Raw genomic sequence first — 87,790 nt, forward strand, 5'->3', positions numbered from 1 at the left:
CGATAACATAACGCAACATACGTTATTAATAGAAGCTTCAATTTTAATCACTTCAAATTATATTGTAAAAATCATACCGAAGAAAAGATTTTAACATTACAATTTTAATACTTTGTATTTATGTCCCAAATTGACTTAATATGTAATAAATATCATCAATGAAACACTCTATTTATTTTATATTAACGATAAAAGTCTCTCTGAATACGATCTTTCTTAATACCATATTGTTTATAAAAATGCGCCATATAATTAGCAATTTGTTCATCCCAATATATATCCGTGGCATATTGATGATGTGCTGGATTTGCCGGATTCCACCTCATTTGATACAAGGAAACTTGTCCTTGATCAAAATAGTGTGAGCGAATAAAAGATGCACCATCTATAATCGCTTTATTGGGAGAAGTCCAATGATGCGTTTTGGCATAACTTTTACCTGTTTGAATGGCATTGCTGTCAAATGCACCAATGCCAAAAAAATTATAATAGCGTTGCTGCCCATCTGTAATACCTTTGGCTAACGTGGATTGTCCTTCCCCGGTTTCAACCAGCGCATGGCTTACTAAATAAATAACATTAATTTTATATTGCTTTTGTGCTGCTAAAAATTGTTGCCCATGGCCATCGAGTATGCCTTTATTATGAAGCATTTGATTTACTTCTTTTTCAGACATCTTAATGGGATGCGTCAGTTCCATATACTTAAATTCTGTATCTCGAAAAGAAATCCGCATAGCACTTTCGACTTGATGACGATTAGCAGCAGTAAACTCACCGTTATTGTTAATGGTATTTATCATTTCTGAACTAGTTTGTAACCTCACTGCCTCGTCAAATGTTACCTGCTGATTGCTTATAAAAAATAACTGTCCTTTATATAACAATAAGATGCTAGTTATGGCTAATATAGTTATAATATAATGTTTTTTTAATTTTTTACGCTTCTTCCTCAATGATCTATACTCACAATCTTCACTTTGTCATAATAAAATATGCTACAACAATTACTAACACCACAAAAAGAAATGAACCATTGATTGCCCATTTTAAACCTTTGCGCTCTCTAAGTAAGACATTAAATAGTACTAAGCTCATCGTTAAAGAAATGGCAAACATACTTATTGCTAACATAAACTGCATGATAAACAAACAAATCAGCCCAGCAACTAAGCAAAGATTTGATGCAATCATAATACGCTTAATCATTTTTGATTCGATAAGTCTTCATCCTCTCAATTTTACCTATATAACACCATACCATATCCTTAACCTATTGTGCGCTTTATTACATAAAAAGAGGACAGTAAAACAAAGTCAAATATAACTTTGTTTTCTGTCCTATCGTTTATATCTAAATATGAATAATACGCTCTATGAACTAATTATGGCTAATGTTCTCTAGACATACCTTTTAGCATATTTAACATATAAGTTAAACTGCGATTCATATCATCATCTTTTAATACACCTAATAAATGTCTAATTGATGTTTTGGCATTAGGACTAGCTTGGTTCGCAACATGTAACCCTTTGTTCACTTTAGCTAAAAAGGCACTTAAATCTTTAACTTCCAAATCACCTAATAAAAATACAAGCGATGCCATATTAGATAACAAACCGGTATATATGTCCTTATTTAATTCAACTGCAAATTTGTTGATAATAACTTGTCTTCCTTTAATAGCACCATTTAATGCATCTAAGAGTTTCGCATCATCCAATACTTTTATTAACTTGATTGCCTTTAAAATACTATCTTTATTATCAGCAATCGCGTCTGTTACTTCAGTAAGGTTTTCTAACTTAATCTGCTCGTCTGATTTTTTTAGACGTTTGATATTTGTGATTCTTTCAGCCATTATTGATCACCTTTATTTCCTGGGAAAACGTAGTCCTGACGTTCCCATTTTTTCTGAACCTGCACACTATATTGCGGATGACGTTGTTTATCTACGCGGAAGTTCGTTGGATTCAATGGTGACTTGCCACGTCGAGAAAGGATTTCCATACGACAACTTGTACGTTTGTAGGATGGTGTATCTGTATATTGATCAACATCACTATTTGTCAATAAGTTAATCGCACCCATATCACCGTGTACCATCGCATCATTATTTAATGGTATATAAATTTCTTTCCCTTTTACTCGGTCAGTGACATGTACAATTAGTTTTGCTTCACCCGTTGTAGATATCAGTTTAACTTCAGCACCTTCGTGAATATTACGGTCTTTTGCTAATTCTGGTGATATTTCAACAAAGGTATTTGGCATTTTGTACTTAATCATTTCTGTTTGATAAGTCATATTACCTTCATGGAAATGTTCAAGTAAACGACCATTATTAACATGTAAGTCATATACTTCATCTTCTTTAAAGAAGTTATCAAATGATAAAGGATAGAATTTTGCTTTTTTATTCTCAAAATTAAAACCTTCTAAGTAGAGTAATGGTTCGTCTGTACCATCTTCATGCACTGGCCATTGTAAGCTGTCAAAGCCTTGTAATCGATCATAACTTACACCTGCATATAGAGGTGTTAATCGCGCAATTTCATCCATAATGTCACCAGGATAATTATAATTCCAGTCAAATCCAAATTCTTTAGCAATCATTTGGAAAATGACCCAGTCAGGTTTAGAATCTCCTAAAGGTGTTAACGCTTGATTAATGCGTTGAATACGACGTTCTGTATTCGTAAATGTTCCATCTTTTTCGAGTGATGGACTGGCTGGTAACACGACATCTGCATATGAAGCTGTGAAAGTTAGAAATTCATCTTGTACCACTAAAAAGTCTACTTTTTCTAATGCAGATTGTACAAAATTAATGTTTGAATCTACAATACCTGTATCTTCACCGTATAAGTAAAGTGAATGTATTTCATCATTATGGATACCCTCCATCATTTGATGATTATCTCGTCCAGGTGTTGGATTTAATGTTACACCATATTCTTTTTCAAATTTAGCACGCACATCATCATCTACAACTCTTTGATAACCAGTAAATTGATCTGGCATGCTTCCCATATCACTTGCACCTTGAACATTATTATGTCCTCGTAATGGATAGGCACCTGAGCCAGGTTTACGATAATTGCCTGTTGCTAATAAGAAATTGGAAATTGCTGTACTAGAGTCACTACCAATATCTTGTTGCGTAATACCCATAGCCCAGCAAATAGCTACAGTTTCTGCTTTAGCTCCTTCTTCAGCAAACTTAATAAGTCTTTCTTTTGGTATACCAGTAGCTTCTTCAGCAAATTCCATTGTAAATGGTTCTAATGATGCATAATAATCATCAAAGTTATCTACCCATTCATCAATGAATGCCTTATCATGTAAGTCGTGATCGATGATATATTTTGTTGCTGCACCTAACCATACGAGATCCGTTCCTGGTTTAGGTTGGTAAAATTCATCTGCACGTTCTGCCATTTCATGTTTGCGTATATCAAAGACATGTGAGCGTTGCCCGAATAACTTTTGAGCACGTTTCATACGTGATGCAATGACCGGATGAGCCTCTGCCGTATTTGTACCTATAAGCACAGTCATTGCTGCTTTTTCTAAATCTTCTATAGAACCAGAGTCACCACCATGTCCTACTGTTCTAAATAAACCTTTTGTTGCTGGTGCCTGACAATATCTTGAACAGTTATCAACGTTATTAGATCCAAAAACTTGTCGTGATAACTTTTGCATTAAATACGATTCTTCATTGGTTCCTTTAGATGACGCAATAAAGGCTAAAGCTTCGCCACCATATTGATTTTTAATCTGACTAAAGTTATCTACAACAACTTTCAAAGCTTCATCCCATTCAACTTCATGGAATTCACCATTTTTACGAACTAGAGGTTTCGTTAAACGCTGATCAGAATTGATATGTCCCCATGAGAATTTACCTTTAACACATGTTGCAACCTTGTTGGCTGGAGAATCATGTGAAGGTTGAACTTTTAATACTTCTCTATCTTTCGTCCATACTTCAAATGAACAACCTACACCACAATATGTGCATACGGTTTTCGTTTTGTTAATACGTTCTTTACGCATTTCTGCTTCTGAATCAGAAATCGCAAATAATGGACCATAACCTGGTTCAGCCTTTTTTGTTAAGTCAATCATAGCTGCTAGAGAACCTGGCTCTGTATCAGTCATATAACCTGCATTACCTTCCATATTAACTTCCATCATAGCGTTACACGGGCACACTGTAGCACATTGACCACACGATACACATGAAGATTCATTGATAGGTACATCATTGTCCCAAATGACACGTGGATGTTCTCTATCCCAGTCAATGCGAATGGTTTCATTTACTTCAATGTCTTGACATGCCTCTACACAACGCCCACACAAAATACATTGATTAGGGTCATATCGATAAAATGGACCATAATCTTTCTCGTATGGTTTTTCTTTATATTCATAAGTTTGATGTTGTAATCCCCACTCGTCCATCGTATTATGAATTTCACAATCACCGTTATTGTAATCACAAACAGTACAATACAGCATATGCTTTTCCAAAATTCTATCTAGCGCTTCTTTTTGGCTTGATTTAACCTCATTATTTTCAGTATTAACCGTCATTGGACGATCAATTGTCGTACTACACGCTCGCTCAATTTGCCCATCAATTTCAACCATACATGTATCACATGTCTGGATTGGTCCCATTGATTCGTTATAGCAAATTGAAGGTACGAACGTATTTCTTGACTTAATAAACTCAAGTAAGTTTGTTCCAGGTTCAACAAGATAATCTGTGCCATCTAATGTAACAATTAAATGTTCCTGCATACCTTCACCCCATTTATATTTATTTAATTCTTAAAAGACTTCTCTATATCCTACATCAATACCCCACATATAAATATATCGATAATAGAATCATCTTAATTGTATAACTTAATGACTAGAATGTTAAGACTTTAATAACATTTAAAAAAATCAATTCTTTTTTCCTGCATACGTTTTCATTAAAAGTAATATGAGCATCTTATTGTTAATAATTAAAGAAACTGGCACATAAAAAAATTAACCAGTAAATACGTTTTTGTAACTTCATTTACTGGCTAATTTGTTTATAATACCTTTTATTATAGGCCTAAATTACTATTTATAATGTCTGTGCTGTCTTTTTTAGATGATTCGCTTGGAATAAAGTAGTATAATCCATCATCTTGAATACCACCTTGACCATCTAATTGATAGCGATTCACTGTTTTATTCGCACCTTTGTAATTACTGCGAATTTGATTCATTTCACTTAAACTCAAATCTGTTTTAACATTTTTTTGTATTTCAGACAATAAACTATTGAAATGCGTGATAGAAGATTTACTTACCATTTTATTGGCCATTGCTTGTAAAATGATTTGCTGTCGTTCTTGACGACCGAAATCGCCACCTGCGCCTTCTTCTTTACGACTTCTGATAAAGTTCATTGCTTTATCGCCATCTAAATGTGTTTTTTCACCATGAACGAAGTGTGTGCCATTAATGGTAAAGGTGTCATTACTTACAACATCAACGCCACCTAATGCATCAATCATATCATGTAAACCATCCATATCAATCGTAGCATAATGATCGATTGGAACATTCATCAATTTTTCTAATGATTTTACAGCCATGTTGGCACCACCATAAGCATATGCATGGTTGATTTTTTCAGTTGTTCCTCTACCAACAATATCTGCTTTTGTATCCCTTGGAATACTGACTATATCCGTTTTTTGTTTGCTAGGGTTTATTGATAGAATCATGATGGTATCACTTCTTTGTCCATCATTTGCTTGTTTTCTTTTGGCATCAGAATCAACACCAAATAACGCAATCGTAAAAGGTTCTCCTTTACTTAAATTGACATTTTTACTTCTTAATGCTGAATGACTGCGATCAAGAGGATTATGTATTTTATCCCCTGTAATAAAAATTTTCGCAGCGACATATATAACTGCTATAATTGCCAATAATACTAGTATTCCAAACATCCATAAAAAGATTTTTAACGGTAAATTCATTTTTTTCCGTTCTGACCGTCGCACACAAACCACTCCATTCACTATTAGTCACATCAATTATATCCATAAAACATTATTTTTGAATACATCTTTAGCCTTATTTATTAGAATTTTGCTAAAATGTTTCACTATTATTTAAAATTTAACTATAGCGCTGATAAATATTAATAATCTCGTCATAGCAACCTTCATTACTGATAATAAACGGACCTGCTTCAGAAATATTTAGAGCAGCACGAGTCAAACATGTCATCTTCAGTCCTAATTCCTTGGCAAATAAATGTTGTTCTGCAATATCCCAAGGCTTAGGATTCGTATTAATATATGCACCAAATTGTCCCTTTATTACTTTTATTGAATCTAAACCACATGAGCCAATGTTGCGATTAGCAAAACATGCTTCACGCAATGCTTTGGATACATCTACTGGTATATACTGCGCATCAAATGAAATCATCGCATCTTGTAAACTAAGTATGGGTGGTTTGGGTAAAGGATTATTGTTTTCAAAGGCCCCTCGATGTTCGATTGCTTTATAGAGCTTTTGATGAACATAATCGTATATGTATGATAACTTAGGCTTTCCATTAACAAAATAACCGATAATAATACAATAATCTTCTTGTTGTTTTACTAAATTTGCAGTACCGTCGATTGGATCTAACAACCACACATGTCCTTCATGTGCACTTATCGTGTCATTATTTTTCTCTTCAGCTACCAATTGATGTCCTGGAAGATGCTCATGTAACATTTCACTAAAATGCTGCTGTAAGGCTTTATCGACATTTGTTACCAAATCAAATCTATCTTGCTTTATATCTGTATCTAATTTAGCCAATAACTGAGGAATGATTACATCAAGCTGTTGTATCCATCTCTCAATAAGCTGATCAATTTCTTCTAATCGCTTATGCATTAAATGAGTCACCTCATTTCTTTTTTACTTTATTTTAACGTATTCCTATATTAACGTATAGCTGATTTATAATTAAATTCAAACAAAAAAACGGCTAGTCATATGCTAGCCGACAAATAGAAAGGAAAGTAAGTAATAAATATTGAAGATGTTTCGATGTAACGTGAACGATTATTTTAAGCTATCTGTTACATAGCTTTACCCCTTTGTTTGTAATCGCTCTCCCCTGTTACAATTATTATAATAGCACAATTATTAAGAAAATGTAAGCGTTTTCCAAATATTTTTTAATTTTTTTTAGTTACAAAACACTTTACATATATACAAATGTCATCATTGTCGCTTATATGTTATAATTAAAGTAATATGTAACATTAGGTGGTGTCTAATTTGAATAAAGCTGAAAGACAAAATCAACTCATCCATGTAATACAACAGAATCGTAAAATGACAGCCTCTGAATTAGCAACAGCATTAAATGTGTCTAAACGTACCATTTCGCGTGATATCGCCGAGTTAGAAGAACAAGGTGTAAGGATATTTGCACAGCATGGTAAATTGGGCGGTTTTCAAATTCAACAGTCTCAATCAAAAATGGCACTTTCCATCTCAGAAGAGCAACTACTTGCACTTTTTCTTACACTAAATGAAAGTCAATCGTATTCTTCATTACCTTATAAACAAGAAATACAAGAAATTATTCAGCAATGTTTAAAGTTGCCAAATACACGCGTAAGAAAGCTGCTTAAACGTATGGACAAATATATTAAATTCGACACAATTGAAGCGACACCATTACCTAAGTTGTTTTCAGACATTCTCATATACAGTGCCGAACGCAACGTAATGTCTGTCGATTTTGTTAGCGATAATAAAATGGCTGCTCAAAATGTTATTTTTATCGGTATTTTATGTAAAAACGCTGAGTGGCTTGCGATTGTTTTTGATATTGGACACGGTTGTACACGAGAATTACCTATATTAGCAATCCATGATATTTCATATTCTTTCGAAAAGACTTTAAACACGCATGATATAACAATTGATAATTATACACAATTTTTAAACCCGTCAGATTAACTGTATTCTGTCGGGTTTTTTAAGTTTAAAAACAGACAATTATCGTGCTGAAATCAATATCATTTTATTGTTTTCTAAATTAAATATAAAAATATTTTATAGGTAAATTGTAAACTGATTACGTAACGTTTATAATAAATATGATTATAGCATTAAAGGAGGTTTACCATGGTTGGATTTTCAGTATATCTAGGAACAACCTTAAACAAGACATACATACACAAGATGACTCAGCTTGGTTATGACATGATATTCACATCCTTGCAGTTATCTAAGTTATCGCTACGTCAACAACTTGCATATTTGGGAGAGTTATGTGAGCTTTTGCGTAACGTCAATATGACTTATGTAATAGATGTACATCCTGACTTGCTTAATCATGACTTTTTTACATTTTTCAATAATATTTCGACAGGGAATTTTATTATTAGAATAGATAATCAGCTTCAAATTTCAATGATCGAAGAACTGCAAAATCATGGTTTAAAATGCTGTTTAAACGCAAGTACCATTGATGCTTCAATATTGCAGCAACTTCCTACTAAACAACCTATATACTACTGTCATAATTATTATCCACGGCCTGATACTGGTTTATCAACAGATTTTGTCAGCGCACAAAATCACTTAATTCGACAGTTTGATTCAAATAGCATTATTTTTGCTTTTATACCAGGATCAGAATTTCGTGGACCACTTTATTGCGGACTACCTACAATAGAGCAGCATAGAACAAACAATCCTTTATTAGCTGCAACTCAACTTATGAATAGTGGCATCAATAATATTATTATTAGCGATCCATACATGACTGCCAAACATGCTGAACAACTTATATTTATGTTACGAGATAGACATTTCAAGCTTAAGGTGACCAAACTGGAACATTCTTATCAACAATTATTATTACAACAACATACATCACGGCCTGATGCACCAGAACATGTGATTCGCTCATCGGAATCTCGCTCTAGATGCCAGCAACATATCACGTCACAGCCTTACCCATTCGATATTAGAAGTTGTGGCCATGTGACGATAGATAATCATTTAAATGGGCGTTATGAAGGTGAAATTCAAATTGTTAGAACTCCTTTACCGACACATTCACATGTTAATTATCTTGCTACAATTGTTGCAGAGGACCAAGTCTTACTACCACTCATCCAACCAAATGATACATTTGAATTTATTGAAGATAAAGGAGTAAATCAATGAAACATTTAATGACAGAGCGTAGAAACAAACGTACGATGCACCTGGATGACATGCCTATTTTAGAAGCATTAAAAACAATTAACAGCGAAGATCAACAAGTAGCAATAGCAGTTCAGCAAATTTTACCGGAATTAAGTAAAGCCATTGAAACAATCATTCATCAATTTTCTAAAGGTGGCAGACTCATTTATATCGGTGCAGGCACAAGTGGACGTTTAGGTGTGCTCGATGCTGCAGAGTGTGTACCAACATTCAATACATCACCAGGTGAAGTTATTGGTCTAATTGCTGGAGGACAAGGTGCAATGACAACAGCCATTGAAGGAGCTGAAGACAGTGCATCATTAGGAGAACAAGATTTAAAAAATATCAATCTTAATAAACAAGATGTGGTTGTAGGAATTTCAGCCAGTGGTCGTACACCTTATGTCATAGGTGCACTCACTTATGCGAATCAATTAGAAGCTAAAACCGTTGCCTTATCTTGTAATGTCAACAGTGATATAAGTCAACTTGCAGATTATGCACTAGAAGTTAACGTTGGTCCCGAAGTATTAACTGGATCAACGCGTTTAAAAGCCGGTACTTCACAAAAGTTAGTGCTTAATATGATATCGACAATGACTATGATTGGCATCGGTAAAGTATATGATAACTTGATGGTCGACTTGAAACCAACAAACACCAAATTACAACAACGTTCAATTCATATAATTGAAGATATATGTAGTATTAATCATGAAACAGCACAACATCTTTATCAACAAGCTAATAATGATATTAAAGTAGCAGTTGTCATGCATATGTGTGACACTTCTAGAAACGATGCCCAACTAAGATTAACCAAGCATAATGGAGTCATTAAAAAAGCGATTCAATCTTAAGGAGGCGTTTCTTATGAAAAATGAACAACAACTTGCTGAGCAAATATTACATGCTGTCGGTGGCATTGAAAATATAAACGATATTCTTCATTGCATGACACGTATTCGCCTAAAGTTGAATAATAAGCAACACGTCAATTACACTGAATTAAAATCAATTAAAGGTGTACTTGGGGTCATTGATGATGACCGTTTACAAATCGTGTTAGGCCCAGGTGTAGTGGACAAAGTGACAGAATATATAGAAAAACAACACAAAACCACATCCTCACCTGCGCAGCCAACTGAAAATAAACAGCATAAAAATTCTAATAAACGTTGGAATAAAGTACTTAGAACCATAGCAGATATTTTTATTCCTTTAATACCAGCCTTTGTTGGTGCAGGATTAATCGGTGGTATAGCAGCAGTTTTAAATAATTTTATCCAAGCCGGTGATTTAACTGCGGATTGGGTAAAACAAATGGTTGTTGTCTTAAATGTCATTAAAGATGGTATGTTCTTTTATTTAGCTATCTATACTGGAATAAATGCTGCCAAAGTCTTTGGAGCAACTCCAGGTTTAGGTGGCGTCATCGGTGGTACGACATTACTAACAGGTATAAGTGATAAAAATCCAATTGTAAATATTTTTACTGGGGAGCCACTTTTACCTAGTCAAGGTGGTATTATTGGTGTTATCATTGCTGTCTGGTTACTCAGTTTAATTGAAAAAAGATTGCATAAAATAGTACCAAATGCCATTGACATAATTATAACTCCTACTTTAACGCTATTAATAATAGGTTTGCTAACGATATTTGTAATCATGCCATTAGCAGGATTTATATCATCAGGTTTAGTGATTGTAGTCAACTGGGTAATTGATATTGGTGGTATCTTTAGTGGCTTTATTATTGGTGCATCATTCTTGCCTTTAGTCATGTTAGGTTTGCACCATATCTTCACACCTATCCATATCGAACTCATCAATCAAACCGGTGCTACTAATTTATTACCTATCGCCGCAATGGCAGGCGCAGGTCAAGTTGGTGCTGCCCTTGCCTTATGGATGCGCTGTAAACGTAATAAACAATTAGCTAATGTCATTAAAGGTGCTTTACCTGCAGGCTTTCTTGGAATAGGAGAACCATTAATTTATGGAGTAACCTTGCCATTGGGAAGACCATTCTTTACCGCTTGCTTAGGGGGAGGTATTGGCGGTGCCGTAATTGGAGGTATCGGGCATATTGGTGCTCGTGCAATTGGACCTAGTGGATTATCATTACTTCCACTAATATCAAATCATATGTATCTTGGATACCTTATAGGACTTATTTCAGCTTACATTGGTGGCTTTATACTTACCTATTTCTTTGGTACAACGAAATCAATGCGAAATTCAACGCAATTAGGTGGTTAAATTATGCCAAATATATTAAACGCGATCGATGATCAATATGAATATATGACAACGACAGAACAGTATATTGCTCAATTTATATTGAACCATCCGTACGACATCATTAACATGAGTGTGGAATCACTTTCGAAAACGCTTAATATTGATGTTACTAAGATTGATGCATTTAGTTATCAATTTAATGATGATGGGTTTGAAGGACTCAAAATAAATATTCAACAAATCTTCCCAAAACAATCATTACCCTATAATATCGAAATTTTAGCCAACGATAGTGTTGATAAAATTAAAAATAAATTGCATCAACGTGCTGCAAATGCTATTAATAAAAGTACCCAAGCAATTAAACCTTATGCGATTGATCAAATGTGTAAACAACTTAAGCGCGCAAAGACCATATATGTCTTTGGCTACGGTGCATCTTACGTATGTGCACTCGATATCTATCAAAAATTTTCACGCATAGGATTAAACGTGCAAGTCGTACAAGAAACGCATATGTTAACGACACAATTGTCTACACATAGTCAAAGTGATTGCATCTTATTTATCACAAACAATGGTGATCAAAGTGAATTACAAGCCTTGGTCAAAGTGATTAAAGATTATCATATTCCTATCATGACAGTAACAAGTCATAAGCACAATCCAGTAGCACAAGCATCAGAGGTTGTCTTAGTTTATGGTAACAGTGATGAAAACGAATTAAGAATGGGTGCTACAACCTCATTATTTGCACAAATGTATACGATTGATACATTATTCTACAGATATATTGCATTAAATTATCAAGATTCACTAGATTTCATCACGCAATCTAAAATGGCTCTAGACAACTATCGCAAGCATCTATCAAATATTGAGTTTAGACATTAATTACGAATAAAAGCGGACGAGATTAAAGTCATTATTGACATTAATCCCGTCCGCACTTTTTAATCGTAATTTGTTTTTCATAATCATAGATTAACTATTCATTATGTTACCGAACTTTAAATGTTTGAGTTATTAATGATTTAATTTTGACGTTCGGCTTTATGATGTCCGCGAATAAAATAGTAAATTGAAACAGCCACTAAAAAGACAATCCCAATCAGCACAGACACTACCGTTTCTTTATTGATTAACATACCAATTAATACAATAATTAAAAATGCAATAGTGATATAATTCGCGAATGAACCGCCTGGCATTTTGAATGGATGCCCTTCTAATTGTTCCGGATGTAATTTTCTAAAACGTAAATGACTAATTAATATCATGAACCACGGAATCATACCAGGTAAAATAGACGCACTATAAACATACACAAAAATACTATCTGCGCCTTTTATAAACACTGGTAATACAACATTTAACAATGCTCCTACTAATATGCCGATAGAAATTGCTAATACAGCATACAATGGCACACCATTTCTCATTACTTTAGTAAATACTTTAGGCATTTGACCTTTTTGTGCTAACGTATAAATCATTCGACTTGCACTAAAAATACCTGAATTACATCCTGATAATGCTGCTGTTAATACTACAAAGTTAATTAATCCTGCTGCAAATGTTATACCGATTTTTGCAAAAGTGGCTACAAATGGACTACCAATATCGCCCAATTGATCCCAAGGATAGATTGACACAATGACAAACACTGCACCAATATAGAAGATAAGAATACGCCAAATAACACCATTAATCGCACTCTTAATATTTTTCTTTGGATTTTTAGTTTCTCCAGCTGTTATACCGATAAGTTCTACCCCTTGATATGAACCAATAACGATGGATAAGGCAAAGAAGAAGCCCATCCAGCCATGAGGTAGAAAACCACCATGTGACCATAAATTAGATATACCAATAGGATGACCACCATTACCAATACCAAAGAAGATTAAACCTAATCCGGCAACAATCATTAATAATATTGTTATAACTTTGATTAACGCAAACCAGAACTCAAATTCTCCAAATGCTTTAACTGTTGCTAAGTTTGCAGTTAATAATAAGGCTACTGCAATCACTCCAGGAACCCATTGTGGTAAATTCGGAAACCAAAAATTCATATACTCTCCAACAGCAATCACTTCACTCATACCTACGACTATCCACTGAAATATATTACTCCAGGCAGTCATATAACCTGCAACAGGATGAATGTAGTCACTTGCAAAGGTTGCAAATGATCCTGTAGTAGGATTTAAATAAATCATTTCTCCCATTGCTCTCATAATTAAGAACAAAAAAATCCCTGCAATTAAATAAGCGAAAATCACAGATGGCCCAGTCCACTTAATTGTACTTGTAGCTCCCATAAATAAACCTACACCAATCGTGCCACCGAGTGCGATCATTCTCACTTGACGTGCACTCAGAGATCTGTGTAATTCATTGTTACTCATAACCAAACCCCATCTCTGTTTATTCTAAGTTTTCTGAAAAAACTTATGTAGGTTATTATACTATAATTTGAACAAAATGGTACAAAAATTTTACAGTTTTTTGAAATCGGTTACAACATTGATTTTACAAGCTTTTGCAAGCTATAAAATTTACTAAAATTAAGCTTTTTCACCTTTCAAAATGGTTATTTTTTATATTCATTATGATATAAAGCATACACGTATTTCTTTCGTTTTATGTTATACTTTCAATTAATAATAAAGGAGATTATTTATGATTAAAGAACTTAGTTTACGTGGGTTAAAATTTTCAATTATATTTGGCGTTTTATTTTTTATTCTTAATTATTTTAGTGGCACGCGTTCATCACTTAGTGCTTTAAGTATAAGAACGATTTTAGCTATACTATCTTTCTTTGTTCTCTATGTAGGCTTATTCGCTATCTTCAATTCTGAAATGCGCAAGGTTATATATAGTACGACACTCTCGATATCACTTGTTATTTTTATTTTATTAGGAGGGCTCTTTTTCACGGTAAAAATTGGACTTATCATAGGTCTAATCGTCGGTATTCTTGCGGGAGCCATTTGGGAATTAATACATAATAAAAGAGGAGGTAGAGTGCGATGAGCACCATTATTATTGGTATTATTCTTATAATTTTACTTATTATTAGCCTTATACCAAATTATATTGCGATGAAACGACAACAAGCAGATAATCAAAGTGCAACACGCTTTATGTTTATAGTTGGTATTGATGCAATTTTGCTACTTTTAATAATTACAACATTAATTATTAAAAGTATGTCGTAAACATCACTATAATACGTGAAAGCAAGACATAATTCTAGCTTCATTTTTTAAGATTATACCTTTTCGTTTTATACTCACGTTTTAATAGATTTCTAATCAAAGGAAGCTGGAATCCCAAGCTTCCTTTGATTGTATGTTTTTATTTGGAGTTTCTTATTGTTGGGGCTCGAGTATTATTTTGTAGATGATAATAGCGATGATGAGATAGATGAAAGTATTGATAAAGAATCTTCGTGTATGTTTACGTCGAGGTAAGTGTTGGTTAAGCTTTGGCGCAATAATAAGATTGATAATGCCAATGATAATGGGCCCTGCTATAAAGAATAGAAGGATATTCCAATTCATGTGTTAGTGCTCCTTTCCTCGTTCGAAGCATGCTGTGACAATACTATCAAAATCCATATCTTTACCAATGTATGAAATAGCTGAAAAATCTTGTTGCTTAGTCATTTCATTTGTATTTACAATTACATCTAATCCTGCAGTTACTGCAGCAGTCGCACCATTAACTGAATCTTCAATAGCTAAACAATGTCCCGGTGCATAATTAAGTTTCTGTACTGCTACTAAATAAGGATCTGGATTCGGTTTAATATCATCGACATCTTCTCGACCGACTATGACATCGACATAAGCATCGAGCCCTAATTGGTGCACTGTTGGCATAATATCTTGTCGATAGCTACTCGTAGCGATGGCCATAGGTATATGATGCTGTTTCAAGTAGCGCATCAACTGCGCAATTGTTTCTTTTACTTCTAAATGCTTACTTGTGTCATTATGTTCTGTATAAATTGCTTGTTTATCATCAACGCCTAAAGCTTCTGTTAAATAGTCATGCAGAGGCTGTGCTTTCCCACCAACATTGCTACGATAAAATGACCTTGATATTGGAGATAATTTGTGACTAGTCAAATGTTTATTTATTAATGAAAATAAATGTTCCTCCGTATCAATAATTGTTCCATCAAAATCAAAAACAACTGCTTTATACATCAATATTCCCCTCTTTTTCTCTGTAATGCTTATATTTTAACATACTATTTATCGTCTATTTTGTAATCAAAATTTAATAGTTTATCTATCATTATCATGATACTGCCACTTGAATCTTTAAAATAGATCATCACTTTTGTATAGTTAACGTAAAAATCATATGACAATTCAATTAAATTTAAGTTCATTCAAAAGTCTTAGTGATAATATTCTCAAAGAATGATACAATCAGTGTGAATAAGAGAACGTAGCTATTTTACTTATCCACGCAACACATCTTCACACAATTTGGTAAGACACTGTCATATAAGCGTATATGATAATATATCGTTCAGTTTCGTTACATTATTTAAAAATATAATTTTAGAGGAGGACATCACATGTTGATAGATAAATTTGAAACCTACATTTTAAATATCGCAGGTTTGAAATCACGTTCAACGCGTAAACAACTAATTAAAATTTGTAAACAAATTCACTTTTGTGAATCAATTCAATACAGTATAACTAAGAAAAAAGGTATTTTTGTCTTAGAGCTTAGCTTACCTAAACAACAACTACCTTATGTAATTAGTTTCTTAAGTTTTCACGAGTATTTAATTTATCAAATTTTACCTCCAAAGCATGTAGACGAACTTCTTAATTCTGAAAAATTATATCAATCCTCCAAACGTTTTGATTTAAAAATAGATGGTTTGCAAGATGCTTTCATTAAAGATAAAGTCATTGATATCATGACCTTATTCTCAAATCATTATGCTATAAATTATACCTTGAATCCAGATTGTGCCAGTGTTTGTTGTTCACCAGAAACATTCGCACACTTATTACGTACAATCGCAACACATAATATTGATGTCCTATCAGCATCTTATCGTTCAAGTGCTATGCATAAATCTCGTATTTCATAATCAAAAGCCATCAGTTCGTTACTCAAAATAAAAAGCACAAAGATGATTTTTAACTTCAAATCATCTTTGTGCTTTTTTACGCCGTATTTTAAGTTTTAAGGCTTTACGTTTCTAGGGTACTGTCTCATCCTTGGTCTTCAACTAGCACTATTCCTTAAAGCATTTCACCAACATACTTTTTAAAAATGGTTCCTTTTGTAACTGAATATTACTTATCATCCATAGTTACTAAATTTTCAAACGCTTCTCTTACTTGAGGAACAGACATCCCTACAACAACTTGGACATTTTTACCGCTTTTAACTAAACCGTGTGCCATTTGATTATGTGTGAAATAAGCACTTTCTTCAACTTTTTCTGGATCATTCACAGTTAAGCGCAATCGCGTTGTACAATTAGTGACATCTTTAATATTTTCTTTGCCACCTAATCCATCCAGATAATAAATTGCTTTTTCTTCGTATTCGTTACCAGCTACTGCCTGTTTACTGTTTGTTGTATTATCTCCTTTTTTATCTTTGTAATCTTTTTTAGAGAATAATTTAACGTCTTCTTCGTCTCTACGCCCTGGTAAAGGAATATCAAATTTTAAAATTAAATATCTAAATAGTACAAAGTAGATACCTACGAATATTAATCCGATAACGACTTGAACTACATATGTCATCCAGTGTTTCTGTCCTAATGGAATCCAGTTTGTGGCTAAGAAATCTAATACACCACCGCCCATATTACCAACAACACCAAATAGATACATCAAAGTATCCATAGTTGCTGCTAATAATGCATGTAGTACAAATAAATATGGTGCGATAAATAAGAAAGTAAATTCTAATGGCTCTGTAATCCCAGCTACAACTGCTGTTAATGTTGCTGGAATAAGTAAAGCAGCTACTTTCTTACGGTTTTTCTTAGGTGTTGTAAAGTACATAGCTAATGCAATCCCCACACAACCGAAAACTTTACCGTTACCTTGAAGCATAAAGCCATAGTGAAATTGTTCTTTCAGTGGTTTACTGTTCTCTGCAAATTGATTTAAATGATGGAACCATTCTGCCTTAAGTCCATCTTTAGCCACGACTGGTCCAACTTCAATTGGTGCATAAATAAAATGATGTAATCCTGTTGGTATTAACACCCGCTCTAAAAAATGATACAACCATACACCTACGTACCCTGATCCAATAATAAAATGTTGTACAGACTCAATACCACTTTGGATAGTTGGCCATACGATACATGTAATTGCAGCGACAGGCAACATAACAAAAAATGAGATAGTTACAACAAATGTTAGCCCTTGGAACACACCTAACATTTCTGGTAAGCGTTTACTATAGTATCTATTATGTATCCATGTGATTATAGCTGAAATAATAATACCACCAAGAATATTGGTATCTAACGTTTCGATTCCTGCAATAGCTTTTAATCCAGTAACATTTTCAACGCCTTTTTCTAAATTTGCACCAAAGGTATGGGGCCATTGTGTTAAAATCGCATTGATAAATGTATTGAACATAAGGTAGCCCATTAGTGCTGCCAATGCTGCATGGCCCGGTGCTTTTTTAGCGAGCGATAAAGGTAAGCCTACTACAAAGACGATTTCCATATGGTTAAAAATAACCCAACCGCCTGCTTCTATTATTGACCAAAATTCAAACCAAAAAGTATGACTATCCGCTAAACTCCCCATAATTGTTGGATTTTTAAATAATGTAGCAAATCCAAGTACAATCCCAAAAAATGCAAACATCAGCACAGGAACAATCATCGCACTACCAAAGCGTTTTATTGCGTTCATTTTGTACTTCCTCCCTTAACTATGTTCTAAATATGATTTCTCAATCGCCTTAATATCGGTTAAAACGTTTTCAAATAGGTTATATGTTTAATATATAGTAAACGCTTTCATACAAACAATGCAGTTGACCTATTTTGAAAGTATTTTGTATAATCAGATTATGTTTTCATTATATGAAAATTTTTTCATAAGAATTGAGGATTATTTATGTTTTTAGACGAACGAGTAAATAAAAACTTTTCAAAATTAAATGAAAATGACCTGCAAATTGCCCATTATGTCAACGCACATATTGAGGACTGTAAAAATTTAAAAATACAAGAGCTGGCACAATATACACATGCATCAAATGCTACGATTCACCGCTTCACTCGAAAGCTTGGTTTTGATGGTTATAGTGACTTTAAATCATTTTTGAAATTTGAAACAGAAATACAACAACAACACTCGAGTGATTCTATAGATGCGTTTAAACAAGAAATTGACAATACATTTTCTTATTTAGAACGTATAGATTATGATCTTATAACTGATAAATTAAATGCGGCGTCAACGATTTACTTGTATGGTACTGGTCGTGCTCAAAAAAACGTTGCTGAAGAAGCACAGCGTATCTTATTAACTATGCATCATAGTATTATCGTCTTATACGATGTACATGAACTAAAAATGGTGTTAAATCGCTCTGAAGATAATGATTTATTCTTTATTATTTCATTATCGGGAGAAACCACACAGCTACCTGAAATCACAAACTTACTGCAATTACGCCAAAAATACTTTATCTCTGTCACTACATTAAAAGATAATACGTTAGCACAGAAAGCCAATTACAATGTTTATGTATCAAGTAACACCTTCTATTTATATGATGGTACAGATTATTCTAGTTTTATAAGTTATCACATATTTTTTGAAACATTACTACGTAAATACAACGAGCGTAAAGAAGCACATGAACTAAAATAAGCGAAGTGTCAGTTTCATTGACACTCCGCTTATTTTATTAAGATGATGCTTCAATATAGTCCGCAAGCACTTGATTCATTTTATCAAACATGAGTTCAAAGCCATGAACCGTTGAGTCATGATATTCTTTTTTCTTCTGCTTATATTCGAGATTAGTTAAGCGTCGTTCACGTGCCACTAAAGATTGATAGTTAAACAAGAGTTGTGTACCCCCTGTTTCTCGTTCAACAAATTCAACTTCAATCATATCTTCAGCATCGCTAAGCCCTGGCATTCCAATAGTCATTTTAATATATTGGTTCTCTACCAATACTTCAAAAGTTCCTTCTATAACATTTGCTTTGCCATTGCGTTTATCAACAATTCGATATTTACCATTTTCTGCTACGTCGACATCAAATGTTTGATTGGTACGCTGAGACGTCATAAACCATTGTTTAAGTAAAGACGCTGTTGTCCATGCTTGATAAACTAAGGAAGGCGAATATTTTAATAATCGTTCAATATGAATTTGAACATACTCATCTTCTACATTATATTTAGCCACTTTTCCATACACCTACTTTCATACTCAATTCTATTTTAACGTATTTTTAACTCACACCAAAATAGTTGTATCACAAATATATTAATTTACCAAAGTAGATTTTAATACTTTCATATCTCCAAGTACTATTTTGCTTTTAGTTTTGGATATAAAAAGATAATGGACGCTAAGCCACACACACCTAATAATATTGGATAAATACTGTATGGTACAAGTAAAAATGGTGAAATCCCAGCTACTCCAGCTGCCGATATCACTTGCGGACTATAAGGTAATAATCCTTGAAAACAGCTGCCAAATATATCTAATATACTCGCCGACTTTCTAGGATCAACATCATATTCATCAGCAATACTTTTTGCAAGTGGACCTGACATAATAATAGAAATTGTGTTATTAGCGGTTGCGATATCAGCAACACTAACTAAACTCGCTATACCAAATTGTGCACCGCGTTTAGATTTCACTTTAGAACGAACAAAATTTAGCAGCCAACTTATGCCGCCATTATGTTCAATTAAACCTACTAGACCACCGATTAAAAGCGCAATCATCGCAATATCTTCCATGCCTATAATCCCTTCTGATATCGCTTTAAGCAAACCTTTCCATCCAAACGAACCATCTATTAAACCAATGATACCTGATAATGCAGTCCCGCCAATTAAGACAATAATAACGTTAACACCTATCAATGCGAGCACTAGTACCAATACATAAGGGATAACTTTTACTAAATGATAATCGTAATTTTTTGTTGAATCTATCGCTACACCATGTGTTAATAAGAATAGAATTACAATCGTTAGCAATGCACCAGGTAATACAATTTTAAAATTAACTTTAAATTTATCTTTCATATGTGTTTTCTGGGTACGCACTGCAGCAATAGTTGTGTCTGAAATCATTGATAGATTATCACCAAACATAGCACCACCAACAACAGTAGCCATTGCAAGCGCGGTTGGCACATCTGTAGCTTGCGCAAATCCGTATCCTACTGGAGCTATCGCTGCCACTGTGCCAACTGACGTCCCCATTGAAATAGACACGAACATACAAATCACGAACAAGCCCACAATAATTAAGTTTTGCGGAATAAGTGATAAACCTAAATTGACGGTCGATGCAACACCGCCCATTTTTTCAGTGGTTGTCGAAAAAGCACCTGCCAAAATAAAAATAAGCATCATCAAAATAATATTAGAATGTCCGGCACTCTTAGTAAATACTTCAATTTTTTTTGCAAACCGTTCTTTACGGTTCATTAGCAGTGCCACAACGACGGTTACAGTTATAGCTACATTAAGTGGCATGGTAGTGAAATCTCCAGAAATAATCCCCACACCTAAAAATAATAAAACAAATAATAATAGTGGCAACAGTGCCCACGCATGACCATTTTGTTTCTCTTTAGTCATTACTTATCTTCCTTTCCCATATAAAAACACATCGTCATTTCATAGATATTATTCATACATCTATGACATTTAGCGGTATTGAGCAAATATTTTTTCTTCTTCGTCATCTTTATGGGGGCGGAAAATTCAAGCCAAATTTAGCTTGTACCCGCCCCCCCGCAGTTGTACCACTTATATCATTTCAATTAAAGAAACACAACATAAATTCTGTCAAACTTCTATATTATATACTTAGGTATCATTTACCGTACTAGAGAAATACCTCGTCGTCAATATAAATATCAAAATCATGTGAAATCTTCATGTTCATAATGGTCATTAAAAATAATAAACACAATAACGCCAATAAATAACATGGTGAATGCTAATCCTAATATTGCGGTCCAACGATAGAACCCTGAAATTAAAATCGTTACAACACTTACTACCATTACTGTAATAACCAAATATCGTATTTTTAAATATTGTGCTTTAGGTACATGCTTTTTGTGTTTCTGGCTATCCTGACTTAATATGTTACGATTCAAACCAAGTTTTGAATCTAAGAAAAGTGAAATTGCTATCGTAATAACAATTGAGATTAATTGAAAAGCAACGTTTGGATATGGTCCAATAAACACTAGCACAAACGCCAGACCATAACATATTATAGACACTACAGCCATGACTCTATCCCAAAATGGTGTTAACCATATCTGGTCTTGATTAATATGTTTATTCACTTCAAATAATTGCGCAAAAACCACTGTAAGTATTGCTGGTACCGCAAAGAATACTAACATCTTTCTATCCAATTCAAGTATATACATCATCGCACAACCAATCATAAAATAGGTGAATGCAAGTCCTCTAATTAAATTTTCTGCTGACATCTACTCATCCTTTGAATATATTTATAGCTTTATTAATAGCATATAGCTAAATATATTTCTAATTGCAATCAACATAAATAACTCCTTCCAAAGTCTACATTTCCTCCATGTTTACTTTGAAAGGAGCTTACTAAGCTGTTTTCATTTTCTATCTTAGAAAATGAACCAATGCTTAATAATATTAATTAATTTGAATACCACCCGTTACACCGAATACTTGACCTGTTATATAGCTCGCGTCTTCTGAAGCAAGTAACACGTATGTGCCAGCTAATTCAACGGGTTGACCAGCACGTTTTAAAGGCGTTTGTTGACCAAATTCTGGGATTTTTTCTTGCGGTTGTCCACCGGTAATTTGTAATGGTGACCAAAATGGTCCTGGTGCTACGCAATTCACTCGTATCCCTTTATCTGCCAATTCTTCAGAGAAACTTTTAGTAAGTGAAATAATTGCTGCTTTAGATGCCGCATAATCATGTAATATTGGACTCGGATTATAACCTTGTACAGAAGAAGTCGTTATAATTGTAGCTCCGGGTTGTAAATAATCTAGCGCTTTCTGTATCGTCCAAAAGACTGGATATACGTTTGTTTCAAATGTCTCTTTCACGTGTTCTGTTGTAAAACCATGAATATCGTCATGATATTGTTGATGTCCAGCAACGAGCGTAATATTATTTAAACTACCTAAAGATTGATACGCTTGTTCGACCAAATCATAATTAAATTGTTCATTTCTGAGGTCTCCCGGCAGAAGAACCGCACGTTGTCCAGCTTTTTCAATTGCTTCCTTTACTTCTAACGCATCCTGTTCCTCACTAGGTAAATAGTTTAACGCAACGTTTGCACCTTCTTTAGCATAAGCAATTGCAGCAGCACGACCAATCGCAGAGTCCGCACCTGTTACAAGCATATTATATCCTTGTAAGCGACCATGCCCCACATATGAAGTTTCGCCACAATCTGGTTCAGGTGTCATCTCTGATTGCAATCCGGGTAACGGTTGTTCTTGTTTTTCGTAAAGACTGTATTTATATTTCGTTCTTGGATCTTTTTGTTCCATAACGGTCATCTCCTAATTAATGAGCTAGTAGTTTTATACCCAAGTTAGATAACACGTTAATCATGAACAATAAAATTCCTTACTCTTCTGCATTAGCTAATAATTGTTGAATCAATGTTATAAAATAGTCAGGTGCTTTTTCTAAAATATGTTCATCTGGATCATATTTAGGATGATGTAAATCATAATCGCTATTAGAACCAATAAATGCAAATACACCAGGTCGTTCATCTAATAAACCGGAAAAATCTTCTCCAATCGTAACGGGTAGTTCCAGAGTTGTAACATCGTAGCCTACTTTTTGAGCTGCTTTTATTGCTTCTAGTGTCAAATGTTCATCATTATACACCGCACCAGGTAATCGTGTGTAATTCAATTCTATTTTAACGTGGAACAAGTTTTCTAAACCAGTCGCAATATCTTGCATTCGTTGCTCAATTTTACTTTGGATTGCTGTATCAAATGTTCTAACGGTACCTTGAACATAAGCATCATCAGGAATAACATTCCATGTGTTACCTGCCGATACTTCACCTATTGTCACAACAGCGCTGTCAAATGCAGAAATATTTCTACTAACTATTGATTGTAAGCTGGTAATCAATTGTCCAAGTACGATAACAGGATCGTTACCTTGCTCTGGCTTAGCTGCATGTGCACCTTTACCAAGTATTTTAAATTCAAAATGGTCTACATTAGATGTCATTGCACCAGATTTAATCGCAAATTGATTAATCCCCAGCGTAGGATAATTGTGAAAACCTAGCACAGCTGATACGTTATCTAAAGCTGAGGTTTGCGCTAAAACTTTAGCACCATAACCCAGTTCTTCAGCAGGTTGGAATAATATCCGTACGGTACCTTGCAAACTTGTTTCGAGTGCTTTTAATTGGACAGCTACTGCCAAAATGGATGCCATGTGAATATCATGTCCACAAGCATGCATCACCCCTTCATTTGTAGAGGTAAACGCATGTTTAACTTGCTCATCAATAGGTAATGCATCAATGTCTGTTCTAACTGCTATACAAGGCAATCCTTGCCCAATTTCAGCTACTAAACCGGTAGCCATTGGTATATCTAAGATGTGGATGTCATATTGCTGTAAAATGCGGCGAATCCGCTTTGTCGTCTCAAATTCATCATTAGAAAGTTCAGGATATTGATGAAACATCCGACGCCAATTAACAATATCATTATAATTAAGCATGTATATCTACGTCCTTTCTAAAAAAGTAAATCACGTCATGGATAATTGTTCCTCACACGACTCCGATAACTAAATTAAGTGTGATTAAAATTAATATTATAGAAACACCCATTACTATTAACCGAACCATGGGTGCAGCTTTAATATGTTTGATTGTTCTGCTATCAAATGTATTTAGAAATATTGTAATTCGTACAGAAGCTAACACTGCCATAATGTTTTGACCATATTGACCAGCTCATTGTGCAATATAAAATGAAAATCGAGATTGTGACATACCTATTGCCCTTATGTATAATAGATTAACACAATTGTCAAATTATTCTCACAAATGCTGAGTATCTTACTTTTAAATGTGTAAAATAATGCAAGACTATTACAGTTTGATGATAAATTAATGGAATAATTTATTTCTATCGGCTTAATATGTATAATGTTAAAGAAAGAGATTTGGATGGTTACCCTATTGGAGGTTACATAAATGAAAAACAATAGAATTTCCGGGTTCCAGTGGGCTTTAACAATATTTGTATTCTTTATTGTTACGATGGCACTCACTTTAATCCTTCGAGATTATCAACCTATGTTTGGTGTTAAACCTTTTTTATTTGATGCATCTCGTTTAGCACCTTTTATTTCAGCAGTTATCTGTATTCTAATCTTTAAAAATAAGCGTGCCCAACTTTCCGGGTTAAAATTTACAATTAGTTTAACAGTTATTAATCGTCTGTTATTAGCTCTTATTTTACCTTTAGTTATTTTTATCATCGGTATGGTGATATTTAATACAATGGCGGATAGCTTTATTTTATTACAAGCATCAAATTTATCTGTAACTGTATTAGCCGTATTAATTGGTCATCTAATGATGGCTTTCTTTGCAGAGTTCGGCTTCCGTTCATATTTACAAACAGTTGTAGAATCTAAAGTAAATACGTTTATTGCTTCTATCATTGTAGGTTTAATGTATGCAATTTGGACAATTAATACAACATATAATTTAGAGTATACAGGCTATAACTTTTTATATACCTTTGCCTTTTCAATGATTGTTGGTGAGCTGATTCATGATACAAATGGACGTACTATTTATATCGCAACAGCCTTTCACGGTTTGATGACGTTTATTCCTGTCTTTCTATTTAGTGAAGAAACGGGAGACCTTTTCTCAATGAAAGTAATTGCCTTAACAACAGCAGCCGTAGCAATCGTCTATATTATCTTCACTATGATTATCAGATATTTTATTTATCGTACAACAGATCAAAGTCTGGACGAAGTAGATCCCAATAATTATTTAGATCATATTGGAGACGATGATACTGAAGAAACAGCAACTGTTACAACACCAAGTGAAGATTCTGAAAAAGGTACAACATCATCAGAAATGAAGAACGATATTGAACAGACCCCAACATCAACGCCAACAAGTGAAAATCAATCAGAAGCTAATTATCAACCTGAACAACACGAAGCTGATAATAACTTAGAAACAGCAACCGAATTTCAGGAAACACCATCTGAACAAACAGCTGATTCTGATAATACTAAACCTGAACAACATAACAATGACACAGACTCTAAAAATAATCGACAATCTTCTGTCGTTGCTGATGCGCATCAAGAAATACAAGACGCGCAAAAAGCTTCACCCGCAGCAACAGACAAAGAGCAAGACAAGTAACTAAAAACAGGAAGCCAAACACAAACGTTGGCTTCCCGTTTTTTTATTTATTTTTTATTTTAACACCTTGTTGCGTACCAACAATTACTTGATCCGCAATATCTAAAAAGAATCCTGTTTCTAAAACACCCGTAAGATGAATTAAATATTCATGCAATTGATAAGGATCCAATTCTGTTGTCAACTCACAATCAAGAATATAATTCCCATTATCTGTAATAAACGGTACATCGTCACGTATGCGTAATTCCGTACGAATATGACCATAATCTTCTATTTTTGCTTTTATTAATTGCCAATTAAATTTATCTACTTCCACTGGTAATCGAAATGTTTCACCCAAATAATTTACAACTTTCTGTTCGTCAACTAAAACGACAAAGCGTGCTGCTAGTTCATCTATCACCTTTTCTCTGAACAGTGCCCCTCCACCGCCTTTAATCAAATTCAACTGTGAATCTACTTCATCTGCGCCGTCGATTGCTAAATCAATATATGTAATATCATTAATATCGACAATATCAATCTGCTGCTTTTTTGCTAATATGGCCGTTTTATTGGATGTACATACACCTTTAATTGTTAAATGATCACGTTTAATTTTGTCAGCGATTTTAGGAATAAGTAGTTCTATTGTACTACCTGTACCAATGCCTAAAATCATTTCATCCTTGATTTGAGCAACAGCGTCATCAGTTGTTAATAGTTTCAATTGTTTTGTGTCTAGCATCGTAATTGGAACCCCTTCTCTATTGTTGTATTCCCTTTCATTGTACATGACAACTTTTAAAAGATACAGTTGATATATACAAATTCACTAAAAGCATTGCTACTTTATGAACATTTATAGTAAGCTGTCAATAAAACTTAAAAAGGAGACAAACAATGATACCTGTTGTTGCTATTTCTACTGGTAAAATCCAACACTTGCCTTATAGTACCAAAAAGCCCATGATTTCAGCGTTAGATAAAATACCATTTACTGGTCGCATGTGGCTATCTATTGATGGATTTTCTGAAGATGAACAAGCATATAAAGACCACGGTGGTCCTCATAAAGCAGTTTGCTGTTTTAGTCAATCAAATTACGATATGTATAAAGAAGATTTAGCACAGTTACCTACCTACGCCATGTTCGGGGAAAATGTTACGGTAAAGCATTTAGATGAACGAGATGTTTATTTTGGAAATCAATATCGTTTAGGTGAAGCGATATTAGAAGTCTCAGAAATGCGTGAACCTTGCTGGAAAATTCAAGCTAAATATCAAATTCCTGACTTAGTCAAACGCATGACAGCTTCAGGAAAGACAGGATTTTATTTTAGAGTGATACAGGAAGGCTATGTTTCTCAAGAAGATAATCTAGAATTACTTACTCAAGCAAATAAAGCGTCAAGATTATCTGTTTATGAGTTAAATGATATTTATTACAACGATCGAAAAAATATTTCACGTATATCTTATGCTTTAAATAATCCTTATCTATCTCCTAGCAGACGGGAAAAGTTATCTCGCCTATATCATCGTGCCTGTAAATAATATAATTCTATTAAATGAATAAAGAGCATGATAAGTGTCAACTGTTGATGGTTGACACTTATCATGCTCTTTTTCTTATTGCTCACTAATTTGATAACTTGTTGTTGAAGAAAATTGTTGGCCAGCTCTTAAAATAGACGGTGCTTGTTGACCAAAATAATTTATATCATTGGGTAAAAATTGTGTTTCTAATGTAAAACCTGAATGCGGTTTATATATATTTAACTGGCTCTCCCAAGTTTCTGGATGATTCATCGTGTATATCACAACATAAGGCATATCTGTATCTATTTGTAATTTGAACTCTCCATTTTCTACAGACAATGTTTGTTCGCTTAGTTCAAATGGATGGTCTAACCCTTGATAACGTTCCATTTGTTGCTTAATATCATCTTGATACGCCTGAAAAATTTCTTGAAATGTAATATGGTCTGAACCAAATTGAGATGTTAAGTTTATAGGTGTGTCATTCAATAAGAAATGTTGACGGTTTAATAAATACATCTTTAAGTCTTTCGCATGTATTTGATGATTATCAATAACATTGTTATCTCTATTCAAATTAAAGTAGACGTGATTCGTTGGATTAAATATAGTTGTAGCCGTCGTTTCAGCTTCATAAGTAATCGTCCAACGATGTTCTATATCATAATGATGTATCACTTTAAGCGCTAAATCTCCTGGATAACCGTCATCACTAGCATTTAATTTTGCCCTGAAAATAACTTTTACATCGCTTATTCCTTCAACGATGTCATAGTCAAATAGGACTTGATCACATCCATTTGAACCACCATGGATATGGTTAAGCCCATCATTTTGTTCAAGTTGATAGCGATCTTGATTAAGCTTAAAAGCGCCTGCCTCAATTCGACCGCTATAACGACCTATTGTTGCACCAAATTTCAATGGATTATTTAGATAAAATTCATCAGCTTCTACACGATTACCTAAGACGATATTATTGTCATGAAATTTCCAAGCGACAATTCTTGCACCATAATTTGAAAAGACGATGCTTGTTTCATTATTGTCAATTTTAATAAGGTCGATACCATGTCTTTGCTTTTCTACTTCAACTATCATAATTACTTACGTCTCCCTCTTAACTATGTCCAACTAAGTGCTGTTAGGCAATGACATCACGCACAGAATACAAATTGTATTTTGTATTAAAATTAAAGCCCGTTAAACAAAGCGGATATATAAATATCTGGGCATCATCCATTTACCTAATGCTGAAAATGATTGATTGTAATACTTAAAACTAAAATTTACAATTATACTGCAACTAAAAAATCAGACTTCTTAAATCATACCCTTAAAATATAACCTAACGAATTAGCCCCATCTTTATCACATAATTCCGTGACTAAGAACATGAGCTATCGTTACCTACTTAGCTTATTATTCATAATTTTACGTTTTCTTTATGGTGAAAAGCCATTATACACTTATACATTGTTACACTTTTTTACTTAATATGCCACAGATTATCGCCAATATTCGCAATTCTTCCATGGTTTTTTAGTAAAAAAATTACAACTTCCTATTCCAAATTTCGATGTAATCACTTACAATTTTTCATAGCCTTTTAAATAAAATGAAATTTTCAGCTTATTAACTATATAACAATATCTCTAAGTATCATTTTCCCAAAATAATGTATCTAACGTTGTGCCCAAAGTTTTAGCTATATTTACACATAGTTTTAATGATGGATTGTATTTGCCATTTTCAATCATATTTATTGTTTGTCTTGACACACCAACAGCTCTAGCTAATTCCAGTTGAGATATTTTAGAATAACCACGATATACTTTTACTTTATTCAAGCGTGTCACCACTTCTTTCACATTAACTCTTAATTAAATCATACGTAAATGACGAACCAAAGTCAAATATATATGACATTTTCAAGGAATAATTCTATTTTTTATTGTGTTTCTATACCAATTCATTTGCTGACATAAAGTGTCTCTTTTTAAGAACAAAAGATCAAATTCACTGCTAAACTTCGATTTCAATACAATTCTATGACTGACTTTGGTAAAGTTAAAGGTATAATACAAATTCACTAAAAGGAGAATGTAATGGATTTCATCGTCCCTAGTACCATAGATACTGCTAAAGCATTATTAGGTGTCAAAGTGATTTATAATGATGATGGCCAAATTTATTCTGGATATATAGTAGAAACAGAAGCTTATTTAGGCTTTGATGATCGTGCAGCACATGGCTTTGGGGGTAAACAAACTCCTAAGGTTACATCCTTATACCAACGTGGTGGCACGATTTATGGACACATCATGCACACCCATTTATTAATTAATTTTGTCACACAACAAGCGGGTGTACCTGAAGGGGTGCTCATACGTGCAATTGAACCTGTCGATGGTATTGAAGCTATGAAAATAAATCGTGGTAAGCACGGCTATGAATTAACAAATGGACCTGGAAAATGGACAAAAGCATTTCATATTCCACGTGCCATTGATGGAACACTATTGAACGTCGGACGCCTATCCATAGACACAAAAAATCGTAAATATCCACGTGAAATTGAAGCAAGTGCACGAATTGGAATACCTAACAAAGGTATATGGACATCAAAACCTCTACGTTATACAGTTAAAGGTAATCCATATGTTTCGAGAATACCTAAAAAGAATATGCGTGCAGCGATAGATACTTGGAAATAGATTTTTTGACATAATAAAGCACCATAGCACACACATACAACATGTAACACACGCTGAAATGAGGTGCTATGGCGCTTTATTTTATATTTTATGATTAATATACATGGCCCCGTATTAATATGGTCTATAAGCCTCTATCTATATCAATATGACGCTGTTCCATCCAAGATAAAAGTTGTTGATCAAAAATAAGTTGTGATTGCTTTAATGCTTCAATGTCTGGCGCATTTAACATCGTCATTATTTGTTGCATTTGGGTTGTAAATTGTGCAACAAAAGTGATCGTTTGTTCCACACCTTCATTTTCAACATGATTTAGAAATGGGCGAGACATCCCTACTGCTTTAGCACCTAATGCCAAACTCTTGATGGCATCTAGTGGCGTTCTTATACCACCGCTAGCAAATATATTGAGTGAAGATTGATATGCTTGGCTTTCAAGTAATGATTCTACCGTGGATTGTCCCCAATTAGCTAAATAATTCATATCTTTATTACTGCGTCGTTCATTTTCTATTGAGACAAAGTTAGTGCCTCCCCTGCCACTTACATCAACGTAAGTCACACCGATGTCTTTTAATGCCTTAAATGTTTCTTTACTGAATCCAAAGCCTACCTCTTTAATGATAACCGGTACCGAAACATGGTTAATCATTTTAGCAATATTATCCATCCAACTTGCGAATGTCCGATTACCTTCTGGCATCACAAGTTCTTGTGGTGCATTGACATGGATTTGTAATGCTTGAGCCTCCATCAATTCAACCGCTTCGACTGCACGCTCAACAGGTACATCAGCCCCAACATTGCTGAAAATGACACCTTCAGGATTTACTTGCCGTGCAATTCGAAATGACTCTATCATATCAGGGTTTCGCAATGCAGCGTGTGTCGATCCCACAGCCATGGCAAGGCCAGTTTCCCGTGCCACAGTAGCCAATTTTTCATTAATTTGTTTCGTCCATTCACTGCCACCAGTCATCGCATTAATATATAGCGGATAATCCAGCTTAAAGTTGGAAGTGTGTGTCGATAAATTCACTTGTGCTACATCAATGTGTGGAATAGAATGATGAACAAAACGCACTCTATCGAAATCTGACGCCGGTGCATCCTGTTGTGCCATAGCAATTTCTACGTGCTCATTTTTTCTTTGTTCTCTTTGAAAATTACTCATTCATTTACCATCCTTTATTAAAGGTTTACCGTACAATATCTATTATTAAAACCAACGTTTTTTTCTAAAAAAGATAATTAATGCAATCGCGATAACTAGCATGACAACTAAACAAATATAATAGCTGTAATGCCATCTTAATTCAGGCATGTTATCAAAGTTCATTCCATAAACACCTGCAATAAAAGTTAATGGAGAAAAGATAACTGATACAAGGGTTAATATTTGCATGATGCTATTCATTCTAAATGATGAATATGATTCATAATTCTCCCTGATTTCATTTGTCATCTCTTGCGATGTACGAATAATATTACTTTGTTTAATCAAATGGTCATCGATATGTTGGATATACATCGAATGCTTGCTATCTACAATTAAATTACCTTCGCTCTTGATTGTTTCCACCAATTCTTGCATTGGAAACATGACTCGTTTAATTTTTATAAGGTCAGATCTTAATTTAAAGACGTTGTCCATCACCTTTTTACTTAAAGCATCATCCACATGCTTATCTTCAAAGTTATAAACCTTTTCTTCAATGTCATACACAAAATCAAAATATTTATCCACCATCATATCTAATATATGAATAACAATATCTGCGCAGTCTAGTTCACCATCATGATGATAAGCATTCCATTTTGCTACCTTCATCAATGATGAAAAATGCTTGTGATGATAGGTCACTAATACATTATTTTTTAAAAAGACATTGAGTGCACGTGGTGAATAATCATCACTATTGATACTATGAAACACGATATATTGATAGTCGTCGTATGCTTTATATTTCACGCGTGGGACGCCCGTAATTGTATCATCAATTTCTAAATAGTTAAAATCAAAATTTTCACGCAAAAAATCATTCTCTTTGGCAGTTGCATCTTCAAAATCATACCAAACAATCGTTGCATCTTTAGGTACATCTGCAATATCAGGTACTGTTGTCAATGATGTGTGTGGTGTTTGGTATCTAATCGTTATACTCATACATATTTCCTCCCACTTCAGCAACGTTCGTTGTTTATTTTACCATGAATTCAATCATGTGTATGTGCTAATTTTATTTAGTATGATAGAACTAACATAGAAAGATGGAGGATAAGCGATGATATTTACAGTACAAGGTATGGTACAACAATCACAAATTGATCATAATGCACATATGCATGATGCCGATTACAATTATATTTTTAGCGATGCAATCAACCAATTCAATTATACTCACGGATTGTCTCTAGCAGAACGACAAGCGCTGCATTATACAATATTTACTGTCGAAGAACATACAACTTATTTAGCCGAAATGTCGCTAGGAGAACACTATACAATACAACTTTTCATATATAACTATGACGATAAGCGCATACACTTTTTCTTGAAATTAATAAAAGAGAACGGCACTTTGGCAGCGACTAATGAAGTTATGATGCTTGGTATTGATTCAACTACGCGCAAGGCAGCAGCATTCCCAGAACCTTATTTCACAGAAATGACATCATATTACAAGACACAAGACATATCTCAGTGGTCTAAACAATTAGGGCATCAAATCGGAATACCGAATAAAGGATGAACACAATGACAAAATCTAGCATAGAAAAAATAAAATCATATCTCTTAGATTTGCATGATGATTTAAAGCTCAACCTTATAGATATGAATCAAACTAAAGATATGTTTATGAATGGACCTAGTACAGAGTTATTACGTAGAGCACTAAATATGAGCTATTATCAAGGACAAAAGCAGGCACTAGATTGGCTACAGTACAATGTCGAATCTCAAGATTCACATACTTTGATGACGCTAATTGAAGACAAATTACATCTGTTGACTGAACAAGACTCAAAAGTAAAAAATTTGGCTATCATAGCTAAAGAATTGCCTGAACAATTGTCACAAGAAGCACATAGAGATGGTCAACGCTCTATTTTAAAGCATATTAAAACACGCATTGACGTTTTTTAAACTAACAATAAAAAAGATAAGCCTATATAGGCCTATCTCAAATCATTATCTATCGTTTGTGCAATTTGTTTCACTACTTTGTGTGATTCATGAATAGGAAATAACGAAAAGTCATGTATCATTTTGGGATATCTAAAGAACTCAATCGGTTGTCGGTGCTCACTTAAATAAAAATCCAAGCGTTCCATATCAGGATAGTAGATTTCCTTTCCTGCACCAAACATAACAATCGGTGGTAAGCCTTCAAGATTGCCATTAATTGGTGATATTTCAGCATTGTTCAAAGGCTTTCCAGCTGCCCACACTGATAAAATATCATGAACACCTTGTCGATTAACAAATTGATCTTGTTGTTGAAGTTTTTCTGTAATTTCTGGGTTACTTAATGTAGCATCCAATAATGGTGACAATAAATACAATTTACGTGGCATTGGCAACTGCTGTTTGATAAGAGATTGGACAAAGCTTAATGCGAGCGCGCCTCCAGTACCATCACCCATAACTACTATATTTTCAGCACCTACTTCATCCACTAATTGTACATAAACTGCCTGTATCGCTTTAAAAGTATCATCAATATGAAATTCCGGTGCTTTAGGATAAATAGGTAACACGACCTCATATAACGTGGCTAATGTTAATTTATCCATCAAGCGCCAATGAAATGGCGAGGGTTGTAACGTATTGTAACCACCGTGAAGATAAAGGATTTTCTTACCTGTTTCATGTCTAAAATTGAATCGAAATACTTGCATATCATCTAACATTAATTTATCTAAATTTGATTTAACATTTAATGTTGAAGGTTGTTTATGCTTTAAGCGATTAGCATTTCTTCTTTTCTCCATAAATTGATTAAATTGTCCCTCATCCTTAAATTGAATTGAACGATTATGCAGTAAATACTTATTTACCACACGATTCATCATATAAGTTCTCATGTATGTCAACCCCTAAAAATTGCCTGATTTTCTGCAGAATTTAATATTATCGTAATTTTTTTCGTGCTTTTTCAGCGATATAATGTATGATATATATTTGAAATAAGTATTTAAAAAGACCAACTTAGTTATATTTTATTATTATATCAAAGCTAGTATAAAATAATACAACATAGAAAACAATCAAATACTAAAAAGGAGTATCATAATGGAACAATCCCGTTCACAACACCCAACGTATCAACGTACACAATATCAACCAGATTATCAGTTACAAACGACTAAGAAACGTTCTTGGGTTAGTATCATTATTCATTTTATCGTCTTAGTGCTTACCGCCATAAGTGGCTATAGTATGTATAAACAACCTCTTTTTATTTTTGGCTTAAAAGATACAGAAGTAGGTTATACACAGCTCAAAAACTTTAAGCAATCATTATCAAATTTAACTGAATTGAGCATTAACTCGGATCAAGTTACCAAGTTAAATGGACTCGGTTTAAGTGATATAGCCAAACAATTAGAAGCCTTATCCATTAAACCTGAACATATAGAGCAATTAAAGTCAGTGATTGAACAAATAAACATGTTATTCAATATTTTCTTTGGCTTATGCATTTTAAGTTTAATATTAACAATATTAACTTTACTATTTAATCGTACATTGCTTAAATTACTTAACTTTTTGTCTATTGCAAGCATGTTGGCAATAGTCGTATATTTTATGATTGCTATTGATTATTTGGCACAACGTATAGCAAAGTTGTTAAATAATGCTTACGTACAAATCACACCGGATCAAGTTATCATAGAAGCAGATGCTACACATAATGCCATTATTTTACTTATCTGTTGTTTAGCATTGATATTCTTAAGTTTATTCTTTAGAAGTAAACGTCAAATTAAGCGATTATAAACCTATGATATAGCTACTAAATATGAAAATGAGTGGGTCTGGGACATAAATCTAAGAAAAACAGCAGTAAGATTATTTTCAATTAGAAAATATCTTGCTGCTGTTCTCTATTTTCACAATACTTCGTATTGCATGGCTTCGCTTTCCTAGGGTGCCGTCTCAGCCACCCCAACTTGCGTTGTTCGTGGAAATGCTTGTTGCATTTCTTTGTGTTGGGGGCCCCACCCCAACTTGCGTTGTTCGTGGAATTTCTGATCGAAATTCTCTCTGTTGGGGCCCTTATATATGTTCTTTGGACATCATTTTGTCGTGTTCTGCGTCTGCTTTTTTCTTGCTTTTTAGGAATAGGCTTAGGATGAATGCGAGTATGCTAAGTGCTGTTGCAATCCAGAATGCGTCGTTGATTCCATCTACGGATGATATTTTTTGGACGAACATAGATAGTACTTTCATTGCGCCTTGTTCTCCTCCGTATTGTGTTGCAAGTTCACGCATATGGTCTTGAACAACAGGATTTGTTTTGTCTAATTCTGTAGAAAATGCATTAAAATGTTGCGTTGTTTGGGTAGTCATAACAGTGACTAATATCGCTGTTCCGATTGATCCAGCCAATTGACGCATCGTATTTAAAAATGCATTCCCATGTGAAATGAGACGTGGTGGTAACGCATTAATTGCCGCAGTCATCAATGGCATCATTACAAATGCCATACCAAATGAGCGGATAATGTAAATGCTCATAATATGCATATAAGGTGTATCTAAATTAAGTTTTGTTAATTCATACGTACCATAAGTCATCACTGCAATACCAAATAAAGCTAACGGTTTAAGACCTACTGTATCAAGCAATTTACCAGCTACTGGACCTAAAGCACCCATCACAAGCGCACCAGGTAACATAAGTAATCCTGAATCTAAAGCTGAGAAACCACGTAAGTTTTGTAAATAAATCGGTAATAAAATCATACCACCAAATAAACTCATCATGACTACCATATTGATAATTGTAGTCAATGTATACGTTGATGATTTCAAAACTTCAAGATTTAACATCGGTGCTTTCATTGTTAATTCACGAATAACAAATAACGTAATAAATACTGCACCAAGAATAAACATCACGATGATTTCTGTTGAGCCCCAGCCTTTGTTACCAGCTTCACTGAAGCCGTATAATAAGGCACCGAAACCAATTGTACTGTATACAACACCTTGATAATCGGCTTTAGGATTTGTTGTGCGTTGATATAATCTAAACCAAATAAACCCTATGATAATAGCAATTAATCCTAGAATGAACATACCGTAAAACATCACATTCCAGTGATAGTTTTGAACGATATAACCAGAAAGTGTTGGACCGATTGCAGGAGCTAAAATCATGGCAATCCCCATTGTACCCATGGCTACACCACGGCGTTCAGGTGGGAAAATTGTCACAATAACGTTAGATCCAAGTGGCATTAATATACCAGCACCAATGGCTTGCAATACACGTCCTGTCATCATAATTGGGAAGTTTGTAGAAATCGCACAAACTAATGAACCCAGTGTAAATAATGTAAGCGCGATAATAAACAATTTACGATAAGAATATTTATTGAATAAAAACGCACTGATAGGTATCAAGATACCATTTACTAACATAAATCCTGTCATCAACCATTGACCAGTTGATGCTGAAATGTTGAATTCAGTATTAATACGCGGTAATGCCACGTTTAATAATGTTTGGTTTAAGATAGCAATAAACATACCAAATAACATCGCTGCTATAATTTGAGCACGTGTAACATTTTTGCCAAAGACAAAATCTTCATTTTGATTCTTGATTTGTTCATTGACACGTCCTTCTACAGAGTTCGGATTAATAGCATCATGTGCATCATCTCCTTGATTGACACCATGTGATGTTTCATCAGCGTGTTGTAGCTTATCAGACGTATCTCCTGTTTCTGTCGTTGCAATGTGTTCTGTTGTATCATTGAATTGATGTTTACGTTTATCATCTTCAATGTCATTTGACTTACTTTGATTAAACCCATTTTTAGACATTTCTTCTTTGTCTAAATCACTTATTTTAAATTTAGATTGTTGACTCTTAGAATCTTGTAGATTGCGTTGTTCCTTGAATTGCCCTTTATTTTTATTCTTTTTGCGTGATTTAACCACGAAAAAGTTAATAAGGCCAATAAATATGAGCGCTACAACAATATAACCAATAATGAAGGTCGTAGTCATATTTTGACCCCCTTAGTTTTTATGAATTTTAACTTCAGCGTTCATACCAGGAACAACATCTTTTGATGGTGTAGAATCAAGAGAAATTTTTACAGGAACGACTTGAGATACTTTCGTGTAGTTACCGTCACTATTAGAAGATGGCATTAATGAGAAGCTATTTGCTGTTGCTTGACCAACATGTTCAACTTTACCACTCACTGTTGTACCTTGCGCATCAATTGTAACATCTACGTCGTTACCTTTCTCAATACTGCTGACGTCTTTTTCATCAACATTCGCAGTAATATATAATTCATCTAAATTGTATGCATAAGCGATTGGATTTCCAGCTTGTGCCATAGAACCTTCAGCACCATCTGTTTTTACGATTGTACCGTTTTGTGGCATTTTGATATCCATTGATTGTGTATCGCCACTTTCGCTTTTTCCAACGACTGTAGCTACTTTGTCACCTTTACTTAGCTTGTCCCCTTCTTTAGCATCAAATGATTTAATTTGACCTGATGTTGGACTTGCAATTTTAATTTGTTTACCGTCAACTTTAGCATTATCAGTCGTTACATAGCTTGTCGCATTGTTATAAAAATGGAAGCCAATGATACCAATAACCGCTAAAACAACGATTGTAATCACATTGATTAAAATCAATTTTTTCATCTAAACATTTCCTCCTATTTGCTTTTAAAATTCACTTTATCTATTATAGAGACATCAGCAGTAAAAAAACACCAACACATCTAACAAAATTGTTGGTTTTTCGTAACAAAACAAATACAGGTGACTTTACAAATGAAAAATCGTGCGAAATATAGAATTATTTTTAATTTTGTCCATCTACTTGAACAATATCCTTTTGAAGCCATTACTACAAAATTAATTTGTGCACATAGCAATGTAAACCGTTCAACATTTTACGCTAACTTTAAAGATAAATATGATTTATATGATATTATTCAAAATTACCATAAAAAGAAATACATCAATTTGTTAGACACATTGTACAATGACTTTGAAGATGTTAAATCAAACAATATGAAGATTCATAAATTCTTTGTGATTGTCTTAAAGTACATACAACGTAAAAAAGCTTTCTTTCATGCCGTATTCATTACCCATCCCAATCGTGAAATTGCCATCGAATACTTCCAGCTCACAAAAGTGAAGTATGAAAAGATTTTAACAGACTATAATACAACGATTGAGAATAAAAGTGCATTTGTTACTTATACGTTAGGTGGACAAACTGCTATTTTGTTAAGTTGGCTGAAAGACGGTTGTCAAGAAAGTCCACATAAAATTGCTGATATTCTACTTGCTAATACGATTAAATTACAACGCTAGTATACACAAATATGGGTCAGAATCGTAATTATAGGAATACAGTCTGAGTTATAAGTTCTAAAATAAAAACCATCCGTATTTTGGATGGCTAAACAGTATTGGGACGCTGACTCGCAATGAAACAGTGCTCATAGAAGACGATAGGTGTAGGCGACATTTTGAAAAACATACGCATAAAAAATTCGTCCAAAAAGTCATAAATTTTGTTATATTTAACATTCGTCAGAGTCTGGGACATAATTATATTTTAGGCTCTGAGTTCTATATTGGCAGTAGTTGACTGGATTGAACATACGCTAATACCACGCTTTTTTCAATCCTAGTCAACCTTGTCGGGGCGGGACTACGAATTCATTATGAATTCTGGCCCGCTCCCTTTTTATTTCAATTATTTTCTTTGTCAGCAACTATTTATATAAAAACGCTACGAAGTATCTACTATTATTCTGTGCTTTTTTTAAAAACAAAGTAGTTAACTATTTGTAACATCATCAAAGCAAGTGCAGCAATAGAAATAATAATAAGATATGGTGTGCTGTTATATTCACCTTTTAAATTAACTAGAGGTGTCACAAGTCCCCCTAGCAATGACTGTAGTAACCCTAGCAAACTTGATGCACTACCCGATCCTGTCGTACGCTCATCCATCGCAATCGCGAAACCTAGTGTTGCAACACCTGTAACTGGTGCAACAAGTACAATCAAACCTATGATTAAAATCCAAAATGACCAATGATTAGTTAATACGAAACCTACAATAATCACGCCTACAATTTGGATTACTGTCAGTATTCTTAATAATTGCTGTCTATCAACATAATCTACTAATTTTCCTGTTAATTGACTTGAGATAATTAGCGTAACACCAATCGATGCAAAGATAAGACTAAAAGCAAATGGTGACTGACCATATATTTTTTGAATAAGAAACGGTGATGCTGAAATATAGCTAAATAGCATGATGAAGGTTACGCCTTGTATCAGCATTGGCAATACATATTTTGGTGTAGCTAATAGCTTTCCAAAATTTTTAAAAATAACTTTAATGCCACTTGTCTCACGTTGCTCAATATGCAGTGATTCTGTAACTTTTAGGGCTGAACCTAACAGCATCAGTATGCCAAAAACAGTAAGTACAATAAAGACCGTTCGCCAAATAGACACACTTAAAATAATGCCACCAAGTGTTGGTGCGATAATCGGCGCGATGCCATTGACTAACATTAATAATGCTAGGAATTTGGTAAGTGCTTTACCACTATATAAATCACTCGCTATTGCTCGGGAAATGACAGCACTCGCACCCCCTGTTAGCCCTTGAACAAAGCGTAGTACTATCATCACCCATATATTACTGACAAAAATAATACTAAAGCTGGCTAGTGTAAAGATAAACATCGATACTACTAGTGGCATCTTTCTACCTATTGCGTCCGAAATAGGACCTACAAATAAATTGCCGAGCGCTAAACCAATCATAAATAAGGATAAGGTTAATTGTGAAATTGCTGTCGATGTATTAAAATCATGCTTAATTTCTGGTAACCCAGGCAAGAACATATCAATCGATAACGGCCCAATTGCCGTAAGTGCACCTAAAATAATAATAAATATTAATGATTGCTTATCACGTTGTTGTGATGACACCTAATCACACCTTTCTATAGTTAAGTTTCTCAATATAATTAAGATAAAACTAGGACAGAAACCTTTAATATTTAAAAGATTTCTGTCCTTTCACCGCGCTGTTAATCTACTTTAACTAATTTATAACCTAAGTCATCTTTGCTTTCTTCTAAAACATAATTTTTCACAACAGGTAATCCATTGAGTCCAAAACCTTGCACTTTAGCTTTAATCGTGTCGCCTGTTTGATCTACGCTTAAGATAATCGGTGACACGAGTCGTGCACTTGTGTTAGATGCAATATTTTTGCGTACTTTATCATAACTGCTAGACCCTTTTTTCAAAAATGAATGAACAAGTGAAAAATCACTTTGAGCTATGGCTTGATTTAATGATAATGAATAACTGCTGAAAAAGCTACCTAGTTTATTTTTCAACGAGTTATCTTCTTTTTCCTTTTTCTCTATATAATCTGAAATATCATCATCATCAAATGACACTGTCACATCGGTATTATCCGTTAATTTATCTGCTTTGATTGACTTTGTTTCTGTTTCAAATGTCTTACCTTTAACTTTACCAGTTGCTGACACTGTAATATCTTTATTCTTCGGATAAGGACCATATACTTTGGCGTTGCCATAATCCCAAGTTCTATCATTAATTTTTACTTTTAATGAACTGCGGCTTAATTGTTCTCCATTTTTAATCTTAACGTGAACTTTGGCTTCATTAAAATCTTCATTCACATCTACCGTATTGCTATTTGCATATTTAAAATCAAACTTCAAGTAGCCAGTAAACACACCGTTGTCGGTAATTTTTTTAGCGTCAATTGCATAATTTCCTGGTATAAATTTACCGATAGTGGTTTCTTTATCCGCTTCTGCAACGACTTTCTTATTGCGACCATCATCTTTAAATTCATACTTCGTATCTTCTTTAGGTTTAACCGTAACTTCTTTTGTTGGCGGCGTAAAACTCATATTATTGAAAATCAAATAACGTCGACCATTTTTGCTGACACGTAACACATTTTCCCCAGCACGTGTTTGTAAATAAGCAGCTACACGTGTCTCGCTTTTATTTAACTTTTCAACTGTTTCTCTTATATCAAAGATAAATTTTGTCATACCGACTTCCTTTTTAATGTATTTGATATAAGTTTGTGCTTCTGTTTCATCGACTTTATTATCTCGTGTAGTTAACATCGTAGCGACCTTTTGCGAATCATCATTATCAATCGCATTTATTAATATTTTCGCTTGTGCATCTGGAGAGTTAAAATTTTTTAACAATACAAAGACGATAATTAACAATATGATAATAAACCCACCGATTGCCCACGGTACAATTTTCTTAAGCCGAATTGTTGCCTCGTTTGAAGCTTGATTTGAGCTATTTTCGCCATTGTCGTTAATAGTTGCACCACAGTTTGGGCAATGATTGGTTTGTTCATTCTTTATTTCTTCACCACATTTAGGACACGTAGTCATATTGTCACCTCGTTTCTCTTTTCAGCATCATTTCACATACATGTTTTATTATGTAGTCATTCCATAGTATTGCACGTTTATAATCATAATCTTATATTTAATCAAATTGCTTGTTGAATTGTTTTATTCTTGAGTCAATGATGCACAACACGTTGAGTGCTTGTTCAATCTCGTTACTTGAAAAATCTTTGACCATGTCATTGGCAATTCGACTAAGTATATTTTTACTCTCATCAATATATTGCTGTCCTTTTGTTGATAATTTGATATATTTTAAGCGTTGATCAATATGACTATTGGGCTTTTCAAGACAAACCAGCTTAGCATCGATTAATTTTTTTATGCGTCGACTAACAGCAGCTTTATTAACGCCTTGTTTTCTGTGATTTCAGTAATGGTCAATGCCTGATGATTGCTTAATAGTCTTAAAACATTAGACTGCTCCACTGAAATACCGTATTCATTTTGAATGTCTTTGAACAATTTAGCTGTAAGTGTGTTCACATCATCGATAAACTGTTTCATAAAATCAATATGACTTTTTGATATTGTACTCATGATACGCTCCTTGAATGTTCTATCTTTTGTCCGAATTAATAATGTATTCAAATAATTTTATCAATAATAGGGCTATAAAGAAACTTATTTATTTACAAAATTTCAACTTTATATTTGCGCAGTTATTTGAATTCCATTACATTAAATACATAATCTATATAATGAGGTTTACTTTATGTTAAGTATTAGTATAGCTTTTTTAACCTTTATATGTATCGTACCTACGCTCTTTAATAGTCAAACCTTTGTATCATTACGTCTCTATTTTATTTCTGTTATCTTAGCTTTTTCATTTGTACTAATAAATTTATGGCAACAAAGTTTTGTTTTATGTTATTTTTCTTTATTTATTGTACTGGTTACTGTGTTATTTGTTAAACATTTTTATCTTATAAAGCAGCAACAAGGTCGACAATTATTGCAAGAATTAATGAAATATATTTATCGCCTCTTATTATTTAGTTGCGCTTGTGCTTATATTAGCCTAATTCATGTACCCGTGTTCAACGGTTTATTTATATGGTTTAGTCTTATTGCTATCAGTACGCTAACAACATTTGCATTATATTTATGTTTCTCATCAGCTTTTGGCAGAATGACAAACCATTGTACTTTTGATGGCATTATTGTGTTAGGTGCAGGTATTTTTACTGAAGCTGTCACACCTTTGTTAGCTAGTCGTTTAAACCGAGCACTATCAATATACAATCAACAATCACACTGTACAATCATTGTCAGTGGCGGTCAAGGTAAAGATGAACCAATTTCTGAAGCATTAGCAATGAAACGCTATCTTCTTTCACACGGTGTACCGGAACAATCTATTATCATGGAAGCACATTCTACAAACACTGCTGAAAATTTTCTTTATAGTAAATCAATTATCGATGCAATGACACCTAAACCAAATAAGCTCCTTGTAGTAACAAGTCAATTTCATATACTTAGAGCTTTACGCTTTGCCCAGAAGTTTGGGCTACCGGTTCAAGGTATTGGAAGTTCAACACCCTGTCATTTATTAGCACGTTCGCTCATTCGAGATTTCCTTGGTTTGATGCATCAATATAAATTGTTGCTTACATTATACTTTGCATTATTGTTTATTAGCGCCATACTTTTGAACTTATAAAAATACAGAAGCAGATCATTTCTATTAAAATTTACATAGAAATGATCTGCTTCAACATGTCAGAAACATTTATGCCCCAGCCTATTCAGACTAACCTGGTACAATTTGACCGTCATATAATTGAATTACTCTATCAGCATATGCAAATAAGCGTTCATCATGGGTTATCATTATTCCCATCATATGGTTACTTTTAATTTGTGTTTTAATCATATCAACAACTTGTACTGCACGCTTAGCATCTAAACTTGCTGTGGGTTCATCTGCTAAAATAATTTTCGGTTGATTCATAAAAGCACGCATAATGGCCACACGCTGCTTTTCTCCACCAGATAGCATATGAGGATAAGCATCCAGCCGATGCGCTAAGCCTATATCACTTAATAACGTACGTGCATGTTGTTGGGCATCATTATGAGATTGTCCTGCCTCCTTACCTACTAATGTCAATTGCTCTATGACACTTAAGTATGGTATTAAATAAGCTGCTTGAAAAATAAAGCCTATATCAGTTAACCTTAATGCACTATTATGACTTTGTGTCGAAAATAATGGTTTATCATTCACTTCAATTGTACCCTCGGTTGGTGTTAACAAACCACCCAGCATTGTTAGCAATGTAGTTTTACCTGAACCAGAGGCGCCGTTCAAAATAACGAACTCACCGTCAGCAATTTCAAAATCTATCCCTTTTAATACTTGTGTTTTTGCCTCACCTTGTCCAAATGTTTTACGAAGATTAGCTACCTTTAAAGTCATGATGCATTTCCTCCAATCGCTTCTATAGGATCCACTTTTAATACTTTTATCATTGATAATAACGCACCGATTAAAGCGACAAAGACAAAACCACCCAAAATCACTAAAATGTTAGTCAAATGAATATAAAACGGCATTGTTACTGGCATAACAAATGTTAAACTCCATATCAGACCAACCGCAATACTCACTCCAAATAAAGTAATCAACATAATTTGTCCTATGAGTGCTATAAGTAAATGACGTGTCTTAATACCAATGGCTTTTAATATACCAATTTGGGAAATCTTTTGAATCGTCATAACGTAAAAGAACGCACTTAGCACAATGGCAGTAATGACAAATAAACTCATGACCATTAAATTTAACGGTGCTTGTTCTGCCTGATAACTGGCTATATTTGCTTGCAATGTATCTGGTTTAACAAGCTCTAACTTAGAATCATCTGCAAGTTGTGAACGTTGTTTCTCATTTAAATCTTTCACTGGGAACACAATCGCAGCTTGTTTATTCAGTTGTTCGAAACCTTCTTGAGTCATCCATAACATTGAGCTATGCGCATACATCGTATTCTCTAAAATACCTGTAACATGATAGTGGGTTGAATGACCTTTAAAATGGACCTTATCACCAATCTGTATGCCTTTAGCAGTCAATTTATTATTGATTGCTATATCGTGTGCTTTTTTAGGATAGGTCCCAGCTTGCAATTGTGGTTTAAATGTCTTATCAGTAGTAACCGTCATTACATCAAGTGAATCTTGATTAACAGTTAATACTTGTGGCTTTAAACGTGTCGGTTGTTGCTGTAATATTGTTCTTACTTTTGATGTGTCTTGAGCAGAAATATTAGATTTCTCCAACTGAGGCTGTGACATCTTTTGCATCACATAATGTTGTGCATGTTGTTGTTCAAAGAATGAAATATTTTCGCGTGCCAATCCTTGTGCCAGCCCTGTAATAAATAACACCATACTGGCCAACAAAATAATGATAAGCGTAATTAATATATAGCGAAATTTGTAAAATGTAATTTCTCGCCAAGCAAGTTTCATCATCTGTCACTTCCATTTCAAATTGATGGTTTGAGTATAGTTATGGAATGTGAACTGAATATGAACTAGATGACATTTGTTCAAAATAACTTAACACCGTATAATAAAGAATAAAAAAGGAGCGTGTAGCGTGGTTAATTGTCTTATTGTGGATGACGATCAAACGATTTTAGATTATGTAGCTTCCCATTTAAACAATGAGGGCTATCATACTTATACTAAACCGAGTGGTACAGCGGCCTTACAATTTTTAGAACAGCAAACTGTCGATATCGCGATTGTTGATATTATGATGGCTGGTATGGACGGGTTTGAATTATGCCAGCAAATAAAACTTGATTTTGATCTACCAGTCATTATGTTAACGGCACGTGATGCACTTACAGATAAAGAGCGCGCTTTTTTAAGTGGTACAGATGACTATGTCACAAAGCCATTTGAAATTAAGGAACTTATTTTTCGAATTAAAGCTGTACTTCGCCGCTATCAAATCAATGCTGAACACATTATACAACTAGGCAACCTGACATTAAATGATAATTACATGGAAGTACAAGTAGATCATAAGACGATGACTTTACCCAAAAAGGAATTCCAATTATTATATATGCTCACGAGTCATCCTAAACAAGTGTTTTTACGAGATACGCTTATTGAAAAGGTGTGGGGATTTGATTATGAGGGAGATGAGCGAACTTTAGACGTCCATATCAAACGCTTGAGACAACGCTTATCAAAATTAGCAGCCAATGTGACAATCACAACCGTCCGTGGCCAAGGATACAAGGTGGAAGCCCATGTTTAAATCTTTATATTCAAGAATCGCCATCTATACCATTACCGTTATTTTACTAAGTGCCATCCTTAGCTTTTTCATATCAAATGTCTACTATCATTTCAATTTAAAGCCTAAAAATGACCAAAAAATTATGACAACGTTAAAGGATGCAAGACAATTTGATGCTGCACAACAACATCAAGTTTCAACATCATTTTTCAAGCATCTCGCTGATATGAATTATCAAATTATGACGGTGGACAATTACGGTCATAAACATTTTTATGGTGCCGATTTTCGCAAAGATACCCTCTCAGCAACCAATATTCAACGTGTACTACAAGGTCATGATTATCATGGTATTGCGAAACAGCCTTTTCAATTGTTAGTCACAGGCTTTTTTGACAATGAAACAGATAATACAGTCGGTGTAAGATTTAAAAGTTCAGAGGGATATGTTGCAGTATTTATGCGTCCTGACATTGGACAAACATTTAGTGAATTTAGAATCTTTTTAGCACTTCTGATCATTTTGTTGCTCATCATTTCAATTTCACTCATTATCGCTTCAACATACGCCATTATTAAACCTATACAGTCATTAAAATATGCCACAGAGCGACTGATGCATGGTGATTTTGATACACCTATTAAACAAACGCGAACAGATGAAATTGGCATTTTGCAATATCGTTTTGATACGATGCGACAATCACTAAAGCAAGTTGATGCGATGCGTCAACACTTCGTGCAAAATGTCTCTCATGAGATGAAGACACCTTTAACTCACATTCATCACGCATTAACACAACTACAAGCAAGCGACGATAAAGCGACACAACAAACAATTATCAATGATTTATTCACCATAACTTCACGCTTAAGTGACTTAACTAGAGAGTTGTTAATACTTTCAGAACTTGACAATGCAAGTCATATTCAATTGAATTCAACGATACAGTTAGATCTATTACTCCAAGACTTGATTCGCCATGAACAATATTTAATTGAACGTAAAAATATTATCGTATACGCTGAATTACTACCTTCAAGCCTGTTAGGTAATGAGCGATTAATGCATCAAGCCTTTGAAAATTTACTGCGCAATGCGATCAAATATACTAATAATGAAGGTGCAATTAATATCAAACTTCAACATCGAAACAATCACGTTCATTTTACGATACAAAATGATGGTCAGCCGATGACTAAAGAAGCACAGTTGCACATCTTCGACCGCTTCTATAAAGTAAATTCAAATGACACAAGTAATGGACTGGGATTATCAATTACTCAAGCAATTGTTCAGCTTCACCATGGTCACATTGAAGTAGAGAGTAACAATCTTATTGGAACACAATTTACAGTCATACTCCCTTTCAAACCGTAAGCAATGTTCTATGATCAATTGTTATATTTTAAAAATAAAATTGCTGCTAGCAACATATATTAGTTAAACAATAAAAATGGTACTTTCTAGTTTTATTTCCATAGAAAGTATCATTTTTATTTTTAAAGCATGATGTAATATATTTCAGATTCAAGTGATTTTATAGTGCCTAAATATATATCATCAGCCCTATTTTACCGCTTATCACTGAATCATAACCACATAGCGATAAGCTATTTCTTCAAATATGATTTCATGCTTAAATAGAGCTAAAGAAAGGAGTCGCCATGAAATTAAAATTATTTATTAGTCCAAAGGAAACTGAACAATATGTGGCTGTACATTCGCCTATATTAGATAACGACACTCAAACTGTTATTGACACAGTGAACCAATTATCACAGCCAAAATATCTCACTGCTCGTCATGATGAAGATATCTATCGTCTGGCTATCACAGATATCACCACATTTCGCACTCAGCATAAAACGGTAACAGCAGTTAAAGACCATACAACATATGTTGTGAAAGAACGATTATATCAGCTAGAAAACATGTTAACCTCAAACTTTATCAGAATTTCAAAATCAGAAATTGTGAATATCGATAAAATTATAAAACTACAATTAGAACCCAACGGCTTAATCCGCATGTATTTAGAAGGCTGTGATTATACCTATTCTTCACGGCGCTATTTAAAATCTATCAAGGAGCGATTATCAATATGACATCACTTTCTAAAAGCTTATTTATTAGTCTTATTATTGGCCTATCACTATCCATCATATTTAGCATGATATCAAATGGTGAACACTACTATCCGTTAGCACCAGATTCAACATTCGGACAGCTTTATTATCAACACTTCAATGGACCTACTGTCATGTTGTTATCTATTATTATTTGGCTGCTGATCGGCATGGTATTTTTTGCAACAAACTTTATTTTCACGCATACCGATTGGAGTATTACTACTGCCACAGCATCACATTTCGTCTGTAGCTATCTTGGGTTCCTCCCTTTAGCTACATTTGCAGGCTGGTTCAACCTAGATTTATCACACATTACTAAATTTACGATTATCTTTATCATCATCTATATGATCATCTGGGTCGTATCATTTTTGAAAAACAGACGTTACGTCAATGAAATCAATCAGCAGCTTCAACAACGTTTGAAATAATAAAAATAATGAAGCAGGCAATTTCTATTAAGTTTCAATGGAAATTGCCTGCTTCATCTTGTCAAAGATATTGATGTCCTAGCCTATTTGGTTATATTATTGCACATGCAGGTGTTTTTGTATTTCTTTATTTACTGCATGATAAACATCTTCATGCTCTGATAACTTTAAGCCAAATGATGGTACCATTTCTTTTATTTTAGGTATCCAATCTTCAAACTCATCTCTATAGCAACGTTGTAATACATCAAACATGATATCAACTGCAGTAGATGCCCCTGGAGATGCACCAAGTAATGCTGCTAACGTGCCATCATCACTTGTAATCACTTCTGTCCCAAACTGTAAATTTCCTTTACTTTGTTCAGTATCTTTAATCACTTGTACACGTTGCCCAGCCGTAATGACTTCCCAGTCTTCGTCTTGCGCATTCGGTACAAAGACACGTAAATCATTCATACGAGCTTCATTTGATAACATTAACTGCGAAACTAAATACTTTGTTAACCCTATTTCTTTAATACCAGCTGATAACATCGTGACTAAGTTATTAGGTTTAACTGATTTAATTAAATCCAAATTTGACCCTGTTTTTAAAAATTTAGGTGAAAATCCAGCAAATGGGCCAAATAATAGCGCGCGTTCTCCATTAACAAAACGCGTATCTAAATGAGGTACTGACATAGGTGGCGCACCAATCTCTGCCTTACCATACACTTTGGCATGATGCTGTTGAATGACATTTGGATTGGTACATCTTAAGAAGAGACCACTTACTGGAAAGCCACCTATATGTTTAGAAGCCTTAATTCCAGTCTTTTGTAATAATGGCAAGCTGGCACCACCTGCGCCTATAAAGACAAAACGTGACTCATACGTTGTAATATGATTTGTTGCTAAATCTTTAATAGTCACCAGCCAAGCCCCATTATCTAATTGTGCTAAATCTTGAACTTCATGCTGATAATGAACATCCACATCTTTTGTTTTCAACTGTGCAATCAACTTCTTAGTTAATGTACCAAAATTCACATCCGTACCTGTTTCATCTCGTGTTAAGGCAATAGGCACATGAGATGTTCTTCCTGCCATCATTAACGGTACCCATTCGGTAATTTTTTCTTTGTCTTCTGTATAAACCATTTTTTCAAATAATACGTTCTTCTGTAGCGCTTTAACACGATTTTTCAAAAACCTCACATTATTCACGCCTTTGACAAAGCTCATATGTGGTACAGCTTGAATGAAGTCTCCTGGCTCTGTTAAATGGCCAGTACGCACAAGGTAAGCCCAAAACTGTTTAGATATTTGAAACTGTTCGTTAATCTTGATTGCTTTCGTACAATCAATGTCGCCGTTTTGTCCTTCTTTCGTATAATTCAGTTCACATAATGCTGAGTGCCCTGTGCCAGCATTATTCCATACATTTGAACTTTCTTCCCCCGGTTGTGCTAACTTCTCAAATAATTTAACGTCTTTATCTGGTGAGAGCTCGGTAATAAGCGTACCTAATGTCGCACTCATAATTCCTCCACCAATTAAGATAACATCTGTCTTGCTAGGTGCTTGATTCATAACAAACACTTCCCCCTTTATCGTTTCACAACTAAGACTGACAAACAAATGCTTGTTTTAAAGCGCTTTCTTAATTAATGTTAAAAAATTCACCTTATTTAGGTGCTTTTTCTTAATTATAATGACTAACTCAATTATATACATAAATGAACTATGAAAAAAGCTTAAACAAGTATATTTGTTCAAATATTTTCAATTATTCATAATGTTTTGTGCATTGTGCTTGCTAAGTTATTTCCAGCATATGTTTAGACATGATATAATTTTTATAAACTATTTCACTAAAGAGGGCAATTTTTATGAAGTCTTTTACTTTTTTAATGCACAATATTTATGCCTTAGGTGGCACAGTTAAAGCAGTTTCTCAATTGGCAAATACTTTAGCAGAGCGCGGCCATGACGTTACGATTGTCTCAGTTCTGCGTGCAGCCGACACACCTTATTTTGCGTTGAACAATAACATTAAGGTGATAGACCTTGTCGATTATCGTCTCAAACCACAAAATATAAGTGGTATTATCGCAAATCGTATCCGTAAATTCACGCCATTATTAAAGCCTAAAAAAATATCTAAATATGAACCAGGACTTACTCAATTATCTAGTTTTATTGAAAAGAAAATCATTGCCAGCATTAAGCAAACCGCAACTGATGTATTAGTCGGAACACGTGCCAGTTATAACATACTCGTGGCACAATTCGCTCCTAAAAATGTCTTTACTATTGGAATGGAACATATGAACTTCGACGCACATCCAACACGTTATCAGCACCAAATAATACGTGCTTATCAAGGTTTAGATGCCGTAACAACATTAACTGATAGTGATCAATTCGCCTATCAACAACGCATCCAAACGCCAGTTTACATAGTTCCTAATATTATTAATCATCGTTTCATTGGAGCCCAAAAACAAAACATCATTATTAGCGCTGGTCGCTTAGACTATGAAAAAGGATATGACTTACTCATAGAAGCTGCACGTCGCATACAAGATGATTTGCGCCAAATTCGTTATCAAATCCACATCTACGGTGAAGGAAAAGAAAAGGCAGCATTAATCAATATGATAGAACAGTATAACCTAAATGATATTATAAAATTGTTTCCTGCCACAAAAGACTTAGATAAGAAACTATCACGTAGTAAAATAACTGTCGTCCCATCAAGAAATGAGGGCTTTGGCATGGTTATTCTTGAAGCCATGGCACAGCATAATATTGTGATTAGCTTTAAAGACACTTTAGGACCATCTTATATTATCAATGCCGGAACCAATGGTTATTTGGCAGACTACGGAGATGCCGGATCATTGGCTAAATACATTGATATTGCGACACAATATTACACAAAATTAACCCCAATGATTGAAGCAGGCCAACAAACGTTAAAGCAATATACTGCTGACCATGTGTATGCTGCGTTTATGGCTATTTTCAAAGGATAAGTTGTATTTGAAGGACAGCTTATGACAGCGTAAATATTCATATATAGATGCAATCATATTAACTAGCAAAATGGATTCTGTATATAATCAAAGAAAATGAGAGCGGGACAGCGAATTCACAATGAATTCGTTGTCCCGTTCCGTCATGGTTGCCGTACTTAATCGTTTACAGAGAAACGATTAAGTACTGATTTATTAAGTTCTTTTCTAGAATATTAATGAAAGTATGAATGTCCAAATACATACGAAGATTAATAATCCAATACTATATTTAAGTGTCATTTTTAATAAGTCAGATTCTTTACCAACTTGTTTAACAGCAGCTGTAGCAATAGCTATTGATTGAGGAGAAATCAATTTTGCAGCTACCCCACCAACTGTATTTGAAGCAACTAAGAGTGAACCACTTGTGCCAATTTGTTGTGCTACAGATGCTTGAATTGGAGCAAATAGCGAGTTGTTGTTTACAACTGAACCAGTCATAAATACACCAATCCATCCTAGAATTGGAGATAATACTGGGAAGACATTACCTGCTTTTGCAATACCTTGACCCATGGCACTACTTAAACCACCGTATGTTGTGATTTTAGAAATGGCTAAGATGAAACATATAGTTAAAATAGGTAACCAAAGTTCTTTAAACGTTACACCAAATAATCGACCAGCATCACCAAAGCTAACTTTTTTAGCCATTAACACAGTAATCAGAATAGTGATTAAAATAGCGGTACCAGTTTGTCCAATGAAGTTAAATGATAACATGATTGGTTTGTGTGCAATATCACTAAACGTACCAGGTAAACTGAAGTTTAACACGAGTGATGAGAGTTTACCTTTTGGCAAGAATAATCCTTTAAATGAAGGTGAACTCCAAACCATCACAATCACAGTTAAGATAATGAAAGGACTCCAAGCATATAATACTTGTTTTGCTGTAAGATGTTTTGTTGGTTCAGGTTTAACATCTTTTTGAACTCTAAAGATATTTTTAGGTTGGAATTTTCTAGAGAATAAAGCTAATGCCCCCATTGATGCTAATGGTGGTACAATGTCAGCTAATTCTGGACCGTTGAATACAGTAAGTAAACCTTGTAAGACTGTATACGTAATAGATACTACTAATATAGCTGGTAAAGTTTCTTTAATACCTTTGAAGCCATCGATAATTGCAATTAATAAGAATGGAATAAAGAAGTTAATGATGGCTAAAGTTAACGTAGATGTTTGAGATACACCCATAGCTGTAACATGTCCAGGCAAGTGTAATGTATCAACAATACCTACTGGAATTCCGATGGCACCAAATGCACCAGACGCTGCATTGGCTACCAAACACAACATCGCAGCTTGTAAAGGTCTGAAACCTAATTGAGTAAGTAATAAGGCACAAATTGCAATTGGTACACCAAAGCCTGCTGCCCCTTCTAAAAAGGCATTAAATGAAAAACCAATCAATAATAATTGAATACGTTGGTCTTGTGAAATGCTTGTAATGCTATCTTGAATTGTTTGGAATTGACCAGATTCTTGTGTAATTTTATAAAGTAACACGGCCATCATTACAATATAGCCAATTGGAATAATACCTTGGTAGAAACCTTCTACTACGGCACCAGTAGCAATGCCACCAGGAAGTTTAAAGAATGGAATGGCGATAAGCAAAGTGACAACTAAAGTAGTGATTGCAGCATAAATCCCTTTCATTTTAAAAACTGTAAGACATAATAAGAATAAGATAATTGGAATAGCTGCAACAATGCTTGATAACAATAAGTTATCAAAAGGATTAAAAGATTGAACTAACATACATGACTCCTCTTTCTGTAGTTTATTTACAATGAACACAACGTGTGCATTCATCAGTTAGCCTTTGTGAAGTTTTTCACAATAAAAATATAACACCTTTATACCTATAATACAATACTATTTCTAATGAATTCTATACAAAAATAAGCATTTAAAACCAAAAATTAGCATTGTATTTTTTACGAGAAATATGTAACTATCGTTTTATTGGATTGTAAGCCGCATATCAGTGAATTATCTAATCTGACATGGTAAAATAAATGAAAATCGCTAACAGATAGAAGGTTAAATCATGCTGAAACAAATTAACATTTCTCATATGGAACAATTAACGAGTCAACTAGAAAGTGCATTAGCTGACGGCTATACGCACTTTGCTCCTTATGCGAACGAAATTAAAATTCACCAAGACATGCTGAAGTCTGTCACTTTACACCCTCATCCAATCGTCGTTGATTATACAATCAACGGAGAATATTTAAATGATTGTCGATATTTTGGTCAAGCTCAAGTTGACTTTAAAACATGGTCACAAAATATTAATCATTATCCTAACCTTGTTTACCATATTCCAACCGCTTTGCATCATTTATCCACGGATGTCGTTCATAACATTTTTGACTTAGCGCTTATGACATTATTATTTGATGATGTCGTAGTCGATGGTCACGTGGCATATGATTTTACTCAACCAATACAGGCAAGCGAGACATTTTGGACTTGGTTAGCTGATCAGCAAATTAACTCAACGAATTATTTTGAATTAAACAAATTAGCGTATCAGCAATACCAAGCTATCCCGTTCCCACAACCGCAATATAAAGATGATAGTAGTAAAATGCGCTTTGCCGATAGCTGGTTAGTAACGACAAAATTCAAATTACCTAAATGGCTATATAACATGATGCACCAACATGCTGTCAATAATCACAAAAAACTAAGCTATCTTTATCAAAAGGATACATCAAAGGTTAAAGATCACGTTGTTTTCTTAGGCTTTGATCATGGTTATCGTGGTAATTCAAAATACTTATTCAATCATTTTATAAAGCGCAATCCTATGGTGGATACGTATTTCATTACAGATGAACGTAAAGGTCCAAATTTTATTTCTACTTCTGCAGAAAACAAACAAGAACTGATTGAAAGTGCCAAAGTTGTGGTGATTGAAAGTTATATGCCAGATACATATCATCCAAATGGTACAATTATCCAACTCTGGCACGGTTCACCCATTAAACGCTTATTTTTAGATAGTGCTGAACCATATGAAAATAGCAATATCTATAATTATCGTGCACGTAAATATAATAAATGGCTTCAACAAGATTATCTTGTCGTTGATGCCACATCTGTAGTACCATATTTCAATTCAGCTTTTCCAAATCAAGAGACTAACGTCTTGCCTGTGGGTTATCCACGTGTAGACTATTTACTACAGCATCGTCATGACCGTGCCCAAGTCAAACACATCAGCAAGAAACTTCATATCACTGATGATAAGCCTGTACTTCTATATGCGCCAACATGGCATAAAGACACGGTACAACAACATTTGACAATTACAGATGATTTATTGCAACAGTACCATATTATATTCAAAGGTCATGTTGAAGCACAACAAGATTACAGTTTACCAGAGCGTGTGATTCGTGCGCCTAAAGATATTGAGACACAAGATTTAATATTAATCGCCGATATCATTGTTACAGATTATTCCTCTATCATCTTTGACGCATTGACCATAGATAAAAAGGTATGTCTATTTACACCACAACACGAAACGTACCAACAAGAACGTGGTATTTATGAACATGTCTTGTCCGCACTTCGACCCGTATGGTATAAAGACGAGGCATTGTTACATGAGGATTTAATTGAACAGCGCATTCCATCCATCAATCATCCTTTTGTCAATAAATCAAATCATGCATTAGCAGAGATTACGGACGTGATTTTAAAAGAACTCCATAAGAAACACGCTGATAACTAAAAAAGATTACAGCCGACTCTCTTATTAACGTCGGCTGTAATCTGTTATTTAGGTTGATATGCTGGTTCAATAATACTTGGTTGACCTTGTCCATTCACTGATACAATGGTATAAGTTCCTTGTTGTTTAGGATTTTTAAAACTAAACAGATACTCATAGCGTCCATTATGAGATTGAATGGCATAATCATTATATTGACATTGCATTTGGTGAATTTTATTTACTTCTTGATTCGCTTTTGTTAAAGCGTTTTTGAAGTTAGGCAATTGTTTTAAAGCTGTATTTTCATTACCGTTAAATATTGTTAGCTGTCTTGAGACATAAGCTGCATTGGGACTTTGATATGGCTTAACATAATGAGATTGTCCTTTGTTATTATTAGCTTGGTTGTTCTGATTTGTTGCTTGACCTTGTTGAGCACCAGACTGCGATTGAGAAGCATTATTTTGCTTGTTGCTGTTTTTCTCTGAGCTGTTGTCTTTTGAGTCATTCGTTGCTTGCTCATCGTCATCTTTTTGAACATTTGATTTCTTATCTTTCTTATCTTTTTGTTTGTTTTTATCTGTTTTTTGGCTATCATGTTGTTCTGATTTGTTAGTATCTTCCTTATTACTGTTGCCATCATCATGCGAACAGGCCGCTAAAGATAAAGATAGAATCAATATACTTGCTAATAATCTTTTCATTATAACTCCTCCATTATCTTATCGTCTAAGCATTATGACATGCTTGATACTTATACTATACATTAAAAATACTAATTTTATGTTAATTTTTAAGTTTTTTATTTACAAATTTCGTACAAATTAAAAAAAGTGACAGAATTCATTATGAATTCGTAGTCCCGTTCCGGCACAATTGACTAGAATTGAAAAACAGCTTGGTATCAGCTTATTTTCAATGTAGTCAACTACTGCCAATATTTAGTTCATAGCTTTAAATATGATGATGCACTAGACGCTACTAAACCTTTAAAAATTAATCCGACACGCTGCGTTCCATAATTAAATCGATATCAATGACATCTCCCGTCTTAAATTCATGTTGTCCAGTTACTTTAAAACCACATGTCTTATAAAATGCTAAGGCTTGAGGATTATGTTCCCATACGCCTAGCCATACCTTTGTCTTTTGATATTCCAGCGCCTTATTGAGAGCCAGTTGAATAAACTTTTTCCCTCTACCTCCACCTTGATATGCTTTATCAAAGTAAATGCGTTGTATTTCTAAATATGCTGGACCCTTAGCTTCCGTTTGGGCAGCATCGATATTTAATTTTAAATATCCCACAATTTGTCCTTTGACTTTATAAAAGTAATGAAATGATTCGGGGTTGTGAAATTCTGTCGTTAAAATATCTAAACTGTAATTCTCTGCAAAAAATTGTGAAAAATCAGCTTCTGAATAAGACCCTTCAAATGTAGCATGAAATGTGCGTTGCGCAATTGCTTGTAAATCTTCAATTTCTGAAGCTTGTACTGCAGTGATAGTTTCCTTTGTCATCATGATCAACTCCCTTTAAAATGGTTAGATTCTCCCACATAAGACCATTAAATTTAAGATAACACAAATTTATCATTGATAATCTTTATCAATGAGTATAAAGTTATAATTGAAATGAATAATCCATTTGGAGTGAGGTTTTAACTATGTTACCAAACATTTTTGCAGTAGGTATTACCGGTCCTACAAGTTTAGTTATTATTAGTATAATCGCATTAATTATTTTCGGTCCTAAGAAATTACCCCAGTTCGGTAAAGCTATTGGCAGTACATTACGAGAATTTAAGTCAGCAGCCGAACACTTAGATGAAGATCATTCACTTGATACTCCCAGTAAAGAGTCCAAATCACAACGAGAGTAATCTAAGTAATTATACCCTGTTGGAACACATTGATGAATTGCGCAGACGCTTCGTCAGGATAATCATTGCATTTTTGGTATCTACCATCATTGTATACGCATCATCACATTGGTGGATAAATCCATTTATCAACTATATCAAGCGCGCAAATGTAACGTTACACGCCTTCTCATTTACTGAAATGATACAAATTTATGTCATGATTATCTTCTTCGTGGCACTATGCCTAATAGTGCCATTCGTTTTTTATCAACTATGGGCATTTATTGCGCCAGGATTACATCAAAATGAACGTCGATTTATTTATCGCTATAGTATATGGTGTGCAGGGTTGTTTATTCTAGGCGTATTATTCGCATTCTATATCGGATTTCCTTTAGTTATTAATTTTTCACTGAATTTATCGGAAATGCTACATATTGACCCAACTATCGGCTTTAAGTCATATTTAGGCGAACTCATTCGTTGGTTGTTTGTCTTTGGTATCCTCTTTCAGTTACCGACGTTATTTATGGGACTGGCACGTTTTGATTTAATGGATGTACATCAATTGGGCAAATACCGCAAATATATTTATTTCGGTTGTTTTGTTGCCGCAAGTATTATCGCACCTCCAGATATCACACTCAATTTATTATTGACATTACCTATCATTCTATTGTTTGAATTTAGTATGTTTATTGCTAAAATCACACATAGCAATTAAAATTAGATTGGGACAACAATCCCAAAATATTAGCACAAAGATGATTTGAATTTAAAAATCGTCTTTGTGCTTCTTTTCGTATGATTATCTCTTTGGCTAAGGAAACAGCTTCAGCCTCTTCAGTTTTAATACCTTTAAATGATGTTTCTTACCATATCAATGATATAGCGGAAACCCTACCAGTACTTTAAACTTTAATCTGTTATAACTATAGCCATGCCTTTCTATCTATAAAAATAGCTGTGAAGAAACCGATTGTTATAGATCTTCTTCACAGCTCATCTTAATATGTTTTATTTATGTCGTTTGCGTTTGCTGACGTTGTGTTCTCATAAACACAATGACTAAAATAATGTAAATGATTTGCGCGCCAATCGTTTCAAAGCTTGGATAGAATCCGATTACGCTTATAGTTGGTAAGCCCTCAATACTATGTTGTGGTAATGTACCAAGTAATTGAAGTTTTTGAATACTAACACCTAACATTTTGAACGCCATTAAGAAGATAAATATAGAAAGCACTCTGAAAATGTAATAAATTGGTATCAGTTTAACAATAAATCTAAATAACAATGCGAAGATAATAAGGATTACAATGGCTAAGGCAATGCCAATCACAAAGTCTATTGTCTGAATACTGCCTATCATACCCATATAGAAGATAATAACTTCTACACCTTCTCTAAGCACTGAAATTAAACCAATCGTACCTAACAATACTAGGTTGCCGTTGCTAATTGCATTTTGATACATGGACTGAATTAAGTCATTCCAACGTTTTGCACTTGAACGGCGATGCATCCAAATACCTACAATATACATCAAGACGACGGCAATAATGCCTAACGTCGCTTCCATGCCTTCACGTAACAAACCATTATTACCTAAAGTTTGAATAAAGACAACGGCTAAGGCAAGACTTAGAATTAAACCAAGCATCGCACCACCTAGAACACTTGCTGTACCTTTCGTATCTTTCACATTACGTGTCATTGTTGTCAATGTCATAATGATAAGTAATACTTCAAGACCTTCACGCAAGAAAATAATCATGACATCAACAAAGGAATAACTATCTTTGCCGACCGTATCTTTGATGTCTGAATTAATATCTTGTAGACCTTCTTTAACACGGTCTTTATTACTATCATCTAATATACTTTGATAATAAGGAATCTTATCTTCTATCGTTGTATAGAGTGACGCATTTTTCGTTTGAATTTTACCTTCTACGTAAGGCCAAATTTGAATGAATTTACTTAAAGCATCGTCTGTTTGTTTCAATTGATTATTTTCAATACCTTTAATGGCTTTATCCAATTCATCATTTAATTGTGTCACATTATACTTATCTGAACTTTGATTTGATTGTTTTTGATCAACTTGGTCAATGCTTGTTTTAAAAGTTGTCCAAGCATTTTTAACTTTATTGATATCTAAAGGTTCTTTTTGAACTGCCACACGTAACTGCATCAAGTTCACTTCGATTTGACCATATTTTGAATCATCATAGTTACGGATAACCGTTTCATGACTTGTCCAAATCTGATTCAAACTATTATTTATAGATTGTAACTTTGTCTCATCTTTATCCTTAATTGCCTGTTGCATCTGACTGTCTTTGGCATCTACTTGTTGTTGTAATTCTTTAATTTTTTTCGATGCATCTACAGAAGATTCAGCATTCTCATAAGCAATTAATGATTTTGTGACTTCAGATAATTTTGCTGCTTGTGACTCAGTTGAAGATGTTTTCTTAACTGCTTGCCATTGCTGCTTAACATCTTTCCCCTGTTTCGTATTTTTAATTTTTAATGTATCTAGCTGTTTATCAATATCTTTAATCGCTTGCTTTTTATCTTTATCGCTTTTTGATTTGTCTTCTAAAATTGATTTAGCATCCGTAATAGAAACATAGACATCACTAATCGATGGCTTATCTGCAGCCGCTGAAGGCATAGGCGCCATCCGGAAAGCCATTGTGAGTATAGCTAAAAGAATAACAACCTTAATTAAATAACGTTTCACCAAGGTAGCCTCCTTTTTTCACACCAGGCAACACTAAAAATGTAGCCGATCCTCGATGTGTAATATACTCATTTAGCTTATCCTGATGACCTAAATGGTTTTGAATATCAATAAACTGTTGTGGTGATTTTTGGAAACATATAAACATTAAACCTGTTTCTAATGCACCTGTTTTTTCATTCGTACCGCCTAAATAATTATATGCACGACGTTTGATGGACGTCTTAGCTTCATGTGCCAAACGTGCATGTGCATCTTTAGGAATCACATACTCACCTAAACTATCTTTTGCGTCTAAATCAAGCTCATCAAATTCTTTTTTCCCAGTTAATGGTGCACCTGAACTACGTTTACGACCAAATGTCGCTTCTTGTTCTTCTAAAGCTGTACGGTCCCATGTTTCAATGTGAATTTGAATACGGCGAATAATGCAATAAGTTCCATGCTTTGCCCAACCATCATCAATAAAGACATAGTTTTTATATTCATCACTTTTACGTGGATTGACTGTACCATCTTTAAATGCCATTAAGTTTCTTGGTGTTTCATCTAATTTTCCGGAAACAAAACCAGTTTGTGACCATTTCACTTTAACTAAGTCTCTAAACGGACGAATTAGATTATGTACCGCATGGAATGTCACTTGTGAATCATTAGAGCAAGCTTGAATCATGATATCACCATCACTATACTCATCTTCCAATTGATCATTTGCAAAATGAGGTAAATCTTTAAAGTCTTTAGGTATCTTAGATGATAGACCTACTTTCTTTAAAAATGATTTACTAACACCGTACGTGATTGTTAACTTACTTGCACCTAAGCCAATCGATTCACCTGTATCTGCTGGAGGTAACAACGTATTATGACTTCTATCCTTTTCAACTGGTTCGCCTTCAGTTAGACTTACCGTCATATCCGTCCATTTTTGAAACATTTTCTTAATTTCTGCTTTATCACGAGATTTAAGTTCTAATGCTACAAAATTACATGTCTTTTGTGTTGGCGTTGTTATACCAGCTTGAACCTTGCCATAGAATTCAAAAGCATCTTTCTCTTTATCTTCTGGCGTATCAAACATTGACTTAAATGAAAATACACTACCTGCACCACTTGCGCCGATGACGACACCCGCGCCACCAATTCCTAACATTTTTAAGAAGGAACGTCTTGAGACTTGTCCTTTTTGTTGTTCGTCTTGATTACTCATTCTGTAATCACGGCCATTTTACTCAACGGTTCCCCTAATGCATTCACTGCATCTGCTAACGCTTTTCTATCTGCTTTAGAAACATCACCATATGGTTTATAGCCGTCACCGTCTTTATATTTGTCTAACAGTTTGTTCACTTTATCAAAGTTCTTTTGAATATCTGCTGATAACTTTTTATCTTTTTTATTTAATTCTGGTTTAAATAGTGTATAAATTTTTTGTGCACCTTCAATGTTGGCTTTGAAGTCATATAAGTCAGTATGAGAATAAATTTCTTCTTCACCAGTGATTTTAGATGTTGATACTTCATTAAGTAAATCCACAGATCCTTGTAACATTAATTTAGGCGTGATTTTTAATGTGTCTGCTTTGGCATCTAACTCTTTGGCATCTTTCAACAATTGATCAGCATCTTTTTTCGTTGTTGCATCAATTTTATTATCTTGGTATAACGATCTTTCAATCTTATGATAACCCGTCCATTTATCTTCTTTTTTCTCTTCTTTCATATCAGCGAGACGTGCATCGATTTTCGGATCTAAATCACCAAAAGCTTCTGCTACAGGTTCTGAACGTTCATAATACATACGTACTTTAGGATATAGCGATTTTGCTTTTTCCATATCATCATTCTTCACCGCATTAACAAAATCTGTTGTCCCTTTTAAAAACTTATCTAATTGTTTATCTGTATACTTTTCATATTCTTTAGTAGCTTTTTTCAACTCTGCTGTGTTATTGCTTTTGCTACTCTTATTTTTAGAATGTGAATCCTGTCCGCCATCTTGGCTACCACATGCTGCTAATAGTAATGACGAAGCTAATAATATTGTTGGTAGTTTTTTCAAAATAATCACCTCAAGTATGTTATGAACAATCATCAAACCATTGTACAACCGTTCTAAATGAGAATAACTAATGCTAAGATTTGCTTATTTAATAATTGTTATAGTAGTATTTCTCACTAGAAAATAAAATGTATGCACACAATTGATAATCATTATCAAACTAATTATAGATTGCCCATGAATTCATGTCAATGCCCATAATAATAGTGATATATTGAAATATTTTTTTATTATTTTAATCATCAAAAATATTTGATGTATTGCTATTTGTATAAGAAAAATTGAATTAGGGTAAATAATGATAATGACGTTGTACAACAATCTAAGGAGGCAAACATACAGATGACGCAACAATTTAACGCTTTCCAAGTAACTCAAGATGATGATGGTAAGGTTCAAGGTGACTTTATACAGTTAACTAACGACGACCTACCAGAAGGTGACGTATTAGTCAAAGTGCAATACTCAAGCATTAATTACAAAGATGCCCTTGCCACACAAGACAATAACGGAGTAATTAAAAATTATCCAATGGTACCAGGGATCGATTTAGCTGGCACCATCGAACATAGCGATGACCCACGTTATTCAAAAGGTCAAGAAGTGATTGTCACAAGCTACGATTTAGGTGTTAGTCACTTTGGAGGATTTAGTGAATATGCTCGAGTGAATTCAGACTGGATTGTACCGCTACCCGAACATCTTACATTGGAAGAAACCATGATTTATGGTACTGCTGGTTATACTGCCGGATTAGCCATCGAACGCCTAGAAAATCAAGGCATGACTATTGAAGGCAAAGAGGTACTTGTAAGAGGTGCTTCAGGTGGCGTTGGCTCACTCGCTGTCATGATGCTTAGCACACTTGGCTATCAGGTCATTGCCAGTACAGGAAATCATGAATCTAAAGAACGATTAACGCAGTTAGGTGCCACAAAAATCATTGACCGTATAGAACAGGACGACCAAAAGCCACTTGCCAGTCGCACTTGGCAAGCAGCTGTGGATCCGATTGGTGGCGAAGGCCTATCTTACGTACTCAAACGCTTAGATTATGGAGGTAGTCTCGCCCTAATTGGCCTAACAGGTGGTCATCATTTCGACAGTACCGTTTTCCCATTTATTTTACGTGGCGCGAATATACTAGGTATTGATTCGGTCTTCACACCTATGAAAGTCAGAGAGCGCGTATGGCGTCGCTTAGCAACTGATTTAAGACCAGACCAATTGCATGATATTAAAACAAGTATTGCCTTTAAGGACCTACCGACATATTTAGACAAGATTATTAACCATCGACAAGCAGGACGTGTTGTAATCGACTTTAATAAATAAACAAAATACGACTAGGACATAGAGAAATTTTTGTTTTATTACTGTATCCAAATAAAGCAATTTGATACCCATTAAATCGTTTCTAAAATCATTTAAAAATAGTATCATTTGGACTATATTTGACATAACATTTGCTATTTCTTGCATTTCTTTAATAATATAATTTGTTCTATTTATCGCTTTAATTCTAGGAATTATGGTAGTCACTAAAAAAAGAGACTAGAAAAATTATCGAATACACGACAAAAGGAAACTCATCTTTGAGTTTCCTTTTGTTGGCATAGCAACCTTTATAGATAATGCTTTTTTAAAAAAAAAGATTTCTTAAAACAATAACATTCATCACATTACTTATTCTTATAAAGTTTAAATGCACCATAAATAGAAGTATTGACAATTACAGGTAATAAGCAATACAAAAAAATAATAAATAAATTCCCTTCGGCTTTCCAAATGAAAAAGAATAAAATCATCAAAAAAATACTAATAAACAACCCTAAAATTGGTAAGCTTTTTATATATTTTTCTAAATTTTCATTCATCGGAAACTCCTTATATCTTGCAACATTATATTAATAATATTATTCATGTACTTTTAATGAGCATATAACACTTTTATATAGTTTTCAAATATTAACTCAGCCAAAAATAATACCTTAATTAAATTAAGTAAAAAGATAAACTGAAAAAAGTCTTAAAAAATAAATCTAGACAATAAAAATCAAAACTTAAATATACAACTACTTACTCAAATAGAAAAAGCACAAAGATGATTTAAAATAAAAAATCGTCTTTGGGCTATTATTTTGACATTTATGCCATGGACTTTCTTAACTATTATATTGTCAGTAGTTGAGTAGTCTGGCATACGAATTTAAAATGCATTCCGGTTCCCCTTGCTGTTGTATCAATAAACCTTATACATGCCACCAGACTTCGGTTCAGTTGAAGTAAAACCAAATTGCGCATACAATTGGTCTGCCGGATAATCAGCAATTAAACTAACATAAGTACCTTGTTCAGCAATACGATCTATATAAGACATAATTTCTTGTAAAATACATTTACCAAAGCCTTGCCCTTGGTATAAAGGTCGCACTGCAATATCAACTATTTGCAATGCAGTGCCACCATCACCAATCACACGTCCCATGCCGACAAGCGTCGCTTCATCATACAATGTTACATTAAAACAAGCATGAGGTAATCCTTTTTGAGCTGCAGCTTCAGATTTTGGGCTCATTCCCGCCTCGACACGTAGTGCGCAATAGTCTTGTACTGATGGAGATTCATAACTTACTCTAACCATGGTTCCACCCTTTTCCTAATTATAAATATTGTGCAAGAATAGACTGATTCGCTGCTTTAAAAATGTCATTATGACTAGACACATAACCTTCATCACTTGCTTCAGGTTCAATATATGTTTTAGCTAAATTCGCAGCATTACCCGCATCACTAAACGCACTGGCAATTAAATGCACTTTCGCATCATGATGAACAATATCGCCACACGCAAAAATACCTGGAATATTTGTCGTTGTATTACCAAAGCCTTTAACACGATAATCGTCATACCGTTCTAGCTTTGAAGTACAATCTGTTAACAGTGGATTTTCATGGTCAAAACCATGACTAATAATGACATCATCAAAACGATGTGTTTCAGTATCCCCTGAATCCAAATGTTCCAAACACACTTTATGGATACGCTGATTCTTGTCATCACCAATCAATTGCTTAATTTGCGTCCGTGGCATCAGTGTTACACCACGCTCTGTTAAAACGGAATGCATCACTTCATAACCTGACGTTTCCATTTTACGATAAACCACCGTCACACGCTTCGCAATCGGTGCTAAATCACGTGCCCAATCTAATGCAGTATTACCGCCGCCAGAGATAAGAATCTCTTTGTCTTTAAATTTACTTAAAGATTGAACAACGTAATGCAAATTCGTTAATTGATAACGCTCTGCTCCACTAATTTCTAGTGGTTTAGGATTAATAATTCCGCCACCAATCGCAAAAATAACTGCCTTAGACTCAAATACATCCCCAGTCGCCGTTTCTACCTCAAAATGACGTTCAGCACGTTTGCGAATATCAACAACACGTGTTTGCAAATTAACAAGTGGATTAAAATATAAACCTTGCGCAATCATATCTTCAATAATTTGATAGCATGGCTTCGGCGCAATACCACCAATATCCCAAATGATTTTTTCGGGGTAAAGCTGCATCTTACCACCCAGCTTATCTTGTACATCAATGATTCTGACCGACATGCCTCTTAATCCAGAATAAAAACTTGCAAATAAACCAGCAGGACCGCCCCCAATAACGATTACATCCTCCATACATGAATCCTCCTCATATATTTAAAACATGATATCCTTTAATTGATAAACATTATCATTATATGAGGACAATTATACTACAGTTAGAAAACATGTTGAAAAGAAAGCGCTTAAGTTTCTGGACAAATGTATTGGCGGCTATATAAGCGTAGCATCTGGGGCATCATTATGTTTTAAGCTCTGAACTCTATGTTGGCAGTAGCTGGCTGGATTGAAAATGCGCTTATACCAAGCTTTTTTCAATCCTAGTCAACCTTGCCAGGGCGGAACTACGAATTCATAATGAATGCTGTCCCGCGCCTTACAATGTCTTTAAATATGCCCTTGTTTATCAACAGTTTTAATAAATGCGATAATGCCTTCATATATTCCAATCACACCTGGTATTCCAGTCCAACAAAATAATAAATATAAAACCGCCTTACCATTTTGCTTTCTATAAAATCGATGTGCCCCAAAACTACCTAAGAAAAATGCTAGTGCTGCATAAACATATTTGTTCACAATCATCTCTTCTCCTTTAACCAAAAAGTTTAAAGAAACGTTGAAAAGTTTAGTCATTTCCACTAAAGAATGTATATCTGGTAAATTTACTTCTCTTTCCCAATTTGAAATAGAATGACGAGAAACATTAAGGTATTCTGCTAATTTCTCTTGAGACATCCTTTTAGACTTCCTTAATATTCTAATTCGTTCTCCTACATGACTAAATTTCAAATCAATCCGCTCCTTTACGCACTCATCATAGGGCTAAATTATATTTTACTCTAGCGAAAATTATGAACAAATCACATTTTTCTGCTTAAATATTTAAGAAATAGATAATTATCCACTTCAAGACTACCCGCATTAACAAGAATGACTAATATTTAATTGCTTTCTTTTTTAAAATCAAAAAGATTGCCATTAAAAATATTAACATTGAAATCACTGACGCACTATTACCATAGGCACCACCCGTTATCCAGATGTTTTTAGTTTCTACAATATATTGAACAATACCGTATTGCTCATTATTTGTTGAAATATGACACAAATCTGATAAGTTCCAGCAAATATGCAGACAGGCACTCGCCCAAATTGATTGATACTTATAAGCAATTAGGCCGTAAAGCATACCAGCAATCGTGCCACTTGTTAAAAGTAATATTAGACTTACCCCAGACATCCCGCCATTAAATAAATGTACCACTGCGAATAATACAGAGGAAATCATGATTGCAGTGGTAATATTTGTTTGCTTTTCAATATAGCCCATGAGTAAACCTCTAACTAATATTTCCTCGGCAATCGGACTGAAAATACCCCCAAGAAAGACAATTTCAAACAGCATATTACAATAGTCAATTGGATTAGCTATTCTTGTAACAACAAAACTTCCTGGGATAAATATGATGCATATAAGAATCACTATAACAGGGATACTTAAACCTATGACTATAACATCGAGTGATAACTTAAATCTGGTCAATCGATAATCCCTGAGTTCTTGTTTCAAACCTTTCTGAATGAACCATTTGATAAGTAAAAATGTGATAACAGCATATGTGAGTCCATGGAGTATTGTTTCAACCGACTTTAAGTCTAGCAAATGCCATAGAATTGCAACGTTTTGTGCCACAACTGTAATCACAAAAGTAAGTATAATAATTCCAAATATTTTTGCTGACTTTATTAAAATATTCATGTGTTTCCTCCTAAATTTGTGTAGGAAACCTAAATGATTAACCTGCGAATATTTGAGATAAAGTACCACAAACTATAACAACGATAGCTAAGACAAACCACCATTTCTGTGACAAGAAGTCCCAAAAATTTAAATGATCCGTACCCGTCTCATTTAACTCCTTAGTGAAATTACTCATATTTTCTCCAGTAAGTAATTCATCTGTCGTAATATTAAACATTTGTGCCAAATTAACAATCATTTGCGCATTAGGTTCAATTGAGCCCTGTTCCCATTTAGAAACCGTTTGTCTCGTTGTATGTAATTCAGCAGCAAGTTGATCTTGGGTTAAACCTTGCTCTTTTCGATACTTCTTAATTTGTTCCGCAAGTTTCATATGATTGGTCACCTCTCTTTAAACTTAGCAAGTTTATCTGTAATTATCTGTATTCAAATTGACGCATTCGCGCACCAATTCATTACATTCTGTCTCCAAAATTTAGCATATCATGTTATCAGTACATCTTTATGTTGTTTTGATTGAACTTATATAAGTGTTGCACTTTAATAAAAATAAATATTCTAATATAAATTAATACTCAAATCAATTTTATATGCCACTTTTCATGAAGTTAAAACTGATTATATTTCGAATTACTATTTTTACTTTTGTCTACTGGATATTTTTCTGCGTTTTTCTTTAATTTCTTTTGAATAATATCATTAATATCAAAATCCAAATTATCCGCAAGCATGTAGCTATAAATTAAAACGTCTGCCAGTTCTTCTGCTAATCTTTCTTGTTTTGTAACTACGACTTCTTCAGGTGTTTTCCACTGGAACAATTCTAGTAATTCAGCTGCTTCCAAACTTATTGAAAGAGATAAATCTTTTTCATTATGAAACTGTCTCCAATTACGCTCATCCCTAAACTTATTAATTTTCTTTAAAATTTCTTTTGTGTCGCTCATTATTATCACCTTTTTCTGCTTTTTTTAATACTTCTCTTAATTGTTTATCTACTGCATAAATATATAGTCCATTCACACCACGAGTTAATAATACATTAAGCTCATTTTTTAATAGCATTTCAGAAAAATATTGTTTTGAACCATCTGTCAAAGTTCTTTTCTGTGTAACTTTTTTATTTGCACTACTTTCTTTATCAAATACTATTTTACCATCTCTGTATTTAACAGATGGACCAATAATCACACCTGCAAAATTCAAATCAAGCCCTTGTATTGTAAAGGTTGAACCAATTTCATTAATAGTTTGAGTTTGTTCAACCCAAGGTAATTTAGATTGATTTCTAGTTGGTTTTATTTGATAATTCCATGGCATAGACCAGCCATCTATTTCTACTCTCCAGTAATCTTTATTTTCAGGAGGATTATTATTATATTTCCAATCAAATGTAGCAAGCATTCTTGAAATGCCACTTTCTGTTTTATTAGCCTTATTCCTTATTGCATTTTCTAATTCTATGGGTGTATCAAATATTTTAATGTCATATCCCTTGCTATCATATGGTATATTATTAACTGTTTGATTATCTACTATATTTCTAATCCAATTTACTGTTTCTTGGTCACTATTAATACGCATTTGATTTCTCAAAGTAATATGATTGTTTTTATCTTTAGCACGATTAAAGTAGTGATTTATCTTGTCTTCTTCCCATATTTGTTCAGTAGTAAGAACTTGTTTTAAGTCAAAAACTATAACGACAACTCTAGCTCTATCCAATAAATCATTTAAATGATTTTTACCTTGATAACTTTGTTTACCTTGTGTCAATAATAAATGCGCTTCATCAACGATAACAACATCTACTTTTTCTTCTGTAGTATGTCTATTGATAAACCTAGTTGGTTTTCCAATTATGCTATTATTTTTACTATTTATACCTAATTTAGTAGCTATTTGCTCATAAATAGTAACATGTTCGTTTTGGTTAACTAATAAATGTATATCTAACTTTTTATTTAAATCTAAATTATATTTTCCTAACTCATATAATAATGTACTCATTAATACTGTTTTTCCAGATCCCGCTTCTCCTTCAACGATGATTAATTGCCCATCTTCTTCTAATAAGATAGCTTCTTTTATTTTAGTGAGTATTTCTTCTTTTGCATTGGTCTGTTCTTGAGTCAACTTATGGAATGGAGATGCTTTGAATATTGCTGAGTCTTTTATAATACTTTCTAATGGAAATAACTCGTTGTTCTTTTTATTTAATGATTGCCAAATATCTGAAAAAATCTCATCTAACTTTTCAGAAGTATAGTACTCATTTTGTTGATTTGTTCGACTATTATGTACTTTAGAAATGTTATCCACACTTAACAAATATTGCATTAGTCTATTCTCAATATCCAAAGTTAACGATTTATTGAATAACTCGTGTCCAATGATATACATTGTTGATTTGTTTGATTCAGAAAATTTTTCCCAAAATGGTTTCACTTTAATATCGGTATTTAAATGCTGTCTTGTTCTATTTCTGATATCTGCTGTTTCACCAACATATACTTCAAATTCATTTCTTGTTTTTTTATCATTTATTATGTATACAGTTGGATATCTTAATAAAAATTTCCCATCTTTAGACGTTTCCCAATATCGAACTGAATTATTAAGCTTTTCCATTGAATATGGAATGTTCTCTATTTTTAACAAATTTCCCACAATATCACCTATCTCATTTATCAGTAATGTTATATTTTCTTATAAATTTAAAGAAATATCTCCCTCTTTTCTAAATTTTAATTATAAATTGAAAATATATCCAGTTATGTTATATAAAATAACTGTTTTTAATAAATCTGTAACCATCTTATAAAACCCACAACTATGATATATAGTTAGCTCAATTAAAGATTATATTTATTATAGTTATACTAACTTTCCACTTTATTACCTAAGTTTTGATAAATTCTACTGTGCCTAATCCAACATTCCAAATAATAAATATACTTTTAATTTATAAACACATTAAAAATTGTAAAAAACCCAATCACTACCTCAAATAGTGATTGGGTTTTTTAGGTTATACTAAGATATTTAAATTACATATACAGCATTATCGGCTTTATAAATCATCAAAAATTTTATTTAATCTCACAAGCATAACCATCACTATCTCTATCTAGTTTACTTGAATATGCAGCATGCCCTTTAGGAACGCCTCCTGGATAGTCTTGTCTTAAAGCTGCACAATTAGAATAACTGTGTGGCACTTGTTGTGCAGCATTATTCTGATTAACTGAAGTAGATGCAGTATTTTGATTTGTATCAGAATTATTTAAATTTTTGTCAGAATGATCTACATTTTTATCATTAAAATTACTATGTTCTTTGTTTTCTTCTTTATTTGTAACTTCAGCTTTTTGAGTATTGTAATCATAATTGTCATTACTATTTTTCTTCGATACTTCATCATCCGTTTTTTTCTCGTTCACTGAACTTTTATTTGTTACATCGTTAGAATTGTCTTCTTTCTCTTCAGTTTTTTCTTCTTTTGATGATGATTTTTCATCAGTATTTTTATTTGATTTTTCAACAATAGCTGTCTTATTGGACTCATTTTTTTGATTAGATTCTTGATTGTTTCCCATATTTGCTATAACTATTATTGCAAAAAATACTGACACCACAACTTTTACCCAAGTCTTCCAATTCGTGAATTTCCACATTAAAAATAAGCCAATAGGAAAAACGAAGACTAAACATAAAAGTGTAAACCAATTCGACTTATACCATTTTTTTGTGTTTTCTCCCATTACACATATCTCCTTCTATTTTATATACAAATTATATATTTTATACAGTATACTATATATGATTTTCTGAATTTTTAGAAGTCGATTTTGGACAATAATAATAAAATACCAATTTGGCTTTAAAATTTTAGACTTCTCTAACTTATAAAATATAAGACTCTCTTCTTTCAAATATATAATACTGCCTATCACTTCGAATTCATTCTACCTAACTTACCGTCAATTTTAGTTTGAGCATATAAAAGTACGTTCTGAAAAAGGATAAACATTAAAGTCATTATAATTCCAACGACAAATATCATATTCGTATGTTTCAATGTTAATAACCCAGCTAAACTTATGATAAATAAAAAGAGAAAAACAATGTAAAAAGAGATATTTTGAACGATATATTTTACACTTGGCAAAATATATGCATATGCTTGTATTTGAGTTAATCTTATCTTGAGTTTATTCTTTTTATTTTTATCAATCATGGATTTAAATGCTAACATAGGTAATATAGTTAATATTAATAGTATTACATTTATGTATATATTCGTTGTGAAATCTAGATAATCAGTAATAGACTTAGTTGTAATAGCGATTAAAATACTCAGACCTGAGGCAAAAGTTGTTAGAGCCTTTCTTTTATCGTTTTTCTCTTTTGAACTAGAAATAGTTAAAATTTGTTTAAGCTCTGCTTCTTTGACTTCTATCAATGGATTTCTTGTTACATAATTTAATAATGGAAAAATATAAGTTAATTTATTCCGATTTAAATCAATAATATAATGCGAACCCTTATAGTGTATTAATTTATATTTACTATTCTTTTCAATAATTTCTATTGTTATCGTATTGATGATTTTCCATTACTTTAACTTAATTTTATAATTTTTTGGACTGCTTTTTATCCATCATTCAAAAACTTTAATGAACTTTTCACTATATTATAACATTATATTCAATATGAATTTCTCCACACTCTATTATTATAATTTACTTATCGAAAATAAGTGTTCACTTATACACTAATCCCCTCACTTATTACGTAGTGAGGGGATTTTTTGGTATGGCTTTTGCGCCTATTACCTTTATTATTATTCTTTTGAATGATTTTATATCTAGGATTTTTATATATTGTATATACATTTTCCATTTATTTTTATCAACTCCATACACCTCTTTTGTCACTCAAAAAAAGCGCTTGAATACTGAATTACTCCAGAAGCTTCATCTAAAGCATTTTTCTTTAATTCTATCGCCATCAATAATTCATCTGGTACATCAAACGGTGCTTGAATGCCCCAATTAGAAGCTTGTTTAAATCCGAATTTAGGATAGTATTCTGCATGTCCCATTACTATAACTGACCCGAAATTAAGTTTCTTTGCTATTTCTAAAGATTTTTGTATTAAACTTCGTCCTACACCTTTGTTTTGATAATCGGGCAATACAGAAACTGGTGCTAAAGCTAATGATTCTGTATTTTTCTCATCATTAACAATAACAATCTTAGTTAATAATATATGACCAATCATTTTGTTTTTATCTACAGCAACTAATGATAAATCTGGAACAAACGCATCGGAATTTCTCAAATTCGCAACTAATCTATGTTCACTCTGATCACTATATGATTCATTAGCAAATGCGTTTTTCACAACTTCCTCTGTTCTAATCGTAAAATCCATGTTCTCACCTTATCTTATTATATAAGTTAAATATGCCTTCTAACTATTTTTGATTTCTCTCTTCTTCTAAATTTTTTAATAAAAAATCATATATTTTTATTATCTTCCTTTGATCATACGAAGCGATGCCTATATCTCTTTTGTATCCGCTCAAAACTTTTTGAAATAAATTCATGTTTGATATTCTTGATGTTAATGACACCGGCATTAATGTAATACCATTGCCAGCTTTAATGTTGGCTATTACAGATTCAAAATGTTTATTATAGTGTAATTTTAATTTGTCTTCCATTGATCTATTTTTAATAAAATCATACGTATCGCAGGGTGGATTTTGTATATAAATTTTCTCACTTAATAATTCATTTATCTCAATTTTTGAACTCTCAGTAAATTTATTGTCATCATTATAAATAACCATAAAATCTTCACTATATAATCTTTTGCGATATATATCACGATTATTTAGCTTTGATATATCCCCAATAAGTAAATCTATATTACCTTTAGACAATTCTTCTATTAAAATAGAAGTGCTATCTTCAATGATTAAGCTAGCTATCTCATCAAAACCTCTATTTTTATATTTATTCGTTAAAGAAAAACTAGGAATAACACCTATTTTCCATTTAGAATCAAAAGAAATATTCAACTGCTTCTTTAAATCAGCAATAGAATGTTGCATCTCTCTAAATGTATTAAATACCAGTTTCCCCTCTTCATTTAAGAAAATACCTTTTGAAGTTCTATAAAATAAATGACAGTTAAAATATGCTTCAACGCTTTTAATTCTCTTACTAAGCGCTGGCGTACTAATATTTAACTCTTGTGATGCTTTATTTATACTATTATATTCAGCTACTCTAATAAAATCTTGTATATATTCAAAGTTCATTAGCTTCTCCTTTTAGTATTAACTATTAGTTAATACCCCTTTAAATGATTACTTATTCACACATACTTCCAGGTGTTTTATCTTTATATCAGAAAACAATATTTCGTATTATAAATATTAACTTTTATAGGGTGGAATGATGATGAAAAAAGTATGGGTTTTAACCATTGGTATGTTTGCTTTAGGCATGGATGCATATATTGTAGCAGGGTTAATACCTGCCATAGGCGATAATTTTAATAAAAATAGTGCTGAAGTTGGACAAGGTGTTACAGTATTTACTTTATTCTTTGCTATTTCAGCACCCATTTTTTCTACTTTATTAGCAAAAAATGAAGTGAAAAATATATTAATATTAGCTATCAGTGTCTTCTCTTTAGCAAATTTAATTACTGCGTTAGCTCCTAACTATGCGATTTATATCATTTCAAGAGCAATAGCTGGATTGGGCGCAGGTATTTTTTCACCTATTGCGGTTAGCTCAAGTAGCCATCTAGTATCCAAAAAGCATAAAGGAAAAGCCATCGCATTTACAGTTGGTGGAATGAGTGTAGGAACAGTCGTGGGAGTGCCATTAGGTTTAGAAGTTTCAAAATATACGAATTGGCGCTTTTCCATATTAATAATAGTACTTATCGGTCTAATTGGCTTAATGAGTATATTAAAATACCTGCCAAGATTTAAAGTACAAGCACCACCTAATTTAAAATCACGCTTCAAATTATTTTTAGATAAACATGTATTAAGCGTTGTATTCGTAACATTATGCGCTGCCATTGCGAGTCTGGGATTGTATACTTATTTAGCTGATATAATCAAAGAAAGTGGTAACACAGAATATCTTACATGCTACTTAACTGCATGGGGTGTAGGTGGATTAATAGGAAGTTTTGGAATCGGATTTTTAATTGATAAATTTAAAAATCCTGCCGTCTTAATGCTTATTATTTTATTTGCGTTAGCCTTAAGCTTCGCATTACTTAACGTTACAATTCAAGTACCTTTTTTAAATTTTATACCTTTTATTTTATGGGGTGCTATGGGTTGGGCAACACAGGCGCCTCAACAACATATATTATTACAAAATCATACTGATCATGGTGGTGCCGCCGTTGCACTAAATAGCTCCATCAACTATTTAGGTAGTGCATTGGGTTCAGCTCTAGGTGGGATAATTCTACTTAAATTTATTAATACAAATATGCTTATTTATAGCGCTATTATCATTACTGTTATTGGTATCATGTTACAGATAATGAATATTACGATTGATAGAAAAAATAATTAATTTGGTATTTTTTACTATTATGTTTTAAATAATGTATGAACATGATAAAGACCGAGCCCGATAACTAGTGTGAATAGTTATCGGGCTCTTGCTGAGTAATCAAAAATATACTTTTGATTATCTATATCTACAATGGGACCTCGATTAATAATCATTAATTTTTGGGAACCTTCTCTTAGATATATGATACTTCCTATTGTTTTCACTTTATTTCACCTGTCTTTCTATATTTTTAATTTTGGCATGTACTTTTCTATCAGAAATTGAAGCTATGTTCATAATAGTAAACATAAGCAACGTTACTAACCAACCTACATAACCAAAAATGTTTTGATTGTCATCAAAAATCATTTGAATAGGGGCAATTGATAAAAATAGGAACATCAAATAACAAAACACCACCAGTACCATATTTTTGAATGATGGAATCAACATTACTTTTTGTGTGCTATTTTTATTAAATGCTGGATGATTCAACTTCTTTCTTATAGATAAACGTAGTGCTATCACACCGACAAATCCGATTAAAAACATCATCACTACCCAAATTCGATTAATATTAATATCCATGAAACCCACAATACTTCTTAATAGCACACTGATAGTAACACCAATACCAGCGGCCATCATACCTTGACTGTTTTGCCCTCCATTATTGAATATGTTTAAATTATTAAACTCTTTGTAACTCAGTTCTGTATATTTAATAGGTATAAACCAATTCAACATAGGGCATAAATATGAATACCAATTTTGTTCTAAATCGATCATTAAATATCTATTATCTTTTTGAATGATTTTATATCTAGGATTTTTATATATCGTATATACATTTTCCATTTATTCTTAGCAATTCCATACACCTTTTTTGTTTATATCATACTACACATTCAACTTTGCAACAGAACCATCGACACCATGATCATTTGTGCAATAAAATAATTCTAAATTCAAGATAATTCACTCCAACATAAAAAAAGAGGGAGCGGAACAGCATTCATTATGAATTCGTCGTCCCGCCCCGACAAGGTTGACTAGGATTGAATAAAGCTTGGTATAAGCGTATTTTCAATCCAGTCAGCTACTGCCAAAATATTTAGTTCATAGCTTAAAACATAATTATGTCCTAGGCTCTTTCCGTTCGGACTTACCAACCAGATTGGGATTAGATCCTTTTTTATTATTTAAAAAAACATATAAAATTAAACCTACTAGGCCAGCGACTAGCATGCCACATATTCTTGGTATCCATATGTTTTGCATAATATTGTCTAAAATACTTGTTGTCAAAGAACCTAAAACTGCACTAAGCATAAATAATATAAATCAATTAAACGTATTCATTTAAATGTCCCCTTAACCGTATTATTTTAATAAGTTTTTCTTAAACACTTTGTGAATATCCATATTTTCATCTACGAGTGATTACAAGCTATAGATCCTCCAGCATAAAGTGTCCTAATACCTCATTCAATGGGACCACTAACACCTAGAGCTATCATCGCTCTTATTGTAGCAACAGTATACGCAAAATTTCCATTTATTACTGCTGGATGTGGCACCTAAAATACTCCCTATAACTGTAATTAGTCTTGAAGCATTTAACATTAAAATACCTTAAAAATATTAATAAATTTCAGTTTTAACATACCAAAATTATGAAATTTTTGCAAAATTGAAATAAATTAAAATCGTAAAAAATTGGCATAATTTTAATAAGTATAGTAATTTGAAAGTGATTATAATCAATAAATTTGGAGTTGATATTTTTCTCTGACACTTTTGCAAAATAAAATTATAGAAAAAGGAGGAGGAATCGCTCGTGTCTTCTAATTTTGTTGTTGTAATAATTACAATACTAATGATTGTGTGTATTGATGTGATTTTTTACTATGTATCTAAAATAAAACATGCACCTAAAAAAATATTAATAACCATGGTCGCTTTTTTTGTCTCGATATTCTTAGTTTTCTTATTTATAATAGCGATACTTGAAATTGGAGCGATGGTTGATACTGGTCAATTATTTGTATAAGAAAAGGAGAGATAGCAATGAAAAAACGTATATTTTTATGTTTAATCTTTTTGCTCCCCATTGATTTCATCACTATTGCACTAGACTACCATTTCCAAGTAGGGTTGCTTTATGTTTACATACCTGCACTCATATTACCTGTTATTCTTACTTTCTGTTTTAAATGGGAAAAAGACTTTTGGCTCATATTATCAATGAAAGTATGCAGATTTATTATTTCATGGGGACTTGCTAAAATATTTATCGATTTCATGAAGTCTGCAGAGTATTATGAAATGTTTGATGGTGCAGGTGCGATAATTAGCCTAATAATTGGAGAAGAAATAATTTTTATTATCGCAATAACTGTGTTTTTGTTAAGTAAGGAAATTAAAAAGTTATTTATCACACAATAAATTTTTCATAAGAACTCAAAAACGCATCGTTTTATACTTATTAAGCCTCACATAAACAGCATATAAAGTTGAAATCCGATTTAAGAAGATAAACAAAAGGAAATCGGCATTCCATAAATCCGATTTCCTTAAGCGTATTTACAATGGTCATTGTTGTATATTTTTTAATTTATTGACCAGCATTTCTCTATATCAATTATTTATAGTATCTTTTCTTTAATGTAATCATAGTTACCTTCAAATTTTTCTAATGTTTTATTTTTTAATAAGTAAGTTGTATTAAATAACTTATTAAGGAAATATCTATCATGTGAAACTGTAATGATGGTTCCATTGAAGTCTAATAAAGCATCTTCTATGATTTCTTTGGCGTCTATATCCAAATGGTTTGTTGGTTCGTCTAAAACAAGTAAATTATAATCTGTGTTTACGAGTTGTGCCCATCTTAATCTTATTTTTTCTCCTCCGCTTAACTCATTAACTTTTTTAAATACATCTTTACCATAAAACATAAAATGAGCTAAAATATGTCTTGCTTGGTCTTCTGATACATTGACTTTTTTACGAAATGTGTGTAACAAAGTATCATTGCCATCCCTTTCAAATTCATGCTGTGAAAGATAACCAATTTTTAAATTACTTGCCGTTTTAATTGAACCTTTATCTATTGAAGTCAGCCCTAAAATTATTTTTAATAATGTTGTTTTTCCAGTACCATTATCTCCTATAATAGCAACATGTTCGCCTCTTCTGATTAACATATTTACGTTTCTAAATAATACATCCTCATATGCTTTAGTAACATTTTCCATTTCAATCACTCTATTCGAAACGTTCATGCCTTCTTCTAGTGTTATATGCATCTTTTTTGAATCTAAAAGCGGTTTTTCTAAGCGTTGAATGCGATTTAAAGCTTTTTCCATACTTTTAGCTCGGCGAAACATTGCAGCATTAGGTGGCTTCGCTTGACTAGCCCATGTTCTTAATTGTTTGATTGATTCTTTCATTTTCTTTATTTTCTTTTGTTGCGTTTTATAGGCTTCGAATTCAATCAACAATCTTTTGTCTCTTTCTTCAACAAAATATGAATAATTTCCATTATAAAAATGAAGCTTTTTTTGATCTATTTCTATAATTTGATTAACTGTTTCATCTAAAAAGTAACGATCATGTGACACAATCACCGTAGTACCATCACTATTTTTTATATAGCTAGCCAACCATTCTATAGATTTAACATCGAGGTGATTTGTTGGCTCATCTAAAAGAAGCAAATCCGTAGGCTTAATTAACATCTGTGCTATACCTACTTTAGTACGTTCTCCCCCTGATAAATCTCCCCACTTTGCTTTAAGTAAATGCGCGATATTTAAACCGTGAGTAACTTTACGTATTTTAGCATCTATCTCATACCCGCCATTTTCTTCATAATATGTCTGCAATTCACCATAGCGCGCCACTAATGAATTTATATTTTCTCTTTCTTCAATCATTTTAGTTTCAATTGTTTCCAGCTGTTTTGATATCGTATCTAATTCTTTAAATACAGATTTTATACATTGATAAACACTTTCACTTTTTTCATAATCAGGTATTTGATTTAAGTAACCTATCTTAATATCCTTCTTCCAACTAATCACACCAGTCGAAGGTCTTTCCATGCCAGAAAGTAGTTTTAATAAAGTGGTCTTCCCTTCACCATTACGACCTACTAATCCTAAAGTATCACCTGAATTAAGTGTTATTTTAATATGATCGAATAATATATCTTCCGTATATTTTTTAGAAATATTCGATGCATTTAGTATATTCATTTTTCTTCCTCCAATTTATCTATAAGGAAGAAATATATTGTGTCAGTTCCTTATAGATTAATCATTAACTTCAAAATAGACAGACTCCGCCAATTTTGTAATTAAGATCGAAAATTTGTTGCGTATGATTTGTAAATATCTGCAACAATGAACTATAAGAAACATTTAGACACCTCCTCAAATGTAATTTATAAACATTTTACAATAAAAAAGGATTCACTTAAAGCGTATGCAGAGCATGATTATTAGTATGCTTATTTCGAAGATTTCTTTTCAATATTTTTTAAGGAAAATATCATTAATTAAATATTAATCAACTTTATTACCTTAGTTCATCAATTGATATATCCAATCTGCGACATAAGTTTCTGTAAATGCAGCAAGTATAATTAATGGTAAGGTGAAAATAAAATATATTTTAATAACTTTAAATAGACTCTTTTTAAAAGGATAATTGTCTTTCTTCTTTTTTCTAAACAGATTGGTTACTTTTCTTACAATGGCTTTGTTTAACATATATAAGCCACTTGCAAGAATACAATATGCCATGATTTCAAGCGTATAGTGTGGTATGTATGCAATGATTGCGGTAAATGCTTTGTGTAAATCAAAATTAAGAAAAATTCCAAACATGATTCCTGGTATAATAACTGAGATAACAATGTTTAACATATAAAGAAATGGTATCGGTATAAGTGCTAATATAAACATTTGAACTGGCACGAAACAACCATTATTTACTATAAAATGCCAAACTTTATTTAGCCCTTGGGGGTTACTACTTATATTCGTAGATGAATTCCCTAAATGTTTGACATCATTAATTGCAGGATGACAGAAATACGTAATGACTGTCGTTATCATCAATATAATTGTAGCTAAAGCGAATACTTTCAGTGCATGTTTATATACATTTTTATCTATTGATTTTATCAAAGTATCTCCTCCTATATTTATCATATTATCAAACACTCTAAAATTTTAAACTATTTAAAAACCAAAACAAAGTAAAATATTGTAAAGTTGATTAATGTCATTATCCTGCTTTTTTAATTGCATGTGTTAAGCAAATTAAGTTTATCGATTATTGAACGAAATTAATCAACAACATATAACTTATTCTATAAAAGCCCTTATTTTCAAAACATTACAACAAGCCAAGCAAATTGGAGTGGGGCCCCAACAAAAAGGCTTTCCAAAAGAAAGGCAACGGACAAAGCAAGTTGGGGTGGGGCCCCAACAAAGAGAATTTCGATAAGAAATTCACCAAACAAAGCAAGTTGGGGTGACTAAGACAGTATCATAGACACACGAAACCATATCATACGAAGTACTATAAACAAAAAAGCCAGTAAATGCATTTACAAAAACGCATCTACTGGCTCATTTTTCTAGGATTAATATCCCAGACTGTACTCATTTGATTTAATCCTTTACTTTAATATGACTCATTTTACCGGAAGTTTCTGAATTACTATAGAGTAGTTGATCAAATGATAAAATAATAGCTAACATGATAATCAATACATTAGAATTGAGATGGGGCTCCCCCATTGAACCAAAAATTTTGAAGCTTAAGAATACGAAACTCACAACTGCAATAACATATAAAATAATACTTATCACCATTGTGAATATCTCTGGAAAGATATAAGCACGTTTCTCAGTTTCTATTTGTTCAATGTTTAATCTTTTTCTTTTTCGCTTATCTATTAGCCATTTTATAATAAATATTAAAACCATCAATGCAATGATAATAAGCGGAGGATAATGTTTTAGAAAAAAATTGTCGACCACATTGGCTCTATAGTAAATGAACAATATCACGATGCCAATTAATGTTATCATCATATTTTTGACTTTGCTTTCCACCGATTGTTGTACTGTTGTTAAACTAAAGTATGCGTCATCACTGATTTCCATTAAACGATGCGGGAGAAGGTAATTCAATAATGGAAAAATGTAAGTTAATTTATTTCGATTAAGATCAATGACATAGTGCTTTTCTCCATCATGAATAATTTTATATTTGCTATTATTTTTAATTGAATCGATGGTTACATGCTTCATAACGAATCATTCCCTTTCCATTGAATTACGTTTGTATCATCAGTCTTGCAAGTATTTTAAACTTTTCAATTCATAGTCATTTCATATTATATAATAATTTCCCTAATATTTATCATATAAATTGATTTTTTTGTAAAATTTTAAGCTTTTCATGCATAGCTCACATTAAAAAAACCAAATGAACACCGTCTTATGTATACATAGACGATAGTCATTTGGCTTCTCCGTATTTATTCTGGTCGAACGTTGCGCTTCATTTTCACGTATTGAGAAATACTGTATAATGCAATGCCAATCCAGATAAAGATAAATGTAATAAATTGATGAATATCAAATGGTTCTTTGAAGACAAAGATGCCCAGTAAGAAAATAATAGTTGGGCTAACATACTGAATAAATCCTGTTAACGATAATGGTATGCGACGCGCACCTGCTGAGAACAAGATTAATGGCACTGCTGTTACCGCACCTGAGAATAGCAACCAGAATGATGCCATATTGATACCTACTGAAGTATGGTGTATTTGCCATAAGTAAATGATATAAATGAGTCCTGCTGGTGCTGTCACAATACATTCAATGGCAATACCCGTCATAGCATCTACACGAACTAATTTTTTCAATAAGCCGTAAATGCCAAATGAGAAAGCCAACATGAGTGAAATCATTGGAAATTCCCCTACTCGAATGGTCATATAAAGCACACCAATTGCGGCAAATACAATGGCTAATGACTCAAATTTATTAAACCTTTCTTTTAGAAAAATAAATGCCAATAAAATACTTACGAGTGGGTTGATATAATAACCTAAACTGGTTTGTAGCACATGTCCATTTGACACAGCCCAAATAAATGTCCCCCAATTAAGCGTAATAACATAACCAGCGACAATAATGGCAATAAGCTGTATCGGTGTCGCAAATAAGTGTGTTAAATCACGTTTAAATGCCGTACTTTGTTTGAGTATGTAAATCATGATAATCATAAAGATCATTGATAAGATAATTCGATACGCTAGAATTTCAAAAGCGCTGATATTGCCAATGAGCCTCCAATAAATAGGTAAAATTCCCCATAATAAATGCGCACCTAACGCAAACAGTACGCCTTTTTTAAATTCAATATTGGAATTCATAACTAAACCTCCTAACACAATTCCCCTGGAAATAAGTCTCAATAATATTATGTTATCAATAGTTATGACATTTTAGTATACTTCCTGCTCAAAAAATTAAAATTTGTCATACTATACAACTATGATTAGGTCATGTCATCTTTATACTGACATTAAAATCGCATGGTCAATCAATGACATATGAATATTCAATATTTTAGCAACACACTAGATAGAACAAGCCCTGGGGCCTCAACAAAAAGAATTTCAATAAGAAATTCCACAAGCACAGCAAGTTGGGGTGGGGCCCCAACAAAGAGGCTTTCGAAAAAAAGCCAACATACAACGCAAGTTGGGGGGCCTCAACAAAGAGGCTTTCAATAAGAAATTCCACAAGCAAAGAAAAATTGGCTAAACCAGTTTTTTCTAGCAACGTAAACCGACCCTTAAGCAAGCGAACCAATCATCATAAGCATTGAATTATAAAGGAAGCACAAAGACGATTTTTAATGTCAAATCATCTTTGTGCTATTATTTTGATATTTATGTTCTATCCTATAATAAATCATGTATCCTAATGATAAATTTTATTGCCGGCTGCTTGGAATTCTTTCGCTTTTTCTTTCATACCTGCTAGCTGTTCTTTGTATGAATCACGAATATCATGTGATAATTTCATTGAACAGAATTTAGGACCACACATACTACAGAAGTGTGCAATTTTCGCAGATTCTGATGGCAACGTTTCATCATGGAATTCTCTTGCGCGATCTGGATCTAATGACAAATTGAATTGGTCTATCCAACGAAATTCGAATCGCGCTTTACTAATTGCATCATCACGCACAGTAGCACCTGGTAACCCTTTTGCTAAATCTGCGGCATGGGCTGCTATTTTATAAGTAACTACACCGTCTCTCACATCATCTTTATTTGGTAAGCCAAGATGCTCTTTCGGTGTAACGTAACATAACATTGCTGTGCCATGACTTGCGATTTGAGCCGCACCAATTGCCGATGTAATATGGTCATACGCTGGCGCGATATCTGTAACTAATGGTCCTAATGTGTAGAACGGTGCTTCCTTACAATAGAAATCTGCTAAGTCTTGGTTCTCTTTAATCTTATGCATTGGAATATGTCCGGGACCTTCAATCATAACTTGAACATCATGTTTCCATGCAATTTCAGTTAGCTCTCCTAATGTTTTTAACTCTGAAATTTGACTTTCATCATTGGCATCATAAATGGAACCTGGGCGCAAACCATCTCCGAGTGAAATTGCCACATCATATTGATTTAAAATTTTACAAATATCTTCAAAATGCGTGTATAAGAAGCTTTCTTCGTGATGTGCCAGACACCATTGTGCAATGATTGAACCGCCGCGTGAGACAATGCCGGTTAAGCGATCGACAGTTAACGGAATATAGTGTAATAGCAAGCCAGCATGAATGGTAAAGTAATCAACACCTTGCTCCGCTTGTTCAATAAGTGTATCGCGATATACTTCCCAAGTTAAATCTTCCGCCACGCCATTCACTTTTTCTAGAGCTTGATAAATGGGTACAGTCCCAACCGGAACTGGTGAATTACGAATCAAATATTCCCGTGTTGAATGTATATTTTTACCGGTTGATAAATCCATCATCGTATCTGTCCCCCAATGAATTGCCCAAACGAGCTTTTCAATTTCTGCTTCTATCGATGATGACACGACCGAATTACCGATATTGGCATTGACTTTAACGGCAAAGTTTTTCCCGATAATCATCGGTTCTGATTCTGGATGATTAACATTATTAGGAATAATTGCACGTCCTCTAGCGATTTCATCTCTGACAAATTCGGGTTCTACCTGTTCACGAACCGCAACAAATTTCATTTCTTTCGTGATGATGCCTTGTTTCGCATAATGCATTTGTGTCACATTTCCACCTTGTTTGGCACGCTTCGGTTGATATTGAAAAGGATGTGCCACATAATTTTTATGGCCTTCCTTTTTAAAACCGTTATCGATAGATTGTATTTTTCGTCCTTTATAGCTTTCAACATCTTGTCGTGCATCAATCCATGACTTTCTAAGCTGAGGAATACCACTGTCAATGTTCACATCATAGTTATCGTCATGATAAGGTCCAGCAGTGTCATAGACGGTAATAGGATCGTTGTGAAATGCATCGTTCTCTAATTGCGTATCCGATAATTCAATTTGACGAAATGGCACTGCAATATCGTCATCACTTCCCTTTTTAAAAATACGTTTGCTTGCCGGAAAATTCTTTTTAAAACGAATCATTTCTTGTTTCATATAAACAGCCTCCTAGATGCTAGACGTGTTTAATATTACTTTGAGAGAAATCCACACAAAAAAGCATTCAGCCTAATACTGAATGCATAAGAAAATAAGCGAATTTATACAAAAAACATATATGTATCAGATAATAGCCAATATCTTTAAAATATTGGTATTTTAACTTGAGTTAACGATATGCCCTATATCTATAACTAACTCTCGTGTTTACTGTACAATCTGTTCTGGCAAAAAGTAAGCAACAGACTACGAGTGAAACACATGCTTAAATAAACTGATAAACATGATGATGTTTTCATTCTTTAGTATAAATGGCTCACTTGCTTCCCTACGCTAGTATTATCTAGATCAGGTTAAAAGGGTTGGAGAAATTCTCCTTTCAGCAAATCAAAGCACCCCTAGCAGATGATATTATGTTGCAGGTATAATTATACCAAACGTGTCATTTTCCTTCAAACCGCTATAAAATAGCACATTTATCTTAGATTATTATGTTGATAGTGATTCTATGGTCATCAATGTCGTCGTATCCCTCAATCTGTCAATGTGATAATTTTATTATCTATTGTTTGAAAGCATTCGTATCATTGCCTTGATAACTATTTAGATAGACAATTTGTAATCATCAGAAATCAATTCATTCTAAATAAAAAGAAGCCCCACTTCTACTTTGCTAAGCGGGGGTTCTTTTTCAAAATGAAACATCTCTTGCACCTATAGCAACTTATGTTGTTTCAATAATTGCTCTATATATGTGCCTTTTATTTTTTTCAAGAAAGCATTAAGGGCAACTTGTTTTAGTTTCTTTTGCTCGACCAGTTCAACCAAGCCTTTACCATCATTGAGTTCGTACATCGCGTCCATTAAGACACGCAAATCAAATTCTGTCGCAACAACTTCTGGGACACCTCGATCTATGTTCAACAATTGATATACGGCTTCCATGGCAGTTCTTACTGAATATTCTGTAGTAAAGACCGTATCTCTCTCTGTTTCTGCAAAATTACCAATAAATGCTAAATTGCGTGATTGATGTGGCACAACAAGTGGTCTATCACCTATGGCTCTTGGCATAAAATATGAGCAAATATAAGGCATATAAACTGGTATGCTATTACATTGATTTTGAGCAAGATCTTTAATTTGATTAGTAGGCACACCCATATGATATAACCATTCTTGGCAAATTTCGTTACCACTACATTCCACAATCGGCTTGTTGATATAATCCCCTTTGACATTAGAATAGAGTGCATAAATCCATACACTCACCTCATCTTTAGGTTGTGCTTTAAATTGTTGTTGGCGATTAACAGTAAAACTCATTTGCCATGCCGAATCATTAACCGTAATAATACCTCCAGTTACCGTCTTGCCGGCAAGGGGATCCCTCTTACATATGCTTTCGATATTATCAATGATTATCTTATTATTTGTCGTTGCAGTTGCTGACACAAACCAACTTTTTTCAGGTAAATCTTGATAGAACTTTTCAGGGTGACCAAACTCAGGGCTTTGTTTAGCAAGATTACGCCATAAGTTCCAACTGCCTCCTGTGACTTTCGTAGGAGGTGCTGGGGTTTCATTATCTCCATAAGTTGAGCTTTCAGTAATACTACCATTTGTCACAAAGACGAGGTCATTCGGCGTCAATAGCATTGTCTCCTCTTTGCCTTGACGTTTAAGTTTCATTTCGCGAGCAACCTTCTCTGTCGTTGTAACATCTACTTTAATATCAAGTACTTGAACATCATATTCAAACTGTACACCATGGGATTCTAGATAGGCAATCATAGGCAGTACTAGTGATTCATATTGATTATATTTTGTAAACTTAAGGGCACTGAAATCTGCTAATCCACCAATGTGATGCACAAAACGCATCAAATAGCGGCGCATTTCCATCGCAGAATGCCATGGTTCAAAGGCGAACATCGTCTTCCAATAAATCCAAAAGTTCGAATTCATAAAATCTTTTGAAAAGACCTCAGAAATCATCACATCATTTAAATCTTTTTCTGTCATCAAGCATAAATCTATCATTTCTTTGATTGCTTGTTTCGTTAAAGTGAAGTCACCATCCGTTGGTAACTGATGACCTCTTTTTTCAATCACACGGCATCTTGAGTAATTGGGATCTTCTTTATTTAACCAATAAAACTCATCTAATACAGAAGCCCCCTCTACTTCAAGTGATGGAATAGATCTAAATAAATCCCATAGACATTCGAAATGATTCTCCATTTCTCTTCCGCCACGTACGACATAGCCTTTCATAGGAAGTTCATCTCCATCTAAACTTCCACCAGGTTTAGCTAATTCTTCTAACACATGGATTTTTGCCCCATCCATTTGCCCGTCTCTAACTAAGAAACATGCAGCTGCTAAAGATGCTAATCCTGATCCAATTAAATAAGCTGACTTTTGTTCTACGTTTTCAGGTTTTTTTGGTCGCGCAAACGCTTCATAATTTCCATTACTATAGTACATTGATATCACTTCCAAAATT

The 87,790-nt window shown here is 33.4% G+C and carries 82 protein-coding genes, 2 pseudogenes and 1 riboswitch; of the genes and pseudogenes, 29 read left to right on the forward strand and 55 right to left on the reverse strand.

Annotated elements, in window-relative coordinates; translation table 11 throughout:
* Positions 1 to 182: 182 nt before the first annotated feature.
* From CD041_RS07485 to CD041_RS07510, 6 genes are all read right to left on the reverse strand, one after another.
* Positions 183 to 956, reverse strand: coding sequence for an N-acetylglucosaminidase (locus tag CD041_RS07485; protein ID WP_002478796.1), 774 nt, complete (start codon positions 954 to 956; stop codon positions 183 to 185).
* A gap of 19 nt (positions 957 to 975) precedes the next feature.
* Positions 976 to 1,209 (reverse strand): hypothetical protein, encoded by a 234-nt coding sequence (locus tag CD041_RS07490; RefSeq protein ID WP_002460123.1) that lies wholly within the window; start codon positions 1,207 to 1,209, stop codon positions 976 to 978.
* Between the two features lie 182 nt (positions 1,210 to 1,391).
* The gene (locus tag CD041_RS07495; protein ID WP_002460124.1) at positions 1,392 to 1,862 is read right to left on the reverse strand and encodes a helical membrane plugin domain-containing protein; all 471 of its coding nucleotides are present in this window, start codon (positions 1,860 to 1,862) and stop codon (positions 1,392 to 1,394) included.
* On the reverse strand, positions 1,862 to 4,816 hold the full coding sequence (fdhF, locus tag CD041_RS07500; RefSeq protein WP_070648174.1) for a formate dehydrogenase subunit alpha: 2,955 nt from the start codon (positions 4,814 to 4,816) through the stop codon (positions 1,862 to 1,864). Before fdhF ends, CD041_RS07495 begins: the two co-directional genes overlap by 1 nt.
* A 299-nt stretch (positions 4,817 to 5,115) precedes the next feature.
* Positions 5,116 to 6,066: an LCP family glycopolymer transferase gene (locus tag CD041_RS07505; RefSeq protein ID WP_002460126.1), complete on the reverse strand. Its 951-nt coding sequence runs from the start codon at positions 6,064 to 6,066 to the stop codon at positions 5,116 to 5,118.
* Positions 6,067 to 6,184: 118 nt separating this feature from the next.
* Positions 6,185 to 6,961, reverse strand: coding sequence for an inositol monophosphatase family protein (locus tag CD041_RS07510; RefSeq protein WP_080606529.1), 777 nt, complete (start codon positions 6,959 to 6,961; stop codon positions 6,185 to 6,187).
* A 390-nt stretch (positions 6,962 to 7,351) separates the two neighbouring features.
* On the opposite strand from CD041_RS07510, the gene CD041_RS07515 reads away from it, so the two are divergent.
* The 5 genes from CD041_RS07515 (at position 7,352) to CD041_RS07535 (ending at position 12,421) form a co-directional block, all read left to right on the forward strand.
* Positions 7,352 to 8,041, forward strand: coding sequence for a helix-turn-helix transcriptional regulator (locus tag CD041_RS07515; RefSeq protein WP_002478793.1), 690 nt, complete (start codon positions 7,352 to 7,354; stop codon positions 8,039 to 8,041).
* A gap of 168 nt (positions 8,042 to 8,209) precedes the next feature.
* Positions 8,210 to 9,259, forward strand: a complete 1,050-nt coding sequence (locus tag CD041_RS07520) for a MupG family TIM beta-alpha barrel fold protein (RefSeq protein WP_002460129.1) — start codon at positions 8,210 to 8,212, stop codon at positions 9,257 to 9,259.
* Complete coding sequence (murQ, locus tag CD041_RS07525; protein ID WP_080606528.1) at positions 9,256 to 10,143, forward strand: N-acetylmuramic acid 6-phosphate etherase; 888 nt, start codon at positions 9,256 to 9,258, stop codon at positions 10,141 to 10,143. The genes CD041_RS07520 and murQ overlap by 4 nt, the downstream gene beginning before the upstream one ends.
* 13 nt (positions 10,144 to 10,156) lie before the next feature.
* Positions 10,157 to 11,545 (forward strand): PTS transporter subunit EIIC, encoded by a 1,389-nt coding sequence (locus CD041_RS07530; protein ID WP_002492282.1) that lies wholly within the window; start codon positions 10,157 to 10,159, stop codon positions 11,543 to 11,545.
* A 3-nt stretch (positions 11,546 to 11,548) separates the two neighbouring features.
* The gene (locus CD041_RS07535; protein WP_002460132.1) at positions 11,549 to 12,421 is read left to right on the forward strand and encodes a MurR/RpiR family transcriptional regulator; all 873 of its coding nucleotides are present in this window, start codon (positions 11,549 to 11,551) and stop codon (positions 12,419 to 12,421) included.
* A gap of 140 nt (positions 12,422 to 12,561) precedes the next feature.
* Here CD041_RS07535 and CD041_RS07540 read toward each other — a convergent pair whose 3' ends face one another.
* Positions 12,562 to 13,941: an amino acid permease gene (locus CD041_RS07540; protein WP_002460133.1), complete on the reverse strand. Its 1,380-nt coding sequence runs from the start codon at positions 13,939 to 13,941 to the stop codon at positions 12,562 to 12,564.
* A 274-nt stretch (positions 13,942 to 14,215) separates the two neighbouring features.
* Between CD041_RS07540 and CD041_RS07545 the strand changes: the two genes are divergently transcribed.
* On the forward strand, positions 14,216 to 14,572 hold the full coding sequence (locus CD041_RS07545) for a hypothetical protein (RefSeq protein ID WP_002460134.1): 357 nt from the start codon (positions 14,216 to 14,218) through the stop codon (positions 14,570 to 14,572).
* Positions 14,569 to 14,757, forward strand: a complete 189-nt coding sequence (locus CD041_RS07550) for a hypothetical protein (RefSeq protein WP_080606527.1) — start codon at positions 14,569 to 14,571, stop codon at positions 14,755 to 14,757. The genes CD041_RS07545 and CD041_RS07550 overlap by 4 nt, the downstream gene beginning before the upstream one ends.
* A gap of 153 nt (positions 14,758 to 14,910) precedes the next feature.
* Here CD041_RS07550 and CD041_RS07555 read toward each other — a convergent pair whose 3' ends face one another.
* Entirely contained in the window at positions 14,911 to 15,102 is a 192-nt protein-coding gene (locus CD041_RS07555) for a hypothetical protein (protein ID WP_002460136.1), read from the reverse strand.
* Positions 15,103 to 15,105: 3 nt separating this feature from the next.
* Positions 15,106 to 15,753: an HAD-IA family hydrolase gene (locus CD041_RS07560; protein WP_002460137.1), complete on the reverse strand. Its 648-nt coding sequence runs from the start codon at positions 15,751 to 15,753 to the stop codon at positions 15,106 to 15,108.
* A 380-nt stretch (positions 15,754 to 16,133) separates the two neighbouring features.
* On the opposite strand from CD041_RS07560, the gene CD041_RS07565 reads away from it, so the two are divergent.
* Positions 16,134 to 16,664 carry a hypothetical protein gene (locus CD041_RS07565; protein WP_002460138.1) on the forward strand — a complete coding sequence of 177 codons (531 nt, stop codon included), beginning with the start codon at positions 16,134 to 16,136 and terminating at the stop codon, positions 16,662 to 16,664.
* A gap of 208 nt (positions 16,665 to 16,872) precedes the next feature.
* Here CD041_RS07565 and CD041_RS07570 read toward each other — a convergent pair whose 3' ends face one another.
* The gene (locus tag CD041_RS07570) at positions 16,873 to 18,468 is read right to left on the reverse strand and encodes an alpha-glucoside-specific PTS transporter subunit IIBC (protein ID WP_070648172.1); all 1,596 of its coding nucleotides are present in this window, start codon (positions 18,466 to 18,468) and stop codon (positions 16,873 to 16,875) included.
* 207 nt (positions 18,469 to 18,675) lie between these two features.
* Here CD041_RS07570 and CD041_RS07575 point away from each other — a divergent pair, with 207 nt between their 5' ends.
* Positions 18,676 to 19,437 (forward strand): MurR/RpiR family transcriptional regulator, encoded by a 762-nt coding sequence (locus CD041_RS07575; RefSeq protein WP_070873956.1) that lies wholly within the window; start codon positions 18,676 to 18,678, stop codon positions 19,435 to 19,437.
* 37 nt (positions 19,438 to 19,474) lie between these two features.
* On the opposite strand, the gene CD041_RS07580 is transcribed toward CD041_RS07575, so the two are convergent.
* The 5 genes from CD041_RS07580 to CD041_RS07600 all read right to left on the reverse strand — a co-directional run bounded on the left by CD041_RS07580 (position 19,475) and on the right by CD041_RS07600 (position 24,550).
* Entirely contained in the window at positions 19,475 to 19,984 is a 510-nt protein-coding gene (locus tag CD041_RS07580; protein WP_002478788.1) for an SRPBCC family protein, read from the reverse strand.
* Positions 19,985 to 20,109: 125 nt separating this feature from the next.
* The gene (locus CD041_RS07585) at positions 20,110 to 21,405 is read right to left on the reverse strand and encodes a Na+/H+ antiporter NhaC family protein (RefSeq protein WP_002460143.1); all 1,296 of its coding nucleotides are present in this window, start codon (positions 21,403 to 21,405) and stop codon (positions 20,110 to 20,112) included.
* Between the two features lie 287 nt (positions 21,406 to 21,692).
* Entirely contained in the window at positions 21,693 to 22,277 is a 585-nt protein-coding gene (locus CD041_RS07590; protein ID WP_002478786.1) for a hypothetical protein, read from the reverse strand.
* A gap of 181 nt (positions 22,278 to 22,458) precedes the next feature.
* Complete coding sequence (locus CD041_RS07595; protein WP_070648170.1) at positions 22,459 to 23,340, reverse strand: SDR family oxidoreductase; 882 nt, start codon at positions 23,338 to 23,340, stop codon at positions 22,459 to 22,461.
* A 79-nt stretch (positions 23,341 to 23,419) separates the two neighbouring features.
* A complete protein-coding gene (locus CD041_RS07600; RefSeq protein ID WP_070815474.1) occupies positions 23,420 to 24,550 on the reverse strand; it encodes an amidohydrolase in 1,131 nt (376 codons plus the stop codon).
* Positions 24,551 to 25,031: 481 nt separating this feature from the next.
* On the opposite strand from CD041_RS07600, the gene sdpC reads away from it, so the two are divergent.
* Positions 25,032 to 26,234, forward strand: coding sequence for a peptidoglycan release complex CPBP-like subunit SdpC (gene sdpC / locus CD041_RS07610; protein ID WP_070648168.1), 1,203 nt, complete (start codon positions 25,032 to 25,034; stop codon positions 26,232 to 26,234).
* A gap of 43 nt (positions 26,235 to 26,277) precedes the next feature.
* Here sdpC and CD041_RS07615 read toward each other — a convergent pair whose 3' ends face one another.
* Positions 26,278 to 26,964 carry a ribose 5-phosphate isomerase A gene (locus CD041_RS07615; RefSeq protein ID WP_080606526.1) on the reverse strand — a complete coding sequence of 229 codons (687 nt, stop codon included), beginning with the start codon at positions 26,962 to 26,964 and terminating at the stop codon, positions 26,278 to 26,280.
* A gap of 155 nt (positions 26,965 to 27,119) precedes the next feature.
* Here CD041_RS07615 and CD041_RS07620 point away from each other — a divergent pair, with 155 nt between their 5' ends.
* Positions 27,120 to 27,773, forward strand: a complete 654-nt coding sequence (locus CD041_RS07620; protein ID WP_002478781.1) for an MOSC domain-containing protein — start codon at positions 27,120 to 27,122, stop codon at positions 27,771 to 27,773.
* Between the two features lie 75 nt (positions 27,774 to 27,848).
* On the opposite strand, the gene CD041_RS07625 is transcribed toward CD041_RS07620, so the two are convergent.
* Together CD041_RS07625 and CD041_RS07630 are read right to left on the reverse strand one after the other, a co-directional pair.
* Positions 27,849 to 28,859, reverse strand: coding sequence for an aldose epimerase family protein (locus tag CD041_RS07625; RefSeq protein WP_062077973.1), 1,011 nt, complete (start codon positions 28,857 to 28,859; stop codon positions 27,849 to 27,851).
* Between the two features lie 554 nt (positions 28,860 to 29,413).
* On the reverse strand, positions 29,414 to 29,608 hold the full coding sequence (locus CD041_RS07630; protein WP_037540600.1) for a helix-turn-helix transcriptional regulator: 195 nt from the start codon (positions 29,606 to 29,608) through the stop codon (positions 29,414 to 29,416).
* 258 nt (positions 29,609 to 29,866) lie between these two features.
* On the opposite strand from CD041_RS07630, the gene CD041_RS07635 reads away from it, so the two are divergent.
* The gene (locus CD041_RS07635; protein WP_002492246.1) at positions 29,867 to 30,475 is read left to right on the forward strand and encodes a DNA-3-methyladenine glycosylase; all 609 of its coding nucleotides are present in this window, start codon (positions 29,867 to 29,869) and stop codon (positions 30,473 to 30,475) included.
* Positions 30,476 to 30,599: 124 nt separating this feature from the next.
* Here the strand turns inward: CD041_RS07635 and fni are convergent, their stop codons facing one another.
* Together fni and corA are read right to left on the reverse strand one after the other, a co-directional pair.
* A complete protein-coding gene (fni, locus tag CD041_RS07640; protein WP_070648167.1) occupies positions 30,600 to 31,652 on the reverse strand; it encodes a type 2 isopentenyl-diphosphate Delta-isomerase in 1,053 nt (350 codons plus the stop codon).
* Positions 31,653 to 31,697: 45 nt separating this feature from the next.
* Entirely contained in the window at positions 31,698 to 32,645 is a 948-nt protein-coding gene (gene corA / locus CD041_RS07645; protein WP_002478778.1) for a magnesium/cobalt transporter CorA, read from the reverse strand.
* Between the two features lie 118 nt (positions 32,646 to 32,763).
* Here corA and CD041_RS07650 point away from each other — a divergent pair, with 118 nt between their 5' ends.
* Both CD041_RS07650 and CD041_RS07655 read left to right on the forward strand, forming a co-directional pair.
* Positions 32,764 to 33,231, forward strand: a complete 468-nt coding sequence (locus CD041_RS07650; protein ID WP_070648166.1) for a thioesterase family protein — start codon at positions 32,764 to 32,766, stop codon at positions 33,229 to 33,231.
* A gap of 5 nt (positions 33,232 to 33,236) precedes the next feature.
* Positions 33,237 to 33,626 (forward strand): hypothetical protein, encoded by a 390-nt coding sequence (locus CD041_RS07655; RefSeq protein WP_070648165.1) that lies wholly within the window; start codon positions 33,237 to 33,239, stop codon positions 33,624 to 33,626.
* A 32-nt stretch (positions 33,627 to 33,658) separates the two neighbouring features.
* Here the strand turns inward: CD041_RS07655 and CD041_RS07660 are convergent, their stop codons facing one another.
* Positions 33,659 to 34,567, reverse strand: coding sequence for an alpha/beta hydrolase fold domain-containing protein (locus CD041_RS07660; protein ID WP_062077975.1), 909 nt, complete (start codon positions 34,565 to 34,567; stop codon positions 33,659 to 33,661).
* 208 nt (positions 34,568 to 34,775) lie between these two features.
* On the opposite strand from CD041_RS07660, the gene CD041_RS07665 reads away from it, so the two are divergent.
* Positions 34,776 to 35,483, forward strand: a complete 708-nt coding sequence (locus CD041_RS07665) for a hypothetical protein (RefSeq protein WP_002460164.1) — start codon at positions 34,776 to 34,778, stop codon at positions 35,481 to 35,483.
* A 279-nt stretch (positions 35,484 to 35,762) separates the two neighbouring features.
* Here CD041_RS07665 and CD041_RS07670 read toward each other — a convergent pair whose 3' ends face one another.
* Positions 35,763 to 37,727 (reverse strand): DHA2 family efflux MFS transporter permease subunit, encoded by a 1,965-nt coding sequence (locus CD041_RS07670; protein WP_002478773.1) that lies wholly within the window; start codon positions 37,725 to 37,727, stop codon positions 35,763 to 35,765.
* Positions 37,728 to 37,739: 12 nt separating this feature from the next.
* A complete protein-coding gene (locus tag CD041_RS07675) occupies positions 37,740 to 38,387 on the reverse strand; it encodes an HlyD family secretion protein (protein WP_002460169.1) in 648 nt (215 codons plus the stop codon).
* 132 nt (positions 38,388 to 38,519) lie between these two features.
* Here CD041_RS07675 and CD041_RS07680 point away from each other — a divergent pair, with 132 nt between their 5' ends.
* Positions 38,520 to 39,071, forward strand: a complete 552-nt coding sequence (locus CD041_RS07680) for a TetR/AcrR family transcriptional regulator (protein ID WP_002478772.1) — start codon at positions 38,520 to 38,522, stop codon at positions 39,069 to 39,071.
* A gap of 441 nt (positions 39,072 to 39,512) precedes the next feature.
* On the opposite strand, the gene tcaB is transcribed toward CD041_RS07680, so the two are convergent.
* The 3 genes and pseudogenes from tcaB to tcaR form a co-directional block, all read right to left on the reverse strand.
* Positions 39,513 to 40,718 carry a putative multidrug effflux MFS transporter TcaB gene (gene tcaB / locus CD041_RS07685; RefSeq protein WP_037545156.1) on the reverse strand — a complete coding sequence of 402 codons (1,206 nt, stop codon included), beginning with the start codon at positions 40,716 to 40,718 and terminating at the stop codon, positions 39,513 to 39,515.
* Between the two features lie 101 nt (positions 40,719 to 40,819).
* The gene (tcaA, locus tag CD041_RS07690) at positions 40,820 to 42,193 is read right to left on the reverse strand and encodes a membrane-associated protein TcaA (protein ID WP_012990757.1); all 1,374 of its coding nucleotides are present in this window, start codon (positions 42,191 to 42,193) and stop codon (positions 40,820 to 40,822) included.
* 97 nt (positions 42,194 to 42,290) lie between these two features.
* A pseudogene (tcaR, locus tag CD041_RS07695) lies at positions 42,291 to 42,751 on the reverse strand (MarR family transcriptional regulator TcaR).
* Between the two features lie 175 nt (positions 42,752 to 42,926).
* On the opposite strand from tcaR, the gene CD041_RS07700 reads away from it, so the two are divergent.
* Positions 42,927 to 43,880: a YdcF family protein gene (locus CD041_RS07700; RefSeq protein ID WP_002460176.1), complete on the forward strand. Its 954-nt coding sequence runs from the start codon at positions 42,927 to 42,929 to the stop codon at positions 43,878 to 43,880.
* A gap of 90 nt (positions 43,881 to 43,970) precedes the next feature.
* On the opposite strand, the gene CD041_RS07705 is transcribed toward CD041_RS07700, so the two are convergent.
* The gene (locus CD041_RS07705) at positions 43,971 to 44,639 is read right to left on the reverse strand and encodes an ABC transporter ATP-binding protein (RefSeq protein ID WP_037545159.1); all 669 of its coding nucleotides are present in this window, start codon (positions 44,637 to 44,639) and stop codon (positions 43,971 to 43,973) included.
* Positions 44,636 to 45,694 carry an ABC transporter permease gene (locus tag CD041_RS07710; protein WP_070648163.1) on the reverse strand — a complete coding sequence of 353 codons (1,059 nt, stop codon included), beginning with the start codon at positions 45,692 to 45,694 and terminating at the stop codon, positions 44,636 to 44,638. The genes CD041_RS07705 and CD041_RS07710 overlap by 4 nt, the downstream gene beginning before the upstream one ends.
* 130 nt (positions 45,695 to 45,824) lie before the next feature.
* Between CD041_RS07710 and CD041_RS07715 the strand changes: the two genes are divergently transcribed.
* The 4 genes from CD041_RS07715 to CD041_RS07730 all read left to right on the forward strand — a co-directional run bounded on the left by CD041_RS07715 (position 45,825) and on the right by CD041_RS07730 (position 49,045).
* Entirely contained in the window at positions 45,825 to 46,499 is a 675-nt protein-coding gene (locus CD041_RS07715; protein ID WP_002460180.1) for a response regulator transcription factor, read from the forward strand.
* Positions 46,492 to 47,862 (forward strand): sensor histidine kinase, encoded by a 1,371-nt coding sequence (locus tag CD041_RS07720; RefSeq protein ID WP_002492213.1) that lies wholly within the window; start codon positions 46,492 to 46,494, stop codon positions 47,860 to 47,862. Before CD041_RS07715 ends, CD041_RS07720 begins: the two co-directional genes overlap by 8 nt.
* A 287-nt stretch (positions 47,863 to 48,149) precedes the next feature.
* Entirely contained in the window at positions 48,150 to 48,590 is a 441-nt protein-coding gene (locus tag CD041_RS07725; protein WP_002460182.1) for a LytTR family DNA-binding domain-containing protein, read from the forward strand.
* Positions 48,587 to 49,045: a DUF3021 domain-containing protein gene (locus tag CD041_RS07730; RefSeq protein ID WP_002478765.1), complete on the forward strand. Its 459-nt coding sequence runs from the start codon at positions 48,587 to 48,589 to the stop codon at positions 49,043 to 49,045. Before CD041_RS07725 ends, CD041_RS07730 begins: the two co-directional genes overlap by 4 nt.
* Positions 49,046 to 49,141: 96 nt before the next feature.
* Here the strand turns inward: CD041_RS07730 and mqo are convergent, their stop codons facing one another.
* Complete coding sequence (gene mqo / locus CD041_RS07735) at positions 49,142 to 50,620, reverse strand: malate dehydrogenase (quinone) (protein WP_070648162.1); 1,479 nt, start codon at positions 50,618 to 50,620, stop codon at positions 49,142 to 49,144.
* Positions 50,621 to 50,919: 299 nt separating this feature from the next.
* Between mqo and CD041_RS07740 the strand changes: the two genes are divergently transcribed.
* Entirely contained in the window at positions 50,920 to 52,068 is a 1,149-nt protein-coding gene (locus CD041_RS07740; protein WP_070648161.1) for a glycosyltransferase family 4 protein, read from the forward strand.
* Positions 52,069 to 52,275: 207 nt separating this feature from the next.
* Here CD041_RS07740 and CD041_RS07745 read toward each other — a convergent pair whose 3' ends face one another.
* Positions 52,276 to 53,877, reverse strand: a complete 1,602-nt coding sequence (locus CD041_RS07745; protein ID WP_002478763.1) for an L-lactate permease — start codon at positions 53,875 to 53,877, stop codon at positions 52,276 to 52,278.
* A gap of 292 nt (positions 53,878 to 54,169) precedes the next feature.
* Here CD041_RS07745 and CD041_RS07750 point away from each other — a divergent pair, with 292 nt between their 5' ends.
* On the forward strand, positions 54,170 to 55,870 hold the full coding sequence (locus CD041_RS07750) for a CDP-glycerol glycerophosphotransferase family protein (RefSeq protein WP_062077985.1): 1,701 nt from the start codon (positions 54,170 to 54,172) through the stop codon (positions 55,868 to 55,870).
* A gap of 44 nt (positions 55,871 to 55,914) precedes the next feature.
* Here the strand turns inward: CD041_RS07750 and CD041_RS07755 are convergent, their stop codons facing one another.
* Positions 55,915 to 56,556: a hypothetical protein gene (locus CD041_RS07755; protein WP_002478761.1), complete on the reverse strand. Its 642-nt coding sequence runs from the start codon at positions 56,554 to 56,556 to the stop codon at positions 55,915 to 55,917.
* A gap of 292 nt (positions 56,557 to 56,848) precedes the next feature.
* Positions 56,849 to 57,376: a GNAT family N-acetyltransferase gene (locus CD041_RS07760; RefSeq protein ID WP_037545169.1), complete on the reverse strand. Its 528-nt coding sequence runs from the start codon at positions 57,374 to 57,376 to the stop codon at positions 56,849 to 56,851.
* Positions 57,377 to 57,519: 143 nt separating this feature from the next.
* On the opposite strand from CD041_RS07760, the gene tatA reads away from it, so the two are divergent.
* On the forward strand, positions 57,520 to 57,735 hold the full coding sequence (gene tatA / locus CD041_RS07765; protein WP_070648160.1) for a twin-arginine translocase TatA/TatE family subunit: 216 nt from the start codon (positions 57,520 to 57,522) through the stop codon (positions 57,733 to 57,735).
* A gap of 19 nt (positions 57,736 to 57,754) precedes the next feature.
* Positions 57,755 to 58,441 (forward strand): twin-arginine translocase subunit TatC, encoded by a 687-nt coding sequence (gene tatC / locus CD041_RS07770; RefSeq protein ID WP_176744565.1) that lies wholly within the window; start codon positions 57,755 to 57,757, stop codon positions 58,439 to 58,441.
* Positions 58,442 to 58,738: 297 nt separating this feature from the next.
* Here the strand turns inward: tatC and CD041_RS07775 are convergent, their stop codons facing one another.
* From CD041_RS07775 to efeO, 3 genes are read right to left on the reverse strand one after another with little or no spacing between them, the layout of a single operon-like run.
* Positions 58,739 to 60,469, reverse strand: a complete 1,731-nt coding sequence (locus CD041_RS07775) for an FTR1 family protein (protein ID WP_070648158.1) — start codon at positions 60,467 to 60,469, stop codon at positions 58,739 to 58,741.
* Entirely contained in the window at positions 60,450 to 61,679 is a 1,230-nt protein-coding gene (gene efeB, locus CD041_RS07780; protein ID WP_070648157.1) for an iron uptake transporter deferrochelatase/peroxidase subunit, read from the reverse strand. Before efeB ends, CD041_RS07775 begins: the two co-directional genes overlap by 20 nt.
* Entirely contained in the window at positions 61,676 to 62,530 is an 855-nt protein-coding gene (efeO, locus tag CD041_RS07785; RefSeq protein WP_002478755.1) for an iron uptake system protein EfeO, read from the reverse strand. Before efeO ends, efeB begins: the two co-directional genes overlap by 4 nt.
* Positions 62,531 to 62,872: 342 nt before the next feature.
* Between efeO and CD041_RS07790 the strand changes: the two genes are divergently transcribed.
* The gene (locus CD041_RS07790; protein ID WP_037545178.1) at positions 62,873 to 63,865 is read left to right on the forward strand and encodes an acrylyl-CoA reductase family protein; all 993 of its coding nucleotides are present in this window, start codon (positions 62,873 to 62,875) and stop codon (positions 63,863 to 63,865) included.
* A gap of 347 nt (positions 63,866 to 64,212) precedes the next feature.
* Here the strand turns inward: CD041_RS07790 and CD041_RS07795 are convergent, their stop codons facing one another.
* The 12 genes from CD041_RS07795 to CD041_RS07850 form a co-directional block, all read right to left on the reverse strand.
* On the reverse strand, positions 64,213 to 64,407 hold the full coding sequence (locus CD041_RS07795; RefSeq protein WP_002460200.1) for a hypothetical protein: 195 nt from the start codon (positions 64,405 to 64,407) through the stop codon (positions 64,213 to 64,215).
* Between the two features lie 365 nt (positions 64,408 to 64,772).
* Positions 64,773 to 65,174 carry a GNAT family N-acetyltransferase gene (locus CD041_RS07800; RefSeq protein WP_002478753.1) on the reverse strand — a complete coding sequence of 134 codons (402 nt, stop codon included), beginning with the start codon at positions 65,172 to 65,174 and terminating at the stop codon, positions 64,773 to 64,775.
* A gap of 19 nt (positions 65,175 to 65,193) precedes the next feature.
* Positions 65,194 to 66,225 (reverse strand): NAD(P)/FAD-dependent oxidoreductase, encoded by a 1,032-nt coding sequence (locus CD041_RS07805; RefSeq protein ID WP_002478752.1) that lies wholly within the window; start codon positions 66,223 to 66,225, stop codon positions 65,194 to 65,196.
* 312 nt (positions 66,226 to 66,537) lie between these two features.
* Complete coding sequence (locus CD041_RS07810; RefSeq protein ID WP_002492278.1) at positions 66,538 to 66,942, reverse strand: NINE protein; 405 nt, start codon at positions 66,940 to 66,942, stop codon at positions 66,538 to 66,540.
* Positions 66,943 to 67,087: 145 nt separating this feature from the next.
* Positions 67,088 to 67,912, reverse strand: coding sequence for a CPBP family intramembrane glutamic endopeptidase (locus CD041_RS07815; RefSeq protein WP_002492283.1), 825 nt, complete (start codon positions 67,910 to 67,912; stop codon positions 67,088 to 67,090).
* Between the two features lie 37 nt (positions 67,913 to 67,949).
* On the reverse strand, positions 67,950 to 68,288 hold the full coding sequence (locus tag CD041_RS07820; protein ID WP_002478750.1) for a helix-turn-helix domain-containing protein: 339 nt from the start codon (positions 68,286 to 68,288) through the stop codon (positions 67,950 to 67,952).
* 235 nt (positions 68,289 to 68,523) lie between these two features.
* Entirely contained in the window at positions 68,524 to 68,862 is a 339-nt protein-coding gene (locus CD041_RS07825; protein WP_070648156.1) for a nucleotide pyrophosphohydrolase, read from the reverse strand.
* Positions 68,828 to 70,585 carry a DUF2075 domain-containing protein gene (locus CD041_RS07830; RefSeq protein WP_037545184.1) on the reverse strand — a complete coding sequence of 586 codons (1,758 nt, stop codon included), beginning with the start codon at positions 70,583 to 70,585 and terminating at the stop codon, positions 68,828 to 68,830. Before CD041_RS07830 ends, CD041_RS07825 begins: the two co-directional genes overlap by 35 nt.
* A gap of 422 nt (positions 70,586 to 71,007) precedes the next feature.
* Complete coding sequence (locus CD041_RS07835) at positions 71,008 to 71,679, reverse strand: excalibur calcium-binding domain-containing protein (protein ID WP_002460213.1); 672 nt, start codon at positions 71,677 to 71,679, stop codon at positions 71,008 to 71,010.
* A 188-nt stretch (positions 71,680 to 71,867) separates the two neighbouring features.
* On the reverse strand, positions 71,868 to 72,527 hold the full coding sequence (locus tag CD041_RS07840; RefSeq protein ID WP_308446736.1) for a DUF443 domain-containing protein: 660 nt from the start codon (positions 72,525 to 72,527) through the stop codon (positions 71,868 to 71,870).
* Positions 72,528 to 72,851: 324 nt separating this feature from the next.
* Complete coding sequence (locus tag CD041_RS07845; RefSeq protein ID WP_080606522.1) at positions 72,852 to 73,355, reverse strand: GNAT family N-acetyltransferase; 504 nt, start codon at positions 73,353 to 73,355, stop codon at positions 72,852 to 72,854.
* 43 nt (positions 73,356 to 73,398) lie between these two features.
* On the reverse strand, positions 73,399 to 74,250 hold the full coding sequence (locus tag CD041_RS07850) for a LysR family transcriptional regulator (RefSeq protein WP_070481651.1): 852 nt from the start codon (positions 74,248 to 74,250) through the stop codon (positions 73,399 to 73,401).
* Between the two features lie 142 nt (positions 74,251 to 74,392).
* Here CD041_RS07850 and CD041_RS07855 point away from each other — a divergent pair, with 142 nt between their 5' ends.
* Entirely contained in the window at positions 74,393 to 75,538 is a 1,146-nt protein-coding gene (locus CD041_RS07855; protein ID WP_070648154.1) for an MFS transporter, read from the forward strand.
* A gap of 89 nt (positions 75,539 to 75,627) precedes the next feature.
* On the opposite strand, the pseudogene CD041_RS07860 reads toward CD041_RS07855, so the two are convergent.
* Positions 75,628 to 75,744, reverse strand: a pseudogene (locus tag CD041_RS07860) (DUF4176 domain-containing protein); the annotation flags it as partial.
* Between the two features lies 1 nt (position 75,745).
* Complete coding sequence (locus tag CD041_RS07865; RefSeq protein ID WP_070648153.1) at positions 75,746 to 76,378, reverse strand: DUF443 family protein; 633 nt, start codon at positions 76,376 to 76,378, stop codon at positions 75,746 to 75,748.
* 982 nt (positions 76,379 to 77,360) lie between these two features.
* On the opposite strand from CD041_RS07865, the gene CD041_RS07870 reads away from it, so the two are divergent.
* Both CD041_RS07870 and CD041_RS07875 read left to right on the forward strand, forming a co-directional pair.
* Positions 77,361 to 77,573: a hypothetical protein gene (locus tag CD041_RS07870; protein WP_070648152.1), complete on the forward strand. Its 213-nt coding sequence runs from the start codon at positions 77,361 to 77,363 to the stop codon at positions 77,571 to 77,573.
* A gap of 17 nt (positions 77,574 to 77,590) precedes the next feature.
* Positions 77,591 to 77,968 carry a hypothetical protein gene (locus CD041_RS07875; protein ID WP_070648151.1) on the forward strand — a complete coding sequence of 126 codons (378 nt, stop codon included), beginning with the start codon at positions 77,591 to 77,593 and terminating at the stop codon, positions 77,966 to 77,968.
* A 200-nt stretch (positions 77,969 to 78,168) separates the two neighbouring features.
* Here CD041_RS07875 and abc-f read toward each other — a convergent pair whose 3' ends face one another.
* The 6 genes from abc-f to CD041_RS07910 all read right to left on the reverse strand — a co-directional run bounded on the left by abc-f (position 78,169) and on the right by CD041_RS07910 (position 87,771).
* Entirely contained in the window at positions 78,169 to 79,782 is a 1,614-nt protein-coding gene (gene abc-f, locus CD041_RS07880) for a ribosomal protection-like ABC-F family protein (RefSeq protein WP_070648150.1), read from the reverse strand.
* 327 nt (positions 79,783 to 80,109) lie between these two features.
* On the reverse strand, positions 80,110 to 80,742 hold the full coding sequence (locus tag CD041_RS07885; protein WP_081095646.1) for a stage II sporulation protein M: 633 nt from the start codon (positions 80,740 to 80,742) through the stop codon (positions 80,110 to 80,112).
* Between the two features lie 465 nt (positions 80,743 to 81,207).
* Entirely contained in the window at positions 81,208 to 81,852 is a 645-nt protein-coding gene (locus CD041_RS07890; RefSeq protein ID WP_070648149.1) for a DUF443 domain-containing protein, read from the reverse strand.
* A 230-nt stretch (positions 81,853 to 82,082) separates the two neighbouring features.
* A complete protein-coding gene (gene rarD / locus CD041_RS07895) occupies positions 82,083 to 82,988 on the reverse strand; it encodes an EamA family transporter RarD (protein WP_002478732.1) in 906 nt (301 codons plus the stop codon).
* A 553-nt stretch (positions 82,989 to 83,541) separates the two neighbouring features.
* On the reverse strand, positions 83,542 to 85,278 hold the full coding sequence (gene thiC / locus CD041_RS07905; RefSeq protein ID WP_002460231.1) for a phosphomethylpyrimidine synthase ThiC: 1,737 nt from the start codon (positions 85,276 to 85,278) through the stop codon (positions 83,542 to 83,544).
* Between the two features lie 311 nt (positions 85,279 to 85,589).
* Positions 85,590 to 85,691: riboswitch (TPP riboswitch) on the reverse strand.
* A 304-nt stretch (positions 85,692 to 85,995) separates the two neighbouring features.
* Positions 85,996 to 87,771: an oleate hydratase gene (locus tag CD041_RS07910; RefSeq protein ID WP_070648148.1), complete on the reverse strand. Its 1,776-nt coding sequence runs from the start codon at positions 87,769 to 87,771 to the stop codon at positions 85,996 to 85,998.
* Positions 87,772 to 87,790 lie beyond the last annotated feature (19 nt).

Source organism: Staphylococcus lugdunensis, from assembly GCF_002901705.1.
GTDB classification, from domain to species: domain Bacteria; phylum Bacillota; class Bacilli; order Staphylococcales; family Staphylococcaceae; genus Staphylococcus; species Staphylococcus lugdunensis.

Coding starts and splice junctions, on each gene's coding strand:
- CD041_RS07670 (WP_002478773.1), bottom strand. CDS start 37,727: ATGACTACGACCTTCATTATTGGTTATATTGTTGTAGCGCTCATATTT.
- CD041_RS07910 (WP_070648148.1), bottom strand. CDS start 87,771: ATGTACTATAGTAATGGAAATTATGAAGCGTTTGCGCGACCAAAAAAA.
- rarD (WP_002478732.1), bottom strand. CDS start 82,988: ATGAATTCCAATATTGAATTTAAAAAAGGCGTACTGTTTGCGTTAGGT.
- CD041_RS07585 (WP_002460143.1), bottom strand. CDS start 21,405: ATGACTAAAGAGAAACAAAATGGTCATGCGTGGGCACTGTTGCCACTA.
- CD041_RS07650 (WP_070648166.1), top strand. CDS start 32,764: ATGATATTTACAGTACAAGGTATGGTACAACAATCACAAATTGATCAT.
- efeB (WP_070648157.1), bottom strand. CDS start 61,679: ATGAGTAATCAAGACGAACAACAAAAAGGACAAGTCTCAAGACGTTCC.
- CD041_RS07875 (WP_070648151.1), top strand. CDS start 77,591: ATGAAAAAACGTATATTTTTATGTTTAATCTTTTTGCTCCCCATTGAT.
- CD041_RS07720 (WP_002492213.1), top strand. CDS start 46,492: ATGTTTAAATCTTTATATTCAAGAATCGCCATCTATACCATTACCGTT.
- corA (WP_002478778.1), bottom strand. CDS start 32,645: ATGAGTATAACGATTAGATACCAAACACCACACACATCATTGACAACA.
- CD041_RS07890 (WP_070648149.1), bottom strand. CDS start 81,852: ATGAAGCATGTAACCATCGATTCAATTAAAAATAATAGCAAATATAAA.
- CD041_RS07725 (WP_002460182.1), top strand. CDS start 48,150: ATGAAATTAAAATTATTTATTAGTCCAAAGGAAACTGAACAATATGTG.
- CD041_RS07595 (WP_070648170.1), bottom strand. CDS start 23,340: ATGGAACAAAAAGATCCAAGAACGAAATATAAATACAGTCTTTACGAA.
- CD041_RS07570 (WP_070648172.1), bottom strand. CDS start 18,468: ATGAACGCAATAAAACGCTTTGGTAGTGCGATGATTGTTCCTGTGCTG.
- CD041_RS07665 (WP_002460164.1), top strand. CDS start 34,776: ATGGAACAATCCCGTTCACAACACCCAACGTATCAACGTACACAATAT.
- CD041_RS07740 (WP_070648161.1), top strand. CDS start 50,920: ATGAAGTCTTTTACTTTTTTAATGCACAATATTTATGCCTTAGGTGGC.
- CD041_RS07565 (WP_002460138.1), top strand. CDS start 16,134: ATGTTGATAGATAAATTTGAAACCTACATTTTAAATATCGCAGGTTTG.
- thiC (WP_002460231.1), bottom strand. CDS start 85,278: ATGAAACAAGAAATGATTCGTTTTAAAAAGAATTTTCCGGCAAGCAAA.
- CD041_RS07865 (WP_070648153.1), bottom strand. CDS start 76,378: ATGGAAAATGTATATACGATATATAAAAATCCTAGATATAAAATCATT.
- CD041_RS07815 (WP_002492283.1), bottom strand. CDS start 67,912: ATGAATATTTTAATAAAGTCAGCAAAAATATTTGGAATTATTATACTT.
- CD041_RS07600 (WP_070815474.1), bottom strand. CDS start 24,550: ATGCTTAATTATAATGATATTGTTAATTGGCGTCGGATGTTTCATCAA.
- CD041_RS07705 (WP_037545159.1), bottom strand. CDS start 44,639: ATGACTTTAAAGGTAGCTAATCTTCGTAAAACATTTGGACAAGGTGAG.
- CD041_RS07800 (WP_002478753.1), bottom strand. CDS start 65,174: ATGGTTAGAGTAAGTTATGAATCTCCATCAGTACAAGACTATTGCGCA.
- CD041_RS07660 (WP_062077975.1), bottom strand. CDS start 34,567: ATGAGAACTTATATGATGAATCGTGTGGTAAATAAGTATTTACTGCAT.
- CD041_RS07535 (WP_002460132.1), top strand. CDS start 11,549: ATGCCAAATATATTAAACGCGATCGATGATCAATATGAATATATGACA.
- CD041_RS07550 (WP_080606527.1), top strand. CDS start 14,569: ATGAGCACCATTATTATTGGTATTATTCTTATAATTTTACTTATTATT.
- CD041_RS07540 (WP_002460133.1), bottom strand. CDS start 13,941: ATGAGTAACAATGAATTACACAGATCTCTGAGTGCACGTCAAGTGAGA.
- CD041_RS07555 (WP_002460136.1), bottom strand. CDS start 15,102: ATGAATTGGAATATCCTTCTATTCTTTATAGCAGGGCCCATTATCATT.
- mqo (WP_070648162.1), bottom strand. CDS start 50,620: ATGAATCAAGCACCTAGCAAGACAGATGTTATCTTAATTGGTGGAGGA.
- CD041_RS07835 (WP_002460213.1), bottom strand. CDS start 71,679: ATGGGAGAAAACACAAAAAAATGGTATAAGTCGAATTGGTTTACACTT.
- CD041_RS07655 (WP_070648165.1), top strand. CDS start 33,237: ATGACAAAATCTAGCATAGAAAAAATAAAATCATATCTCTTAGATTTG.
- abc-f (WP_070648150.1), bottom strand. CDS start 79,782: ATGAATATACTAAATGCATCGAATATTTCTAAAAAATATACGGAAGAT.
- CD041_RS07795 (WP_002460200.1), bottom strand. CDS start 64,407: ATGAATGAAAATTTAGAAAAATATATAAAAAGCTTACCAATTTTAGGG.
- CD041_RS07825 (WP_070648156.1), bottom strand. CDS start 68,862: ATGAGCGACACAAAAGAAATTTTAAAGAAAATTAATAAGTTTAGGGAT.
- CD041_RS07625 (WP_062077973.1), bottom strand. CDS start 28,859: ATGATAGTTGAAGTAGAAAAGCAAAGACATGGTATCGACCTTATTAAA.
- CD041_RS07855 (WP_070648154.1), top strand. CDS start 74,393: ATGAAAAAAGTATGGGTTTTAACCATTGGTATGTTTGCTTTAGGCATG.
- CD041_RS07760 (WP_037545169.1), bottom strand. CDS start 57,376: ATGATGACAAAGGAAACTATCACTGCAGTACAAGCTTCAGAAATTGAA.
- fdhF (WP_070648174.1), bottom strand. CDS start 4,816: ATGCAGGAACATTTAATTGTTACATTAGATGGCACAGATTATCTTGTT.
- CD041_RS07710 (WP_070648163.1), bottom strand. CDS start 45,694: ATGAAACTTGCTTGGCGAGAAATTACATTTTACAAATTTCGCTATATA.
- CD041_RS07530 (WP_002492282.1), top strand. CDS start 10,157: ATGAAAAATGAACAACAACTTGCTGAGCAAATATTACATGCTGTCGGT.
- CD041_RS07635 (WP_002492246.1), top strand. CDS start 29,867: ATGGATTTCATCGTCCCTAGTACCATAGATACTGCTAAAGCATTATTA.
- CD041_RS07520 (WP_002460129.1), top strand. CDS start 8,210: ATGGTTGGATTTTCAGTATATCTAGGAACAACCTTAAACAAGACATAC.
- sdpC (WP_070648168.1), top strand. CDS start 25,032: ATGAAAAACAATAGAATTTCCGGGTTCCAGTGGGCTTTAACAATATTT.
- CD041_RS07675 (WP_002460169.1), bottom strand. CDS start 38,387: ATGAAAAAATTGATTTTAATCAATGTGATTACAATCGTTGTTTTAGCG.
- CD041_RS07620 (WP_002478781.1), top strand. CDS start 27,120: ATGATACCTGTTGTTGCTATTTCTACTGGTAAAATCCAACACTTGCCT.
- CD041_RS07615 (WP_080606526.1), bottom strand. CDS start 26,964: ATGCTAGACACAAAACAATTGAAACTATTAACAACTGATGACGCTGTT.
- CD041_RS07790 (WP_037545178.1), top strand. CDS start 62,873: ATGACGCAACAATTTAACGCTTTCCAAGTAACTCAAGATGATGATGGT.
- CD041_RS07590 (WP_002478786.1), bottom strand. CDS start 22,277: ATGTCAGCAGAAAATTTAATTAGAGGACTTGCATTCACCTATTTTATG.
- CD041_RS07560 (WP_002460137.1), bottom strand. CDS start 15,753: ATGTATAAAGCAGTTGTTTTTGATTTTGATGGAACAATTATTGATACG.
- CD041_RS07575 (WP_070873956.1), top strand. CDS start 18,676: ATGTTTTTAGACGAACGAGTAAATAAAAACTTTTCAAAATTAAATGAA.
- CD041_RS07545 (WP_002460134.1), top strand. CDS start 14,216: ATGATTAAAGAACTTAGTTTACGTGGGTTAAAATTTTCAATTATATTT.
- CD041_RS07820 (WP_002478750.1), bottom strand. CDS start 68,288: ATGAAACTTGCGGAACAAATTAAGAAGTATCGAAAAGAGCAAGGTTTA.
- CD041_RS07495 (WP_002460124.1), bottom strand. CDS start 1,862: ATGGCTGAAAGAATCACAAATATCAAACGTCTAAAAAAATCAGACGAG.
- CD041_RS07490 (WP_002460123.1), bottom strand. CDS start 1,209: ATGATTAAGCGTATTATGATTGCATCAAATCTTTGCTTAGTTGCTGGG.
- CD041_RS07850 (WP_070481651.1), bottom strand. CDS start 74,250: ATGAACTTTGAATATATACAAGATTTTATTAGAGTAGCTGAATATAAT.
- CD041_RS07805 (WP_002478752.1), bottom strand. CDS start 66,225: ATGGAGGATGTAATCGTTATTGGGGGCGGTCCTGCTGGTTTATTTGCA.
- CD041_RS07730 (WP_002478765.1), top strand. CDS start 48,587: ATGACATCACTTTCTAAAAGCTTATTTATTAGTCTTATTATTGGCCTA.
- CD041_RS07680 (WP_002478772.1), top strand. CDS start 38,520: ATGAAAAATCGTGCGAAATATAGAATTATTTTTAATTTTGTCCATCTA.
- CD041_RS07845 (WP_080606522.1), bottom strand. CDS start 73,355: ATGGATTTTACGATTAGAACAGAGGAAGTTGTGAAAAACGCATTTGCT.
- fni (WP_070648167.1), bottom strand. CDS start 31,652: ATGAGTAATTTTCAAAGAGAACAAAGAAAAAATGAGCACGTAGAAATT.
- tcaA (WP_012990757.1), bottom strand. CDS start 42,193: ATGACTACGTGTCCTAAATGTGGTGAAGAAATAAAGAATGAACAAACC.
- CD041_RS07745 (WP_002478763.1), bottom strand. CDS start 53,877: ATGTTAGTTCAATCTTTTAATCCTTTTGATAACTTATTGTTATCAAGC.
- CD041_RS07510 (WP_080606529.1), bottom strand. CDS start 6,961: ATGCATAAGCGATTAGAAGAAATTGATCAGCTTATTGAGAGATGGATA.
- CD041_RS07750 (WP_062077985.1), top strand. CDS start 54,170: ATGCTGAAACAAATTAACATTTCTCATATGGAACAATTAACGAGTCAA.
- CD041_RS07885 (WP_081095646.1), bottom strand. CDS start 80,742: ATGATAAATATAGGAGGAGATACTTTGATAAAATCAATAGATAAAAAT.
- tatA (WP_070648160.1), top strand. CDS start 57,520: ATGTTACCAAACATTTTTGCAGTAGGTATTACCGGTCCTACAAGTTTA.
- CD041_RS07700 (WP_002460176.1), top strand. CDS start 42,927: ATGTTAAGTATTAGTATAGCTTTTTTAACCTTTATATGTATCGTACCT.
- CD041_RS07755 (WP_002478761.1), bottom strand. CDS start 56,556: ATGAAAAGATTATTAGCAAGTATATTGATTCTATCTTTATCTTTAGCG.
- murQ (WP_080606528.1), top strand. CDS start 9,256: ATGAAACATTTAATGACAGAGCGTAGAAACAAACGTACGATGCACCTG.